This is a genomic window from Vreelandella zhuhanensis (genome assembly GCF_009793355.1).
Taxonomy (GTDB): Bacteria; Pseudomonadota; Gammaproteobacteria; order Pseudomonadales; family Halomonadaceae; genus Vreelandella; species Vreelandella zhuhanensis.
Genome location: NZ_WTKP01000005.1, coordinates 224,980 through 309,582, shown reverse-complemented (window position 1 = coordinate 309,582; position 84,603 = coordinate 224,980). Strand labels below are relative to the sequence as shown.

74 protein-coding genes and 1 pseudogene (1 of these 75 only partly in view) are annotated in these 84,603 nt (G+C 56.3%); 38 read left to right on the top strand and 37 right to left on the bottom strand.

From position 1 onward, the window contains the following. Positions 1-277 (top strand): annotated as a pseudogene (locus GPM19_RS09360) (IS200/IS605 family accessory protein TnpB-related protein); the annotation flags it as partial. Positions 278-431: 154 nt separating this feature from the next. On the opposite strand, the gene GPM19_RS09355 reads toward GPM19_RS09360, so the two are convergent. Beyond that, the gene (locus GPM19_RS09355) at positions 432-2,372 is read right to left on the bottom strand and encodes a DNA topoisomerase III (protein ID WP_160418763.1); all 1,941 of its coding nucleotides are present in this window, start codon (positions 2,370-2,372) and stop codon (positions 432-434) included. Between the two features lie 143 nt (positions 2,373-2,515). Here GPM19_RS09355 and GPM19_RS09350 point away from each other — a divergent pair, with 143 nt between their 5' ends. Together GPM19_RS09350 and GPM19_RS09345 are read left to right on the top strand one after the other, a co-directional pair. Then, positions 2,516-3,760, top strand: coding sequence for an ABC1 kinase family protein (locus GPM19_RS09350; RefSeq protein ID WP_160418762.1), 1,245 nt, complete (start codon positions 2,516-2,518; stop codon positions 3,758-3,760). Positions 3,761-3,818: 58 nt separating this feature from the next. Beyond that, the gene (locus GPM19_RS09345; protein ID WP_160418789.1) at positions 3,819-5,639 is read left to right on the top strand and encodes an SEC-C domain-containing protein; all 1,821 of its coding nucleotides are present in this window, start codon (positions 3,819-3,821) and stop codon (positions 5,637-5,639) included. A 5-nt stretch (positions 5,640-5,644) separates the two neighbouring features. Here the strand turns inward: GPM19_RS09345 and GPM19_RS09340 are convergent, their stop codons facing one another. After that, positions 5,645-7,012: an AmpG family muropeptide MFS transporter gene (locus tag GPM19_RS09340; protein ID WP_160418761.1), complete on the bottom strand. Its 1,368-nt coding sequence runs from the start codon at positions 7,010-7,012 to the stop codon at positions 5,645-5,647. 107 nt (positions 7,013-7,119) lie between these two features. Here GPM19_RS09340 and GPM19_RS09335 point away from each other — a divergent pair, with 107 nt between their 5' ends. Together GPM19_RS09335 and ccoM are read left to right on the top strand one after the other, a co-directional pair. Continuing rightward, on the top strand, positions 7,120-7,626 hold the full coding sequence (locus tag GPM19_RS09335; protein WP_160418760.1) for an FKBP-type peptidyl-prolyl cis-trans isomerase: 507 nt from the start codon (positions 7,120-7,122) through the stop codon (positions 7,624-7,626). A gap of 210 nt (positions 7,627-7,836) precedes the next feature. Continuing rightward, positions 7,837-7,953 carry a cytochrome c oxidase subunit CcoM gene (gene ccoM, locus GPM19_RS15600; protein WP_319928108.1) on the top strand — a complete coding sequence of 39 codons (117 nt, stop codon included), beginning with the start codon at positions 7,837-7,839 and terminating at the stop codon, positions 7,951-7,953. 96 nt (positions 7,954-8,049) lie between these two features. On the opposite strand, the gene GPM19_RS09330 is transcribed toward ccoM, so the two are convergent. From GPM19_RS09330 to GPM19_RS09320, 3 genes are all read right to left on the bottom strand, one after another. Further along, positions 8,050-8,946, bottom strand: a complete 897-nt coding sequence (locus GPM19_RS09330) for a DMT family transporter (RefSeq protein ID WP_319928107.1) — start codon at positions 8,944-8,946, stop codon at positions 8,050-8,052. Positions 8,947-9,036: 90 nt separating this feature from the next. Then, complete coding sequence (locus tag GPM19_RS09325; RefSeq protein WP_160418759.1) at positions 9,037-11,382, bottom strand: putative bifunctional diguanylate cyclase/phosphodiesterase; 2,346 nt, start codon at positions 11,380-11,382, stop codon at positions 9,037-9,039. 127 nt (positions 11,383-11,509) lie between these two features. Beyond that, the gene (locus tag GPM19_RS09320; RefSeq protein ID WP_160418758.1) at positions 11,510-13,231 is read right to left on the bottom strand and encodes a proline--tRNA ligase; all 1,722 of its coding nucleotides are present in this window, start codon (positions 13,229-13,231) and stop codon (positions 11,510-11,512) included. Positions 13,232-13,459: 228 nt separating this feature from the next. Between GPM19_RS09320 and GPM19_RS09315 the strand changes: the two genes are divergently transcribed. Beyond that, positions 13,460-13,894, top strand: a complete 435-nt coding sequence (locus tag GPM19_RS09315) for a hypothetical protein (RefSeq protein WP_160418757.1) — start codon at positions 13,460-13,462, stop codon at positions 13,892-13,894. Positions 13,895-13,903: 9 nt separating this feature from the next. On the opposite strand, the gene GPM19_RS09310 is transcribed toward GPM19_RS09315, so the two are convergent. From GPM19_RS09310 to GPM19_RS09295, 4 genes are all read right to left on the bottom strand, one after another. Then, positions 13,904-15,886, bottom strand: coding sequence for a hypothetical protein (locus GPM19_RS09310; protein WP_160418756.1), 1,983 nt, complete (start codon positions 15,884-15,886; stop codon positions 13,904-13,906). Positions 15,887-16,194: 308 nt separating this feature from the next. Next, entirely contained in the window at positions 16,195-17,193 is a 999-nt protein-coding gene (locus GPM19_RS09305) for an IS5 family transposase (protein WP_160418755.1), read from the bottom strand. Between the two features lie 98 nt (positions 17,194-17,291). Next, positions 17,292-17,822: a phasin family protein gene (locus GPM19_RS09300; protein WP_160418754.1), complete on the bottom strand. Its 531-nt coding sequence runs from the start codon at positions 17,820-17,822 to the stop codon at positions 17,292-17,294. A gap of 224 nt (positions 17,823-18,046) precedes the next feature. Further along, complete coding sequence (locus tag GPM19_RS09295) at positions 18,047-18,394, bottom strand: putative quinol monooxygenase (RefSeq protein WP_160418753.1); 348 nt, start codon at positions 18,392-18,394, stop codon at positions 18,047-18,049. A 126-nt stretch (positions 18,395-18,520) separates the two neighbouring features. On the opposite strand from GPM19_RS09295, the gene GPM19_RS09290 reads away from it, so the two are divergent. Both GPM19_RS09290 and trxC read left to right on the top strand, forming a co-directional pair. After that, a complete protein-coding gene (locus GPM19_RS09290; protein WP_160418752.1) occupies positions 18,521-19,675 on the top strand; it encodes a phospholipase D-like domain-containing protein in 1,155 nt (384 codons plus the stop codon). Positions 19,676-19,744: 69 nt separating this feature from the next. Then, positions 19,745-20,188 carry a thioredoxin TrxC gene (trxC, locus tag GPM19_RS09285; RefSeq protein ID WP_160418751.1) on the top strand — a complete coding sequence of 148 codons (444 nt, stop codon included), beginning with the start codon at positions 19,745-19,747 and terminating at the stop codon, positions 20,186-20,188. Between the two features lie 2 nt (positions 20,189-20,190). Here trxC and GPM19_RS09280 read toward each other — a convergent pair whose 3' ends face one another. The 5 genes from GPM19_RS09280 to GPM19_RS09260 all read right to left on the bottom strand — a co-directional run bounded on the left by GPM19_RS09280 (position 20,191) and on the right by GPM19_RS09260 (position 27,124). Further along, the gene (locus tag GPM19_RS09280) at positions 20,191-20,811 is read right to left on the bottom strand and encodes a rhomboid family intramembrane serine protease (protein ID WP_160418750.1); all 621 of its coding nucleotides are present in this window, start codon (positions 20,809-20,811) and stop codon (positions 20,191-20,193) included. A 139-nt stretch (positions 20,812-20,950) separates the two neighbouring features. Then, on the bottom strand, positions 20,951-23,095 hold the full coding sequence (locus GPM19_RS09275; protein WP_160418749.1) for a PDC sensor domain-containing protein: 2,145 nt from the start codon (positions 23,093-23,095) through the stop codon (positions 20,951-20,953). Between the two features lie 109 nt (positions 23,096-23,204). After that, the gene (locus GPM19_RS09270) at positions 23,205-24,995 is read right to left on the bottom strand and encodes an ABC transporter transmembrane domain-containing protein (protein WP_160418748.1); all 1,791 of its coding nucleotides are present in this window, start codon (positions 24,993-24,995) and stop codon (positions 23,205-23,207) included. Between the two features lie 92 nt (positions 24,996-25,087). After that, complete coding sequence (locus tag GPM19_RS09265; protein ID WP_160418747.1) at positions 25,088-26,266, bottom strand: vWA domain-containing protein; 1,179 nt, start codon at positions 26,264-26,266, stop codon at positions 25,088-25,090. Positions 26,267-26,269: 3 nt separating this feature from the next. Next, positions 26,270-27,124, bottom strand: coding sequence for an AAA family ATPase (locus GPM19_RS09260; protein WP_160418746.1), 855 nt, complete (start codon positions 27,122-27,124; stop codon positions 26,270-26,272). Positions 27,125-27,271: 147 nt separating this feature from the next. On the opposite strand from GPM19_RS09260, the gene GPM19_RS09255 reads away from it, so the two are divergent. Further along, positions 27,272-27,745, top strand: a complete 474-nt coding sequence (locus GPM19_RS09255) for a GFA family protein (RefSeq protein WP_160418745.1) — start codon at positions 27,272-27,274, stop codon at positions 27,743-27,745. 25 nt (positions 27,746-27,770) lie between these two features. Here GPM19_RS09255 and pepQ read toward each other — a convergent pair whose 3' ends face one another. The 7 genes from pepQ to GPM19_RS09220 form a co-directional block, all read right to left on the bottom strand. Next, positions 27,771-29,093, bottom strand: a complete 1,323-nt coding sequence (gene pepQ, locus GPM19_RS09250; RefSeq protein WP_160418744.1) for a Xaa-Pro dipeptidase — start codon at positions 29,091-29,093, stop codon at positions 27,771-27,773. Between the two features lie 13 nt (positions 29,094-29,106). Next, positions 29,107-30,027 (bottom strand): LysR family transcriptional regulator, encoded by a 921-nt coding sequence (locus GPM19_RS09245; protein ID WP_160418743.1) that lies wholly within the window; start codon positions 30,025-30,027, stop codon positions 29,107-29,109. Positions 30,028-30,065: 38 nt separating this feature from the next. Then, positions 30,066-31,133 (bottom strand): ABC transporter ATP-binding protein, encoded by a 1,068-nt coding sequence (locus tag GPM19_RS09240; RefSeq protein ID WP_160418787.1) that lies wholly within the window; start codon positions 31,131-31,133, stop codon positions 30,066-30,068. 11 nt (positions 31,134-31,144) lie between these two features. Further along, positions 31,145-32,164 (bottom strand): ABC transporter ATP-binding protein, encoded by a 1,020-nt coding sequence (locus tag GPM19_RS09235; protein WP_160418742.1) that lies wholly within the window; start codon positions 32,162-32,164, stop codon positions 31,145-31,147. Positions 32,165-32,172: 8 nt separating this feature from the next. Further along, entirely contained in the window at positions 32,173-33,144 is a 972-nt protein-coding gene (locus GPM19_RS09230) for an ABC transporter permease (RefSeq protein WP_160418741.1), read from the bottom strand. Then, the gene (locus GPM19_RS09225) at positions 33,141-34,190 is read right to left on the bottom strand and encodes an ABC transporter permease (RefSeq protein ID WP_160418740.1); all 1,050 of its coding nucleotides are present in this window, start codon (positions 34,188-34,190) and stop codon (positions 33,141-33,143) included. The genes GPM19_RS09230 and GPM19_RS09225 overlap by 4 nt, the downstream gene beginning before the upstream one ends. 119 nt (positions 34,191-34,309) lie before the next feature. Continuing rightward, entirely contained in the window at positions 34,310-35,878 is a 1,569-nt protein-coding gene (locus tag GPM19_RS09220; protein ID WP_160418786.1) for an ABC transporter substrate-binding protein, read from the bottom strand. Positions 35,879-36,194: 316 nt separating this feature from the next. Here GPM19_RS09220 and GPM19_RS09215 point away from each other — a divergent pair, with 316 nt between their 5' ends. The 3 genes from GPM19_RS09215 to GPM19_RS09205 all read left to right on the top strand — a co-directional run bounded on the left by GPM19_RS09215 (position 36,195) and on the right by GPM19_RS09205 (position 39,793). Further along, positions 36,195-37,766, top strand: a complete 1,572-nt coding sequence (locus GPM19_RS09215) for a Re/Si-specific NAD(P)(+) transhydrogenase subunit alpha (RefSeq protein WP_160418739.1) — start codon at positions 36,195-36,197, stop codon at positions 37,764-37,766. Between the two features lie 15 nt (positions 37,767-37,781). Further along, positions 37,782-39,227 carry an NAD(P)(+) transhydrogenase (Re/Si-specific) subunit beta gene (locus GPM19_RS09210; RefSeq protein ID WP_160418738.1) on the top strand — a complete coding sequence of 482 codons (1,446 nt, stop codon included), beginning with the start codon at positions 37,782-37,784 and terminating at the stop codon, positions 39,225-39,227. 128 nt (positions 39,228-39,355) lie between these two features. After that, positions 39,356-39,793: a VOC family protein gene (locus tag GPM19_RS09205; RefSeq protein ID WP_160418737.1), complete on the top strand. Its 438-nt coding sequence runs from the start codon at positions 39,356-39,358 to the stop codon at positions 39,791-39,793. Between the two features lie 84 nt (positions 39,794-39,877). Here the strand turns inward: GPM19_RS09205 and GPM19_RS09200 are convergent, their stop codons facing one another. The 9 genes from GPM19_RS09200 to GPM19_RS09160 form a co-directional block, all read right to left on the bottom strand. Further along, positions 39,878-41,044 carry a glutathionylspermidine synthase family protein gene (locus GPM19_RS09200; protein WP_160418736.1) on the bottom strand — a complete coding sequence of 389 codons (1,167 nt, stop codon included), beginning with the start codon at positions 41,042-41,044 and terminating at the stop codon, positions 39,878-39,880. A gap of 85 nt (positions 41,045-41,129) precedes the next feature. After that, a complete protein-coding gene (locus GPM19_RS09195; protein ID WP_160418735.1) occupies positions 41,130-41,753 on the bottom strand; it encodes a DUF1190 domain-containing protein in 624 nt (207 codons plus the stop codon). Positions 41,754-41,764: 11 nt separating this feature from the next. Continuing rightward, entirely contained in the window at positions 41,765-42,178 is a 414-nt protein-coding gene (locus tag GPM19_RS09190; protein ID WP_160418785.1) for a DUF350 domain-containing protein, read from the bottom strand. Between the two features lie 75 nt (positions 42,179-42,253). Continuing rightward, the gene (locus tag GPM19_RS09185) at positions 42,254-42,973 is read right to left on the bottom strand and encodes a DUF2491 family protein (protein ID WP_160418734.1); all 720 of its coding nucleotides are present in this window, start codon (positions 42,971-42,973) and stop codon (positions 42,254-42,256) included. After that, complete coding sequence (locus GPM19_RS09180; RefSeq protein WP_160418733.1) at positions 42,973-44,043, bottom strand: ion channel; 1,071 nt, start codon at positions 44,041-44,043, stop codon at positions 42,973-42,975. The genes GPM19_RS09185 and GPM19_RS09180 overlap by 1 nt, the downstream gene beginning before the upstream one ends. 65 nt (positions 44,044-44,108) lie before the next feature. Then, on the bottom strand, positions 44,109-44,810 hold the full coding sequence (locus tag GPM19_RS09175) for a PspA/IM30 family protein (protein ID WP_160418732.1): 702 nt from the start codon (positions 44,808-44,810) through the stop codon (positions 44,109-44,111). A 60-nt stretch (positions 44,811-44,870) separates the two neighbouring features. Beyond that, on the bottom strand, positions 44,871-45,323 hold the full coding sequence (locus GPM19_RS09170; protein WP_160418731.1) for a DUF2170 family protein: 453 nt from the start codon (positions 45,321-45,323) through the stop codon (positions 44,871-44,873). Between the two features lie 94 nt (positions 45,324-45,417). After that, the gene (gene trhA, locus GPM19_RS09165) at positions 45,418-46,074 is read right to left on the bottom strand and encodes a PAQR family membrane homeostasis protein TrhA (RefSeq protein ID WP_160418730.1); all 657 of its coding nucleotides are present in this window, start codon (positions 46,072-46,074) and stop codon (positions 45,418-45,420) included. Between the two features lie 74 nt (positions 46,075-46,148). Then, positions 46,149-46,550, bottom strand: coding sequence for a glutaredoxin family protein (locus GPM19_RS09160; protein WP_160418729.1), 402 nt, complete (start codon positions 46,548-46,550; stop codon positions 46,149-46,151). Between the two features lie 155 nt (positions 46,551-46,705). On the opposite strand from GPM19_RS09160, the gene mpl reads away from it, so the two are divergent. From mpl to GPM19_RS09145, 3 genes are read left to right on the top strand one after another with little or no spacing between them, the layout of a single operon-like run. Then, the gene (gene mpl / locus GPM19_RS09155) at positions 46,706-48,109 is read left to right on the top strand and encodes a UDP-N-acetylmuramate:L-alanyl-gamma-D-glutamyl-meso-diaminopimelate ligase (RefSeq protein WP_160418728.1); all 1,404 of its coding nucleotides are present in this window, start codon (positions 46,706-46,708) and stop codon (positions 48,107-48,109) included. Continuing rightward, positions 48,099-48,797: a flavin prenyltransferase UbiX gene (locus tag GPM19_RS09150; RefSeq protein ID WP_160418727.1), complete on the top strand. Its 699-nt coding sequence runs from the start codon at positions 48,099-48,101 to the stop codon at positions 48,795-48,797. Before mpl ends, GPM19_RS09150 begins: the two co-directional genes overlap by 11 nt. Next, a complete protein-coding gene (locus GPM19_RS09145; protein ID WP_202114766.1) occupies positions 48,794-49,417 on the top strand; it encodes a LysE family translocator in 624 nt (207 codons plus the stop codon). The genes GPM19_RS09150 and GPM19_RS09145 overlap by 4 nt, the downstream gene beginning before the upstream one ends. A gap of 4 nt (positions 49,418-49,421) precedes the next feature. Here the strand turns inward: GPM19_RS09145 and GPM19_RS09140 are convergent, their stop codons facing one another. Genes GPM19_RS09140 through GPM19_RS09130 form a run of 3 tightly spaced genes read right to left on the bottom strand, consistent with a single transcriptional unit; the run spans position 49,422 to position 52,667 of the window. After that, positions 49,422-50,819 (bottom strand): bifunctional DedA family/phosphatase PAP2 family protein, encoded by a 1,398-nt coding sequence (locus GPM19_RS09140; RefSeq protein ID WP_160418726.1) that lies wholly within the window; start codon positions 50,817-50,819, stop codon positions 49,422-49,424. A gap of 46 nt (positions 50,820-50,865) precedes the next feature. Then, a complete protein-coding gene (locus GPM19_RS09135; RefSeq protein WP_160418725.1) occupies positions 50,866-51,801 on the bottom strand; it encodes a diguanylate cyclase domain-containing protein in 936 nt (311 codons plus the stop codon). Beyond that, entirely contained in the window at positions 51,798-52,667 is an 870-nt protein-coding gene (locus GPM19_RS09130; protein WP_160418724.1) for a hypothetical protein, read from the bottom strand. Before GPM19_RS09130 ends, GPM19_RS09135 begins: the two co-directional genes overlap by 4 nt. A 276-nt stretch (positions 52,668-52,943) precedes the next feature. On the opposite strand from GPM19_RS09130, the gene GPM19_RS09125 reads away from it, so the two are divergent. From GPM19_RS09125 to lipB, 11 genes are all read left to right on the top strand, one after another. After that, positions 52,944-54,182 (top strand): glutamate-5-semialdehyde dehydrogenase, encoded by a 1,239-nt coding sequence (locus GPM19_RS09125; RefSeq protein WP_371829357.1) that lies wholly within the window; start codon positions 52,944-52,946, stop codon positions 54,180-54,182. 12 nt (positions 54,183-54,194) lie between these two features. Continuing rightward, complete coding sequence (gene nadD, locus GPM19_RS09120; RefSeq protein WP_160418722.1) at positions 54,195-54,860, top strand: nicotinate-nucleotide adenylyltransferase; 666 nt, start codon at positions 54,195-54,197, stop codon at positions 54,858-54,860. Between the two features lie 111 nt (positions 54,861-54,971). Next, positions 54,972-55,337, top strand: a complete 366-nt coding sequence (rsfS, locus tag GPM19_RS09115) for a ribosome silencing factor (protein WP_160418721.1) — start codon at positions 54,972-54,974, stop codon at positions 55,335-55,337. Continuing rightward, the gene (gene rlmH, locus GPM19_RS09110) at positions 55,337-55,804 is read left to right on the top strand and encodes a 23S rRNA (pseudouridine(1915)-N(3))-methyltransferase RlmH (protein WP_160418720.1); all 468 of its coding nucleotides are present in this window, start codon (positions 55,337-55,339) and stop codon (positions 55,802-55,804) included. The genes rsfS and rlmH overlap by 1 nt, the downstream gene beginning before the upstream one ends. A 50-nt stretch (positions 55,805-55,854) precedes the next feature. Then, on the top strand, positions 55,855-57,741 hold the full coding sequence (gene mrdA / locus GPM19_RS09105) for a penicillin-binding protein 2 (protein WP_160418719.1): 1,887 nt from the start codon (positions 55,855-55,857) through the stop codon (positions 57,739-57,741). Continuing rightward, on the top strand, positions 57,742-58,902 hold the full coding sequence (rodA, locus tag GPM19_RS09100; protein ID WP_160418718.1) for a rod shape-determining protein RodA: 1,161 nt from the start codon (positions 57,742-57,744) through the stop codon (positions 58,900-58,902). Between the two features lie 46 nt (positions 58,903-58,948). Continuing rightward, positions 58,949-60,007: a lytic murein transglycosylase B gene (gene mltB, locus GPM19_RS09095; protein WP_371829354.1), complete on the top strand. Its 1,059-nt coding sequence runs from the start codon at positions 58,949-58,951 to the stop codon at positions 60,005-60,007. Further along, positions 60,004-61,005 carry a septal ring lytic transglycosylase RlpA family protein gene (locus GPM19_RS09090; protein ID WP_227842294.1) on the top strand — a complete coding sequence of 334 codons (1,002 nt, stop codon included), beginning with the start codon at positions 60,004-60,006 and terminating at the stop codon, positions 61,003-61,005. Before mltB ends, GPM19_RS09090 begins: the two co-directional genes overlap by 4 nt. A gap of 117 nt (positions 61,006-61,122) precedes the next feature. Next, positions 61,123-62,304, top strand: coding sequence for a D-alanyl-D-alanine carboxypeptidase family protein (locus GPM19_RS09085; RefSeq protein ID WP_371829356.1), 1,182 nt, complete (start codon positions 61,123-61,125; stop codon positions 62,302-62,304). A 74-nt stretch (positions 62,305-62,378) separates the two neighbouring features. After that, complete coding sequence (locus GPM19_RS09080; RefSeq protein ID WP_160418716.1) at positions 62,379-62,687, top strand: HP0495 family protein; 309 nt, start codon at positions 62,379-62,381, stop codon at positions 62,685-62,687. Then, on the top strand, positions 62,687-63,388 hold the full coding sequence (lipB, locus tag GPM19_RS09075) for a lipoyl(octanoyl) transferase LipB (RefSeq protein WP_160418715.1): 702 nt from the start codon (positions 62,687-62,689) through the stop codon (positions 63,386-63,388). The genes GPM19_RS09080 and lipB overlap by 1 nt, the downstream gene beginning before the upstream one ends. A gap of 17 nt (positions 63,389-63,405) precedes the next feature. Here lipB and lipA read toward each other — a convergent pair whose 3' ends face one another. Further along, on the bottom strand, positions 63,406-64,473 hold the full coding sequence (gene lipA / locus GPM19_RS09070) for a lipoyl synthase (protein ID WP_160418714.1): 1,068 nt from the start codon (positions 64,471-64,473) through the stop codon (positions 63,406-63,408). A gap of 197 nt (positions 64,474-64,670) precedes the next feature. Then, positions 64,671-65,657 carry a LysR substrate-binding domain-containing protein gene (locus GPM19_RS09065; protein WP_160418713.1) on the bottom strand — a complete coding sequence of 329 codons (987 nt, stop codon included), beginning with the start codon at positions 65,655-65,657 and terminating at the stop codon, positions 64,671-64,673. A 313-nt stretch (positions 65,658-65,970) separates the two neighbouring features. Between GPM19_RS09065 and GPM19_RS09060 the strand changes: the two genes are divergently transcribed. The 7 genes from GPM19_RS09060 (at position 65,971) to GPM19_RS09030 (ending at position 74,122) form a co-directional block, all read left to right on the top strand. After that, a complete protein-coding gene (locus GPM19_RS09060) occupies positions 65,971-68,406 on the top strand; it encodes a DUF3141 domain-containing protein (protein ID WP_160418712.1) in 2,436 nt (811 codons plus the stop codon). A gap of 228 nt (positions 68,407-68,634) precedes the next feature. Further along, positions 68,635-71,262 (top strand): type I DNA topoisomerase, encoded by a 2,628-nt coding sequence (gene topA / locus GPM19_RS09055; RefSeq protein WP_160418711.1) that lies wholly within the window; start codon positions 68,635-68,637, stop codon positions 71,260-71,262. Next, positions 71,259-71,720 carry a DUF6586 family protein gene (locus GPM19_RS09050; RefSeq protein ID WP_160418710.1) on the top strand — a complete coding sequence of 154 codons (462 nt, stop codon included), beginning with the start codon at positions 71,259-71,261 and terminating at the stop codon, positions 71,718-71,720. Before topA ends, GPM19_RS09050 begins: the two co-directional genes overlap by 4 nt. 246 nt (positions 71,721-71,966) lie before the next feature. Further along, a complete protein-coding gene (locus tag GPM19_RS09045) occupies positions 71,967-72,449 on the top strand; it encodes a ferritin family protein (RefSeq protein ID WP_160418709.1) in 483 nt (160 codons plus the stop codon). Between the two features lie 24 nt (positions 72,450-72,473). After that, on the top strand, positions 72,474-72,902 hold the full coding sequence (locus GPM19_RS09040; protein WP_160418708.1) for a GIY-YIG nuclease family protein: 429 nt from the start codon (positions 72,474-72,476) through the stop codon (positions 72,900-72,902). A 100-nt stretch (positions 72,903-73,002) separates the two neighbouring features. Beyond that, the gene (locus GPM19_RS09035) at positions 73,003-73,650 is read left to right on the top strand and encodes a L,D-transpeptidase family protein (protein ID WP_160418707.1); all 648 of its coding nucleotides are present in this window, start codon (positions 73,003-73,005) and stop codon (positions 73,648-73,650) included. A 208-nt stretch (positions 73,651-73,858) separates the two neighbouring features. Continuing rightward, positions 73,859-74,122 (top strand): Lpp/OprI family alanine-zipper lipoprotein, encoded by a 264-nt coding sequence (locus tag GPM19_RS09030; RefSeq protein ID WP_160418706.1) that lies wholly within the window; start codon positions 73,859-73,861, stop codon positions 74,120-74,122. 89 nt (positions 74,123-74,211) lie between these two features. Here the strand turns inward: GPM19_RS09030 and GPM19_RS09025 are convergent, their stop codons facing one another. Together GPM19_RS09025 and mfd are read right to left on the bottom strand one after the other, a co-directional pair. Further along, positions 74,212-75,357 (bottom strand): L,D-transpeptidase family protein, encoded by a 1,146-nt coding sequence (locus GPM19_RS09025; protein ID WP_160418705.1) that lies wholly within the window; start codon positions 75,355-75,357, stop codon positions 74,212-74,214. Between the two features lie 186 nt (positions 75,358-75,543). Then, on the bottom strand, positions 75,544-78,993 hold the full coding sequence (gene mfd / locus GPM19_RS09020) for a transcription-repair coupling factor (protein ID WP_202114765.1): 3,450 nt from the start codon (positions 78,991-78,993) through the stop codon (positions 75,544-75,546). Positions 78,994-79,297: 304 nt separating this feature from the next. On the opposite strand from mfd, the gene GPM19_RS09015 reads away from it, so the two are divergent. The 5 genes from GPM19_RS09015 to GPM19_RS08995 all read left to right on the top strand — a co-directional run. Then, a complete protein-coding gene (locus tag GPM19_RS09015; RefSeq protein ID WP_160418703.1) occupies positions 79,298-80,761 on the top strand; it encodes a glyceraldehyde-3-phosphate dehydrogenase in 1,464 nt (487 codons plus the stop codon). 284 nt (positions 80,762-81,045) lie between these two features. Further along, a complete protein-coding gene (locus tag GPM19_RS09010; RefSeq protein ID WP_160418702.1) occupies positions 81,046-82,395 on the top strand; it encodes a Na(+)-translocating NADH-quinone reductase subunit A in 1,350 nt (449 codons plus the stop codon). Next, positions 82,395-83,621 (top strand): NADH:ubiquinone reductase (Na(+)-transporting) subunit B, encoded by a 1,227-nt coding sequence (locus tag GPM19_RS09005; protein ID WP_160418701.1) that lies wholly within the window; start codon positions 82,395-82,397, stop codon positions 83,619-83,621. Before GPM19_RS09010 ends, GPM19_RS09005 begins: the two co-directional genes overlap by 1 nt. Then, on the top strand, positions 83,621-84,457 hold the full coding sequence (locus GPM19_RS09000) for a Na(+)-translocating NADH-quinone reductase subunit C (RefSeq protein ID WP_160418700.1): 837 nt from the start codon (positions 83,621-83,623) through the stop codon (positions 84,455-84,457). Before GPM19_RS09005 ends, GPM19_RS09000 begins: the two co-directional genes overlap by 1 nt. Before the next feature lie 2 nt (positions 84,458-84,459). After that, positions 84,460-84,603, top strand: partial view of an NADH:ubiquinone reductase (Na(+)-transporting) subunit D gene (locus GPM19_RS08995; protein WP_160418699.1) — the start only. The gene runs 525 nt beyond the window's last position; 144 of the gene's 669 nt are visible here — the first part of the coding sequence; its start codon is at positions 84,460-84,462; its stop codon lies off the right edge, out of view.

Here is an 84,603-nt window from a genome sequence, read left to right as displayed (position 1 = left end):
GCGCTTCGTGGCGGTCTATGCCCGTGGTACGTCCAGCCAAGCGTTCGACGGGTCAGGGCCGGTGAAACGCGATAAGGACGATTATAGTCAGTGTACGTTTAACACCGGCAAGCGCTACCACGCGGACCTTAATGCCGCTTATAACATCGCCGCCCGGGGCCATGTTGTTTACCAAGGGCGTGGCCGCAAGGCTACCGCCCGTGTGAGCTCGCAAACGCCGACTCGCACACCGCGAACCCCGGTCACGCTCTCCACGCTCTGGCAACAAAGCGCGTGAGAGTGATGGGAATCCGCGATTCTATTCTTTGAATGAATCGTCGGAGGGTTCAAGGAAGGTCTCTTGTGCTCACCGCAGAAGGCGCTCGACCTTGGGTCGAGGCTAGGCACTTTGGGCATCAGTCACCCCAGTCTCTACAGCACCCAAGTCCCCCTCATGTCCTCGCGGTAGTTTTCCTTTTTCCACCACTACTTTTTCGTTTTGCATAGCTCTTTCTTGGCTTACCAGTGCTTGGCTTTCCCGCGCGCTTTGCCGGGGTGGCGGCTTCGCCCTGTGCCGTCCGCAAGCTTTGCTTTAGCTTGCCGGCATCACTCTGGCTGAGCAGGGCGCGCAGGTCATCCAAAAGCGCGTGCTGAAAGGCATCTGCGTCGTCTTGGCGTTCGGAAATCGCCCTCAGGCGCTGTTCCCAAAGTGCGGTACGTTCCGGCGTGCTCACGGCGCTGGGCAGGGCGGCGATCAAGGCGCTGCCCAGTTGCGTGGCCCGCAGTGCCTTGCCCTGGCGCACCAGATAACCCCGCATCACCAGGGTTTCGAGGATTCCGGCGCGCGTAGCTTCGGTGCCCAGGCCGTCGGATTCCTTCAGAGTGCGCCTGACGGCGGGGTCCTGCACATAACGGCCGATATTCATCATGGCATTGATCAGGCTGGCATCGGTGAAGGGCTCGGGGGGTCGCGTTTCGCGTTCTTCCACCCCGGCATCCAAGGCTTTGCAGGTTTCGCCTTCATGCAGGCTGGGGAGCGGCGGGGTCTCGTCGCGGGTGGTGAACAGCGGCTTCCAGCCGGGGTCGAGCACGCTTTGTCCGCGCGCTTTGAACGTTTCATCCAGCACCATGAACTGCGCCTTGACCTCGAAGGTGCGCAAGGGGCGATAGAACTGCGCCAGCATATTGCGCGTAATCAGGCGAAAGACGTTGGCATCGGTGGCTGAAAGGGTGCTGAAGTCGGGGGCCTTGCCACTGGGGGCCAGGGCGTGGTGAGCGCTGACTTTCTTGTCGTTCCAGGCTTTCGAGCGTAGCGAAAAATCCGCCCCCGCCAGCCATTCGCCAAGTGTGTTGTCGCTGGCGCAGGCGCCGCCAAGGCTACGCTGGGCCTGGGCGAGATGTTCTTCGGGCAGATAACGGCAATCCGAGCGCGGATAGGTAATCAGTTTGTGCTGTTCGTAGAGCCGTTGGCAGCTGTCGAGTACCGCCTGGGCGGACACGCCATAACGCCGGGCGGCATCCACTTGAAGGGCGGAAAGCGAATAAGGCAGCGGCGGTGCCTGGCGTTTCTCTTGCTGCTCGAGCTGTTTCAAGACTCCCTCAGCGCCGGGCAATCGTGCGGCCAGTTGATCCGCCGGGCTGCGGTCGATCAAACGCCCCTGGTCGTCCAACGGCTGGGATTCACCCGGCACCCACCAGGCTCGAAGTTGGCCGCTTTTCACGGCAAGCTCCACCCATAGCGGGTAGAAAAGATGGGGCACGAAGTCTCGAATGCTATTGTCGCGGCGTACGATCAACCCCAGCACCGGGGTTTGTACCCGGCCAACCGAGAGTACCCCATCGTGGCCGGCTTGACGCCCGGTGAGCGTCCAGGCGCGGGACAGGTTGATGCCATACAGCCAGTCGGCACGGGAGCGTGCCTGGGCCGCCTGAAAGAGCGGCTGATAGTCGGCATTATCCTGCAAGCGGCTCAAGGCGCGAACCACGGCCGGGCGGTTCAGGTCGTTGATCAACAAGCGTTTGACCGGGCCTTTATAACCGCAGTGCTCGATGACTTCCTGGACTAGCAGTTGTCCTTCACGATCAGGATCGCCGGCGTGTACAACGTCCGCGGCTTGCTTGAGTAGACGGCGAACTATCGCCAGCTGCCCGCGGGCCTTGGCGCGCGGGGTCAACTTCCAGCGCTGGGGGACGATAGGCAGGCGGTCGAGGCGCCATTGCTTGTCGGCGGCATCGTAGACCTCTGGAGAGGCCTGTTCCAGCAAGTGCCCCAGGCACCAGGTGACCACGCTTTCCCCACACACAATGGCGCCTTCTTCCCGGCGCGAGCCCCCCGGCAAGGCGTCAGCAATGGCACGCGCCAAGCTGGGTTTTTCGGCAATGATCAGGCGCATAGGACTCCCGGCTGGCAGGCTGGCAAACGAATGGAATGCTGGATATTTTATCAGATCGGCTTGATGCCGGCATAAGTGATAGGCGATACCTGGCTTAACTAGGTGTATAGTATTTGTATCACTTTTAGGTTGAGGTCGAGATCATGCGTGAAAAAGGCAGAACACGTCGATTGATGGGGTTGGGAGCACGCACCGGCGGTGCCCTGATAAAAACCCGTTTAGGTGGCCAGGCCGATTGGCGGGCGCTGGGTGAGGCGCTGTTCGAAGGACTTTCCGAGCTCAAGGGTCCAGCGATGAAGCTGGCCCAGGTCGTTTCGCAGTGGGATGACATCCTGCCGCCGGACCTGGCCGATGAACTGGCGCGTTTGCAGCGCCAAGCCGAGCCGATGCCTTGGCCGCGCATCCGTGAAGCCCTGGTGCTCCAGTACGGCGACCTGGATACGGTGTTTCGTGACATCGAAGAGCGCCCCTTTGCCAGTGCGTCCATGGGGCAGGTGCATCGCGCCATCACGCATGACGGCGAGACCCTGGTGCTCAAGGTACAGTACCCGGGGCTTGCCGAGGTGCTGGAAACGGATCTGTTTCAGGTGCGTCGGCTGATGCGCCTGGGGCGCTGGTTCAAGGTGCCGCAGTCGCGCCTGGATGCATTGTTCGAGGAGCTTGCTGCAAGCCTGCGCGAAGAGCTGGATTACCTGGCCGAAGCCGAGGCCCTGGCGCGTTACCGGGAGCGTTATCGCGACGTGGAAAACCTGGTGATTCCCGAGCCCTTGCCGGCACTTTGCGGCCCGCATGTATTGGCCATGCGTTATGTAGAGGGAACCCCCTTGCGTGAGCTGGAAGACGCTGATGATGAACGCCGCCAGAAGATCGCCACCGCGCTTGCCGACTGGATCACGGCAGAACTGTTCACGCACGGGGAGCTGCATGCCGACCCTCATGCGGGAAATTTTGCCGCCGATGAGCAGGGCAGGCTGGTGATTTATGACCTGGGAGCGGTGATCGACGTGCCCAAAGCGAGCCTTGATGGCATGTTGCAGCTTCTCGACGCCACCCTGGCGCAAGACCCGATGGCCATGGATCAGGCGATGCTCAAGATGGGCGGACGCCAGGGGCATGGCGCACCGCTTTCGCTGTATAAAGAATCCGCCGAGTGCATTGCTCCGCTGTTTGCCCCCGGCGAACAGGATTTCAGCGATGTGCGTGTGCACCGTCGCCTGCGTGAACTCAGCCCCAAGGTATGGGCGGCGATGGATCGGCTGCAGCCGCCGGCGGATACCTTGTTGCTTTCGCGTGCGCTAAATGGGCATTACTGGAACTTGGTTCGCTTGAAAGCGCGTCTGAACATGGCCGAGCGTACCGGCCCCTTGCTCGCCCGAGCGCGTGGTTAAAGCACTGTTTGAATGGGCGTGCTAAACTATGGCGCTTTTCATGGCAATGGAGATGGCAATGCTGGCGGTATGGGTGGATCAACTGCTGGGATTTGCTTCCGGGGCGCTCACGGCAATCAGACAACAGGAACGTTATCCTGATTTCATGACGTGGGTACGTGCCGAAGGCGCGGACTATTTTCAAGGCGACATCGCTACTGCTCAGGCGTTGGCGCCGATGCTATGGTCGCAAACCCCGCTTGAACGTCTCGATTTCGATTGTGAGCCATTGGCCACACCCGGCCCCAACGAGCCGTGCTGGTGCGATTCCGGGCGCAAGTACAAACATTGTTGCCGGGCGGTGGAATTACCTACCGATCTTCCCGATCAATTGATGTGGATGCTTTCGCTACGCGAATGGAAAGGCCCTGTGCTCAAGGCGGCACTGGCCAGCCGCAAGGCACCGGCTCAGGCATTGCTCGAAGCCGGGTTGATCGCCGCCGAAAGCGGCCAGAGTGGACGCGCCATTCAGGTTCTCGAATCTCTGTTTGGCGGTGGCGACTGGTCGCACTTGCCGGAACAAGCCGAACCTGCCTTTGAAATTCTGCTCGACCTCTATCAGGAGCGTGGCTTCACGCGCAAGCGCGCCGACCTGCTGGATAACATCATGGCCCATGGTCCATTGTTTCTACGCGGGGTGGCACTTGAGCGTCTGTGCTTGATGCACCTGGATAACGATGACTTGGACAGTGCCCGCGCCGCCTTCGTCAAGGCGCAGCAGGCTTTGCCTGACTCCCCGACGCTGGCCTATGTCGAAGCCATGCTGCTGCTGCATGAAGGCCACGAAGAAGAGGCCAAGGAACGCTCCAGGTTCTGGTATCGGCGCCTGGCCCGTCAGGGTGAACTGGACCCCGATCAGTTGGATTTTCTCGCCGCCCTGGCGGAAAACCCCGGCGCCACCTTGGCCGACCAACTGCTGAGTGCCGAAGAAGACCTGGCGACACCGTTGGTGGCGCTTCAATCGCTGCTGAATGCGCTACCCACGGCACCGCGCCTGGACCTGCGCTATGACCACGATGCCCAGCGTATCACCTACCATGTCAGCGCCCGTGAAGCGACACTGTATGCCGCCTGGTATGAGCATTTCCAGGTCATGGTTGATGAAGATGTCGCCCTGGGGTTTCGTGGAGACCCCTGGGCGACGGCCGAGGAATGGATGCCCGAACTCTGCGCGCATCCGGAATGGCTGGATGCGCCTCAGGTGGTTCAGGACGTGACCTTGGCACTGACCAGCCGCTTCGGTAGCTTGCCGTGGATGGCACCGAGCTTGCTGGAACCCTTGGCCCGTCGTCTGTCGCGTTGGTTGCAACAGGCGCGGGCGGAAGGGGAAGGTAGCCTGTGCTGGGACGATGCCGATAATGCCCTATTGTTGCGCACCGGCTTGGCGTTGGTGGTGGGGATGGAGCGTGGTGCACGGGATCATTCCCGTGAACTGGCCGAGGAACTCCTTGCCATCGACCAGGAAGACAGCCTGGGATTGCGGGAGCTGGTGCTGGATCAGCTGTTGCGCGATAACCGCAATGAGGAAGCCCTGAGCTTGTCCGAGCAGGGAGATGAAGAGAGTTCCATGCTACTGGGCTTGCTGTTGGGTCGGACGCTGGCGCTATATCGTCTTGACCGGCTTGAAGAGGCTGAGCAAGTACTCAGCCAAGTGGTGGCCTATAATCGCCATGCAGTGGACATGCTCTGCGCAGAAGCCCCGCGCCCGGTTTTGCCTGCTTCAGATGGGCAGGTGGACCCCGGTACTCGCGCTGAAGCCTGGCAATACCGTACCTTGATGCGTGACCAATGGCGCACCACTCCCGGTGCCCTTGAATGGCTGCAAGCGCACCGCAAGTAATTCGCTCAGCTGCCGGAAAGCACCGGCTTGGGAACCAGCTTACGGTCCCGGCTGATCCAGATAGCCAGGGCAATTGCCGGTAACCCCAGCAAAGTGGCCACGACAAAGAAGGTGGCATAGCCCTGGGCGGTGACGACCAGCCCACCGAAACCGCTGAGAAACTTGCCGGGCAGCGTCATCAGTGAGGAAAAGAGCGCATATTGGGTGGCGGTATAGGCCCGCGAGGTCAGACACGAAAGAAACGCAATGAACACCGCGCTGGCCATACCGTTGGCCAGGTTGTCGCCGATGATCGCCATCACCAGAAACGGCAGGCTTTCACCGGCCAGGGCAAGCGCTGCAAATAGCAGGTTGGTCAGGGTCGCGGCAGCAGCACCGAATACCAGGATCGGCCCGATACCGTAACGCACCACCAGCAACCCTCCCAAAACACCTCCCCCGATACTCATGGCGATGCCGAAGATATTGGTGATGTTGGCAATCGTGGCAAGCGAGAATCCCAGATCGATATACAGGGGGTTGGCCATCGAGGCCATGGCCAAGTCGCTGATACGAAACATGGCGATAAACACCAGAATCCCCAGCGCCTTGACGCCGTAACGGCGAAAGAAGTCGGTGAACGGACAAACAATGGCGCCGATTACCCAGGCGCCCAGGCGCCGCAATGCCTTGGGCTTGCCTCGGCTGGCGCGAATGAAGGCGCGTACCTTGGGTTCATGAATCAGTTGGATACTCAGTGAGGTGCGTGCCGGTTCCGGGCGTAGCAGTACCGTCACGACCCCGACCCCGACCAAGGCAGCCATGGTCATGTAAGCGGCATCCCATGAGGCCAGCGATGCCACGTAGAGGGCGCCTGCGCCTGCGGCAAGTAACCCGCCGCGATAACCGATGATATAGGTCGATGCCATGGCTGCCTGGACATCGTCCGGGGCGGATTCGATACGAAAGGCATCGATGGCGATATCCTGCGTGGCGGAGCCGAAGGCGACCAGAAGGGAAAATGCCGCCACCCACCCCAAGTTGCCTAAGGGCTCAAGCCCGGCCAGCCCAATCAAGCCTGCAGCGATCATGGCTTGTGCCAGCAGCATCCAGCCACGCCGTTGGCCGAAAGCACGCGTCAGTACCGGCAAGGCCAGGCGATCCACCACCGGCGCCCAGAAAAATTTGATCGAATAGAGCATCCCGATCCAGGCGAAAAATCCGATGGCGGCGACCTCCACGCCGTCACTGCGCAGCCAGGCGGAAAGAGTGGAAAAAACCAGCAGGAAAGGCAGTCCTGCGGAAAACCCCAGAAACAGCATGGTGATGACCGGCGCCTGCAGATAAATCATCAAGGCAGCGCGCCAGCTGCGCTGAGCGTTGGGGATGAGCATAGGGCAAGGGCTCCTTGCGGTTGAACAAAGACGATGACAAAGGGCAGGTGTTAGACTGAGCCGATACCAGTGAATGACGCCGATAGCTTACCGGAGAGGAGTTTTATATGTCGATTACTGCCCACCAAGTGGCGACGCTACATTACGTGCTCACAGATGAAAGTGGTCAGGTGCTGGATGATTCACAGGCACGAGAGACCCCTCTTGAGTACCTGCATGGCCATGACAACGTATTGCCCGGCCTGGAGCAAGCGCTCGAAGGTCAGCAGGCCGGGGCCGAACTCAGCGTTACCTTGATGCCGGCGCAGGCCTATGGCATCCGTAATGAAGACCTGGTGCAGGAAGTGAGCCGTAATGCTTTCACAGCTGAAGAGCTTGAGCCGGGCATGTGCTTTCAGACCGAAGGCGAAGCCGGTCCGCAGATCGTCACTGTACTCGAAGTGGTGGGAGACCATGTGCTGGTCGACACCAACCATCCGTTAGCTGGGCATACCTTGCGGTATCAAATCAAGATTCTTGAGGTGCGCGAAGCTACCCGAGCCGAACTTGCCAAGGGCCATCCACTACCCCCGGGTACCGACCACGCCAAGGTGGAAGACCGCAAAGTGCTGTAGCCAGCTCAAAGCAAGTGAGAGTCCCGCAGCAAGTCAAGCAAGGGGTCAAGACAGAGAGCGCCTTGGCCTTCGTAAGGGCCCAAAAACTGACTTATATCAACTTCCTGTTCGCTGCTGTCAGCGTATTTCCTAAACTTGATGCAAGTCAGATTTTGCCCGCCGTGTTGCGGCTACCATGTGTTCAACACATCGCGGCGGGAGGGCATTACCATGTATTGGGATGATGCAGTAATTTTTGGACTGGTAACCGTCGGGTTGATGATCGTATTCATGGCAGGTTGGGTAGGCTTTATCGTTCGCGATCATCATCGCCAGAAAAAGCACTAGCCAGCTGCTTTAAGTCGTCAGGGGAGGGGGATTTTCCCCCAGGGGGAAATTCCCCCACTCGCCGACCCTTTTTGGGGTCGGCTTTTTTTTGTGCCTTCATGGTGCGCCGCTGAGCGAAGGGCGGCTTTGCAGAATACTCAAGCTGGTGACGGCACCCAGAATCAGCGCCATGCCCGCCATCTGTGACAAATTTAACGCCTCACTCAGCAAGAGCAGGCCGAAGAGAGCAGCGGTAACCGGCTCCACCATGGCGACGATCGAGGCTGTGGTCGGTAGTGTGTGCCGGAGTCCGACGATATAGCAGTAAAACGACAAGCCAGCGCCCAGCAGGCCAAGCAGGATGAACCAGGCCACATCGGCGGATATTGTCACGGTCATGGCCTGTCCGCGGTCGATCAGCGGCAGCAGTACCAGCGTACCGGTGACGAAAGCGATCACCAGTACGCTCGGCGCAGGCCCATACTTGCCAGCGTACTTGAACCCGAAGATGAACAGGGCGTAGGAAACCCCTGCAAGCAGGCCACTGACGATGCCCAGCGTCGTGATCGCGTCCGCCTCTGTACGGTAGATGCCGGTCAGCAGGACAATGCCCCCCATCACTAGCGCGATGGTGACTAGCTTCACCGGTGTGGGGCGCTCCACTCCGGCAATAAAGGAGACCAGGTAAACGAAGACCGGCGCGCTATACATCAGCGTTACGGCCACCGCCACGCTTCCCTCGCTGATACTGATGAAATAGAAAGTGAAGTTACCTGCGACCCCCAACCCTGCGACCAGTGACCAAAATACCAACCTGCGGTTAAAGGAGAAGCGCTGCCCTTGTATGCGGATGACGGCCAGCCAAATCGCCATGCATCCTAGCCCAACCAGGACGCGCCAGAAGGAAATTACCTCAGGCGACCAACCCCGGGACATAAGCAGGCTGGCAAGTCCTCCGGCCAGGCCCCATTGGAAAGCGGCTGATATGACAAGCAGGGTACTCGGAAACAACACGATCTCTCCCGATAAATTTTGGGATAAAACATCAAGCGCAGTACTATTGATAAGGTAGCTGGATAAAAGAAAAACACTATTCGAGTATTCTTAATGGGTGTGGAGTGGCTTCGGAAAAGGCAGTTCCAAAGGTTGGAAATCATTGAGCCAAGCGATTACCTGGTAGGCGGGCATAGGTCTTGCGATCCAGTAGCCTTGCAGGTAGTCACAACCAAGTTGGCCGAGCAGGATAGCATTGGCCTGATTCTTCACACCTTCAGCCACCAGGCGAAGGCCTAAATTGTGCCCAAGCTCAATGGTGGAGCGCACAATGGTGAGGTCATCTTCCAGGGTATTCAGGTGAAGCATAAAAGACTTATCGATTTTGAGTTCATGTACCGGAAGGCGCTTGAGCTGGGCCAGAGAGGAATATCCGGTACCGAAGTCGTCCACTGCAATAAGCATTCCTGCCTGGCTCAATTGCTCCAATGACTGTATAGCGAGATCAGCATCCTGCATCACTGCGCTTTCAGTCACCTCCAGCCCCAATTGGCGAGGCTCCAAACCGTAATGATTCAGCGTCCCTAGCAGCCGTTCAGGCAAGTCGATATCCATCACGTCCGCGGCGGAAAGGTTGATCGCGGCAGACACATGATGGCCTTGTCGTTGCCACTCGTGCAGCTGTGCGCAAACGGTATCGATCATCCAGCGACTGAGAATGCGAATGTTACCGGAGCGTTCGGCCAGGCTGATGAATTCATCGGGAGGAACGAAGCCGAGAGTGGGATGTTGCCAGCGCATCAGGGCTTCGAATTGGATGACCTCGCCACTGCGTACATCCACCTTGGGCTGATAGGCTATCCATAGTTGCTGTCCGCTCACCGCCTCTTGAAGGTCACGAATCAGCGTCAATTGTCGCAAGTGCTGCTCATCTTGGCCTTCTTGATAGGTTTGGTGGCGACGGTGTTGGCGACGAGCCATGCCCAAGGCAATGTCAGCACGCCTCAAAAGCAAGTGAGGGTCGATGCCATGTCGAGGAAAGTTGACCTCACCGGCGGTTAATGAGGGCCTTATGGGGGATTCATGGAGATCTATGGATTGTGATAAGGCATCAAACAGGCTATCCAGCCAGTTAGGGTCGCTCGCTTCACACTCAACGATCAGCAGAAATTCATCACCTGCCAAGCGGTATGCTTGACGAGCAGGCGCGGGTAAAGCGGCCAGGCGCTGGGCCAGGGTGAGTAATACGCGATCACCCAAGGCATAGCCGAAGGTATCGTTTATGCGGCGGAAATCGTCGATGGCCAAGCGGATGAGCGTAAAAGGCTGGTCTGCTGCGATAAGCTGGGTAATCGCTTCCTGGGCGCAGCTGCGGTTGGGAAGGTCCGTCAAGAGGTCATGGCGCGATTGATGCAATAAGACTTGTTCACGAAGCGCGATATCGTCTTGCATTGATAGTAGTGTTTGCGCCAGGATCCCGGTTTCGCCTTGGGAGGACACCGGAATGCTATTGAGCCGTTCACCGCGGCCGATGCAGCGTGCTGCTTCTGCCAGCATCATCAAGGGGCGGCTTATACTTCTGGCGCTCCAGATTGCAAGCGCCACTGTTAATAACAGGATAAGTGCGATGATACCTAGAAGCTGCCACTGGAGATCGTGATAGGCACTGAGTAGATCGTCACGAGAGATTTGTAGCAGGGCGTAGGTATGGTGACCATCGTTGCGTAACAGGGTCATCGCTCGCGTCACATACATATTATCGGGCGTAAGCGTACTGCGTCGCAGATAAGCCCCTTGAGTCACTTCCTGTATGCGGCGGGGCATATTTGCCGCCTGCATATTTTCATGAGAGCTAACGAAATAAGTGGGGTTGCCGCTGGCATCCTGGTGGATAAAGCTGATTTCAAGACCGGTTAAGGCATGTACTTCCTCGGCTAGTTCGGCATCAATCAAGAGCCCCATTCCAACCCAACCGATCAGTTTGGGAGCACGCACGGGTAACAGAACGAATTCAAATGGCTGTCCGTTTTCGATGACGACACTAACGGCGTCGCCGTCACGTTGAGCCTGCTCGAACAACTCAGGAAACGCCATCGAGCTACCTTCGACATGGTGACTGCTGGCCAGCAATTCGCCTTCAAGGTTGGCGAAAATGACCATGTCAGCCCCGGCCCGGTCGCCATGGTTGGCCAGTACTGAATTCAAGGTAGCGATATCCTGAGTGGCCATAGCGCTCTTGAAGCCGACATCGTCGGTCAGGATTGTCACGCTGTTGCGTAATTGACTACCTTGTGCGTCCAGTACTTGCTTGAGCAGGTGCGTCCCGACCTCCAGGTTATGCGAGCCCTCGGCCAGCGCATCTTGATAAATGATCCGCAGGAAGGCGCCGCCGGTAACCACCTGGGAGATCACCACGACGGCAAGTAACATCATCAAAAGGCGCGAACGAAAGCGCATGCTTAAATCTCGGTATGAGTAAAGGTTTCAGAGAGCCTGGGTTGTCTCTCGAAAACATTGCTGCAAAGACGATATTCTGTTCAGCATGCGAAAGGCTTTTCAAGCATCCTTATAGCCGAAAGGCTCGCTATGCCTGGGCTTTTTCGAGCAGGAAGTCGACGATCTGTTCCGCCGGGACCATGGTGGCTTCGCTGTCACGTCGCCCCTTGTATTCCAGTTCGCCTTTATCCAGGCTGCGATCGCCAATCACCAAACGGTGGGGAACCCCCATCAATTCCAGGTCGGCAAACTTGACGCCGGGGCGTGTATCGCGATCATCCAGCAATACATCCAACCCGGCCTGGGTGAGCAGTTGGTAAAGGCGCTCGCTTTCTTCGCGCACGCGCTGGGATTTATGCGCGTTCATCGGTACCAGGGCGACATGGAAGGGGGCAATCGCATTAGGCCAGATGATGCCGGCATCATCGTGATTTTGTTCGATGGCAGCGGCGACCACGCGTGTTACGCCAATGCCGTAACAGCCCATCCAGGGATGGCTGGTCTTGCCGTTGTCACCCAGCACACTGGCACCCAAGGCTTCACTGTATTTCTGCCCCAACTGGAAGACATGGCCGACTTCGATACCGCGCTTGATCAAGAGCGTGCCCTGGCCGTCTGGCGAAGGGTCGCCTTCGGCCACTTTGCGCAAGTCGGCGACTTGGGGCAGGGCGACGTCGCGCTCCCAGTTGATGCCGAAATAGTGCTTGTGGTCGATGTTGGCACCTGCGCCGAAGTCACTCATCAGAACGACGCTACGGTCAGCGATGATCGGTAAATCGAGGTTTACCGGGCCGAGTGAGCCGGGACCGGCACCCACAGCTGCACGAATTTCCTCTTCCGTGGCCATGGTCAAGGGTACGGCCACTTGCGGCAGGTTTTCGGCCTTCACTTCGTTGAGTTCGTGGTCTCCGCGTACCAGTAGCACAATCAAGCCGCCTTGTTCCGCCTTGACTATCAATGTCTTGATTGTCTTTTCGATGGGCAGCTTGAACTGCTCCACCAAGGTGGCGATGGTCTTGGCATTGGGGGTATCGACCAGGCGCAGTTCCTCCGAAGGTGCCGGGCGTTCGGGCGTTTCTCCCAACGGGGCGGGTAGGGCTTCGGCCTTTTCGATATTGGCGGCATAGTCGGATGCATTGGAAAACACGATATCGTCTTCACCGGACTCGGCAAGTACATGAAATTCATGCGAGCCGGTGCCGCCAATAGCGCCGTTATCGGCGATTACCGGACGAAAATCCAGGCCCAGGCGAGTGAAGATGCGTGTGTAGGCATCGTACATTCCTTGATAAGTATCTTTGAGCGAGGCTTCATCCAGGTGAAAGGAATAGGCATCCTTCATGATGAACTCGCGCGAGCGCATTACTCCGAAACGCGGGCGAATCTCGTCACGAAACTTGGTCTGAATCTGATAAAAATTGATCGGCAGTTGCTTATAGCTGGCGATTTCCTTGCGTACCAGGTCGGTAATCACTTCTTCATGCGTCGGGCCGACGCAATAATCACGGTCGTGGCGATCCTTCATGCGCAAAAGCTCGGGGCCGTATTGTTCCCAACGACCGGACTCCTGCCATAATTCGGCGGGTTGTACCGCCGGCATAAGCACTTCCTGAGCACCGGCGCGGTTCATTTCTTCGCGCACGATGTTTTCCACCTTGCGCAGCGTACGCAGGCCCACGGGCAGCCAGGTGTACAGGCCGGAGGTCAAGCGGCGAATCATGCCGGCACGCAACATCAGCTGGTGGCTGATGACTTCGGCGTCGGCAGGCGTTTCCTTCAGGGTGGCAATCAGTAATTGGCTAGCGCGCATGAGGGTGAGGATTCCTTGGTCTCGTCAATAAGAGCTCTAAAGCATGGTGAGCATTGTACGGCCAAGCCATGAGCGCGGCAAAGCGTGCGGTAAAACCTCGCTTATCCCGGGAAAGGGTTATGCTAAACTGCAATGCTTTTCAGGCACCGGTTTGCCAGTGATACATGCCAGTAATACTTAAGGCTATAGTGGCATGTCGGGCAATATGAATTTCACAAGGAAATGTCGATGCAGCAATCACTTCGTCGCTGGTTGAGCGCTATGTCCATAGCAATAATGATAACGACACTAGCGGGCTGTGGCACGCTGCTTTACCCCGAACGCAAGGGCCAGTTGACGGGGGATATCGATCCGGTGGTAGCGGTCGCCAATGGTATCGGCCTGCTGTTCTTCATCGTGCCGGGAGTCATTGCCTATGCGGTGGATTTTTCCAACGGCACTATTTACCTGCCCAATTCCCAAAGTGCCTCGATCGATGCGTTGAAGCTCGATAACAGTATCGATATCGCCACATTGGACCGCCTGCTTTCGGAAAAGGCCGGGCGGCCGGTAAGCGTGGAAAGCGAACAGCTACTTATCGAAGAAGTGGATTCTCTGGAAGAAGCTTTGGCGTTGGTGCGCATGTCCGGCGTGCATGACCAGAAACGCCTTGAGCTTTTATAAGCCTACCCCTCACGGTTGGGAACCCCAGCTAGCTTTTTGTAACACCATGGCTCGGGTTATTTCTTCAGTGGGAATCGCCTGGGTATCACCGAGCTCCAGCGGGTCGTAGTGAAACACATAGAGCCGGGAAGCAAACTCGACGATGGGCAGGGAGGCTTCGCCATGAAGCTCGCCAGTGCCCTGGGTGGCACAGATAATTCCCTGCCCCCAGTTTTGACCGCTGTCATTGTTGGGGTTGAAAAAATATACCCGCATCTGGTTGTTGGGGTCGAGAGCCACTCGAAGAATGGTAATTGCATGGCGACCCACCAGGCGTGCATCGCTGTCGGTGACGGCAATGCCTGCAGGCTGTGGATGGATCAACGGCAGGTTGCCATTGTAAAAAGGGTGGTAGTAGGCAAAGAACTGGCGAAGAAAGCCTTCGTAGTCGTCAAGCTCCCCGGTGTTTACATTGACTACCACACGAAAGCCATGGCCTACCCACCAGCCGTAAAATTCGGGGTTGATCCAGCGATGCAGGTCATCGTCACGCTTGCCGCATAAGCGGCCCATCTCTATATAGATGCGATCAAGGTGCGGTATCAAGATCAATGAGACAGGGTCCACATCGCAGGGTGGCGCTTTGGCAAGTCCCGCTTCCAGTCCTCTGGAAGATATGCGTTGACCTTCGAAGCGGGTGAGTACTTCGTCATCACGTGCCGCCCAGGCCACAAGCTGCAAGAGATAATCCGCATCATTAAAGGCCCACATGGAAAGGCCTATCACTGACTGGCAGGTAGGGTTGTTGCCCTGGCCGACGCCTAGGGGCAGACCCAACAAACTCAGCACACCCGCCAGTAACGTTACACGCGAAGGGTGGGCCTGACCGAAGACAGTGCTCAGTTTTTGCGAGGTTTCAGCGGATAGCGGCAGGGCAATTTGTCGCCATAGCGCCGCTGCGATAGGCGGCGTGAAAAGTACGCCGCGCTCGAGCATCATGGCCAAGCCGTAGGTTGCCTGACTGGTTTCCGGAAAAACGGCCTCGTCGATCAGGGTATGGACCAACTGGCTGTAACACTGCAGCGCATCGATGCCCGTCATGCTGAGCCCCAAAGCGGTAGGGATCAGGTGATCACGGGAGCCGCGCAAGTGACGAATGAGCAGGGGGTGGTAGGGCGAAACCAAGCCGGTATCGTGCATCGCAAAAGCGAAGCCTGCGGCCTCTTCAGCCAGGGTGATATCATCCATTGACGATAGGCGTTGAGCGTAGACTTCCAGGCCGGGATCTTCACGACAACCGCGGGTCGGGCCGAATAGGGCGCTAACCAAGCGCGCTGCGCTTACCATGCTCGCAGTCTCGATGGCAGGGTCGAAAAGGCAAAGCGCGATCTGGCTGATCATTTGTTTGATACTGTTTGTCTGAACCGGCCGCTGGGCAAGCAGCCGGTAGACTTCATCAACCAGACTTTCGAGGACGCTCTCGTAACCCAGTTGGTTGAGCAGATATTGATAGTGCACATGAACGAGGGTGCCAAGCCCTTGGGAGCGTTCACGGTCGGCTTCACTCATTTGTCCCGACAGTAAATCCAGGTTCAGTGCCATGACTTGGGTCAGAAAATTCCAGGCATGCTCTGCGGAAATACCTGAATGAAAATAATCTCCCTTGGCAACCGCGAGTAATCGAATTTCGCTCAGGATTTCGGTGATAGTGATCGCCGAGTCACCATGGCGCAACGAGCGGACAGCCAATGCTGCCTGTAATATTTGCGGTTTTCCCCAATCGGTGCCGGTAAAGAAACCCGCGGATTCAATCGCTGGTACCCGAACATAGAGAGTTTCGTGCCCACCAGGCATCGCTAACAGCTTCTTCGCCGACTCGATGATCTCGTCAGTTGGGAAGAGCGGGTCAATTTGACGGGCCTGAAGCAGTCGATTTAGGGCGGCATCGAACTGAGCCGCCAACAGATCAAGGCTTTCACCGCCATTCTGTGAATCACGGGGTGTGTGCGTCATATCGCTTCCCTTATGCCAACGAACGGGGAAGTACGGAACACTGCCCCTGGTTTTTCCAGTCTGGCTGGTAGATAGAGTACTAAATAGAGTACAGCGAAAACGGGTCACCTCCCAAGGGAAGGTGACCCGTAACTCACGGCGATAACGGTACTGCAAATATTATGGACTACTAAGGAACCGCTGAACAATGCTGTTCTGGGTAGTTGAAGAGCCAAAATGGCCCGATCATCGCTTCAGCGATCCATATCTGACCACCTCAGGTAGTCTATTTTACCCGACAGCCGGGTTATCCGGCTGTCAGGCCATATTCAAGACGTACTGCTCCCATTGACGCATCCCTGGCATCGTCCTGCCAGTACCAGATTGCCGAGGGCGAAGAGGGTAAACAACTGGGCGTGGTTCTTGGCCAGCCCCTTGTAGCGCACCTTCCGGTAGCCGAAGAGATTCTTGATGACATGAAACGGATGCTCGACCTTGGCGCGGATGCTGGCCTTGGTCTTCTCGAACGCCAGCAGCAGCGTCTTCATGGGGCTGTCTTCCAGCTTCTTGATGGCGCCGCGCTTGGCGGCGACACAGCACCGAGAAGCCGGGGCATCCTTCTCTTCGTCCAGATACTTCCACATGCCGGTATAACCGGCATCACCGTATATCCGCTTGTCATCATCACGAACGAGATGACTGGCCATGGTCACATCAGCGACGTTGGCCGACGTGGCAGCGACACTGTGGGTCAGCCCGGTGACGGCATCGACGCCGATATGCGCCTTCATGCCGAAATGCCATTGATTGCCCTTCTTGGCTTGCTTCATCTCCGGGTCGCGCTGCCTGGCCTTGTTCTTGGTGGAGGGGGCAGCCGCCACGATGGTGGCATCGACAATGGTGCCCTCGCGCATGAACAGGCCCTGTTCGGTCAGGCTGGCATTGATCTCCTCGAAGATCCGCTGCGTCAGGGCATGCTTCTCCAGCAGATGACGGAAGCGCAGCAGCGTGGTGGCGTCCGGCACACTCTCGATGGCGAGATCGATACCGATGAAGTCGCGCATGGCCTGGCTATCGTAAATGGCATCTTCGAGCGCCTCGTCGGCGAGGGCATACCACTGTTGCAGGAAGTAGATCCGCAGCATGCGTTCCAGGCCGATTGGCGGCCGGCCCCGCTTGCCTGCCGAATTCGGAAAGTAGGACGGCGACAATGCGTCGATCAGGCGTTGCCATGGCACCAGAGCATTCATCTGGGCCAGGAACCGCTCACGGCGGGTAACCTTCTTCTTGTTCTGGTGCTCAGCCTGGGCAAACGTGATCTGCTTCATCGGGTGGCTCTGTCAGACGGTGGCAGGAAGGTCAGATTATACCCCGCCGATACCCATCAGGCAGCTGCGGCGGGATTTGTGCAGCGTTTCCCTAAATACTACGAGCTGCTGGAAGAAGAACTGGATTTCTTGGAGCCTTCAGACTGTTTTTGCTGTTGGCTCTGGCCCTTTTGCATGTTTTTTTCGACCTGCTTTTGACCTTGCTGCATAGTTTCTTCGAGCTGGCGCTGGCCTTTCTGCATGTTTTCCTCAAACTGCTTCTGGCCTTTTTGCATGTTGTCTTCCATCAACTTCATGCTCTTTTGCATGTATTCCTGGTTCAGTGCCGTTATTTCTTCAGCATCTGCCTTGAAGCGGTCGTTCAGGTTCTGCAGCGCTTTCTGCTGGTCTTCCATCACTTTCCTGAAGCCATCGCTGTCCTTCACTTCAAGCCAGGAGCGTGACTGTTCCAGGCTTGCGTCGGTAAATTCACGGATTGCATTCAGCTGGGTGGAGAACAGTTTCTGGTAATACTCCAGCGCGAGAGAGCCGTAGGCACGCGCCGGCTCAACAACGGCGTTTGCGAATTGATCACGGGCTAGCTCGGCTGCCTGCTCGACATTCTCGGTAGTTTTTTCGTTACTATCCATGCTCACTTCACTCCTCCAGCGTAGGTAACAATCCAAGGTAAGATCCTTGTCCTGCCAATTCCTTTACCTGAAGGTAGATCATTGCCAGAAAACTACCAGTATTGCAGTGCAATAAATAAGTCGAAGTGGATGATTTGTTAAAAAGCCTTTTTAGACAATGGCTTATTTAGTGGCGACTGGATAGCCAATCAAGCAGCGAAGTATGGTTTTCTCTGCTGGCGGCTTTATATGTCCGGGGCGTCAAAGTTGACCGGTTCATCGGTATAGACGCACACATTGGCGTCCTCTATATCGCCATCCTCGGCTTCAAGATGAGAGGCAAAGAACTCACGAATTTCATTGCGCTGGCAGTGAGCTTCGAAGGCGGCCCGGTTGGCCCAGACCTCATGAAACACGATGGGGTAGCTTTGGCCTTCGGCAAAAGGGTTGCTGATATGGCGGGTGACGGTGTAAAGCAGGCAGGCATCTTCACGGTGAGCATTCGGTTCCAGGGCTTGCAATGCCTTGAAGACGGCATCTTCCTTGCCGGGTTTGGGCTTGAAACTCGCGGTGCAGTAGATCTTCTGGGACATGATGTTTCCTGGCGTAGTTGGTTAATTTAATGAGATAGCAATGACGATATCATCAAGCTAGACGGTTTCGTAGAATAAGCGATACCTATAGGCCTTTCAAAGAGCTAGCGCGAGGGCGAATATAATATGTCTGCTAACAGCCCGGATTATCGTCTTGAGCTGGAATATGCATTAGGAACGCCCTTCACTGAAGGTAATCGGGTGGACGTACTGCGTAATGGAGTGGAAATTTTTCCTGCCATGCTTGGTGCCATTCGTGCCGCTCGGGAATCCATCGAGATGGTGACATTCGTTTACTGGACCGGTGACATTGCCAGAAAATTTGCCCATGCGTTGGCAGAACGAGCGCGTGAAGGCGTTGTGGTGCGATTGGTGTTGGATTCGATAGGTGCCAAGAAGATGGCTCAAGAACTTGTGACGCTGATGGAAGAGGCCGGTGTCGAGATTCGCTGGTTTCGCCCGTTCAATTTGTTACGCCTTTGGCATATAGACAAACGAACCCATCGAAAGATACTCATTTGTGACGGCAAGGTGGGGTTTACCGGTGGTGTGGGTATCGCCAGCGAATGGGAAGGAGACGCCCGCAACGAACATGAATGGCGTGAAACTCATATAAGGGTGTACGGGCCTTCCGTCATAGGGCTGTATTCGGCCTTTCTCGATAATTGGAACGAGAGAGGGGGCTGGCAATGGCGGCCGATCCATCACCGTGCTCAAGCGTATGAAAATGGGGTGCCCATTCAATTCTTGCGCGCATCCTCGACCATCGGCTGGACCGAAACAGCTGCCATACTGCGGTCATTGGTTTCGATCAGCCAGGTAAGGTTACGTATCGTCACGGCGTATTTCGTTCCGGATAGCGTCCTGATCAATGCAATGATTACCGCGGTCAAGCGTGGGGTCGAGGTGGAAGTACTGGTGCCGGGAGCCCACAACGATAGCCGCTTGTCACAGCTCGCCGGACAGCCCAGCATCGAAGTGCTGCTCAAGGCCGGGGTGAAGGTCTGGGCCTTCCAGCCCACGGTGTTGCACGCCAAGATCGTGACCGTCGACGGGATTCTTTCCAGTGTCGGCTCGGTGAACGTCAATCAACGCTCTATGGGTAAAGACGAGGAATGCAGCGCCATGATGTTTTGCAAGGATGTTGTCGCCCGGCTGGATGCTGACTTCGACGACGATTGCAAGCGAGCGATACCCTTGAGTGCTGAGCAATTCAAACGCCGCAGTGGTTGGGTGCGCCTGAAGGAACGGGCGGCTCGGTTGATCGTGGAACAGCTTTGAGTATCGATCAAGTGGACTACTCTTCAATAAAGGTTGGAATTTTCCACCCATTCTATAAAGGAGTTTTACATGGCGGATTCCATTACGCTTGGTTGTCCTTATTGCAGTGCCATAAACCGAGTCAACAGCGCTCGGTTGAATGATGGTCCCAAATGCGGCAAGTGCAAACGAGCGCTTTTCTCCGGTGAACCGGTCGAACTCACCAGCGCCAACTTCACCGCCTTGGTAGAGCGTAGCGAGCTGCCGGTGGTAGTGGATTTCTGGGCCAGTTGGTGCGGCCCGTGCAAGATGATGGCGCCTATTTTCGCCGAGACCGCTCGCGAACTGGAGCCGCACATGCGCTTTGCCAAGCTGGATACCGAATCCGAACAGGCATTGGCCGGCCGCTTCGGCATCCGCAGCATTCCCACCTTGATAGTGTTTCGTAACGGTCAGGAAGTCGCCCGTCAGCCCGGTGCCATGCAGGGGCCGCAGCTGCGCCAATGGCTAGCACCGTATTTGAAGACCATATAGACCTAGCCACCCAACTGATCGAGTAGCCGGGGTAGCACGTTTGGGTCCAGCAGAAGCACAATAATGATACCTCCAAGTGCCCCACCCAAGTGAGCTTCATGGGCCAGGCCGCCGACCTGGTCCGCCTCTCGTCTTTGCATCGCTACGATTGAAATGGCCACAAAACCAATCGCGAAGAGAATGGCGGGGATGGGGATTACAAAGAAAAGGAAGAGCAAGCGAAAAGGCTCGTAGAGGCAGAAGGCAAAAAGCACCCCAGCGATGGCGCCTGAGGCTCCTACCGCTGCATAACGCGGATTGTTGCGCTGAATGATGAGCGAGAGCCCATGGGCGGTAAGCTCGGCGCCGAAATACAACACCAAGAAGCCTAGGGTCCCCAGCGTAAGCTCCATCCACGGTCCGAAAAAATACAAGGTGATCATGTTGACGAGGAGGTGGATACCATTGATGTGCACGAATCCAGCCGTCACCAGGCGATAGACTTCCCCCTGTTTGAGTATGCGTTCGGGCTTGAAAGCCAGGCGGTCGATAAGTGCTGGCTTACGGCTCAGTACATAAAGGCTGACTACAATATTGAGGATAAGCAGTAACAAGGTGATGGGCGTTTGTGTCAGGTCCAGCATCGTTGTACTCCACACTGCATGGATGGCGAAATGTTAACGGTAGCAGATATATGGCAACCGACCGCCATGAGAAAACATTGGGTTGCTCGCCTGAATATCCTTGCAGGATCAAGATTTGCTGAGGCATGGAATGGATTCTTCACAGAAAGACATAAACAGTGACTACGAAGAAGGCACCATGGAGTAGCGGCCAGAACAAAAGTTTGGGGATGAGATTGTCGCGGTAGTGAAAGAAATGATTATGGCTGGTGGCGGTCAGCATGAAGGCATTGAAGGATATGGCGAGGATGGAGAAGTAGGTGATGAAGTAGAAATATTCCAGGTACATGATTTGTTCGGCGACGTAGCGGCGACGGATATCGATATGGGCGAGCAGTATGATGAAAAAGATGGCAGCTGCCGTTCCCAGTACCGTGGATGTGGTGAAACCGTGCAGCAAGGCTTGGCTTTTTTTTCGGGTATCGATTACCAGCATTGCGAACAGCATGAACGCAGCGACAAACAATGGAATCTGATTGGAAACGAAGGCATCGGTAATATTGCGCAGCAGGGTGACGTTGTAGGTCAGCTCTGGAAATGACCCGCTTATAGCGCTACCGCGAATGCCGAAGTCGCTGCGATAGTCGTGAAAACGGTAAGCAAAAAAGCTGCGTTGTACTTCCCAACCGGGCAGATGGAAGTCGGTTTCCATGCCGGGTTGGGAGGTGGGGTGAATCAGGCGATACGCTTCAAGCTCGGGTACCAGGATCACGTTGCGTTCTATGGACGGGTGCCAGATGCGCAAGCGTACGGTTTTGACATCGATGGGAAATCCCGAATAATCAAAAGGCTGGTGCAAGGTGGTCTTGAAAAACCAGCCCACCACTTCTGTATCGCCCTCACGGAAGCGATACAGTTCTTCCCGGATATCGTAGTCAGGCACGGCGTCGGGAAAGAATATGTCACGCGATAGATCGTCATGTTCAGGTACGCGATAGCGCTGCCAGACGAACCCGGAGACCACCGGGTCATGCGGGGTATCGAAATTGATAGCCTGAACGAATACCCCAGTGGGAATCTTGATCGGGGTTGCGAATTGTTGTTGCTGTGCCGCTTTGTCATAGTCGCTGAGATAGCTTTCAACCCCGGTGGAATCGACCAGCATCACGGCTTCCGGTGGGTCACGATTGGCCTCGGAAAATTCGATTCTCCAGATATTGATGATGCCCAACAAAAATAGCAGAGTGATGCCAACGCTTACGCTCCAGAGTGTGGGTTTGGAGTTCAACTGATAGGAGGCAGCCAAGCCCATCAGGCCGATCCCTCCGATGACCAAAAAAATGGTGGTGCCGATTTGGCGATATTTATGCTCGCTGATATCCAGCGGTATTTCATCGCGAAAGGCGACCACCGCCAGAGACCAGTTGGTCGCTGGAATCGGCTCGTAGAAGATCCAGGAAAATTGACCGGTCAACGAATTGGAATGGGTAAGCATACCGCTTCGCTGTGCGGTGGCTTGCTCCGCCAGGCGGCGCAAGTCTGAATCCTGCCGCGTTTCGGCCAAGTCGAACAAGCTTTGCCCCTGGCGCACATACTCTCGGCGGGGATGCGCCACTAGTGTGCCTTGGTCGGTCATGGCAATGGCATAGCCAGTTTGGCCAAGATCCAGGGCGCTGACCAGATTCCACACATCTTCGATCGAATAATCGATGCACACAGTACCGTCGCTTGGGGTATCTTCCCGGGTTGGCTGCTGTTGGGGAAGGCTGAAAGGCGTGCAATACAGCGCTAGCATGGCCTGACTGGCTTCACCGTAGAAGGGTTCGATCCAACCGGATTGCTTAATACCCTGTTGAAACCATTCATGTTCGGGCTGGCTATAATCGTAAAGATCTTCGATCTGGAGCATCCGATAGGCATCGTCGCGCCTAACCAGATAGCGCGAGTAAAGGCGCTGATTTGGATCGTAGGCGAAGGGGCGAAACATCACCCCGGCGCCGAATACATGCGGGTGCTCTTTAACCAGGTTTTCGAGGCGTTCATCGACTGCCTTGACCGAGAGTTCACCGCTGCTTAGTTCAGCGGCCAGTTCATCGCCCAGCTCAGCCATATTGTGCAGGTTCTGATCGAGGGACTCGGCGGCCGCGGTGGTGTCTTCCTGGATGCGTTCCAGCCAAGTCTCGGTGGTTTCCACACGGGCATTGCGATCGACCCAGAGCAAGCCGGCAGCGATAAGAAAACCTAGCAGGGCCATGCTCAGGGCGATGCTGAAAACAATTCGAGAAGGGCCGGGAGGAGGAAGCATCCAGTTCCTTTGCGTCATCTGTCAGTGTTAAATCGAGTTGAACCGTAACGGCTTAAGCATTCATCAATTTAGTCGGAAAAGTAGTGTTTCAGCAAACACCTTGCTTGTGCTAAATCTCGCCGACGTACGAAATGCCTTGATGAGTACCGAACTGCAGTTCGGCCAAATGGCGATATAAAGGGCTCGATTCCAGCAGTTCATTATGACGGCCCTGGGCAACCAATTTACCTGCCTCCAGCACCAGCAAGCGGTCGGCGGCAACCACCGTAGCCAATCGGTGAGCGATTACCAGGCTGGTGCGTCCTTGCATCAGCCGGTCAAGCGCCTGTTGCACGAGCCGCTCACTTTCGGCGTCCAAGGCACTGGTGGCTTCATCCAACAGCAGTACGCGCGGGTTCTTGAGAAGTGCTCGAGCAATAGCCAGGCGCTGGCGCTGGCCACCGGAAAGCTGTATACCCCCAGCGCCAAGCGGTGTGTCGAACCCCAAGGGTAGCGCCTCGATGAAGCTCAAGGCGTTGGCATTACGGGCGGCGTCGCGAAGCTCTTCCAGGGTGGCATCGGGTTTGCCGTAACGCAGGTTCTCGGCGGCACTGCCGGTGAACAAGGTGGGTTCCTGCGCCACCAGTCCCAGGGTGCGACGTAGCGATTGCGGCTCAAGTTTTCGCAGGTCAATGCCGTCAAGCATCAGCCGGCCAGTGTCGGGGTCATGAAAACGCAATAACAGCGAAAGCAAGGTGCTCTTGCCAGCGCCAGAAGGCCCTACCAACGCTACGCGTTCCCCCGAACGAATATGCAGATCAAGCCCTTCGAGTGCCGGTTGTTGGCGGCCAGGGTAGGTGAAATCGACCGCTTCGAAACGGATGTCGCCGTTTATCGGCTCGGGAAGTGTGGCGGCATGGGTGGGCGCATGAATCTCAGGCTGCGTATCGAGTAATTCGAGTAACCTTTCCGCAGCGCCCGCCGCTCGCTGTACGTCGCCCGCCACCTCTGAAAGTGTGGCCACGGCGCTTGCGGCCAGCACAGCATAAAAAACGAACGCCGAGAGTTCGCCGGCGGTCATGGTGCCGGCCAGCACCGCCTGGCCCCCTTGCCAGAGCATGATGCCCACGGCGACGAAGACCACCAACATGGCGATACCGGTTAGCCAGGCCCGTTGGCGGGTGCGTTCGACGGCACTGGTGAAAGCCTCTTCGACACGCTGAGCGTAGTTATATCTTTCTATATTTTCGTGATGAAAGGCTTGAACGGTGCGGATGCCGTTCAGGGCTTCCCCCGCGTAGCGGCCCAGTTCCGCCACTCGATTCTGGCTGAAACGCGAAAGCCGCCGCACTCGGCGCCCGTACCAGAGAATCGGCAACACCGTCGCGGGAATGCCCAACAGGACGATGGCCGAAAGCAACGGCTGGGTGACCAGCATCAGGATGACGGCGCCGACCAGCATCAGAAGATTGCGTACCGCCATCGACAGCGAAGAACCGAACAGGCTTTGCAGGACGCTGGTATCGGCGGTGAGACGCGAGGTGATCTCGCCGGCACCACCACCTTCGCCGTTGCTGGCTTCAAAAAAACTCGGTTCCAGGGACAGCAGATGATCGAAAACCTGGCGGCGAAGATCGCCTGCCAGGCGTTCGCCAATCCAGGTCACCAGGTAATAGCGTAGCGCCGAGGCCATCGCCAGCACGCTGACTACCGCAAGCATCAGGCCCAATGCCTGGTTGAGCCGGCTACGGTCGGCGGCTAGAAACCCCTGGTCGATCACTAACCGCAACCCTTGGCCTAGCACCAGCACGCTGGACGCCGCCACCAGCAAGGCAACCCCCGCCAGCACCAGACGCCAGTGATAAGGACGTAACAATCCGAGCAGGCGTAGCAGTATTCGCGGATTGGGGCGAGTCGACATGAGGTTGGCTCCGGCAGAGAAACACAGGCAGCATAGCAGCCGAAGGCGCGTCAGTGGCGCGCTCAATATTCGACGGGTCGGCTACCTCTATTTTACTTGGCCAATTCCCGCATGGCGTTTTCTAGGCCTTCCAGGGTCATGGGGTACATGCGGTCGTCTATCAGTTCACGGATCAAACCGGTGGAATAGGTGGTTTCCCAGGCACGGGGTGACATGGGATTGAGCCAGGCCAGGCGTGGAAATTTTTCCGTGAGTCGCTTGAGCCATACACCGCCGGCTTCGTCGTTGAAATGCTCGACGCTGCCACCGGGATGAGTGATTTCATAGGGCGACATGGCGGCATCCCCAACGATGACCACCTGATAATCGCTGCCATAGGTATGCAGCACATCCAGGGTGGGAATTCGTTCGTTGCCGCGCCGCATGTTGTTGCGCCACACGCCTTCGTACAGGCAGTTGTGAAAGTAATAATGTTCAAGATGCTTGAATTCCGAGCGTGCCGCCGAGAACAGTTCCTCGCAGACGCGAATGTGGTCATCCATGGAGCCGCCCACATCCAGAAACAATAGTACCTTCACCGAATTATGCCGTTCCGGGCGCATCTGCACATTGAGCAGCCCGGCGTCTCGCGCGGTCTCACGGATGGTGCCGTTGACATCGAATTCATCAAGTGCCCCTTGGCGAGCGAACTTGCGCAGCCTGCGCAAGGCCATCTTGATATTGCGCGTGCCGAGTTCCAGGGAGTCGTCGTAATCGCGAAAGCGCCGCTCGTCCCATACCTTGATGGCCCGGCGATGGCGGGAGCCTTCCTGGCCAATGCGAATCCCTTCGGGGTTGTAGCCGTAGGCACCGAAGGGACTGGTACCACCGGTACCGATCCATTTGTTGCCTCCGGCATGGCGCTCCTTCTGCTCCTCCAGGCGTTTCTTGAAGGTTTCGATCAGGTTTTCCAGCCCGCCCAGGGATTCGATCTGGGCCTTCTCTTCTTCGCTGAGTTGCTTTTCGAACTCGCGGCGCAACCAGTCATCCGGAATCAGGGCCTCGATGGCGGCATCCAGGTTTTCCAGCCCTTCGAACCAGGCGGCAAAGGCACGATCGAAGCGGTCGAAATGGCGTTCATCCTTGACCATGACGGTACGCGCCACCTGGTAGAAGGCGTCCATGTCGGCGAACACCACGCCGCGTTCGACCACCGCATGCAGGTCGAGCAGTTCACGGATCGATACCGGCACGCCAGCACGTTTGAGGGTCTCGAACAGAGTGATGAACATGGCTTAGCGCCTCGGGTTGCCTTGGCGGCGCAGCATGAAGGCCAGCCGCTCGAGCAGGTGGGTATCCTGTTCATTCTTGACCAGGGCGCCGGCCAGCGGTGGAATCGCTTTCACCGGGTTGCGGGAATAGAGCGCTTCGCGGGCCAGTTCATCGGCCATCAAGAGCTTCAGCCAGTCGACCAGCTCTGAGGTGGAAGGTTTCTTCTTTAGCCCGGGAGCCTGGCGCAGGTCGAAGAACACTTCCAGCGCTTCGCTGACCAGCTTCGGTGCGATATCCGGAAAGTGAACGTCGACGATGGCCTGCATGGTCTCGCGGTCGGGAAACTCGATGTAGTGGAAAAAGCAGCGGCGCAGGAAGGCATCCGGCAGCTCTTTCTCATTGTTCGAGGTAATGATGATGATCGGGCGGTGTTCGGCGGTAATGGTCTCGCCGGTTTCGTAGACATGGAACTCCATGCGATCCAGCTCCTGGAGCAGGTCGTTGGGGAATTCGATATCCGCCTTGTCGATCTCATCGATCAGCAACACCACCCGTTCGCCGGCGGTAAACGCTTCCCACAGTTTGCCGGGCTTGATGTAGTTGCCGACATTTTCCACGCCCTCGACACCCAGCTGGGAGTCACGCAGGCGGCTGACCGCATCGTATTCATATAGCCCTTGGGCTGCCTTGGTGCTGGACTTGATATGCCAGGTAAGCAACCGCGTACCCAGGCTGGCGGCCAGTTCTTCCGCCAGCAGGGTCTTGCCGGTGCCCGGCTCGCCTTTTATCAGCAGTGGACGCTGGAGCGTGACGGCGGCATTGACCGCTTGTTTCAAGGCATCGGTTGCGATGTAGGAGGAAGTGGATTCAAACGCCATGGGTCGTGCCTCGGCTTAATCATCAAAAGGAGTTCAAGAATCAAACAAGTGTACGTAAGGGAGCGGGCGGGGACAAATGCTGCTTTGCGCAATATCGGCTATGGTTCAGGGAGGTTTTCAGACGCAAGCTGACGTAAGGGAGGTCATATGTTGCTTGAAGGTTCCTGTCACTGCGGTTCCGTGCACTTTAGCCTGGAGTCACCGCATCCGTATCCTTATCAACGCTGCTATTGCTCGATTTGCCGCAAGACCGCCGGAGGCGGTGGCTATGCCATCAACCTGAGTGGACGTGCCGAGACGCTCGAAGTGCAAGGTAGCGAGCATAAGCGCGTCTACCATGCACTGATCGAAGGGGAGCCGAGCGTGGGGGAACGCCACTTCTGTGGTAATTGCGCCAGTGCCCTGTGGGTTTACGACCCGCGTTGGCCGGAGCTGATCCATCCTTTCGCCTCAGCGCTCGATAGCGACCTGCCAATTCCCCCAGAACGGGTTCATCTGCTATTGAACAGCAAGGCCAACTGGGTCGAGGTCGATGCCCGGGACAACGACAAATGTTTCGATACCGCTCCCGAGGAAAGCATCGCTGAGTGGCACGAGCGCAGAGGCCTGGTTAAAACCTGAGCGCTTGGCACAAGGGTGCTCGGGGTCAGGGGGCGGTGAGGTTATCGAATCCGGTGTCGGTCACGGCAATGTTGTCTTCGATACGAATGCCGCCGCAGGGCGTGAGAGCGTCCACCCGCTGCCAGTCAATCATCTTGCCCGTTTCAGCAGCACGCAGCGGTTCGAGCAGCATGGGGATGAAGTACAGGCCAGGCTCGATGGTGACCACCATGCCAGGCGTCAATTCGCGGGTCAGACGCAAGGCGGGATGCTCTATAGGCGGTGGGTTCGGTGTGCCGTCCGGGAGGCGCCGCCCGGCAACGTCGTGCACTTGAAGTCCCAGCGAGTGTCCCAGGCCATGGGGACAAAAGGCGCGGGTAATGCCCAGGGTCACGGCTTCTTCTGCCGAACAATGGATAAGCCCTTGGCTTTGTAGCACTTCGCCTAAGCTGCGATGCATCTGTCGATGCAGATCCACGAAGTTGACGCCGGGCCGAACACTCTCGATCAATTGGGTTTGCAGCTGTTGCATGGCATCGATCAGCTCCCCGAAGGCGGCCGGGGCATCCGGCCCTGCCTGGGTGCGAGTGATATCGGCGCAATAACCGCGATAACGGTACCCGGCATCCACTAGCAGACTGTGGCGCTTGGACGAGGCGTTCAGGTCGTAATGCTGATAATGCAGCACCCCAGCGTGATGATTGGTGCCGATGATGTTTTGGTAGGGCACCGCGGACTCGCGCTGGCGGCTGGCGCCCAGGTAAGCCAGCTGAATGTCGAGCTCGCCGGCGCCTTGGGAAAAAGCCTCGCGGGCTGCCTGGTGCCCGGCCAGCGCCATACGGTTTGCTGAACGCAAGCAGCTGATTTCGTATGCGCTTTTATGCATGCGTAGCTCGTCCAGCGCCTTCAGCAAAGCGTCCGGATTGGGCTTGATATCGGGCTTTATGTCGGACGCCTGGGCTAGAGAGCTGGTGTCGCCCAGTATCGCGATACGCTCGCCTGGCAAGGTCGGAAGCAAGGGCTCAGGGCTCAGGGTCACGTCAAAGGCGGCGACCCAGGGCTCATCGGGAAGGGCGGTGGGCAAATGCCAGAAATCGGTTGGCGCATGCAGATAAAGCTGGGGATTGCGCCCGGGTTGAATCAAAAGCCAGCTGTGCTGTATGTCGGCCATCGGTACCCAGTGCATGAAGTGGCCGAAGGTTTGAAAGGCAGGAAATTGATCATCGGCATAATGCGCAGTAGCGTGACCACTGTAGAGCAAGACGGCATCGAAACCGTGTGTTTCCAGCAAGGTGGCGTAACTGCGTTGCAAGTGGACCAAATGCTCGCCCTGTTGGGCATGCAGTGTTTCGAGTGCTGTTACATGCATATCGATAATCCGTTCAAGGGCATGGAGTCGGGAAGCTGGGTACGGTGGCCCAGAAGGCATCCAGCCCGGCATGATGTTGGTTTTGATGACGATAAAGGCGCAATTCCATGGGAACGTCCCAGCGTGTGTCGCCTGCGCGTACCAGTTGGCCGCTTTCCAGTTCCGCCTTGATCGTGCGTTCGGGTAGCCAGCTCATGCCGTAACCTAGCAGCACCAATTCCTTGATGCTGGCGGCATAGGAATTTTCGCTCTGAGCCATCAGGTGAGTGCCCTGAGCCAGGCGCGACAGATGGGCCTTGACCGCCGAACCGAGCAAGCTACGTTTGGGATAGGTAAGCCATGCGATGGGTTGGCTGCGACTACCGGGGAGCACGGCGCTGGGCTTGCCTTGAGCATCCGGCGTGGTGACTGCAATCAGGCGTTCATGGCCGATCACCCGATAGCTGCAGGCACTGGTATCCAGGTCCAGTTCGCAACGTTCCTTGGGCCAGTAGCACAGAGCCAGATCGCATTCGCCACGTCCCAGTGCTTGAAAGTACTCGCTGGCGGTCCAGCCGGTGGCACGCAGGTAGGGCTGTATGCGTGACTGCTGGTCAATCACGCAAAGCCACTGAGGCAAAAAGTGCACCAAGACGCTTTGGGGCGCCGCGAGCATGATGCGGCGTTGCTGCCCGGCACTGATCTCTCTTACCCGGTCACGCGCCAGACGAACACGCTCGGTAACTTCTTCACTCAGCGCCAGAAATTCCTCCCCTGCCGGGGTGAGCGACAGCGGCAACGTCTGGCGGTTGATCAGGGTGGCGCCCATTTCTTCTTCGAGTAACTTGATCCGTCGCGAAAAGGTGGGTTGAGTGACGTTCTGCTCATCCGCCGCCCGCGAAAAATGCCGTGTTCTGGCCAGGGCGATGAAATCTTCCAGCCAGCGAATTTCCATGAATTACCTCGCTGAACCTGCAGACGATATGACTGACTTCATAAGCGATTTTCCTCCACCGCATGGCACGCTACCCGGGTGCCATCCAATTGAGTGACCAGCGTGGGGATCTCCTGGCGGCAGCGCGTATTGGCATACGGGCAGCGCCCATGGAACACGCAGCCGCTGGGCAGATTGACCGGCGTGGGCACTTCGCCTTTCAGACGAATATGCTGGGGGCGGTCATCCTCTAGACGCGGAATCGCCGACAGCAGGGCCTGGGTGTAAGGGTGACGTGGCTTGTTGAACAGAGTGGCGGTGGTGGCAATTTCACACACCGTGCCCAGGTACATGACTGCCACGCGAGTACCGAAGTGTTCCACCACGGCCAAGTCATGGGTGATGAACAGATAGGTCAGGTTGCGGTCACGCTGGGCATCCATCAGCAGGTTGAGCACCTGGGCTTGAATGGACACATCCAATGCCGAAATAGGCTCGTCGGCAACGATGAATTCGGGGTCGACAGCCAGCGCCCGGGCAATGGCGATGCGCTGGCGCTGGCCGCCGGAAAATTCATGACCAAAGCGCTTGCCCCAGTCCGGGTCGATGCCCACCGAGCTCATCACCTCCTGAACCTTTTCCTGCACTTTCAGGCGATTCCAGTCCGGGTGGTGCAGGCGAAGCGGCTCTTCCAGGGTTTGCTGGATGGTCATGCGCGGATTGAGTGATGCATAGGGGTTCTGGAAAATCATCTGCATGCGCTTGCGAAACGGCAATAACTCACGCGAGCTGAGGTTGTCGATACGCTGGCCGGCGTAACTGATTTCACCTGCCGTGGGGGTCAACAACCCCATGACGGTACGTGCCACGGTGGATTTGCCGCAGCCGGACTCGCCGACCACGCAAAGTGCTTCACCGCGCTTGATGTCCAGGTTGACGCCATTGATGGCATGCACGTATTCACGGTGCCGGATCAACTTGCCACCCTTGAAACGCAGCTGTTCGAGAAAGTCACCGGACAGCGAAAAACGCTTCTTCAGATTGCGTATCTGTAGCAATGAGTCGGCGCTTTCCTCGTTTTGGGTCGGGGTGTCGACGCTCTCCAGGTTAGCGTCTTTCAGGTCCATGGCAGTCGCGTTCATGATATCTCCTCCAACTTCAGGCGGCGGTCTTCCTGCATTTCCGCCACCATGTGGCAGGCGACGCGGCAATTACCCGAATCAACGAATTCAGGCACCTCCTGGACACAGGCCGGGCGTGGTTCGCCGTTGGCTTTATTGATGAAATCGCAGCGCGGATGGAAGGCGCAACCATTGGGCAGGTTGGATAATGACGGCATACTGCCGCGAATCTGGTTGAGCCGTTCCCCGGGCGTCGCCATTTGCGGCAAGGCGTTGATCAATCCTTGGGTGTAAGGATGTTGCGGGTCGTTGATGATCTCGCGGGTCAGTCCCTGCTCGATGACGCGACCGGCATACATGACCAGCATGCGTTGGGTGACCTGGCTGACCACCCCCAGGTCATGGGTGATCAGGATCAGGCCGACGTTGTGCTGCTCGCACAGATCCAGCAGCAACGCCATGATTTCCGCCTGGATGGTGACATCCAGCGCCGTGGTCGGTTCATCGGCAATGATGATATCCGGGTCGAGCAACAGCGCAATGGCGATGATGATGCGTTGGCGCATGCCACCCGAAAGCTCATGTGGATACTGATCCAGACGGGTCTCCGGCGACGGAATCTGGACCTGTTGCAGCTTGTCCAGCGCAATGGCGCGGGCCTTTTTCGATGAAATCCGCCGGTGGGCCTTGAGGCACTCGACCATCTGCTCGCCGATCGAGAGCACCGGGTTCAGGGTCATCATCGGATCCTGGAAAATCATCGAGATCCGGTTGCCGCGTACTTTGCGCAAGGCGTGCTCGGACATCGAGTTCAGCTCGAGGCCGTCGAAGGTGATACTCCCGCCGGCAATAAACCCCGGCTTGCCGACCAAGTTCAACAAGGAAAAGGCAGCCACGGATTTTCCTGCGCCGGATTCACCGACGATGCCCAGGCGTTCGCCACGCTCCAGGGTAAAACTGACGTCGCGTAAAGCGCGTACTTCGCCTTGGCGTAAACCAAAGCGTAAGTCCAGATTGGTTACTTCCAGCAATGCCATGGTGCACCTCAGCCTTTGTAGAGTCGTGGGTTCATGACGTCGCGCAGCCAGTCACCCAGGAGGTTGATGGACAGCACCAGTATCACCAGTACCGCACCGGGAATCAGAGTGATCCACCAGGAGCCTGACTGGATATAGTCGAACCCGGATTTGATCAGTGAACCCAGCGAAGGATGCGTCTCCGGCATGCCCAACCCCAAAAACGACAGCGCCGCTTCCGAGATGATGGCATTGGCGATCTGTACCGTGGAGATCACGAAAATCGGTGACAGGGTGTTGGGCAGCACATGGCGGAACATGATGCGTTTACTGCGCAGGCCCATGACCCTGGCGGCATCCACGTATTCCTTGTTTTTTTCCGCCAGCACCGAGGCCCTGACGGTTCTCGCATACTGCGGCCATTCTGCCAGGCCGATGATCAGGATCAGCATGATGATCGCATATTCGCTGTAAAAGGCGCCCCCCATGGTCGCTTTGACTACGGCGCCCACCACGATGGCGACCATCAAGGTGGAAAATGATAGCTGGATATCCGCCAGACGCATCAGCAGGGCATCCACGCGGCCACCTAAATAGCCTGCCATCAGACCAAAAGTGATGCCTAGCAGTGCTTGCAGGATCACGGCGCCAAAGCCGATCAAAAGTGACACCCGAGTGCCGTATAAAATGATCGACAACAGGTCGCGCCCTTGGGCGTCGGTGCCTAGAATAAAGCGTTCGTCGGCACCCTCGATCCAGAAGGGCGGTAACTCGGATGCCATGATGTCGATCTGGCGCAAGTCATAAGGGTCGGTGGGCGCCAGCAACGGCGAGGCGAATGCCACGATGACCAGGCCGATGAAAATAGCCAGGCACAGCTGGGCAGTATGGTCGCGTTTGAAGCTGTACCAGAGGTAGGAATCGCGCAGACGCTCCCAGCGGCTGGGGATGCGCGGTCGGGTCGTTTGAGAATTACTCTGAGTAACGGTCGGTGTCGTCATGCGGGCTTACCGGTGAGTTTGACGGTGGGGTTCACCAGGCCATAGACCAGGTCGACGATGGTGTTGGTCACCACGAAGATTACCCCGACGATCATCAGATAACTGACGATCAAGGGTGTATCCGCGCGATTGATCGCATCCAGGAACATCAGGCCCATGCCCGGCCACTGGAAGACGGTTTCAGTGAGGATGGCATAGGCCACCATGGTGCCTATCTGCACGCCGCCAACGGTAATCACCGGCAGCATGGTGTTTTTCAGCGCATGGACGAAATACACCCGACGCATCGAGATGCCTTTGGCACGGGCATACTTGACGTAGTCGGACTGCATGACTTCCATCATTTCCGCTCGAATCAGGCGAATGAACAGCGGCAACATGATCGATGCCAGGGCAATGGAGGGCAGTACCAGGTGTTGTAGGCCGTTCCAGGTCGCCAGGTTGGTCTCCCAGTGTCCGAACACCTGCACCAGGTCATAGCCACGCCCGAACGACGGCATGTTGCCTTCGGTTGAGAAGAAGTCGTTGAGCCAGCTGCCCCAGCCTGTCGACTCGGGAAACAGCGTTATCGTTATGCCGATGGAAAATATCTGGATCAGGATGATCGCCGTCAGAAACACCGGTACCGAAATGCCTACAATCGATACACCCATGAAAAAGCGCGACAGCATGGCACGCGGCTTGATGGCGCTGTACACCCCAATGGGCACCGAAAACAGCACGATGATCAACATGGAAGCGAAGACCAGCTCCAGGGTGGCCGGCAGATGCCGCGCAATGACGTCAAGAGCGGGCTCACGATAGAAATAAGAGGTGCCGAAGTCACCCTGTACCGCATTGAGCGCAAAACGGCCGTATTGCACCAGAAAAGGATCATTGAGACCGAGGCGCTCACGTAGGGCTTCGCGTTCACTTTCGGGTACCGATTGTCCCACCATTTGTTGGACGGGATCACCCAGGTTGTCCTGGATGGCGAAGGCAAGCACGCTGATGATAAACATCACCAATATCGCGTGCATCAGCCGCTTGATCAAAAACGCAATCATGGCTCGCGCCACCTATATGAAGGAGTAAAACAGGGGGAAAGTTTTGTCACGGCAAAAGGCTACGCCCTTCGGAACTGGCCGAAGGGCGAAGCATCCATGCGCTCTAGAAAAACTTGCGATTATTCGCTGATGACGAGATCACCCAGGTAGGGGAAATCGATAGCGTTGACGACTGGTTCGATCTTCACACCCTCGCGTGCAGCGTAAGCCAGGTTCTGCCAGTGCAAGGGAATGTAACCGGCATCTTCGTAGAGCATGGCTTCTGCTTCACGCAGCATTGCGTTGCGCTTTTCAAGGTCGGTTTCGCTATCGGCCGCGGTTACCAAGGCATCGATTTCTTCGTTGCAATAGCTACCGTAGTTGTACTGCCCGGCACCGGTTTCTTCATCGATACAGAAGGTCAGGTACTGAAAGAAGTTGGCGCTGTCTTCGGTATCCGCGTGCCACCCGATCATTGCCGCGTCAGACTGGCGAGTGTCATATTCCGGCCAGTACTGGGCCAGTGGCATGGTGCGCAGGTTCACGTCAATATTGATGCGCGCCAGCATGTTGGACACGGCCTGGGCAATCTGGGCATCGTTCACGTAGCGGTTGTTGGGAGCAATCATGTCGATGGTGAAGCCATCTGCATAACCGGCTTCGGCCATCAGCTCCTGGGCATGTTCGACGTCATAGCGTGGTGTCAGATCGGGGTTGTGGCCGGAGTAACCTTCCGGCGAGAACTGCGCCGCCGGTGTGGCGAAGCCGCGCATCAAACGGTCGGCGATTGCTTCCTGATTGATGGCGTAGGCAACAGCCTGGCGTACCCGTGGGTCCTGGAAGGCTTCAACGCGTTCTTCGTTGAGCTGGAAGCCGATGATACGGGTGCCATTGATCTCGACCAGTTTGACATCGTCGGCCTCACGAACGCGCTCCAGGTCGTTGGGCGGCACGGCATCGATGAAATCAACACCACCGGAAAGCAGCGCCGCGACACGCGAAGCGTTTTCGGCAATCGGCGTCAGCACGATGCGGTCGACGTTACCTGTGTCGGTGTCCCAGTAATCATCGAAGCGTTCGAAATCCACGCGCACGCCTTGGCGTCGTTCGGTAACGATGAACGGGCCGGTGCCCGAGACATGACGCGAGGCATAGGAATTGCCCGCCTTGACGATCTCGGACTTCTCATCGCCATCGTCGGTTTCGCCGGTATAAAAGGCGCGATCCATGGGGAAGATGTAAGTGGCCAGGTTGAGCAACAACGGGTAGGGCTCGCTGGTCTTGATCTCGACGGTGTGGTCGTCAAGCGCTTCGGCACTTTCCACCGGCTCGAAAATGGCACGGTAGTCGGGGCTTTCTTTCAAGCGTTCGATGGTCCAGACCACATCTTCGGCGGTGAGGGGGTTGCCGGAATGGAAAGTGACGCCTTCACGCAAGCTCATGCGCATGGTGGTTTCGTCAACCTGTTCCCATTCAGTGGCTAGACGCGGCTCAAACTCGAAATCCTTGGTCCAGCGCACCAGGGGATCAAAGGACAGGTGGGAGAAACGCAGCATGCCACCGGAAAGCTGTTCGTGGATATCGAGGGTTTCCGGGTCGGCTGTGTAGCCGACACGCAGGGTTTCCGCACTGGCAGTCATAGGCAGTACGGCGGTACCTGCAAGGGCGGCACCAATGACAGAAGCCAGCATTGTCTTTTTGAAGAATATTGTTCTTCTGAGGGTCATAGGAGTTCCCGGACTATTTAATTATTGTGAAAAACCCGCCAACATATTGCTCTGCATGGAGTGCACATATCGAGCGGCGAGTGGACATGGTCGACCCGCAGGCCATAGGCTAACCATAAAGAGACCCTATCGCTTGAGGCAATCGAAATTGTGAGTGACGTCATTCGTCCACTGAATAAAGAGAGTGACGTTGCCGTTCGCTAATCAAAAAAACAGTGGCTCTTCATGCCGTTAACGCTATGTTAGGCATCCAGGCACAACTAAGTGGCTATAACATCAACAATTCGGGAGATTTACTGTGAAGATTGGAGCACCCAGGGAAACGGCCAAGGGCGAAGCGCGTGTCGCTTTGACGCCCGAGAGCGCCGTGCACATACAAAAATTGGGCCACGAATGCCTGGTGGAAAGCGGAGCCGGTGCGGCGGCGGGTTTTTCCGACGAAGCCTATAAAGAGGCCGGTGTTACCGTCATCGATAGCGCCGAAAAGCTATGGGCCGACGCCGAGATCGTCATCAAGGTACGTGAGCCTTCCCAGGTGGAGGTCGGTTACCTGCGTGAAGGTCAAACACTGATCGCCTTTTTCTGGCCGGCGCAGAATGAGTCATTACTGGAAGAGTGCCGGGCCAAAGGCGCTACCGTAATTGCCATGGACATGGTGCCGCGTATTTCCCGCGCGCAGAAGATGGATGCGCTGTCCTCGATGGCCAATATCGCCGGTTATCGCGCGGTGATCGAGGCGGGCAACAATTTTGGGCGTTTTTTCACCGGTCAGGTCACGGCGGCGGGCAAGGTGCCTCCGGCCAAGGTGTTGATCATCGGTGCCGGTGTGGCGGGGCTTTCGGCTATCGGCACCGCGACCAGCCTGGGCGCCATGGTGCGTGCCTTCGATGTGCGGCCTGAAGTGGCCGAGCAGATCGAATCCATGGGTGCCGAGTTCCTGTTTCTGGATTTCGACGAGAACCAGGATGGCGCCGGCAGCGGTGGCTATGCCGCGCCTTCCAGCCCTGAATTTCGCGAGAAACAGCTGGAATGTTTCCGCGAGCAGGCGCCCGAGATCGATATCGTCATCACCACGGCGCTGATTCCGGGTAGGCCCGCGCCTAAATTGTGGCTTGAGGACATGGTTAAAGCCATGAAGCCCGGTTCGGTGATTGTCGACCTTGCAGCCGAAAAAGGCGGCAACTGCGATTTGACCAAACCCGACGAGAAAGTGGTCAGCGACAACGGTGTGACCATTGTCGGCTACACTGATTTTCCCTCGCGGATGGCGACTCAGTCATCGCTGCTTTATTCCACCAATATTCGCCACATGTTGACTGACCTCACCCCGAAGAAAGACGGTGACGTCGTGCATGACATGGAAGATGACGTGATTCGTGGCGCCACGGTCACTCATCAGGGGGAGATCACCTTTCCGCCTCCGCCGCCCAAGGTAAAGGCGATTGCCACTGCCAAGCCCAAGGAGAAGATCAAGGAGCCCACGCCGGAAGAAAAGAAAGCCGCCGAGCTTGCGGCGATCCGGGCTCAGACCAAGCGTCAGGTGACATTGCTGGGGGTGGGCGGGTTACTCATGCTGGTGTTGGGGCAAATCGCACCGGCATCGTTCATGCAGCATCTGATCGTTTTCGTGCTGGCCTGTTTTGTGGGTTATCAGGTGATATGGAACGTCAGCCATGCGCTACATACACCACTGATGGCGGTGACCAATGCCATTTCCGGGATCATTATTCTGGGGGCCGTCTTGCAGATAGGCTCGGGTAACTGGGTGGTGGTCATACTTGCGGCGATTTCAGTGCTGATCGCTACCATCAATATCGTGGGTGGCTTCCTGGTGACACGCCGGATGCTGGCCATGTTCCAAAAATCATAAACGCGGGGATACGACATGTTAGGTCAAGGTTTCGTTTCTGCCGCGGCAATTGCGGCAAGTATACTTTTCATCCTTTCCTTGGGTGGGTTGAGTAATCAGGAAAAGGCCAAGCGGGCGGTGTGGTATGGCATCGTGGGCATGGCCATTGCGGTGTTGTTCACTGCCTTCGGACCCGGAATCGGTAGCTACTGGATCATGATCCCGATGGTTCTTATCGGGTCGGTGATCGGTTGGAATATCGCCAAGCGCGTCGCGATGACCGAAATGCCGCAACTGGTCGCAGCACTGCACAGTTTCGTGGGTCTGGCGGCGGTGTTCGTGGCCTGGAGCGCGGATCTGGAGCGTACCCGGGTCGCCTCGGCGCTACTTGCAGGCGAGGCCACGGATAGATTTTCGGCCTTTGCCGCCCTGTTGGTCACCAAGACCCCCGCCGAGTTGACGTTTCTTCAAGTCGAAATCGTGTTTGCCATCTTCATCGGCGCAGTAACCTTCACCGGCTCGGTGATTGCTTACGGCAAGCTGGCGGGCAAGGTCGATGGTAAATCCCGTCAGTTGCCCGGCGGGCACATGCTCAATGCGGCAGCGGCGGTATTGTCACTGGTCATGGCTATCGCCTATCTCAACGGCGCGGGCTTCTGGTCATTGCTGGTACTGGCGGCATTGGCTTTCTTCATCGGTTATCACTTGATCATGGGGATCGGTGGGGCGGATATGCCGGTGGTGGTTTCGATGCTCAACAGCTATTCCGGCTGGGCGGCGGCGGCCATCGGGTTCACGCTTTCCAATGACCTCTTGATCGTTACCGGTGCTTTGGTGGGGTCTTCTGGTGCGATTCTTTCCTACATCATGTGCAAAGCAATGAATCGCAACTTCGTCAGCGTCATCCTGGGTGGCTTTGGCGGCGGCGCCAAGGGTGAGTCCGCCGAGATCGAAGGCGAGCAGGTGGCTATCGATGCCGGTGGCGTAGCGGCAGCGCTCAATGATGCGGAGAGTGTCATCATCGTGCCGGGTTACGGCATGGCGGTTGCCCAGGCGCAGAATTCAGTCAGGGAATTGACGCGCAAGCTGCGCGATGCGGGCAAGAATGTACGCTTTGCGATTCATCCCGTGGCGGGCCGCTTGCCGGGGCACATGAATGTGCTGTTGGCCGAGGCCAAGGTGCCTTACGACATCGTGATGGAAATGGATGAGATCAATGATGACTTTCCGAATACGGACGTGGTTATCGTGATTGGCTCCAACGATATCGTGAACCCGGCGGCACAGGAGGATCCCAACAGCCCCATCGCCGGCATGCCGGTATTGGAAGTATGGAATGCCAAGCAGGTGTTCGTTTCCAAGCGTGGGCAGGGTACCGGCTACTCGGGTATCGAGAATCCGCTATTCTTCAAGGAGAATACGCGCATGTTCTACGGCGATGCCAAGAGCAGTATCGATTCCCTGGTGCCGTTGATCGACTGAAACGCCTGGCTTGAGCATTAAGCTGTTAGTGATAAGCTGTTGGTTAAGCGCCCGGGTCGTCGAAATCGGCCCGGGTTTTCTGGTTCAACGTAGCACTGGCAAAGAATTGCCACTGGCAAGGAGTAACCATGAACCTGTCTGATCCTTTTCACCTCGCGGTACAAGTACGCGATATCGACGAAGCTCGTCAATTCTACGGGAATTTTCTGGGTTGCCCGGAGGGGCGCTCATCGGAAAGCTGGGTGGACTTCAATCTTTACGGCCATCAGTTCGTGTGTCATTTGAATCCTGCGCTCAAGGACAATCCCGTCACCAGCCACAAGAACCCGGTCGATGGTCACGGCGTGCCGGTACCGCATTTCGGCGTGGTGCTGGACATGGCATCCTGGGAGGCATTGGCCAAGAAGTTGCGTGAACACGGGGTCTCCTTCGAGATCGAGCCCTATATACGCTTCAAAGGGGAAGCCGGTGAACAGGCCACCATGTTCTTCTACGACCCTTCGGGTAACGCCCTGGAATTCAAGGCCTTCAAGAATCGGGATGAACAGCTGTTCAAGAAGAACTGAGCCAATCCTCGAAGCCTCTCAAGGAAAAGAGCGAGTTAATCGCCAAGAGGCGCCTGGCTATTTCCTTTGTAGTCGCTATCCCCTCTACACAATCGCATGGGGAATAAAGCACGAGGTGTCCTTGGTGATCTTGCCGCTATCTTCACGAATGCCCATGCCACAAGCACGATCGCCGACCACCCAGCTGCCGATCAGCGCATGCTGATCGCCAAATTTGGGCATGGGCTGATACGCTTGGCGAATATAGGGGCTATCGGTGTAAGGCCCGTCGACAAACTCGCGTTCACCGGCATCGGTGATCAGTTCGATATTGCTACCCTCACGCGAGAAAAACGGCTTGCGCACCCAGCCGGGGGGCAACGGCTTGCTGGGGTCGTCGTCGAAAAAGGCGGGCAAGAGGTTGGGGTGACCTTCGTTATACTTCCATAATAACGGCAGAATGCCTTTATTGGACAGAATCGCCTTCCAAGGTGGCTCGAACCAGTGGGTTTGCATGGCGGGCAGCTGTTCGCCAAAAGTGTCATGGGCCATTTCTTCCCATGGATAAAGCTTGAAGATGGCTTGAATCGGGTTGTCGTCGAGATCGACGAAATGCGTCATGCCGGGGTTCAGGCCAATATCCTGCATGAACACGAAAGGCGCCTTGAGACCGGCCTGGACCGCAATATCCTGCAGATAATGCACGGTGGCCCGTTCTTCCACGTTATCTTTTACGCAGGAAAAATGCAGCGTTGCGTCTTCGAGCCGCTGCCCCAGATGGGCCATGACGTTGAGCAGGCGTTCCTGGATGGAGTTGTATTGGTCGGCCTGACGTGGAATAAGCCCTTGCTGAATGGCTTGTTCCAGCCACACCCACTGAAAAAAACCTGCTTCGTAGATGGAAGTGGGGGTGTCGTAGTTCAGTTCGAGAAGCTTCGCCGGTCCGTTACCGTCATAGGCGAAATCCATACGCCCATAAAGGTGGGGCTGCCCCTCCGCCCATGAGCGGCGAATGGTTTCCCACATGTACTCGGGCAAGGCCAGGCGTCGCATCAGTTCATCGGAGTGACAGACTCGTTCGACCATGGCCATGCAGAGTTCGTGCAAGGCTTCCGTCGGAGCTTCAATGTCATTTTCGACCTGAGTCAAGGTGAATTGGTAATACGCCGCTTCTTTCCAGTAAGGCGCGCCTTCGATGGTGTGGAAATGAAAGCCCAATTCTTTGGCCAAACCTTTCCAGTTGCGGCGTTCGGCGATATCGATTTTCAGCATGGCGTTCCTAGGGTGTGTGACATCCCATGAGTCACAAGACAAGAATGAGGCGTCAACCGGAACGGCTGACGCTTGGCTTGAAGCCTCAAGAGCCCCAGCCGCCTCGTGTCGAGGAACTGGAACCGAAGCCGCTGCGCTGAGTGGCTCGGGTGCTTGCCGTCTGGCGCACAGCAGTACGGGTAGCTTCATTGCGCCGCGCTACTCGCTGTGAGGTATTTCTCGTGGCGGCATTCCAGTCGCCTTGGTTCTGGCGGTTGCGATAAACCGGTTCCTGGTAGACTCGCTCAATGCTACGTCCGCGGTTGGTGTTCGACATCATGTTGCCGACCATGTAGCCCATCATTGCGGGCATGAACCAGCCGCCGCCACTGCTGCCGGTAGCGGCCTGCGCCTGTTCTTCGGTCGGCTTTGTGCAGGCGCCTTCGCCATGCTGGGCTTCACAGGCTTCTAGAGAATCGAAGCGTGGCACTGCCTCAAGCGATGCTTCATAAGCGGCTTCACAGGCATTGCGGGTATAGACGTTGGCGGCAACGCACTCTTCTACACTCTGGAACGCCTTGGGCTCGTCGAAGCGAACGTCGGTAATTTGTTCTTCCGGCTCAGGGCTGCAGGCCGTTAAACCGAAGGCGCCCACTCCCATCAGAGCGAGTGATAAGCGAGCGCTGCGCTTGCGGCGTGGCAAGCTTGGTGTTTGATCTTGGGTCGACATGTCCTCTCTCCTTACCACGTCATTGAAGCGGCGTTGAGCAAGCCAACCGAAATGGAGACCGTTGCTACCAGAATGCCGTAGGCGTGGTGCCCCTCGGTAATATGCTGCGACAGGCTCTCTCCCTGCTTGCGCAAGAACAGCTTGAAACCGAAGAACGTCGCCAACTGCACGAAAAAGGCGACAATGCCCCACAGCAGAAAATCGATGAAATTGATCGAGTTAGCCATGGCGCTATACAGCGGAATGGTGAAACCCAGGATAGAACCACCGTAAGCCGTTGCGGCCGCTGCATTGCCTTGACGAATCAGCGTCCACTCATGGTGGGGAGTGATAAAGCTGTAGCAAAACATGAACGCAGCCAGCAGTACGATGGCGCCGAACAAATAGGCGAAGAAAAACGGCAAACCTTGTAGGTAAAGTACGATGTTGTCCATGCGGTGGGTCCTTTTGGAATGTTTAAAAAAACATGTTCTGAAAATGATGCTGTAAAGAGGGCGTTACTAGAGGGCGTCGATATCCACCGAAGCAACATCCACGCCCAGGTTGTAAACCACCATGAAGCTTCCCTGGCCGTCATCCTCGGCACTGATCAGTAGGTATTCCATACGTTCGGAAGCCTGGATGTTGCGTTCGTAGAGCATGGCATGATGGCGTACCTGCCTGGGCACGAGGCTTTCCAGTGTCGTCACGCTTTCCTCGAAGACCACCGGCGCTGACCAGAGGCTGTCGGGGGCACCCCAAACGCGGTTGAATTCACAGCTACGTTCCGCGGGCGGCGCGGCGGTGAGGGTGACGCAATTGGCGCCCAATGTATCGGCTTTTTTCTCGACCCCGTTGACCAAGGTATCGAACTCACTATCAGAGACATGCGCAACCCGGTAGAAATCGAAGAGCTTGTATTCGATGACATGCCCGTGTTCGATATTGGCTTGCAGCCAGGTATCGTTGTCCAGATAAAAGCGAACCAGGTGCGAACCTTGTCCCAGGTCGACATGCCCTACGGCAGCGATATGGTGGTAGCTGTCATCGTCCCAGGCAAAGAGGGCATCCTCGTGGGCACGTAAGCCGATCAGCTGGATCTTGACCCGACCATCCAGGCGCAAGCCTTCGACGGTCTCCAGAGAAACCATCGGTGGCAGTCCCGTGGCGGTAATGGCTGAGTTGTCGGCTCTGGTATCTTGTTGCGTTGAACGAAGCAGTGCTTTGAGCGTCTTGAGCATTACGCCGCTCCTGCGGTGGCATGGTTGAGCAATGTGAGAATATCGTTTTCGGACAGGCGCTTATCTCCCATGTAGTAAAGGGTATCGCCCGTGGCGAGCACATGATCGAACGGCGGGTTGAGCAGTTGGCTGTCTTGCGTTCCCGATCGACATGCGCCCAATAAGGTGATGTTGTACTGAGCTTTCGCCACGTTCATGAGGTCGCCGTAGCGTACGGCTGGCGTCGCTTGGGGGAGACGGATCTGATACTGGGTGGCTCCATGGTTGATAGCTAGCAACTCGTTAACGACGCGACTGATGCCTGCATCGGTCGCCGAGCGCACCAGCATTTCGATGGAAAGTCCTTCGGTGCATTCGATACCCGGCAGGGTGCGGCGTAACATGTTGGCCGTGGCGTGGTTGTCGCAATGAGCCACGACATGACAATCCGGGCGCTTCTGGTCATAGACCGAGAGAGCGATGGTGGCCACGCGTTCGTCGGCATCGTCATAGATGATGATGCGACTGGCTCCCTTGACGCCCGCACGTGCCAGTAACTCGGGGCTGGAAAAGCTATCGCCTTTAACAAACTTGACGGTGCCGGGCATGGGATTGTCGATATCCTTGACCACACACAGAACGATGTCGTCCGGCAGGTTGCGGTCCTCCAGAAGGATATTGATAATCTTTTTCGTCGGCTCGCCATGCCAGCCGATGATCAGCGTATGGCCGGAAAGGTCCTGGTGGTTGGCTTTCCCCTGCATGATATGCCTCCAAACTTGGCTGACGTTTGCTGTGGCCTTGCCGATAAAAGCGGCAAAGAGCATGATTCCGCCGGGGATGAGCCACAGTGCAGCGATCCATTGGCCGGCGCCGGTGATGGGGCTGAAGTCGCCGTAACCCACCGTTGTGGTCGTGGTTATGTAGAAGTAGACCCACAAGCCGAGGCTCTGAGCAATTGGCTCGCTTGCCAGCGCCATCATGGCCCAGGACAAGCTGGCATGGCCAAGCACGACAATCAGCAGAAACGTCCAGCTGACATTGATGGTGGATGCCTGTAGCGCTTTCATCAGGCGCAAGAAAATCGGCACGGCCCTTCCTTTTCGCAACATTACTCAAGACCTGCCCGAAAGGGCAGGTCTGTCATGGGTGAGACTTATTCGGGGGCCGAGCCCTTGTTGCTTTTCGCTTTCAGGCGCGCCAGTACATCATCGGTCTTGCGATTGGTGGCCCCGATGCCGGCATCTTTCAGGCGCGCTTCGAGAGAGCTTCCGCTTTCTTCGGCGGCCATTTGATCGGCGGCTTTCATCTGGGCGGAGTCGAGCTGCTGGCGTTCCTTGATGCGGTCGAGCGATTCCATGGCGCTGTGCATCGCACTGTTCTGGCCGGAGTGGCGAGCGGCAACCGCGGACTGGGCTTTCTGCGCCGATTCGGTCGCTTTCACCACGCTGACCTGCTGCTTGAACTGGCGCAACTGATTTTCGGTGCCGCGAATGGCCCCGCGCAGGCTTTCAATGCTTGCGTCATACTCAGTCACGATGGCACGTTCCGCGTCCAGGTCATCCTGCAATGCCACGATGCGGTTGGCGACTTCCACGGCCAGTTCTTCCTCGCCTTTATCCAAGGCGGCTGCGGCACTTTGCTCCAGTTGGGAGATCTTGCTTTCAAGGGTGCTCGCCTTGTTGGCATTGAGCTGCCGTTGCCCCATCAGGCGCGTCAATTCGGTCTTGGATTTGCCCAGCTGGACTTCTGAATCGCGAATTTCCTGATCGAGAATGCGCAATGCCTGTGAATCGACCACGGCTTGGCCGGTTTCGGTCGCTTTGCCGCGAAAGGCCGTCAGTAACTTGTTCAACATGTTGATTCCTCATTTTACCCGTTAGATAACTGATAATTATTTCAGTGACGACGCCTGGTCTCAGGCAAAATGCTCCTGGATAAGCCCTGCCACTTCCATCGCCGCCCCGGCCGTGGCGTGAAGTTCGGCACAGAGGGACTCAAGCTTGGAGTCACCGAACAGCTGGCCATAAGCGACGTAATAAGCGTGGCCGCCAATATCGGTGATGCCGATGGAGGCGAGCGGCAGGATCAATCCTTGGCGCAACAGAATTTCGTTGAGAGCCGCTTGTTCCTTGATGCTGGCCATAGGGGCGATCGGTGTCATCGCTACCCATTCATTTTCGCTACGCGAAAGGGTAATGGTGAGATTGCCGTAGTCGCTGAGTTCCCAGACCAGCGTATTGTTGTCCACATCCAGGGTGACGTCGCCTTCCGGCCAGGCCAGCTCCGTGAGAACGGAAGAGCTTGTATCGTTGACGATATCGAAAAGGACTTTTGCATCAAGCGGGGTGGGGCTGTTGTTCACGTCCATCTATGTCTCCATGGGGCCAGTGATTTCGGTCGTATTGCCATATGGTGCCTGTACGAAAGGCGCTCAGGATCGGTGGCCAATGAAAAAGCGTGTTTTATATTGCATGCCACAAAATAGCGAAGTAATGGCACAGAGTGCCCAGCATCACGAAAAGATGCCACACAAAATGGCCGTAGCGCAGCCGGGCGTCCATGGCGAAGAAGACCACGCCCAAGGTGTAGGAGAGACCGCCTGCGACCAGCCAGGAAAGCCCCGAGGGTGACATGCTCTCCACCAAGGGTCCAAGCGCCACGACGATCAGCCATCCCATCGCCAGATAGAGACCCGTGGAAACCACGGGGTGAGCGCCTTTGCTGAAGGCTTTTTGCAATACGCCGAGAAGAGCAAGCATCCAGACAGCTCCCAGTAGCCACCAGCCCCAGGTACCTTGCAGGACCCCGAGCGTAAAAGGTGTATAGGTGCCGGCAATCAACAGGTAGATGGCGGAGTGCTCGATGACTCGAAACACTCGCTTTGATTGTCCCTGGGGCAGCGCATGGTAGAGGGTGGAGGACAGGTAGAGAAGTATCATGCTTGCGGCGAAAACGTAGCTGCCAATGACGAAACCGATGTCTTCATGAAGCCCCGCCTGTTTCACGAGAAAAGGCGTTCCCACCACAGCGGCAACCAAGCCTAGGCCATGACTGATGCTGTTGGCGATTTCTTCTCCCTGTGACTGATTACGTCTGGGTGCAGGTAGCCATTCTCTCATTGAGCCTCCGGCGTCAGTGTTATTCGGCGCTGGCTAGCTTCTTCTTCCTTGCCCTCAAGGCGTGGGGTTGATCATCAAGCCGGCTTGCCGAAACGCTTGTGTAGCCAGGCATTGATATCGTCGGATTCATACAGCCATTGATCCTGTCCATCACCATCAGCATGGCTGATTTTCAGGCAGGGTACTTTGACTCTGCCTCCGCCTTCCTGTAGTGCCTTCTTGTGCTCAGGGTCGAGTTGGGCATCGCGTAATTCGATATCAAGCCCCAGGCGCGCCATTTCCTTGCGTACTTTAATGCAGAACGGGCAGGTGCGAAATTGATAGAGTGCAAGGTTTTCACATTCGGCATCGACCTTGGCCTGCTCTTCTTCGCTACGCTCGACTGATTGCGGAGTGGAAAGCTTTTCCGCAATTAACATGAACGGTGCCAGCACCAGGCGCAAGCCGCGAAAGAAGTAACGAATCACGATTCTCATGAAGCCATCCTTAATAATATCGTAAAAAACAGGGAAATAATGTGTCGAGCATCCTGCAACAACTGGCTGCTATTGTCACTGCCATGGATGAGCAAAGCCGCTTGTCATGCTAGGCTGCCAAGCTGTTTTTGACTGTTGTCAGGGGTTTAACCTTCATGCATCTTCATATCATCGGGATTTGCGGCACCTTCATGGGTAGCCTGGCATTACTGGCACGCGAACTTGGCCTGGAAGTCAGTGGCTCTGACGCCAACGTCTATCCCCCCATGAGTACGCAATTGGCTGAGGCGGGTATCGTTCTGCATGAAGGCTACCAGGCGGAAAACCTTGTGCCTGTGCCGGATCAGGTCGTGGTGGGTAATGCGCTTTCCAGGGGCAATCCCGAAGTGGAAGCACTTTTGAACAGCGGCCTTGCATATAGTTCCGGGCCGCAGTGGTTGGCGGAAAAAGTGCTGCCGGGACGCAAGGTAATCGCTCTGGCGGGTACCCATGGCAAGACCACCACGGCTAGCTTGCTTGCCTGGTTGCTGGAATCGGCAGGGCTTAATCCCGGCTTTCTGATTGGTGGAGTGCCGCGTAACTTCGGGGTTTCCGCGCGGCTGGGAGAAGCCGGCAGTCCTTTTGTTGTGGAAGCCGATGAGTACGATACGGCATTTTTCGACAAGCGTTCCAAGTTCGTGCATTACCGACCCACCATCGCGGTGCTCAATAACCTGGAATTCGATCATGCCGATATCTTCGAGGATTTGGCGGCAATCGAACGGCAATTTCATCATTTGGTACGAACGGTTCCGAGCAACGGGAAGTTGCTGGTGGCCGATGAACAGCCGGCACTCGAGCGGGTGCTGGCTCAGGGGGTCTGGACACCTGTCGAGCATTTCGGTACCCAGCCGCAAAGCTCTTGGCGATTGGTGCTGGAGCGTGACGATGCCAGCCGTTTTCAGGTGATTCATGAGAGCGCCCAGAGCGTCAGGGGTGGCGAGGATGCGGTGGTGGACTGGTCATTGACCGGCGAGCACAACGCACGCAATGCCTTGGCGGCATTGGCGGCGGCGCATGCCTGCGGCGTGGACCTGGCGCGCGGCTGCGCGGCACTTTCACGTTTTGAAACCCCGCGGCGGCGCCAGGAAATACGCGGCGAAGTCAACGGGATTCAGGTGATCGACGATTTCGCGCATCATCCCACCGCGATAGCCGCCACCTTGCAGGGACTGCGCGCGGCGACACCGAAAGGGCGGCTGCTGGCGGTCATCGAACCACGCTCCAACACGATGCGTCTGGGCGCGCTGCGTGACCGTCTGAGTGGCAGTGTGGCGCTTGCCGACCAAGTGTTCTGGTATCAGCCACCGGGGCTCGACTGGTCGTTGGCGGATGTCATTGCCCAACAGACTCAGGCGGCGGCATTGCATGATCAAATCAATGAACTGGTAGTAGCAGTGACGGCGGCTGCCAAACCGCTGGACCGTATCGTGGTGATGTCCAACGGCGCTTTCGGGGGCGTCCATGAATTATTGCTGCAGGCACTGAGGACTCGTTATAAGGACACGCATGACCATTGATTCTGTTTCAAGCTCCGGCTCCAGCCCCAGCGCTGTTTCAGGTGCTGGCATAAGTACTGGCTTCCGCCCACCGATCACGGTCGCCTTGACCGGTGCCTCCGGCGCCCAGTACGGCCTGCGTTTGATCGACATACTGGTGGCATCCGGCCATGAAGTCTGGGTAATGATCTCCAAGGCTGCGCACATGGTGATTGCCACCGAAATGGAGATATCGCTGCCTGCACAGCCCGAGCGGCTGGCTCAAGCACTGTCTGAGCGCAGTAACGCTGCAGCAGGACAGATCCGTTGTTTCGGTCGAGAAGACTGGATGGCGCCGGTGGCTTCGGGGTCGGGAGCTTCTTCAGCCATGGTGGTGTGTCCTTGCTCGACGGGCACGCTTTCCGCGGTGGCCTGCGGTGCAAGCAATAACCTGATCGAACGTGCTGCTGATGTGGCGATCAAGGAGCGACGTCAGCTGATCATGGTACCGCGAGAGACGCCGTTTTCGGCGATTCATCTGGAGCACATGCTGACCTTGAGCCGCTTGGGCGTGGTGATTCTGCCTGCAGCACCCGGTTTCTATCATCGTCCTCAAGGTGTGGATGACCTGATCGATTTTATCGTCGCCAGAATCCTCAACCAGTTAGGCATTCAGCATGCCTTGATGCCACGCTGGGGCGAAACGGCTGGTTCGGTGCCACGCTCATGATGTCCTGGGCGATGGTGACTGTGTTCGTGCCGACGTTCCTGTTGGTGTCGCTGACCCCGGGCATGTGCATGACCCTGGCGATGGTGCTTGGCATGACGCAAGGGGTCAAACGGACCTTATGGATGATGATCGGTGAGCTGGCCGGGGTAGGGTTGGTGGCCACGGCGGCCGGTGCCGGTGTGGCGGCATTGATGTTGCGTCAGCCGGAACTGTTTGCTTTGTTCAAGTGGGTGGGCGGGGCTTATCTGGGTTATCTCGGGGTAATGATGTGGCGCTCGCGCGGGCGCATGGCGATCCCGCTGGAGGTAGAGGTTGCCGCTCCCGCCGGGCGCGTTCAACTTGCCTTGCAAGGCTTTCTTACCGCCGTGGCCAACCCCAAGGGGTGGGCATTCTTCATGGTATTGCTGCCGCCTTTTCTCGACGCTTCACGGCCGCTGGCCAAGCAATTGGTGGTATTGATCGGCGTAATCCTGACCATAGAATTTTTCAGTATGCTGGTATACGCGACGGGTGGAAGTACCTTGCGCAAGCTATTGGGGGAAAGCAGCAACGTTCGCCTGCTCAACCGTATCGCCGGGGCCTTGATGGTAGGGGTCGGATTATGGCTGGCGCTGGGCTAGGGCGTTAAACCGGCGACAGCAACACTACCCGGGCGCTTACCAGCACCAGGGACGCCACCGTCAATGCCTGCCAAGGGCAGGGGCTAAGCGATCGGCGGGGGCGGCTTTGCCAGTTGAGCTGCACCAAGGCGCAGACCACTAACCCCAGCAGGGCGCCGCCCACCAAGTCACTGAACCAGTGCACGCCCAGCACCAGGCGGGAAAGTGCCATCGGCAAGACCAGCGCCAGTGCCACCCAATATATCCAGAAACGCTTGTGGTGAGGCAGTTCCGCGGCGATGAACGCTGCCGCCAGGCCGAAAAGCACCACGGCTGTGGAGCTATGTGCGCTGGGGTAGGCTAGCGAGCCTGTCAGGTAATCGGGCGTTTCGGGGCGCGGTCTTGCAAAGAAGTTCTTGCCCCAAGTGTTCAATAGGGCAATGCCGCCCAGTGCGGCTAGCCAGTGCAACAGAGCGGCGATGTGGCGTCTGGCCAGTAACCATAGTCCCCAGGGAAGAAAGAGTGCCAGAACACCGTACTTGTCACCGATGCTCGCCATGATTTGGCTTAGCTGAGTCAAAAAAGGTGTTTGCAGTGCCATCACCAGCTGTTGCAGCTGAGTATCCATGGGCATGGGGCCATGGTGGGAAATCACCAATAATGTCCAGCCCGAGAGGGCGCCGAGAGAAACCACCAGCAATAGCGTAGAAGCCAAGGGTACTTCGCCGCTGTGGCTCATGGCGAGCCAGGGGCGACGCAGCAACGGTGCCCTGCGGGCAACGCCCGCCATCAGACGATACAGGCGCCCCTCCCGCGCCAATTGTGCACGGCCCCAGGAAAATACCACAGCCAGCCCCACCACGATCAGGGCGAACGTGATCAGCCAGGTTTCAAATCCTGGAGGGAAGTCCAGTAATTGTTTCCAGGTACGCCCGAGCAAATAGCCTGGCAAGACGTAAGCCGGCGCCCAAAGGGCTGCCGAGGCCAGGTTGGCCCAGATAAAAGTGAGAGGCCGCATGTGCAGCATCCCGGCAATCAGGGGAATCACCGGGCGCACTGGCCCTATGAAACGACCGAAAAACACTGAAAAGGGGCCGTAACGCTGAAAGAAACGTGCCCCGCGCGCCAACCATTCCGGATGGTGCGAAAGCGGCCATAATCGAGTGACCCTTTCACGCTGAAGATATCCCAGGCCGAAGCTTGCACCATCGCCGATCACCGCGCCAATGAACGCCACGCCGATAACCCAGGCCAAGGCCAATTCCTGATGGCCTGCCAGTGAAGCGGCAGCAGTTATCAGCACCACGCCGGGGACCAGTAGCCCCACCAACGCCAGCGATTCCACCAGCGCAATCAATAGCAGCAGCAGTAATAATAAAGCAGGGGATGGGGTGAGTTGATACAGCGCATCGGCAAGCGACACAGGCGGTTTCCTTGAATGGGTGAGTCAGAAAAGGAGGGTTAACGTATCAAGTGTGTTCAATAAGAGCGTCGGCACGCGCTTGAAGTCGTTTCAGGTAGCGCTCAAACAGCTCCTGCCGAGAAGGTAAGCAGGCGGCGATACGCACCTCAAGCGGTCCGGTTTCCACCAGTACTCGCTGTGAAAGCGAGTGTTGCAGGCGTTCCCGCACCAGCAGTGCGCCACTTTCGCTGGTGTCTGGTAATACCAGCCAGAAGGTGGTGGGGCCGGCTCGGCCGAGAATATCATGTTCACGACAACTGCCGTACACATCCGTACATAAAGCCTCGAGCAAGGCCAGGCGAGCACGATTGCCAAATTGCTCACCGGCCATGTCCAGTTGCGGAAGGAGAATGACCAGGACGGCGAGCTGCTGGTTCAGCATGGTGGCGCGTTGATATTCGCTGCGTAAGCGTTCATTGAGTGTGTCTATATGAAACGCATCACATTCACTGTCGTTTGGGTCGGTAGCGCGCAGTAACGCTCGGCGGCGTACGTGCTCACCACGTGGCAAGGCCAGCAGTAACACCAGCGTCAGATAACCCCAAGCCGTATCCCAGCCTAACTGTGAACCCAGCGGTAACCAGTACCAGACCGGGATCATGCCCAAACTGATGATAAAGGCCGCCCATAGCGGTAGCAGCAGAAAGGTAGCGGTGATGGGCAAGCCTACCCAGATGATGGTGGTCTCGGGGCGTTGATGCAGAGCGAAGATCACCAGCAGGAAAGTGCAACCGAGCGCCAGCACCCGGGGTGAATACGCCTGCAATCCTTGTCCTAGATGCAGCAGAAGGGTAGCCAACATGATCAGCGTCACGAAGGCGGGCAGCAATAATCGGTGGTACTCACCCATGGCGTAAAGCCAGAGAGTATAAACGGTTATCAAGAGTAAACTAAGGCAATAGGCCAGGGTCATCAGACGCCCGGAAAAGCGGTGTTGGGTCATAATATATCCTCTGCCGAAGGTGCCGACGAGAGGAGAAGAGATGCTTGACATAATGATGCCAGGCTCAAGGATTGCGGCTCTACCTCCATCAGAGGGTAGCGTTGACTTACTATCGTGTCGGGTAAGGGGGCAAGTAAAAGAATACGTCGCGTTGCAGCTTCCTGGGGCGAAGGTGCCAGCAATAAGGTAGCAAGCGTGGTGCCATCCAGCCGGTAGACATTTTCGAAATCATAGGTTAGCTCGCTTAGCTTGCGTGCAATGGACCATAGTTGATGACGTTTGACTTGTAGCACTAACAACTCACCATGCACGCTTTCTCGCTCACAGCGAACCTGTTCACGAGGCAGGTCGCGCAGTAGCTGTTCGCCGGGCCAAAGGTTGTAGCCTGGAATCAAGCGCAAGCGTTGACGAATCGCGCCATTCATGTTCGTCATCTGGCGAGCTCGAGAGAGAGCCAGTAGCGTCAATACACCCAGCGATGCTACCAACAGTGCCCAAGTGGGAATGCCAAGGGTGGGCTTGACGATCAATAGACTGATGGAAGCGGCCCCGAGATTAAAGGCTAATGCCCAGGTAGGCTGGGGTAGCATCAATATGGCGACCCAGGCCCATACCAATATCGCATGTCGCTCCGGTGCAACGCTGATCAATGCCATCAGTAGAAGGCCCGGGAAAAGCTGCCAAGGTAATCCCCGAGAGCGGCGATGGCTGAATTCGAGCAGTAATGCCATCACCAGCAACCAGCCCACGCTCAGCCACAATAAAGCTGCCGCCTGAGGCATCGCGGTCTGGGTCCAGAAAGCCATGGTCGCCGCGGCGGCAAGCAGATTGCCGCGCAGCAGGCTGATTTTGTACTTGCTCTGCATGGTGCCTTACTATTCGTTGAGATGATTGTTAGTGCTGACGTATTTGCGATAATGGGCGATGCGTTGAGGTAACGCTTTATGATGCTGCTGGTCAGCTACGCCATGCCGGCATTGTGAAAGTATCCTGATAACGCAGCGAGCCTAAGGATACCGTATGCTGACGTATATCACTTTACTTGTTTAGGCGTAACCACGCACGGAGAGGGCATGAGCGTTCCAATATCATCGAAAGAGTATGAAGCCAATGAAGCCGCATCGGTGGAAGTGGCCACGTATATGCACTCAGTTGGCCAGGCGGCCCGTAAGGCAGCATCCACCCTGCGTCGGTGCGATACAGGCACCAAGAATGCCGCCTTGTTGGCCATGGCCGAGCAACTTGACCAAGCGCGCCAGACGGTGCTGGCTGCGAATGCGCGTGATATGCAGCGTGGCCGGGAAAATGGCTTGGACGCAGCCCTCCTTGACCGCTTGGTGCTTGATGACACGCGCATCGATGCCATGCTGGAAGGGCTGCGTCAGGTGACGGCCTTGCCTGACCCGGTGGGTGAAATCGATGGTTTGCAATCGCGCCCCAGCGGCATTCAAGTCGGCAAGATGCGGGTCCCCTTGGGCGTTATCGGCATCATCTACGAGTCTCGGCCAAACGTGACCATGGAAGCGGCCAGCCTGTGCCTGAAATCCGGAAATGCCTGTATTCTGCGCGGTGGCTCGGAAGCCTGTGATTCCAATGCGGCTATCGGTGCCTGCATTCAGGCCGGCCTTGTGGATGCCGGTTTAGCGGAAAGCTCTGTTCAGGTGGTGGCGACTACCGATCGTGCCGCAGTGGGCGAATTGATCAGCATGCCTGAATTCGTCGATGTGATTATTCCGCGTGGCGGCAAGTCATTGATCGAACGTGTTTCGCGTGATGCCCGGGTGCCGGTGATCAAGCACCTGGACGGTGTCTGTCATGTTTACATCGATGCCACGGCGGACAAGGCCAAAGCCATGGCAATTGCGGTGAACGCCAAGACCCACCGTTATGGCACCTGCAATACCATGGAAACGCTGTTGCTGGATGCCTCGATTGCCGATGATATGCTGCCTGCCCTGGCTGCAGCCTATGCCGACCATCACGTGGAGCTGCGTGGCTGCGAACGTACCCGAGCCATCTTGCCCGATGTGGGCGTGGCCACGGAAGACGACTGGCATGCCGAATACCTGGCGCCAATATTGGCGGTCAAGGTGGTCGATGGTATCGATGCGGCGATGGTGCATATCGAGCGTTACGGTTCCCATCATACCGATGCCATCGTCACCGACCATTACGGGCTTGCCCGGCGCTTCATGGCGGAAGTGGATTCCAGTTCAGTGATCGTCAACGCTTCGACTCGTTTTGCCGATGGCTTCGAATATGGCCTAGGCGCGGAAATCGGTATTTCCACGGATAAACTGCACGCCCGAGGACCGGTAGGCCTGCAAGGCTTGACCACACAGAAATACGTGGTGTTCGGTGATGGCCAGGTACGTCAATAGTCAGGAATGCCCATGAATAGCTGTCAGCCGACCTTTCAGCGTATCGGCATGCTGGGGGGGACATTCGACCCGGTGCATCTGGGTCATTTACGCAGCGCCGTAGAACTTCACGAAGCGCTGGGGCTTGAACGGTTGCACATGATACCCGCCCCGCAGCCTCCACTGCGCGGCGAACCTCGGGTGGCCCCCCAAACACGCCTGGCGTTGTTGCAGGCGGGCATCGGGGATACGCCGGGGTTGGTGGCGGATGATCGTGAGCTGCGCCGGGCCGGGCCTTCTTACAGTGCCGATACGCTGGCTGAATTGCGTGACCAGTATGGCGACCAGGCAAGGTTGGTGATGGTAGTAGGCCATGATGCCTTTCTCAAGCTGGCTCAATGGCATGCGCCGCAACGTCTGTTCGAGCTGGCGCATGTGGTGGTGATCGATCGCCCCGGCTACAACGATCCTCTTCCTGAGGGTTTGAGGGAACTGCTGGGTGAAAGGGAAGTCGATAGTGTGTCGGAATTGATGAAGCGTGCTAAAGGGAGCCTGTTACGTTTGAGCTTGCCCTCGCGCATGGCGATTTCGGCAACCGGCATTCGGCATCGACTGGCCGCAAGCCAAAGTGTGCGTTACCTGGTGCCGGAAGCCGTCGAACGACTGATCATCCAGAAAGCGCTGTATCGAGATGAATAAATTGTCGATCGGAACGGCTAAACCGTCGATAGCGCTGGCAGCCACGCCATAAGCCGTTACAATGGCCGGCTCGATTCTGTCAGTTATCTCAGGGGTTGTAATTCAGGAGTTATGCACATCGAAACACTCAAGTTATTAGCGATTGATGCGCTGGAAGAACTCAAGGCGCGAGATGTCTCGCAGCTGGATGTTTCCAGCCTTACCGATGTTACCGATTTGATGGTGATTGCCAGTGGTACCTCTACCCGTCATGTCGCCGCACTGGCTGAAAACGTGGTGGAAAAGGCCAAGGAGCAAGGGCTGCGGCCCAAGGGCGTGGAAGGCGGGCCTAATGCAGATTGGGTCTTGGTCGATCTGGGGGATATCGTGGTTCACATCATGCTTCCAGAAGCGCGCCAGCTGTATGACCTGGAACGGTTATGGGCGGATCTGCCCGCGGATAGCTCACTAGCCGCGCTGGAACAGACGCCGACCTGATGAAGATTCGCTTGTTGGCGGTGGGTACCCGTATGCCCGCTTGGGTAGATGAGGGCGTCGAGACTTACCGCAAACGGTTGCCACGGGATTTTAGCCTGGAAATTGAAGAAATCGCGCTGGGGCAGCGGGGCAAGAATGCCGACATTCCTCGAGCTGTCAATCAAGAAGCCGGGCGTATCCGTGACAAATTACGCGGTAATGAGCACTGCGTGGCGCTGGAAGTAAAGGGGAAACCCTGGAGCACTGAGCAGCTGGCTCGAGAAGCGGGCGAGTGGCGGATGCAAGGGCGTGACGTTGTATTGCTGGTGGGAGGGCCGGATGGTTTAGCGCCTGAACTTTCCACTCAAGCGGATCAGCATTGGTCGTTGTCGTCGTTGACGTTACCGCACCCGCTGGTCAGGATCATGTTGGCCGAACAACTTTATCGTGCCTGGACATTGCTGGTCGGCCATCCCTACCATCGTTAAATTACCCGTTTGCCTATATTTGACTATCTCATCGAGGTTGGCTTGCCGTCATGCGTGAGCGTCGTGACACGCTGAAAAATCCAGAGCAGGAGCAGCGCATCTTCCGGATGCGTTCGTTGCTGGCAGTGCTGGTGGTGACAGTGTTGACCGGCCTGTTGACGGCCCGCCTGGCCTATCTGCAGGTGGTGCAACACGATATGTACAGCACGCGTTCGGAAAGCAATCGTGTACGTATCGAGCCGCTGCCGCCTACCCGTGGATTGATATACGACCGTAACGGTGTCTTGTTGGCGGAAAACCGCCCTACCTATAATTTGACGCTGGTACGCGAGCGAGTGGAGGATCTGGATGCCACGCTTGAGCTGTTGGTGGAATTGCTGGAGCTTTCCGAGGAAGAAGTCGCAGCGTTTCACGTTCGTTCACGCCAGCGCCAACGACCGTTTCAACCGGCGCTGTTGACCGGTGATCTGAACGAAGATCAGATTGCCCGTCTAGCGGTCAATCGCCATCGCTTGCCTGGGGTGGAAGTGGAGGCCCAGTTACTGCGTTACTATCCGGATGCCGAGATCATGGCCCATGCCTTGGGCTATGTGGGACGGATCAATACCGACGAACTCAAAGTGCTGGATCCGGGGCGTTATGCAGGGACCCACTTCATCGGTAAAACCGGTATTGAGCGTTTCTATGAAGATGCGTTACACGGCGAGGCGGGGCTGCGCAAGGTGGAAGCCAATGCGCGAGGCCGTGTGTTACGTGAGCTGAGCCGAACGGCCCCGGTGCCGGGAAAAAATCTGACGTTAACCCTGGATAAATCGCTTCAGAAACTGGCCTATGAGTTGCTTGATGGCCGGCGTGGCTCGATCGTGGCACTGGCCCCGCAGAGTGGCGAAATATTGGCGCTAGCTTCAGCGCCGGGCTTTGACAGTAACCAGTTCGTTACCGGGATAGACGTTGCCTCCTATCGCGCCTTGCAGCAAGACCTTGATCTGCCGTTATTCAACCGTGCCATTCGCGGTCGCTACCCACCGGGCTCCACAATCAAGCCATTTCTGGCAATGGCCGGCTTGGCGGAAGGCGTCATTACGCCGGACCGTCCTATACACGACCCCGGTTATTACCAATTGCCCAATGATTCAAGGCGTTATCGAAACTGGCTGCGCTGGGGGCATGGCCGGGTGGACATGGAACGCTCACTTGCAGTCTCCAATAACACCTACTATTACACCTTGGCCCATGACCTGGGCATCGATCGCTTGCACGAGAACATGCGAGCCTTTGGTTTTGGCCAACAGGTCGCCCATGATGTCCAGGGCGAAAGTGCAGCGCTGATGCCCTCCCGCGAGTGGAAGCGAGCACGTTTCAGTCAGCCATGGTATCCCGGAGAAACATTATCGGTAGGCATCGGCCAAGGCTATTGGCAAGTGACCCCGCTGCAATTAGCCAGTGCCACCGCGACACTTGCCAATCGCGGCCAGTGGGTCAAGCCGCGCCTGGCTCGACGAGTCGGCGATACGACGATGCCGCTTGAATTGCCGCATACGTTAGCTGATATCGAGCTTAGTAATACCGATTGGTGGGACCGTATCTTCAATGGCATGGAAAAAGTCCTTAGCGGTAATGAAGGGACGGCACGCCGTACCGGGGTAGGGCTTGAATACCGTATGGGAGGCAAGTCTGGCACCGCCCAGGTGTTCTCGCTGGGCAAGGATCAACGCTATGATGCCGACGAGCTTCGGGAGCGGTTGCGCGACCATGCTTTGTTCATAGGGTTTGCTCCTCTGGATGACCCTCAGATTGCCGTCGCGGTGATAGTTGAAAATGCCGGGGGAGGAAGTACCCACGCCGCTCATCTGGCGCGCGCCATGACCGACGCCTGGTTGCTTGAGCCGGAAGACAGCCAGCTCAACCTCGACGCCTTGCTCGAGGGAGAACTGTAAATGAGCATTATGCATTTGACGCGACGCTGGCGCGGTTACTCTGTGCGCCCCCCGGACAGTGGCATTGCCCGACGCAAGAGTCTTTGGGAGCGTATGCATGTCGACCCCTGGTTGCTGGGAATGCTACTGCTGCTGATGGGTGCTGGCTTGCTGGTGCTTTACAGCGCCTCGGGTCAAAGTATCGACGTGGTGATTGCCCAAGGCACCCGCTTTGGCGTTGCCTTGGTGGTGATGGCGGTGTTGGCTCAATTCTCCGTGGTTACCTTTTTACGTTGGGCGCCGCTTGCCTATGGGGTCGGGCTGGCCATGCTGGTTGCCGTTGAATTGTTCGGTGACGTGGGAATGGGCGCCAAGCGCTGGCTGGTGATTCCCGGTGTTATTCGCTTTCAACCTTCGGAAATGATGAAACTGGCGGTACCTATGATGGTCGCGGCGTACTTGAGCCGCCGCCAGTTGCCGCCCCGCCTGCGTGATCTGGCTGTATGCGCCATATTGATTGCCGTGCCGGTGGTGCTGATCGCCACTCAACCCGACTTGGGTACGTCATTGTTGGTCACCAGTGCGGCAGTGATTGTGATAGTGCTCGCCGGGCTTTCCTGGAAACTGATCATGTTTGCCATGGCGATGGCCGGGGCCGCCTTGCCGGTGCTGTGGATGAATATGCATAACTACCAGCGCCAACGGGTATTGACGTTTCTCAATCCGGAAAGCGATCCTCTAGGATCCGGTTGGAATATCATGCAATCGACCACGGCGATCGGCAGCGGTGGCCTGTTGGGCAAAGGTTGGCTGGAGGGTACGCAATCGCAGCTGGAGTTTTTGCCCGAGCGTCATACTGATTTCATCATCGCGGTGCTTGGTGAAGAATTCGGCCTGGTGGGAATGCTGTTACTGCTCGCGCTTTACGTAATGATCGTCAGCCGTGGGTTATGGCTGGCAAACTATGCTCAAGATACATTCGGGCGTCTCTTGGCGGGCTCTATCATCTTGACGTTTTTTATCTATGTGTTCGTCAACGTAGGAATGGTCAGCGGCATATTGCCAGTGGTGGGGGTCCCGTTACCTCTGGTGAGTTACGGTGGCACCTCAAGCGTGACCTTGATGGCCGGTTTCGGTATCCTCATGTCGATCCAAGCCCATCGCCGGTTACTACCGCGTTAACGGCCACTAACCACATGTATCAGCGAATTCCAGGAGTGGTGAGGACATGACTATGGCCGCACGCAAGGCGACCGCCGGCTTGGCTTCGATAGTGCTGGGGGGGCTTCTGCTTACCTCCGTCAGCGCTGCGAATCCGTCTTCGGAACAGCGACACTTTCATCCTGAGGTCCACACACAGGCCGCCGACTTGGTCGAGGAATTATCAGAGCGCGGTCTTTCGCGAGAATGGCTAACCGCCACTCTGAACAAGGCCGAATTCACCCAGGGTGTGTTGGATGCCATGGCGGGAGCCGCTGAGAGGCGGCTGGGCTGGCATGAATATCGAGCTATTTTTCTAATCCCTGAGCGTATTGATGCCGGGGTGGCTTTCATTGATAGCCATACCGATGCAATGAGCCGAGCGCAAACCGACTATGGGGTGCCGGCGGAAATAATTGCCGCGATTATCGGGGTGGAAACCTATTATGGTCGTCATACCGGGCGTCACCGAGTGTTGGATTCGCTGGCTACGCTAGCGTTTCATCACCCTGTGCGTGGTGGTTTCTTTCGCGGTGAGCTCAGTGCCTTTCTGGAGCTCACTCATGAGCAGGGCGTGGCGCCGGAAAGCTTGAAAGGCTCCTACGCCGGAGCCATGGGCTACCCGCAGTTCATTCCCACCAGTTATCAGGCGTATGCGGTAGATTTTGATGACGACGGCTTGCGCGATCTGTGGCGTAACCCGGTGGATGCGATCGGTAGTGTCGCCAACTATTTCAGCGAACATGGCTGGCAGCCGGGCGCACCTGTTTATCATGAGGCCAATGGCCCCGAAAACCTGGTTGAGGGCATCGAATTCAATCAGACGTCACGGCCGTACGTCACGCTCGAGGCGTTGCGCGCTGCGGGTATCGAACCCGCTGCTGCACAAGGGGACGCACCCAGGATCATGAAAGCCGATCAGAAGGTCATTCCGCTGGCATTGGAGATGGCGGATGAGAGCTATCGCTATCGGCTCGCGCATGACAATTTCTATGTCATCACGCGCTATAATCACAGCCACCTCTATGCGATGGCAGTGACCGAACTGTCCGAAGCGATTGCTGAACAACGTGGGGAAACACCATGAGCGAGCGGCGTATTCATGAACGGCGACCGTCAGCAATGGCGTTGGCCAGTATGCTGGTGCTGGGATTGTTGAGTGGCTGTGCCGGCCAAGATGTTCAGCAGCCGGAGCGCCAGGCATCCGATTCCCTGCGTCAAACCGGCTCTGACGCGGCTACGTCTTCCACGGAGCGTTACGCCATGAGTGGGGACGCCTATCCGATGGCGCCACCGGATGTTTCGCAAGTGCCGAATGCTGAGCCGCGTATCGAAGCGCCGTCTCGGGCAGGTAATCGTTCAAGCTATGAAGTGTGGGGCAAGACCTACCAGGTATTACCTGATGCTCGCGACTACCAGCGGCGTGGTACCGCCTCCTGGTACGGCGAAAAATTCCATGGTTATGCCACTTCCAATGGTGAAATATACGACATGTACAAAATGTCGGCAGCCCATCGCTCCTTGCCCTTGCCTACCTTTGCTCGGGTCACTAGTCTGGACAATGGTCGCTCGGTGATAGTACGTGTCAATGATCGGGGACCGTTTCATAGTGACCGAGAAATCGATTTATCCTATGCGGCAGCGGCACGCCTGGGCTTTCTGGATGCCGGCACCGGTGCCGTGGAAGTGGAAACCATCGACCCTGAGCGTTGGTTGGCCGAACGGGGACGTAGCGCCGCTGATGTCTCGGCGACTCAGGCTGATTCAGTGGCTAGGGCACCGGCAAATCCTCAACCTGGCACCGCGTCGCAAGTTACTGAAAAAGCTGCTGCAAACGGCATCGAAAAAAGCCCTGTAGAAAGTACTGATGAAATGTATCTGCAAATTGCGGCATTGGGCTCCCCGGAGAGTGCGCGTGAACTCAGAGAGCGCCTGGAAAATGAGCTCTCGTATCCGGTTCGGATCACAAGCGATGCCGACGTGCATCGCGTACAGGTGGGGCCGGTCGATGATGAAAACAGCATGGTGCCGCTACGTGAAGCACTGCGCCAAGCCGGTTTTCCGCAAGTTTTTGTAGTGCAATAATAGCCGGAATACAACCTTGAGAAGCGATGAAGTCTCATCGCCGACTTTTACCCGTTTTTCTGAATCAATTTTGCTGTAAATGCCAATGAGATCCTGTCGATGAATGCCTTGAAGTCTATGCTCCGTTTGCGCTTGCTACCCTGCTTAATGTGCCTGGTATTGGTTACACCTCATGCCATGGCCCAGGTCATTCCTCAGCCCCAGACCATGATCCCTGCGGCACCTCAGCTTGCGGCAAGTTCGTGGATTCTGATGGATGCCAACAGTGGTCGAGTTTTGGCGCAACACAATCCGGATGAACGCCTGCCTCCCGCCAGTCTCACCAAGCTGATGACCGCCTATCTGGTGGAACACGAACTGGATCGTGGCACTATCAAGCTGGATGACATGGTCAATATCAGTGAGCGTGCCTGGCGCACCGGTGGCTCGAAGATGTTTATCGAAGTCGGTAACAAGGTGGCTATCCGTGATCTGCTGCATGGTATTGTCATCGTCTCGGGAAACGACGCCAGTGTGGCCATGGCCGAACACCTGGCCGGTGGTGAAGTGCCTTTTTCCGACTTGATGAACCAGCATGCCACCCGTCTGGACATGCATAACACCAATTTCGTCAATGCCACGGGTCTTCCTGGAGAAGATCATTACTCCACGGCACGTGATATGGCGCTTTTATCACAGCACATCATCAATGACTATCCCGAACACTATGCCATGTATTCTGAGCGTAACTACACCTATAGCGATATCAGCCAACCTAACCGTAACCGATTGTTGTGGCGTGACCCCAGCGTAGACGGCTTGAAAACCGGTTGGACCAATGAAGCGGGTTACTGCCTGGTGGCCTCGGCCAAGCGCGAGGACATGCGCTTGATTTCCGTGGTGATGGGAACTAACTCCGAAGAAGCGCGTGCCCAAGAAACCCAGAAACTCTTGAGTTACGGCTTTCGCTATTACGAAACGCTCAAGTTGTATGATCGGGGCGCAGTATTGACTACCCCCCGGATATGGGGTGGCAGTGTGAACGAGTTGCGTGTGGGCGTGGATGACGATGTTCACATGACCTTGCCACGTAATCGCGATGCCGAGCTGACAGCTCGCTTGAACTTGGATTCAGAGCTGAATGCTCCGATTGGTTTAGGCGATACCGTCGGTACACTGGAGGTTCGTCTGGGTGATGAGATAATTGGCGAGCGGTCATTGGTGGCGCTTGAGGATGTGGAAGAAGGCGGCCTTTTCAAACGTTTGCTGGATCAAGTCAGACGCTTTTTCAGTGGGCTGCTGGGCCGCTTCTTCGATTAATGCCATGTTCGGCCTGTTGAGGTAAGAGAGATCAGGCCCGTTGATTATTTCTCTCTTCATGGAGCGTCTTTATCATGAAAAAAGGGCTACGAGACCTGCGCCAGCCAGCTACGGCGGCACCGGCGGAAAAACCTGAAATCGTTTTTCCCTGTGATTATCCCATCAAGGTGGTGGGAAATGCCGCCGATGACTTTGCCGCTACGGTATGCCAGATAGTCATTCAACATGCGCCGGAATTCGATGCCACCGAGATGCAGGTGGTGGATAGCCGTAACGGTCGTTTTCAATCGGTTCGTATTACGATTCGTGCTACTGGAGAAAAGCAGCTGAAACAGTTGTTTTTAGATTTGAAGGCCACTGGTCGTGTGCATATGGTGCTGTGATGAATGATGAGGACCTCGGCTCGGCTCCCATCAATATGTACGTTTTGGGGCGTCAGCCTTATTTGCCGGTATGGCAGGCCATGCGCGAACTGACCGATAGGCGTGATGCGGCGACGCCGGATCAGTTTTGGCTAGTCGAACATGAGCCGGTATTCACGCAAGGCCAGGCAGGCAAGCCGGAGCACCTGTTGATGCCGGGAGATATTCCCGTGGTGCAGACCGACCGGGGAGGTCAGGTGACCTATCATGGGCCAGGACAGGTGGTACTTTATCCCTTGTTGGATGTGCGTCGGGCGCGTATCGGTGTAAGAGCGTTGGTTTCAGCCCTGGAGAATGCCGTGATTGCGGTATTGGCGGGGTACGGTGTTTCTGCACTCGCCCGGCCTGATGCACCGGGTGTGTATGTCGCAGGCAACCACGACCATGAAGAACAGGCCAAGATCGCCTCACTGGGATTGCGCATTCGTCGGGGTGCCAGCTTCCATGGCGTGGCCCTCAATGTGAATGGGAGCCTTGAGCCCTTTATGCGGATCAATCCGTGTGGTTATGCAGGAATGAGCATGACTCGTCTGGCTGACATGACGGACGAGCCATTGGATATCGATAGGGTAGGCGAGCAGCTTGCACGGTGTCTGGCCGATGAGCTAGGGCGTATCATTCAAATTGAAAAAAACACGCCCTTTATAGAGCCGGCTGTTTAGTGCTCTAGTCGTTGTCCTTAGCCAAGGCTTTTGGCAGGAATTCGGTTGGAATCGGTTGTTTGCCCAGGGATTTCAACTGCGGATGCCAGCCCCAGATTGTTCTTCTCGAATACCCGGTCGGCACGGTAGCTAGAGCGTACCAGCGGGCCTGAAGGTACTTCCATGAAGCCTTTTTCAAGCCCCAACTGGCGATAGCGTTCAAACTCTTCGGGGGTGACCCAGCGCTCGACCGCCAAGTGATTCTTGGTGGGGCGTAGGTATTGCCCGAGAGTGACGATATCTACGCCAATGTCACGCAGATCATCAAATGTCTGAAGAATTTCCTCTTCGGTTTCGCCCAAGCCCAGCATCAGGCTGGTCTTGGTGACAATGTCGGGGCGATGCCGCTTGGCGTGGGCGAGAACGTCAAGTGTCTTGCGGTAGCCGGCGCGTGGGTCTCGCACGCGACGTGTCAAGCGTTCTACGGTTTCCACGTTCTGGGCAAAGACTTCCAGGCCTGAATCTACTACCTGCTCAATGGCGCTATGCTCACCATCGAAATCAGGCGTCAGTGCTTCCACCACTACATGGGGAGTGAGGGCCTTGATGGCACGAATACAGTTGGAGTAGTGGGTAGCCCCGCCATCGTCAAGGTCATCACGGTCGACCGAGGTCAAGACGATATAACGCAGCCCCATGAGCTCTACCGACTTGGCGGTATTTTCCGGCTCCTCAAGGTCCAGCCAGCCTTTGGGATTTCCGGTATCCACGGCACAGAAGCGACATGCCCGGGTGCATACCGAGCCCATCAGCATGATGGTGGCAGTACCATTGCTCCAGCATTCGCCCATGTTGGGGCAATGCGATTCTGCACAAACGGTACTCAGGCGATGAGTGGCGACATTTTTCTTGACTGCCTCAAAGCGCTCCCCCGCAGGAATCTGCGCGCGCAACCATTTGGGTTTGCGTTCAAGGGCCGCAGGCTCGGGTGTCTTTTCATGTTCAGCCGGCTTGCGCTGTTTCATGCCGTCCTTGATCACCGTCATGCCGTGTTCGTTGTGGAATTTTTCGCCACTTGGCACGCGCTGTGAAGTGCTGTCGCTCATAAAAGGTGAGCCTCTCTACTTGGCGGCTGACAAGATTTAGAGGGCGAAACTGCGCTTGGCTGTTTGTTCGACAAGGGCATTGCACAACCTCGAAAGCCTGCAGATTGATACGTACGAATAACCCTTAATGTATCATAATCACTACTTAAGTGGACACAAGACACGCAGTAAAGCCATGGTTTTTCGCTGATCGGCCGTTATGAAGAAAGCATGGGCAGGCAGGCAACACCATGGCTGGGAAGGGGGCTCGAGGGGGCACGAAAATGCGCTTGATAATCGCTTAGGTGCTCCCGTACGAAGCGTACAAAAACTTCGGTAACTGGCGTGGGAAAACGTTCACGGGAATACACCATGCACCATGAGCGGCGAATCGGGAAATCCGGCAATATCAATTCGTAAAGTAACCCCTGTTCCAGCTCCAGCTGTACCGCCAAACGTGGCAGTACGGCTACTCCCAGATGCGCCATGACCCCTTGCTTTATGGCCTCGTTGGTTCCCATTTCGATGCAATGAGACAGCGTGACGTTTTGTGCGGCGGCGATCTGTTCGAAGGCATTGCGTACCCCCGAGCCCGGTTCGCGCATCAGCACATAATGCCGGGCAAAATCGATCAAGCGAGGAGCCGGGGCATATAAAAGGGGATGTTCGGGCCACACAACGGCAATCAATTCATTGTCCAGGATTGGCATGACCACCAGTTGGTCGTCTTCCGGAACCATGGCCATGATCACCAGATCGTCATGTTGATCCACCAGTCTCTCTAGCGCTTGGCTACGATTGCAGACTTTCAAGCGCAGTTTTACCTCAGGGTAGTGGGCGCGAAAGCGTGCAAGAAGGTAGGGCACCACATATTGGGCCGATGAGACAGCAGCTAGGTTGAGCTCACCGGTGATCTTGCCGCTCATGTCGGAAAGATTCATCTGAAGGCGCGACAACTGACCGAAAATTTCACGGGTGGAGCCTGCCAAGGTGTCAGCGGCCGGAAGTACATGTAGCGTCTTTCCTGCATACTTGAACAGTGGCTGGCCAAGTGCCTGCTCTAACTGGCGAACCTGGGCGCTGACGGCTGGCTGGCTTAACCCGAGTTGCTCGGCCGCACGCGAGTAAGAACGTTGACGATGGACGGCCTGAAACACCTGAAGCTGACGAAACGTCAGACGGTTTAGCAACTTGGGTGATGACATGAACGTCCTCGGCCAGCAAAGTAGTGCATATGGATCAGTGCGAATAGATCTATATAGATAGGGCTGGACCAATAGACCTGTACGTTAAACATAAGCTAAATGTTAACACTGAATGCCCACATCTGCGCTTTTCACCGACCCTAATACGCTGTAAGCGGTAGCCTACTAAGTTGAAAAAAATCGAAGAAAAGCGTGAAAAAAATAACAGGGAAGGTGCATCGACGCCCCGTCCGCAGTATCCTACGATATATTGCGTTGCAGCATAGTGCGCTTCGGGTCAGTCACCCCTTGCAGTGACCCAACGGGAGAATTTATGAACTTTCTTGCCAACCCCATGTTCCGTTCCGGGTTGTTTCAACAGAAAAAGGTGTTCACACCCGGCGCCGAGCTGACTGCCCTGTTCGACCCGTTCGGCTTCGGCCGGGCTGCCTTCGATTACTGGCGTGATAGTGTCGAACGTAGTGTTTTGTATCTGGATGTCATGCGTGAACGTGGCAACCAGTATCTGGAACATATGGAACAGACCAAGCCTAGCGTGCTGGGTTTTGACACGGAAGTCATGATGGATGGCCGCACATTGCCGGCCCCGGTCAACTACGAGTTGATGCGTGTTCTGCCCCCCGAAGGGATTGAAATCGATTTACAGATGCGCCCCTTTGTAGTGGTTGACCCGCGTGCCGGGCACGGTCCGGGGATCGGTGGTTTCAAACCCGATAGCGAGTTGGGCGTTGCCCTGCGTGCCGGGCATCCCTGCTATTTCATCGGCTTCTTGCCATTTCCTGAGCCGGGGCAGACGGTGGAAGATGTGGTTGAAGCGGAAGTCGCTTTTTTACGCCACGTTATCGAACTTCATCCAGAAACTGCCGAAAAGCCCATGGTGGTGGGTAACTGCCAAGCTGGTTGGCAAATCATGATGGCGGCAGCGCTGGAGCCGAGTGTATTTGGCCCGATTCTGATCGCCGGTGCACCGTTATCGTATTGGGCCGGCGAGCGCGGCAAGGCACCGATGCGTTATACCGGCGGGCTCACCGGGGGCAGTTGGATAACCGCCATGACCTCCGACTTGGGTAATGGCCAGTTCGATGGTGCCTGGTTGGTCAAGAACTTCGAAGCTCTCAACCCGGCCAATACTCACTGGAAAAAGCAATACAACCTGTTTTCCAGTATTGACACCGAAGCCAAGCGTTATCTGGAATTCGAGCGCTGGTGGGGTGGCCACGTACTGCTTGGCGGCGAGGAAATACAGTACATCGTCGACAACCTCTTCATAGGTAATCGTCTCTCGACAGCGCAGTTGCTGACGCGCGACGGGCGCCGTATCGACTTGCGCAACTTGCGTTCCCCGGTGGTGGTGTTCTGCTCGCGCGGTGATGATATCACCCCGCCACCGCAGGCCCTGGGTTGGATTCGTGACCTTTATGAAGGCGAAGAAGACCTCATTGCCAACGAGCAAACCATCGTCTATTGCGTCCACGATACGACCGGTCATTTGGGTATCTTCGTGTCGGGAAGTATCTCGCGCAAGGAGCACTCCGAATTCACCGCTAATATGGACTATATTGACGTCATGCCGCCGGGGCTTTATGAGACCACGGTAAGTCATGCCTCCGAACGCGATGATGTAGAACTCATGGAGCGCGAATATCTGCTCGAATTTACTCAGCGTAATTTCGAGGAGCTGGATCGTGAGGTCAAGCACATGCCTGAGGATGAGCGTCGCTTTGCCACGGTAGCGCGTGTCTCTGAAATTAACCTGGGGCTTTATCGCAAGTTCTTGCAGCCGATCGTACAAGCTGTCACCACCCCCGAAACAGCACGCTGGAACCGTCGCATGCATCCAGTTCGGTTAGGCTACAAGATGCTTTCCGATCGAAACCCCATGGCAGTACCGCTGCCGATAATGGCCGAGCGTATACGCGAAGACCGGCATCCGGTTGATGAAGACAATCCGTTCAAGGCCATGGAATCCATCGTCTCGGACCAGATTGCCGGGTCGCTGAATGCCTTCCGCGATTTGCGTGACAGCAGCGTCGAGAAGATGTTCCTGACTATCTATGGCCAGCCATTACTACAAGCTCTGGTCGGCCTGCATGGTTCTGAAGGGGCTGTCCGTCGCCGTCCGGGAGCAGAGCCGGAGCATCTTCGTTTCATTGAACAGCGCCGAGAAGAATTGTGTGCCAGGATTGCCACCGGCGGTGCTCATGAAGCGGTGATGCGGTCCGTGATTTATGTGCTGGGTGGGGCTCCGGCCACCGATGAGCGTAATTTCAAGCGCCTGCGTGCTTCTCATGTTGAACTTGAGCCGGATAGTGATTTGGCCTCGTTCAAAAAACTGGTGCGTGACCAGTTCTTTATTCTCAAACTGGACCGTGAGCAGGCATTGGAAACCTTGCCAGCACTGCTGGAAGGCCAAAGCAATCAACAGATCGATGCGCATATCACGCATCTTGAGCATGTGTTTGCAGCCAGTGGTGAACTCTCGGAGCAAGGTGCCAAGCGCTTTGAGCAAATAAAGGCGTTTTTCGATCAGGCGCGACCCGAGCCGGAACCGGAAAAACCTGCTCCGACCCGGCAAGCCAAGCAGGAGCCGGCAGCTAAGAAAGAAGCGCCGCCCGAACCTGTTAATCAGCCTAAGCCTGCGGCTGAATCGACGTCCGAGACGCCGGCCCAAGCGGAAAAGCCTGCTTCCAATAAGCCGGCAACAACGTCGAATTCCCCTGCACGTAAGCGGACACATCGCAAGCGTTAAAAATCTGTTTAAGCGGCAATCAACGCCCTCACCTTTGGTGGGGGCGTTTTTTCATGGGGGTTGTCGTTGCTAGTGTGGCGGGCTAGTGTCTAGGCAAGTCACGCTGATAGTGCGACTGGCGCTTAGCGGTGGCGTGGGTTAGGGTAGTCGCATTTTTCACCCGCGAGGTCTGCGGCACAGAATTCAAGGCGCGGGCTTTTGGTCGGCGCATCAGGAAAGTGGAGCACTATGGGCAAGTCACTGGTCATCGTCGAGTCGCCGGCCAAGGCCAAGACGATCAATAAATATCTCGGCAACGATTTCATCGTGAAGTCGAGCGTAGGTCATATCCGTGACCTGCCGACCAGCGGCTCGGGCAAGGCTGCCTCCGACCCCAAGGAGCGCGCTCGTCAAGCCGCGTTGACTCGCAAGATGTCTGCGGAAGATAAAGCGGAATACAAGAAGCACAAGGCCCACGACCAACTGATCCGGCGCATGGGAATTGACCCGGATAATGGCTGGGAGGCGCATTACGAGATCCTTCCCGGCAAGGAAAAAGTGGTCGCGGAACTTCAGAAACTGGCAGCCAAGGCCGATGCGGTCTATCTCGCAACCGACTTGGATCGTGAAGGGGAAGCCATTGCGTGGCACCTTCGCGAAACCATTGGCGGGGACGAGACGCGCTACAAGCGCGTGGTATTCAACGAGATTACCAAGAATGCCATCCAGGAAGCTTTTGAAGCTCCCGGAAGTCTCAATATCCCAAGAGTCGAAGCTCAGCAGGCTCGGCGATTCCTGGACCGTGTGGTCGGCTTTATGCTCTCGCCGTTGCTGTGGGCCAAGATCGCTCGGGGCCTTTCCGCCGGACGGGTGCAGTCGGTGGCGGTACGCTTGATTGTCGAACGGGAACGTGAAATCCGCGCCTTTATTCCCGAAGAGTTCTGGGATGTTCATACTGACCTGATCACAAGCGAAGGCGAAATCGTACGTTTTGCGCTGGTGCGGCAAGATGGCAAACCGTTCCGCCCCACCTCGGAAACCGAAACGCTGGAGCGTATTGCCGGGCTTCGGGAAGCTAGCCTTGCGATTACAGCGAGGGAGGATAAGCCGACCCGCTCGAAACCTAATGCCCCCTTTATTACCTCCACCTTGCAACAAGCGGCGAGTGCTCGGTTGGGTTTCTCGGTCAAGAAGACCATGACCATGGCCCAGCGCTTGTACGAGGCGGGCTTCATTACCTACATGCGTACCGACTCGACAAACTTGTCCAAGGATGCCGTGGAAAGTGCCCGTGACTATATCCATGCGCAGTATGGAGAGCGTTACCTGCCGGAATCACCGAATCGCTATTCCAGCAAGGAGGGCGCACAGGAAGCTCACGAGGCGATTCGTCCTTCGGATGTAACGCACAAGGCGACTGATCTCAGCGGCATGGAACGCGATGCCGAGCGGTTATATGAGTTGATATGGCGCCAGTTCGTGGCCTGCCAGATGACCCAGGCGGAATATCTCTCAAGTAACCTGGCCGTAGAGGTCGGAGGATATGAGCTAAAAGCCAAGGGGCGCGTGCTCAAGTTCGATGGTTATACCCGAGTGATGAAGCCCGGCGGCAAGAACGAAGATCAAGTATTGCCGGATCTTGCCGTAGGCACGCCAATGCGCCTTGAAACGCTTGAACCTCAACAGCATTTCACCAAGCCCTCGCCGCGTTACACTGAAGCCAGCCTGGTCAAGGAGCTGGAGAAGCAGGGAATTGGCAGGCCTTCCACCTATGCTTCGATCATCTCTACGATTCAGGACCGCGGCTATGTCAAGCTGGAAAACCGCCGCTTCTATGCCGAAAAACTGGGCGATATCGTCACCGAACGGTTGAAGGAATCCTTCCCTGATCTGATGGATTATTCTTTCACTGCACGCATGGAAGATGGATTGGATGAGGTCGCCGAAGGACAGCGCAACTGGCAGGCGTTGCTGAATGCCTTCTATGCCGAGTTCCGTGAAGAACTGGCACAGGCGCAAAGCGAAGATGGCATGCGCCCCAATCAGCCGGTACCCACCGATATCGATTGTCCCAGCTGTGGACGCAAGATGCAGATTCGTACCGCCTCAACCGGTGTATTTCTGGGTTGCAGTGGTTACAACCTGCCGCCCAAGGAGCGTTGCAAGACCACCATCGATCTGATTCCGGGAGAAGAGGCGGTGGCAGCGGATGCCGGAGAAGAAGCCGAGGCTGAAGCTCTGCGGGCCAAACGGCGTTGCCCGAAATGCGGTACCGCGATGGACAATTATCTGATCGACGAAACGCGCAAGCTGCATATCTGTGGTAATAGCCCGGACTGTGATGGCTATGCCGTCGAAGAGGGCAAGTTCAAGATCAAGGGCTATGAAGGCCCAGTGATCGAATGCGACAAGTGTGGCAGCGAAATGCAGCTAAAATCTGGACGTTTCGGCAAATATTTCGGATGTACCAACACTGAATGCAAGAACACGCGCAAACTGCTGAAAAGTGGTGAAGCCGCTCCGCCCAAGATGGATCCGATTCCCATGCCGGAATTGGCTTGCCGGAAAGTCGAAGATCATTATGTCTTGCGCGACGGTGCCAGTGGCTTGTTCCTGGCGGCAAGCAAGTTTCCCAAGAATCGCGAGACACGCCCGCCGTTGGTCAAGGAGCTCAAGGCACATGCTGATGAGCTTCCCGAGAAATACCATTTCCTGCTCAAGGCTCCCAGTGAAGATCCCGAGGGGCGACCCGCGCAAATTCGTTTCTCGCGCAAGAGCAAGTCGCAATATGTAATGACCGAAGAAGAGGGTAAAGCCACTGGCTGGAAAGCCACCTTTGAAAATGGCAAATGGGAAGTGGAGGACAAGCGAAAATGACACCGAGTGGACGCACCAATCAATTGCTCTATCAGGCTGAGCTGTTGCTGGCGATGTCCTCAGGCGAAGGCGACCAGGCGCCGGTGCGGCGCATGGCTTTGGAAGAGGGCGCATTGGCCCTCTCAGAGTTATGGTTGGAATCGTTTTTGCGTGAGATAACCAAGCATGCTCGCTTGCCCACCCATGCGTGGCGTGAATTGCTGGTGCCTCAAGGCCCGGCAGTGGCCGAGCTTGGCCGGTTACGGGATCTCATGGCGCAGCCTGAAAGCTGGTTGGCATGGTTGACTCGGCGCCTTGAGCAGCTCCACGCCGAAGAAGGCGCTGCACGGCGTCCTACGCAAAATCCAGGCATGATAGCAGTGGGCGGTAATCATGATCTGGGGAAGGCATTAAGCGACTGTCTGGCACAAGCCAAGTGTGAAATAGCCGCCTTGAGAGAGACCAGCCAGGAGTGGTAACTTTTTTAAGTCATTTTTCCTAAATCGATATTTAGGCGGCCCCTGTGTGAGGTGTCAGCCTGCCATCCCGTTTCTTCTTGAAGTCTTTCTGTGTATACCTTGGCTATCTACCGTATGGTCTAAGCTGTCTGGGTTCGAACCCAACGGCGAAAAAGCGTATGGTAATTATCTAAGGTTTTTACTATGTTATATAAAAACCTCTGTTGTTTCAGTTACCTCTGACGCGTTCAGTGTAAGGAGCGAACAATGCGTAAGGAAAAAACAAAGCGCTACAATCAAGTCAAGGACTTGGTGAGATGGGCGATGAGCTATCATGCTCGCATGGCCAAACAGTACGGCGACGCGGCGGAGGAGGCTTCTAGTGAAAGGGTGAAAATGGCGCTGAATTATCTCGCCAACCGTGAGCTTCGCATGCAGACGGGGTTGGAGGATATTTTTCATGATGGTACCGATCACACCGAAGTACTGGAAACCTGGTTCGATGAGGTAGGGGACTTTCCTCATCCGCCGAAACTCGAACGCATCGCCGAAACGGCGAATTACGACAGCATCGATGCGATTATGGAAACGGCAGTGACAGAACACAGTACCTTGCAGGATCTTTATCAGCACCGTGCTTCGCGGGCGAACGTCAATCCGGAAAAAGAATTTTTCAATTCCTTGGCGGAAGGGCACGAAGCCGAAATGCGGCGTATCGTGACGAGCCTTGAGGAACTTGAAGACATTTGATTTGCGCTATATCAAGGAGGTTCTATGTCAGACATGCTGCTATCTCCAGAGATGTTGGGATATTTTACCGAAGATGACTTGCGGGAAGTACCGGATGATTCTGGTGTCTATTGCATCTTCAAGGCCGGGCCAGACCAGGAGAGTGGTGAAATGAAGCCTCAGAAATTGTTGTATGTGGGTGAAGGGCGTGATGTTCGCTCTTGCCTTCTGCATCATGAGGACAAGGATCGCTGGCATGCCGAATTGGAAGAAGGCCAGGCGCTCTGGTTTAGTGTCGGGTTATGCGGACATGCCCACAGGGAAAGGCTCGCGGCGGCGCTGGTGCATCTTCACAAGCCGACGCTTAACCATCAATACATCGATACTTTCCCCTTTGACAGAACGGTAGTGCATCTTATGGGAAAGAAGGACTTGCTGATGAATCCTTTTACCGTCGAGCGCAAGGATACATAAACGCCATGAAATGATGGCTGACAGAGGCGGCGCCAATAAGGTATAACAGCCGACCGAAATGAATGCTCGGCCCGGCGCCGAATGATGCTTGAGAGCTCTCATGAAACTTTTTACCCGTCGCCATTTCATTGGCTTGACCTTGGGATTGCCCTTCGCGGCACAGGCTTCCATCACGGATGGTTTTTCATCAAGAAACTTTTCAGGCAATGGCGCTCCGGATTTAATCGAAACGTTACTGATGCGAGCGCCTGTGCCACGTCATACCGATGAGCTCTGGGTATTGGTCGATGATAAAGAAGCCGCCCTGAGTATCTACCGAGGCAACGCCCTGATGGAGCGCTTCGCTCCGATATCCTTGGGACGAGGTGGGGCCAAGACTCAACGAATGCGCGGTGACAATGCGACCCCTATGGGTGAGTTCCGAGTCGATCGCTTCAACCATGCTAGCCAATGGCATATTTTTATTGGTATTGATTATCCTACGCCCACACATGCCCAAATGGCGCTACAGACAGGGCTTTATACCCAGCAAGATTATGACCAATACTTTGATTTTTATCGGCGCCATAGATCTCCTCCTCAAGATACGGTATTAGGAGGGGCGATTGGGATCCATGGCCTTGGAAAGGCGGACCCCGATATCCATGAGCGTTTTCACTGGACCCAAGGATGCGTGGCGTTGACCAATTCCCAAATTGAACGGCTTACGGAATGGGTAGACGTTGGCACTCGCGTCGTGATCCGCTAAGCTGGTGACCAGAAAGGATGTTCAGCTTTGAACATAAGTATGGACAAGCGCTGTGGTCTATAATAAAACAGTGTTTGGCTCATGCTGCTTCGCAGCACAGGTCGCTGCAAATGAACCTGCAACGCAGGTAGACAAGATGAGGTTATAACTTTAATCTTTTCTTGCCGTACCATTTTTCGTAGTACCAAGGAATATCAAGGAGAACACTATGACTTTGAAGACGACTCTGAAGATGACTGCCGCTGCCGCTTCACTGGCAATCCTGGCCGGTTGTGCTTCTACCAGCGCGCTGGAAGAAGTTCGCATGACTGCAGAATCTGCGCAGGCAGATGCTGCTGAAGCACGTAGCATGGCTTCTCAGGCAATGAACACTGCAAATCAGGCGCAGCGTGACGCACAATCTGCCCTGCAGATGTCTGAGCAGAACCGTGAAGAAATGAACCGCATGTTCCAGCGTTCCATGCAGAAGTAATTCTGCTTGGCGCCGTCTTTCCTTCACAGGAAAGGCGGTCGTTGCTGAAAAATAAAAAAACCCCGCCGAGGCGGGGTTTTTTTATGCTTTCACTCTTCTTCTGTTGCAGCTTCGTTGTCGGTTTGTTGCAAGGTACTGAGTTCCAGATCGGAAAACAGGCTATCCGCGTCAAAAATAGGCGCGGTGGGCTTGGCAGGCTCTTGGGATACGAGTAAAGGCACGAGATCACCACCGGGATTTTCGATGGCCTTGCGCACCTTGGCGTAATCCACGCTGACCTGGGCCTCTTCGGTGAGCTGAGCGATCATGTCCAGTGCTTCGATCAAGGGTTCGAAGTTGCCTATGTTCTCTTCCAACTGGGGGAAGGATTGGCCATAGAGATTACCGTCCGCCGACCAGCCAGCCTTGAAAGGGGCGTCGATCAGATTGACTTTTGTACCACTGGGCAGACGTTCATAAAGTGACTCGATATCTTCTGGATACATGCGAATACAGCCACGGCTGACACGCATGCCTACTCCATCGGGTCGGTTGGTGCCATGAATCAGGTAGCTGGGCATATCCAGCAGTATCGCATGACGCCCCAATGGGTTGTCTGGACCTGCAGGGACGATAGACGGAGCCGGTTCACCTCGTTCAGCAGCCTCACGACGCATGGAGGAAGGTGGCGACCAGGCGGGATCCTTGACTTTGATGGTGGTCTTGGTCAGGCCTACGGGGGTGGCGAATTCATCGCGACCGACGCTGACTGGATAGCTTTCCACGATGTCAGGATTATCGGCCGGATAATAATAAAGGCGTAATTCCGACAAATTAATGACGACACCCTCGCGCGGGGCGGGAGGCAGGATATATTGCGCAGGAATGACCACCTCGGTGCCCAGCCCCGGAACCCAGAGACTCACATCCGGATTGGCCATGCGCATCTCTTCATAACCGATGTTGTGGCGTCTGGCGATATCGATCAACGTCTCTTCCGGGTCTTTCACGGTGATAGTATAGCGTTCACCAATGACATCGCCGTTTTCCGGTAATTTGAAGTGACCACGCGGCAACTCATCGGGCGAGACTGCTTCCAGAGCGCTTTGCTGAGCCTCTTGGGTGATGGCGGGCGTATCAGTAACTTCGCTTTTTTCACTGGGCGTTTGTGCGCTAACCGGCTGTGCCAGGCTGGCGACAAGCATTACGGCAAGGCTGGTATAGCCCCAGTGAGTGAGGATATAAGGTGTCTTCATTGATTTGCGCGGGATACCCTCGGCTTCGCCGAGGGGAGAGATGGCGCGGCATGCGTCAGCGCGCCACGGCCATGCTTCCCGTTCCTCCTTGCGTGTATTGGATGAATGCCCTTGCGGGCCTTATGAGGTGGTCTAGCGTCTACAGCGCTCTGACCACCACTGTATGTGACAAGTTTGCCCGAGGGGTCAGGCTGCTGCTACTTTTTGATTCAGTCGGTCGAGTAATTGTTCCACGGCGGTAAAGCGCGCCTCGGCGGTTTGCATGGGAATTTCAAAGCGTAAGGTATCGGCACCGTCTAGCCGGTAATGCTGAGGCGCTTTCTGGATCAGGTTGACCAGGGTCAAAGGGTCCACCTGGGTGTGATGCTCGAAAATAACCCGTCCCCGCGTTTCGCCTGCTTCCAGGCGAGAAACCCCCAGTTGCTCGGCCTTGTGGCGCAGCCGGGTTTGGCGCATCAGGGTTTTGACAGGTGTAGGCAACAGGCCGAAACGGTCGATTAGCTCGACCTGAAGTTCCCTGAGTTGAGCATCGTTATCACTACTGGCGATACGCTTGTACATCACCAGCCGTTGCTGAACGTCATGAATATAGTCGTCGGGAATCAGGGCGGGTAAGTTGAGGCTGATTTCCACCCCGGCGCTGAAGGGCGCATCGATGTTGGGAGTCTTCCCGGCCCGGATCGCTTTCACCGCTCGATCCAGCATTTCCATGTAAAGCGTGTAGCCGATGGTTTCCATCTGCCCGCTTTGCTCATCGCCCAGCAGTTCTCCGGCACCGCGGATTTCCATGTCGTGGCTGGCAAGCGTGAAGCCGGCGCCGAGGTCATCCGAGGCGCTGATGGCTTCCAGCCGCTTGATGGCATCGCGCGTCATGGCCTTGGGGGGCGGGGTAAGGAGGTAGGCGTAGGCTTGATGGTGGCTGCGCCCGACCCGGCCGCGTAGCTGATGAAGCTGGGCCAAGCCGAATTTATCGGCCCGTTCGATCAGGATGGTATTGGCCGTGGGTACATCGATACCGGTTTCGATAATGGTCGAACATACCAGGACGTTAAAGCGGCGATGATAAAAGTCCGACATGACGCGTTCCAGGCTGCGCTCGGGCAGCTGGCCGTGAGCCACCGCAACGCGCGCATCTGGCACCAGGTCACGAACTTTCTCGGCAGCGTTTTCAATCGTCTTGACTTCATTATGCAGAAAGTAAACCTGCCCGCCACGCAGCAACTCACGCAGTAGCGCTTCCTTGATCACGGCGTCATCACGTTGCTGGACAAACGTCTTGACGGAAAGGCGTCGGGCGGGGGGGGTGGCAATGATGGAAAGATCGCGAATGCCGCTCATGGCCATGTTCAAGGTGCGGGGGATCGGGGTGGCCGTCAGGGTGAGAATATCCACTTCAGCGCGCAGGGTTTTCAGCTTTTCCTTCTGTGTCACCCCGAAGCGGTGCTCTTCGTCAATGATCAGCAGTCCCATCTTGGGTAACTCGACACTCTTGGAGAGCAGTTTATGAGTGCCAATCACAATATCGGTTTGCCCATTCTTGATCCGTTCAAGGGCCTTGTTCATGTCCTTGCCGCCGGTGAAGCGCGAAATCAGCTCAAGATTGACAGCGGTATCGGCAAAGCGATCGCGGAAATTCTCGAAATGCTGGCGCGCCAGCAGGGTGGTGGGCACCAACACCACCACTTGACGACCCGACTGTACCGCGAGAAAGGCGGCACGCATGGCGACTTCGGTCTTGCCGAAGCCGACATCACCACACACCACGCGATCCATGGGTTGTGGTGAGGTCATGTCCTGGATGACAGCTTCGATAGCGGCATGTTGATCGGGTGTTTCCTCGAAAGGAAAGCTGGCAGCAAAGCGGACGTATTCCTCTCCAGGGGCTTCGTAAACGACACCTTGCTGTGCTTCGCGACGGGCGTAAACATCCAGCAGTTCAGCAGCAGTATCACGGATTTTTTCAGCCGCTTTCTTGCGCGCCTTTTCCCATTGTTCCGAGCCGAGTTTGTGGAGTGGCGCCGACTCATCGTCGGCTCCCGCGTAGCGCGAAATCAGATGAAGGCTGTCGACCGGTACATAAAGTTTGGCTGCGTCGGCATATTCCAGAGCAAGGAACTCGGCCGCCTGACCCCCGGTTTCCAGCGTTTCCAGCCCTAAATAACGCCCCACACCGTGAGCTTGATGTACCACCGGCGCGCCAGGGCGAAGCTCTGAAAGATGGCGCACGGCAAAGGCATTGTCATCGGTGGTTTTTTCTCGCCGACGGCTCTGGCGTACCACGTCACCAAACAGTTCGGTTTCGCTGATAACGGCTATATCGGGCGACTCAAGCCATAATCCGCTATCGATCTGACCTTCAGTGATCGCGAGAGGGCTTTCGCTTTCCAGAAACTGAGCGAACGATTCGACGTGAGGTAGCTTTAAATGCAGCGGCGCCAAGGTTTCTTCCAGTGCTTCTCGACGGCCACGAGACTCTGCGACAAATAGGGCGCGTGTCCTGGGGTGTTCTTCGAGAAAACCTTGTAATGCGGCAAGAGGTGCCTTGGCACGAGCGTTGATAGCAACTTGCGGGGGTATTTTTGCTGCAGGGATCCGGGCATGGCGGTTTTGGGTATCCTGGGTCAGCTCGATACGAGGGTGCTGCTTGATTTCGGCAAAAACATCACTGACCGGCAAAAACGCACGATGTGGCGGCAATAAGGGGCGGGTGGGATCGACACCCAGATTGGCATAGCGGTTTTCGATCGATAACCAGTGATGTTCGGCAGCCTCGAACACGCCGGGCAGCAAGGCAACGCGAGTGCCCGGGGTGAGATGTTCGAACAGCGAGGCTGTCTGCTCGAAAAACAGGGGTAAATAATGTTCGAGACCGGGAGAGGGAATGCCTTTGCGAGCGTCATTATATAATGGACATTGGCGAGGGTCGACATCGAACAGCGTTTCAAAGTTTTCCCGAAAACAGGCAATGGCACTGCGGGAAAGCGAATATTCCTGAGCAGGCAACAACTCAAGACGCTCGATCTTGTCGGTGGAGCGTTGTGTGCCGGGATCGAAATAACGCAGGGTATCGATTTCATCATCGAATAGATCAATACGAATCGGCTGCTCGCTGCCCATGGGGTAGAGATCTATCAATGCGCCGCGCAGGGCATATTCGCCGGGCTCATAGACGGTTTCCACCGCACGATAACCGGCGCGGGAAAGGGATTCGCGAAAGTGCTCACGGTTGAGCTCGGTGCCTACCTCGAGTTGCATGACGCGTCCGGCGATATAGTCGACCGGCGGCAGACGCTGCATCAGGGTATTGATAGGTACCAGTACAATGCCGCGCACGCCATCCTGGAGCTGGCGCAAGGTCCTCAGGCGTGCCGAAATGATGTCCTGATGGGGCGAAAAGCTGTCATAGGGCAGAATTTCCCAATCAGGAAAAGGCAGCACCGGGACCTGACTGTAAAATGCCAGGTCTTGCCCAAGCCGCTGAGTGCTGGCGGTGTCTGGCGTGATCACCAGTAACGGCCCGGACTGCGCCGCACGGGCCAAGCCCAGCGCGGTGGCACTGCCTGGAGGGGCCTGCCAATACAAGGTGTCACGGGTGCCTTGGGGTTCAGGCGGTTGGAGCAAAGAGAATGTCGTCATGATGGCAGTATCGGCTTGCGCTGAAACGGAGAGGTGATGATACACGATGAAGGCTTTTACGGCAGAGCGAGCATGAGCCGTATGTAATGCCGCGCGGTAGGAGCCGAGCGACCAAAAAGAAGAAAAGCGGTAGATAGTGGAAAAATAAAGCTAGGCTACAAGAGGAATCCGAGTGCCGAAAAAAACATTTATGTAATCCCCCTACATGGGCTGCGACTATCAAGCGATTGCGGCTTGGGCGTCTGGCCGGGATAATAGCCACTAACTACGTTACTTATCTCTTCATTGAACAAAGAGGCCGCACGTGAGTCAGCAAACTCTCGACAACGTTTTTCAGGAATGGCAAAGCAACGAAGCACTGGCTGAACAGATGATTCCCCTGTTGGGTCGACTATATCGCCAGAATAATATCGTCGCCACCATATTTGGGCGTTCGCTGATCAATCGGTCGGTCATTCGTATTCTCAAGAATCATCGCTTCGTGCGTAAAGTGGAAGGTACCGAGCTTTCCGTTCAGGATACCTATCCGATCATCAAGGCAATGAGCGAGCTTGACCTCGGCCCGGCACATGTCGATGTCGGCAAGCTTGGGGTCGCCTTCAAGAACCAGGGCGGCGGTGATGTAGAAGCCTTCTTGCGCAAGGAACTTCACGAGATCATCGATGGCTACCGCCCGGGTGCCAGCACCGGCGAGCCGAAAGACGTGGTGCTTTACGGTTTTGGGCGTATCGGCCGTTTGTTGGCACGCATCATGGTGGATAAGGCTGGGGGCGGTAACCTGCTGCGTTTGCGTGCCATCGTGGTGCGTGGCCGAGGCGATGTGGCAAAAGACCTGGAAAAACGCGCAAGCCTGTTGCGCCGTGATTCCGTGCATGGAGCCTTTAACGGTACCATCAGCATGGATGCCGAGACTCGCACGCTCACGGTCAACGGTAATGTGATCCAGGTGATTTATGCCAATTCTCCCAGTGAGATCGATTACACCGATTACGGTATCGACAACGCCGTGGTGGTAGATAATACCGGTATGTGGCGTGATGAAGCGGGCCTGGGGCAGCACCTTGAATGCAAAGGTGTTTCCAAGGCGTTGCTGACAGCGCCAGGCAAGGGCGATATCAAGAATATCGTGTTCGGCATCAATCACGGTGATATCAGCGAAGACGATCGCATCCTGTCAGCGGCTTCTTGTACCACCAATGCCATCGTGCCGGTACTGAAAGTATTGAACGACGAATATGGCGTGGTTACAGGGCACGTGGAAACCGTTCATGCTTATACCAACGACCAGAACCTGATAGATAACTATCATAAAGGTGATCGTCGTGGCCGCAGTGCGGCGCTTAACATGGTATTGACCGAAACCGGTGCGGCCAGTGCGGCGGCCAAGGCCTTGCCTGAGCTTGCCGGCAAGCTGACGGGCAATGCCATCCGGGTGCCGATCCCCAACGTTTCCATGGCGATACTCAATCTGACCTTGGAAAAAGGCACCGATGTCGAAGGGCTCAACGACTACCTGCGCCGCATGTCGATTGATTCGGCCTATCAGAAGCAGATTGATTTCGTGGATTCCGCAGAAGTCGTTTCTTCGGATTTCGTGGGGAACCGTCATGCGGGTATCGTCGATGCCAAGGCCACCATTACCAATGGTAAACATGCCGTCGTTTATGTGTGGTACGACAACGAATTCGGTTATAGCTGCCAGGTGGTCCGTATCCTTCAGCAGATGTCCAATGTAAGTTTCCTGAAGTTGCCACGAGCTGCGGCCTGAGTATGTTCTCGCCCTCATTGTCAACGTCGTGTTGCAGTAGATAAAAGCACGCCACCCGAGGGTGGCGTGCTTTTTTTAAAGCTGAACACCGCGATATAGCACTTTTGGCGACCCCTTGGGATGTGGTCATTGGACGCGCTTATCTTTATAATACGGTGGATTTTTCGGGGTGGTTCGAGCGGGGCTCGGGCTGAACTTGTAACAATCTTTAGAAATAAACCAAGGATTCGAATTTATTCGAATTTCTCACCTTCGTATATCCGATCCATCAACTGGGCGAGACTATGATCGAAGTCAAAAAAGGCCTGGATCTCCCCATCACGGGAGCGCCCGAGCAGCGTATCGAAGATGCGCGACCTGTGCGCCACGTGGCAATCCTGGGTACTGACTATGTCGGCATGAGGCCGACCATGGAAGTGCAGGAAGGGGAAAAGGTCAAACTGGGGCAGCTACTCTTCACCGACAAGAAAATCGAAGGTGTGCGTTTTACCGCACCGGCCGGTGGTGAAGTCGTTGCTATCAACCGTGGCGAAAAACGTAAATTGCTATCCGTGGTCATCAAGGTGGATGAAAGTGAAGAGGCCGTCACTTTCACTACACACGGACGCAACGCATTAGAGGGTCTTGAGCGACAGACAGTCGTGGATCAACTGGTGGAATCAGGATTGTGGACGGCACTACGCACGCGTCCTTTTTCCCGAACGCCGGCCATTGATAGCGCCCCGGCGGATATCTTCGTCACCGCTATGGATACGAACCCGCTGAGCCCCGACCCGGCCTTGATCATCAACGAAAACGCCGAGGCGTTTGAAGATGGTCTTAAAGTACTCAGCCGGCTCACCGAAGGAAAAGTTTTCCTGTGTACGTCTCCCGATACCCGGGTTCCCGGCACCGAGGTGAAAGGTGTACAAACGGAAACTTTCTCGGGGCCGCACCCCGCGGGTCTGGTAGGCACCCATATTCACTACTTGTCGCCGGTCGCTCTGCACAGAAAAGTGTGGCATATCGGTTATCAGGACGTGATTGCCTTTGGCAAGCTGTTCATAGACGGCAAGCTGGACACGAGCCGTGTCGTGGCGGTAGGTGGCCCACGAGCCGAAAATCCTCGGTTGCTGCGCACCCGTATCGGGGCGAGCACCGAAGAGCTTCTTGCGGACGAAGTCATTCATCCTGAAGATACCCGCGTGATCTCCGGTTCGGTATTTTCCGGGGCTGCCGCTGAAGGCAAATTGACTTACCTGGGCCGTTTCCATAACCAGATCAGCTTGATCGAGGAGGGCAACAAGCGAGCCTTTCTGGGCTGGCTGTCGCTCGGTGTCAAGCGCCATTCAATCATGGGCATCTATGTCTCGGCGTTCAAGGGGTTGAAGGATTACGCACCGAATACCTCCACCAACGGTTCCGAACGTGCCATGGTGCCGATCGGCGCGTATGAGGTGGTCATGCCGCTGGACATTCTGGCGACACAGCTACTGCGTACGCTGATCGTGGGCGATATCGAGGTTGGCATGCAACTCGGGTGTCTGGAGTTGGATGAGGAAGACCTCGCGCTCTGTACTTATGTTTGCCCCGGTAAATACGAGTACGGCCCCATCCTGCGTGACAATCTCACCATGATCGAGAAAGAGGCCTGATGATGAGTATTCGACAAAAACTCGACAACATCGAGCCGCACTTTCATCAAGGGGGTAAGTACGAAAAGTACTATCCGCTTTATGAAGCCGTGGACACGATCTTCTATTCACCGCCGAACGTTACCAAGACAACTGCTCACGTGCGTGACGGGATTGATCTCAAGCGGATCATGATCACTGTCTGGTTGTGTACGTTCCCGGCGATGTTCTTCGGTATGTGGAATGCCGGCTGGCAATCCAACATGGCGATCGACGCGGGTTATGCCTCCCTGGGAGGCTGGCGTGAAGCGATCATGATGACCCTGGCGGGCGGCCATGATCCGAGTAACTGGTGGGCCAACTTCGTCCTGGGGGCTACCTACTTCCTACCGATCTACCTGGTGACGTTCGTCGTGGGTGGTTTCTGGGAAGTATTGTTCGCCATCAAGCGTGGCCACGAAGTCAATGAAGGTTTCTTCGTTACTTCCGTCTTGTTCGCCTTGATCCTGCCGGCCACCATTCCTTTGTGGCAGGTGGCGCTGGGCATCACCTTCGGCGTGGTGATCGGCAAGGAAATTTTCGGCGGTACCGGCAAGAACTTCCTCAACCCGGCATTGACCGGTCGTGCTTTCCTGTACTTTGCTTATCCGGCACAAATTTCCGGTGATGCAGTGTGGGTAGCCGCGGATGGCTATACTGGAGCAACGGCACTGTCGATGGCCTTTCAGCAAGGCATGGCGACCATGACCTCGCAATTCTCCTGGTGGGACGCCTTCCTGGGCTTCATCCCCGGTTCCGTGGGCGAAGTCTCGACCTTGGCTATCCTGATTGGTGCGGTGGTGCTGTTGTGGACACGAATCGCCTCCTGGCGAATCATGCTGGGGGTGTTTCTCGGTATGGTCGCGACCAGCGCGCTGTTCAACCTGATCGGTTCTGATACCAACCCGATGTTCTCCATGCCGTGGTATTGGCATCTGGTGACAGGTGGCTTCATTTTCGCTCTGGTGTTCATGGCAACGGATCCGGTGTCTGCATCGATGACCAACCAGGGTCGCTTGATCTTCGGGATATTAATCGGGGTCATGACGGTGTTGATTCGTGTGGTCAACCCGGCCTTCCCGGAAGGCATCATGTTGGCGATATTGTTTGCTAACCTGTTTGCACCGCTGATCGACTACTTCTTTGTTCAGGCCAACATCAAACGTCGCGTTCAACGCACCGGCGTTCCGGCCGAGGAGACTGCCTGATGGCACAGAGCAATAACTCCATCAAGAAGATCCTGATAGTGGCGTTCGCACTGTGTATCGTGTGTTCGGTCATTGTCTCGACGGCTGCGGTGGCATTGCGCCCTCTGCAGCAACTCAACCAGGAACTGGATCGCAAGACCAATATCCTTAGCGTGGCGAATCTCTATGAGCCAGGCACGGATGTGGAGGCCGCTTTCAGCAGTGAAGTTACGCCGCGTGTGGTTGACATGCGTACCGGCGAATACACTGATCGGTTCGATCCAGCCACTTTCGATCACTTCCAGGCGGCACGTGACCCGGCTACCGGGCGTACCTTGTCCGGTGAACGGGACATTGCAGGTCTGTCTCGCGTGGAAAACTTCTCGACGATCTACTTGGTAGGCGATCCGAACGATCCGCAACAGATCATTCTGCCGGTACGCGGTCAGGGCCTGTGGGGTCTGATGCGGGGCTATATGTCCGTGGAAGGCGATGGCAATACCATTATTGGCATCACCTACTATGAACATAGTGAAACCCCCGGACTGGGTGCTGAAGTCAACAATCCGCGCTGGCAGGCTCAGTGGGAAGGTAAAGAAATCTTCTCGGACGAAGACAGTGTGATGCCGGCCATTCGAGTGGCTCGGGGTGCTGGGGAAGGCGAGCATGAAGTCGATGGCCTTTCCGGTGCTACCCTGACCAGTAAAGGGGTGACCAACATGGTGCAGTTCTGGTTGAGTCCGGAAGGGTTCGGTGAGTACCTGGCAAGGTTCCGTGCCGATATTAGCCCGGAAGAGGTTCAGGATGTCGAAACCGACCTTGAACCAGAATTCGAACCCGAAACGGAAGGAGCTTAATCATGGCAGATTTAACTCCGAAAGGCGTTCTGGTATCCCCAATCTTCCAGAACAATCCGATTGCTTTGCAGATATTGGGTATCTGTTCGGCGTTGGCCGTTACCACCAGCATGAGCGTATCGCTGGTAATGGCATTGGCGGTTATC

Bases quoted from the DNA above. Each gene is read 5' to 3' on its own strand.
- GPM19_RS09205 (WP_160418737.1), top strand. From the start codon at position 39,356: ATGAACCTGTCTGATCCTTTTCACCTCGCGGTACAAGTACGCGATATC.
- GPM19_RS09240 (WP_160418787.1), bottom strand. From the start codon at position 31,133: ATGGACCTGAAAGACGCTAACCTGGAGAGCGTCGACACCCCGACCCAA.
- GPM19_RS09300 (WP_160418754.1), bottom strand. From the start codon at position 17,822: ATGGATAGTAACGAAAAAACTACCGAGAATGTCGAGCAGGCAGCCGAG.
- GPM19_RS09355 (WP_160418763.1), bottom strand. From the start codon at position 2,372: ATGCGCCTGATCATTGCCGAAAAACCCAGCTTGGCGCGTGCCATTGCT.
- GPM19_RS09270 (WP_160418748.1), bottom strand. From the start codon at position 24,995: ATGTCGACTCGCCCCAATCCGCGAATACTGCTACGCCTGCTCGGATTG.
- GPM19_RS09225 (WP_160418740.1), bottom strand. From the start codon at position 34,190: ATGATTGCGTTTTTGATCAAGCGGCTGATGCACGCGATATTGGTGATG.
- GPM19_RS09135 (WP_160418725.1), bottom strand. From the start codon at position 51,801: ATGACCCAACACCGCTTTTCCGGGCGTCTGATGACCCTGGCCTATTGC.
- GPM19_RS09185 (WP_160418734.1), bottom strand. From the start codon at position 42,973: ATGCTCAAGACGCTCAAAGCACTGCTTCGTTCAACGCAACAAGATACC.
- GPM19_RS09050 (WP_160418710.1), top strand. From the start codon at position 71,259: ATGACACCGAGTGGACGCACCAATCAATTGCTCTATCAGGCTGAGCTG.
- topA (WP_160418711.1), top strand. From the start codon at position 68,635: ATGGGCAAGTCACTGGTCATCGTCGAGTCGCCGGCCAAGGCCAAGACG.
- GPM19_RS09195 (WP_160418735.1), bottom strand. From the start codon at position 41,753: ATGTCGACCCAAGATCAAACACCAAGCTTGCCACGCCGCAAGCGCAGC.
- GPM19_RS09060 (WP_160418712.1), top strand. From the start codon at position 65,971: ATGAACTTTCTTGCCAACCCCATGTTCCGTTCCGGGTTGTTTCAACAG.
- GPM19_RS09325 (WP_160418759.1), bottom strand. From the start codon at position 11,382: ATGCGCTTTCGTTCGCGCCTTTTGATGATGTTACTTGCCGTCGTGGTG.
- GPM19_RS09315 (WP_160418757.1), top strand. From the start codon at position 13,460: ATGCAGCAATCACTTCGTCGCTGGTTGAGCGCTATGTCCATAGCAATA.
- rodA (WP_160418718.1), top strand. From the start codon at position 57,742: ATGAGCATTATGCATTTGACGCGACGCTGGCGCGGTTACTCTGTGCGC.
- GPM19_RS09245 (WP_160418743.1), bottom strand. From the start codon at position 30,027: ATGGAAATTCGCTGGCTGGAAGATTTCATCGCCCTGGCCAGAACACGG.
- GPM19_RS09235 (WP_160418742.1), bottom strand. From the start codon at position 32,164: ATGGCATTGCTGGAAGTAACCAATCTGGACTTACGCTTTGGTTTACGC.
- GPM19_RS09030 (WP_160418706.1), top strand. From the start codon at position 73,859: ATGACTTTGAAGACGACTCTGAAGATGACTGCCGCTGCCGCTTCACTG.
- GPM19_RS09255 (WP_160418745.1), top strand. From the start codon at position 27,272: ATGTTGCTTGAAGGTTCCTGTCACTGCGGTTCCGTGCACTTTAGCCTG.
- GPM19_RS09320 (WP_160418758.1), bottom strand. From the start codon at position 13,231: ATGCGCGCTAGCCAATTACTGATTGCCACCCTGAAGGAAACGCCTGCC.
- GPM19_RS09080 (WP_160418716.1), top strand. From the start codon at position 62,379: ATGAAAAAAGGGCTACGAGACCTGCGCCAGCCAGCTACGGCGGCACCG.
- lipB (WP_160418715.1), top strand. From the start codon at position 62,687: ATGAATGATGAGGACCTCGGCTCGGCTCCCATCAATATGTACGTTTTG.
- GPM19_RS09160 (WP_160418729.1), bottom strand. From the start codon at position 46,550: ATGAGAATCGTGATTCGTTACTTCTTTCGCGGCTTGCGCCTGGTGCTG.
- mrdA (WP_160418719.1), top strand. From the start codon at position 55,855: ATGCGTGAGCGTCGTGACACGCTGAAAAATCCAGAGCAGGAGCAGCGC.
- GPM19_RS09210 (WP_160418738.1), top strand. From the start codon at position 37,782: ATGTTAGGTCAAGGTTTCGTTTCTGCCGCGGCAATTGCGGCAAGTATA.
- GPM19_RS09280 (WP_160418750.1), bottom strand. From the start codon at position 20,811: ATGCTGGACCTGACACAAACGCCCATCACCTTGTTACTGCTTATCCTC.
- GPM19_RS09035 (WP_160418707.1), top strand. From the start codon at position 73,003: ATGAAACTTTTTACCCGTCGCCATTTCATTGGCTTGACCTTGGGATTG.
- GPM19_RS09275 (WP_160418749.1), bottom strand. From the start codon at position 23,095: ATGCTTCCTCCTCCCGGCCCTTCTCGAATTGTTTTCAGCATCGCCCTG.
- GPM19_RS09130 (WP_160418724.1), bottom strand. From the start codon at position 52,667: ATGCAGAGCAAGTACAAAATCAGCCTGCTGCGCGGCAATCTGCTTGCC.
- GPM19_RS09090 (WP_227842294.1), top strand. From the start codon at position 60,004: ATGAGCGAGCGGCGTATTCATGAACGGCGACCGTCAGCAATGGCGTTG.
- GPM19_RS09305 (WP_160418755.1), bottom strand. From the start codon at position 17,193: ATGAAGCAGATCACGTTTGCCCAGGCTGAGCACCAGAACAAGAAGAAG.
- GPM19_RS09150 (WP_160418727.1), top strand. From the start codon at position 48,099: ATGACCATTGATTCTGTTTCAAGCTCCGGCTCCAGCCCCAGCGCTGTT.
- GPM19_RS09025 (WP_160418705.1), bottom strand. From the start codon at position 75,357: ATGAAGACACCTTATATCCTCACTCACTGGGGCTATACCAGCCTTGCC.
- lipA (WP_160418714.1), bottom strand. From the start codon at position 64,473: ATGAGCGACAGCACTTCACAGCGCGTGCCAAGTGGCGAAAAATTCCAC.
- pepQ (WP_160418744.1), bottom strand. From the start codon at position 29,093: ATGCATGTAACAGCACTCGAAACACTGCATGCCCAACAGGGCGAGCAT.
- GPM19_RS09045 (WP_160418709.1), top strand. From the start codon at position 71,967: ATGCGTAAGGAAAAAACAAAGCGCTACAATCAAGTCAAGGACTTGGTG.
- GPM19_RS09040 (WP_160418708.1), top strand. From the start codon at position 72,474: ATGTCAGACATGCTGCTATCTCCAGAGATGTTGGGATATTTTACCGAA.
- GPM19_RS09000 (WP_160418700.1), top strand. From the start codon at position 83,621: ATGGCACAGAGCAATAACTCCATCAAGAAGATCCTGATAGTGGCGTTC.
- GPM19_RS09260 (WP_160418746.1), bottom strand. From the start codon at position 27,124: ATGGCGTTTGAATCCACTTCCTCCTACATCGCAACCGATGCCTTGAAA.
- GPM19_RS09065 (WP_160418713.1), bottom strand. From the start codon at position 65,657: ATGTCATCACCCAAGTTGCTAAACCGTCTGACGTTTCGTCAGCTTCAG.
- GPM19_RS09170 (WP_160418731.1), bottom strand. From the start codon at position 45,323: ATGGACGTGAACAACAGCCCCACCCCGCTTGATGCAAAAGTCCTTTTC.
- GPM19_RS09145 (WP_202114766.1), top strand. From the start codon at position 48,794: ATGATGTCCTGGGCGATGGTGACTGTGTTCGTGCCGACGTTCCTGTTG.
- GPM19_RS09200 (WP_160418736.1), bottom strand. From the start codon at position 41,044: ATGCTGAAAATCGATATCGCCGAACGCCGCAACTGGAAAGGTTTGGCC.
- trxC (WP_160418751.1), top strand. From the start codon at position 19,745: ATGGCGGATTCCATTACGCTTGGTTGTCCTTATTGCAGTGCCATAAAC.
- GPM19_RS09175 (WP_160418732.1), bottom strand. From the start codon at position 44,810: ATGTTGAACAAGTTACTGACGGCCTTTCGCGGCAAAGCGACCGAAACC.
- GPM19_RS09290 (WP_160418752.1), top strand. From the start codon at position 18,521: ATGTCTGCTAACAGCCCGGATTATCGTCTTGAGCTGGAATATGCATTA.
- GPM19_RS09350 (WP_160418762.1), top strand. From the start codon at position 2,516: ATGCGTGAAAAAGGCAGAACACGTCGATTGATGGGGTTGGGAGCACGC.
- nadD (WP_160418722.1), top strand. From the start codon at position 54,195: ATGAATAGCTGTCAGCCGACCTTTCAGCGTATCGGCATGCTGGGGGGG.
- mpl (WP_160418728.1), top strand. From the start codon at position 46,706: ATGCATCTTCATATCATCGGGATTTGCGGCACCTTCATGGGTAGCCTG.
- GPM19_RS09005 (WP_160418701.1), top strand. From the start codon at position 82,395: ATGATGAGTATTCGACAAAAACTCGACAACATCGAGCCGCACTTTCAT.
- GPM19_RS09310 (WP_160418756.1), bottom strand. From the start codon at position 15,886: ATGACGCACACACCCCGTGATTCACAGAATGGCGGTGAAAGCCTTGAT.
- GPM19_RS09295 (WP_160418753.1), bottom strand. From the start codon at position 18,394: ATGTCCCAGAAGATCTACTGCACCGCGAGTTTCAAGCCCAAACCCGGC.
- GPM19_RS09085 (WP_371829356.1), top strand. From the start codon at position 61,123: ATGCTCCGTTTGCGCTTGCTACCCTGCTTAATGTGCCTGGTATTGGTT.
- GPM19_RS09010 (WP_160418702.1), top strand. From the start codon at position 81,046: ATGATCGAAGTCAAAAAAGGCCTGGATCTCCCCATCACGGGAGCGCCC.
- rsfS (WP_160418721.1), top strand. From the start codon at position 54,972: ATGCACATCGAAACACTCAAGTTATTAGCGATTGATGCGCTGGAAGAA.
- GPM19_RS09335 (WP_160418760.1), top strand. From the start codon at position 7,120: ATGTCGATTACTGCCCACCAAGTGGCGACGCTACATTACGTGCTCACA.
- GPM19_RS09265 (WP_160418747.1), bottom strand. From the start codon at position 26,266: ATGTTCATCACTCTGTTCGAGACCCTCAAACGTGCTGGCGTGCCGGTA.
- trhA (WP_160418730.1), bottom strand. From the start codon at position 46,074: ATGAGAGAATGGCTACCTGCACCCAGACGTAATCAGTCACAGGGAGAA.
- mltB (WP_371829354.1), top strand. From the start codon at position 58,949: ATGACTATGGCCGCACGCAAGGCGACCGCCGGCTTGGCTTCGATAGTG.
- rlmH (WP_160418720.1), top strand. From the start codon at position 55,337: ATGAAGATTCGCTTGTTGGCGGTGGGTACCCGTATGCCCGCTTGGGTA.
- ccoM (WP_319928108.1), top strand. From the start codon at position 7,837: ATGTATTGGGATGATGCAGTAATTTTTGGACTGGTAACCGTCGGGTTG.
- mfd (WP_202114765.1), bottom strand. From the start codon at position 78,993: ATGACGACATTCTCTTTGCTCCAACCGCCTGAACCCCAAGGCACCCGT.
- GPM19_RS09345 (WP_160418789.1), top strand. From the start codon at position 3,819: ATGCTGGCGGTATGGGTGGATCAACTGCTGGGATTTGCTTCCGGGGCG.
- GPM19_RS09125 (WP_371829357.1), top strand. From the start codon at position 52,944: ATGCACTCAGTTGGCCAGGCGGCCCGTAAGGCAGCATCCACCCTGCGT.
- GPM19_RS09340 (WP_160418761.1), bottom strand. From the start codon at position 7,012: ATGCTCATCCCCAACGCTCAGCGCAGCTGGCGCGCTGCCTTGATGATT.
- GPM19_RS09230 (WP_160418741.1), bottom strand. From the start codon at position 33,144: ATGACGACACCGACCGTTACTCAGAGTAATTCTCAAACGACCCGACCG.